This is a genomic window from Nitrospirillum iridis (genome assembly GCF_014205765.1).
GTDB lineage: Bacteria > Pseudomonadota > Alphaproteobacteria > Azospirillales > Azospirillaceae > Nitrospirillum > Nitrospirillum iridis.
The window spans coordinates 281,356-395,531 of sequence record NZ_JACIIZ010000001.1 but is presented as its reverse complement, the minus strand read 5'-3'; the positions used below and the strand labels follow the sequence as shown (position 1 = coordinate 395,531).

The window sequence follows — 114,176 nt, the reverse complement described above, 5'->3', positions numbered from 1 at the left end:
GCCGTCAGCTGGTTGGCCTGCAAGGCGGCGCTGGCGCCCTGGGCCGAGATGGATGGCGTGTTGCCCAGGTTGGGCAGGTTGAAGATCAGCATGGTGCGGGCGCCGGCGGCGATCAGCTTGCTGGCGCCGGTGCCGATATTGCCCACGACGCTGGCCGCCTCCGTCGCCGCATCGACCGTCGACCCGCTGGTGGCGTACTGGAAATAGTCATTGGCGCCGATCCACAGCGAGTACAGCTGGTTGCTGGTGATGGTCGGCTTGGCCGCCAGGAAGGCGCTGATCTGGTTCAGGAAGTCGATGGGCCGCTCAGCGGTGGAGCGGGCGCCGCCATAGGCGTAGCTCTTGAACGGCACGCCGCCCAGCAGCGCGCCCACCTTCTCATCCCACAGGAGGCCGTTGGAAAAGCGGCCGTTATAATACGGCGCCGGCGGCGCCAAGCCCAGGGGCACCAGGTTGCCGGTGTCGCTGAGGCTGTCACCGAAGACGATGCCGGCGGAATATTGCTGGGCCTGCGCGGTGGTGGTGAAACCGACGAAAGACGTCATCATCGCCACCGCCATGGCGGTGGTCGTGCGTAACATCCGGCTGGTCATTGGGCTCCCTCTCCCTAGGACGGCGGGCCGTTCAGGCGGCCCGCTCGTTCTCGACGCGGGCCCAGGGTTCCACAAAACCATCCCCTGTCGTCAAGGGAGGAAACGTCACATTCTCGCGAATATCACCGGTTGTGTCGTCACAGCAGCACCTGAAGAATTGCGATGATCCGACCCCGGCGGACACCGCCAGGATCGGGCCCGCGCCCCCCTTACTTCAAGGTCGAGAGGTAGGCGATGACGTCGGCGCGGTCCTGGGCGGCGGGAAGCCCGACGAAGGCCATGCGGTTGCCGGGCACCAACGCCCTGGGATTGGTCAAGTACACGTCCAGCGTGGCGATGTCCCAGGTCTTGGCGGCGGCCTTCATGGCGGGGGAGTAGTTGAAGCCGTCCTTGGTGGCCGACGCGCGGCCCACCACGCCCCACAGGTTGGGACCCACCTTGTCCGCACCACCCTTCTCGGCGCTGTGGCAGGCCTTGCAGCGCTGGAAGACCTTCTCGCCCTTGGCGACATCCCCGGCTGGATCGGCGGTGGCGGCCCCCGAAAAGGCGATGGCTAGAAAGGCGGCGGCGACGGCAATCTTCATGGAACGACCCCTGCGGTTCTTCGTGTCACGTTTTGGCGGGCGCGACGGTAGGGGGGACCGGCCGGCCCTGTCAATCGGACGCACGATCATCAGCCGCAAAACGCCACCAGCCGCAAAAAACCGGGACAAATGAGAGGGATAGCTCAGTCGCCGCCATCCAGGCTGGGCTGGCCCCGCAGGCCGCCGCTCAGCCGTCCCCCCTCCAGGCGCCCTCCCTTCAGGCGCGCCATGCCGTCCGCCGCGTGCTGGGCGACCAGGGCGCCCCGTTGCGACAGCGTCGGCGCGGTGGGGCGCAACACCCACAGCACCGCCAGGGCCCCCACCGCGCCCACGGCGGCCGGCAGCAGGGCCACCGCACCAGCCACCAGGCCCGACACCAGGGTCAGGTCGAACAGCATGCCGTGGCGCGCCGGGGTGATCAGGTGGGCCAACAGCACACCCAAACCGATGACCAGAACCCATACCCCCCATTGGCGGGGGGCCGCCGCGGACAGCAGGAAGCCGGCGATGCCCAGCATCACCAAGGTGCCATCCAGACTGGCGGAGGTCAGGTCCCAGAGGCCGGCGGCGGCGCCGAAGCCCGCGGCCGTCAGGGGCATAAAGACAGTCTTGAGCAACATGGCGACACGCTGATCCCGAAGGAGGAACATCCGTCCGGCACCCCTACCCCGAACGGCAGTTGCCATAGGGGGAAAGCGCCCGGTGATGGTCATATTTAGCGCCGGGATTGCGGCGGAAGCCGGGCAACGCTGGGACCATGACGGGGCGATTGGCCGGGTTGGCCCCCCCGCGACCGGCATGGGCCATGCGCCCCGCCGCCCTTGAACAAACGCGCAAGATGTCCAACGCCGGTGACCTAGGCGCCCTACAATTCCTCGGGGTCGGTGGGATAGGGATCACCGCCTTTGACCGAATAGCCCCGTTCCGGCGGGAAGCGCTGCAGGGTCTTGGACACGGCCAGCTTGGCGCTGGACGCCCACACCAGATAGCGCCGCCCCATGCGCCAGGACGACACGACCGATTCCACTGCGCCACGCGACACTACCTGGAAATTGGAGTGGGTGATGGTGACCAGGTAGCCGCTGTCATTGGGCATGCGGCGCTCGTCATAGACGTACAGCAACGCCTCATCCGCCCGTCGCACCTCCGCCAAGCGGTCATGCTCGGTGACGCTGGAGCGCAGCTGCTCCAGCTCCGTCGTCATCTTGCGTTCCTCGCGTTTCAAATCCAGGGTCAGCTTGGCCCGGCTCCGCACCTCCTGGAACAGCTCCTCCACCTGGCGGCGACGGGCGCGGGTGTCGCGGCGCATGCGACGGATGCGCCGGGCGGTGGCGGCGGCCACCTGGCCCGCCGCGGTCAGGCCGGCCGCGATACCGAACAGCAGGGCGAAGTTCATCGGACGCCCCCGCCTTACGACCGGCGGGCGGAGGCGTCGGCCTCCACGTCGTCCAGCGTGCGGCCTTCGCCGTCATCCGCCAGCGTCCCATCCTCGGACGGCTCACGGATTTCCAGGATGTGGAAGCCCATGGAGTGGGGATAGTAGCTTTCCACCAGGGTCTTGGCGTCACCGACATTGGGCGCCCAGGCATGGACGTTCTGGGTGCGCGACCAGCTGCGCGACAGGCCCATCACATCCTTCTGCTCCAGCACGGCGCGCTGCACATGGCGATTGATGACGGTGGCCACGAAATGCCGGGGCGGCCGGCCGGGGCGGGCGAAAGCCTCCTCCTCCCCCAGGACGCGGATCAGCTGGTCGCGCCTGGCCTCCAGGTCCGCCACCCGCCGGGTGGACATATAGTTCTGCCGCCGGGCCGATTTCAGCGCGTTGTCCAGGCGGGCCACACGCGGCATGATCTTGCCGCTGCGGTCCTCGAACTTGCGGTGCAGGACGTTGGCTTCATGAAAGCGCTCATCCACCCGGTCCACACCCTCACTATGATGCAGATGCCGTTCCACCAGATGTGACAGGGCAAGGGCGGCGAGGTATGAAACCCCGGCCACCATCATGAAAATCGCCACCGCCGTCAGCAGATCGCTCATACCACCCGTTCGGTTTAAAAATCGTTGGTCCAGGACGCCGTCTACAAGGCAAGCTCCGCCCCGGGTCGCTGTCAAGCGGCGGCACGAGCCGGCCCCCCAATCATTAGCATTCGCGCCGTCGTCACGATAGGTTTGCCGCCATGATCCCAGCCACCGCCCACCCCGCCCCACGGCCCGCGACGCGCCTGGACATCCAGCTGGTTCCGGCCTTGAGCGACAACTACATCCACCTGATGCGGGACGCCGCCACCGGCACGGTCGCCGTCGTCGACCCGTCGGAAGCGGCGCCCGTGGTGGACGCGCTGGCTCGGCGGGGCTGGACCCTGGACCTCATCCTCAACACCCATCACCACGGCGACCATGTCGGCGGCAACCTGGACCTGAAGGCGCGCTACGGCAGCGCCATCATCGGCCCCGCCGCCGACCGCGACCGCATCCCCGGCCTCGACCGCGCCATCGCCGATGGCGAGACCTTCCTGGTCGGCGCCTGTCCCTTCACCGGCATCGACGTGCCCGGCCACACCCGGGGCCATATCGCCTTTCATGCGGCCGAGGACGCGGCGCTGTTCTCCGGCGACACGCTGTTCTCCCTGGGCTGCGGCCGCCTGTTCGAGGGCACGCCGGACCAGATGTGGCGCTCATTGACCCGGCTGCGCGCCCTGCCTGGCGAAACGGCGGTCTATTGCGGCCATGAATACACCGCCGGCAACGGCCGCTTCGCCCTCACGCTGGAGCCGGACAACGCCGACCTCACCGCCCGCATGGCGGCCGTGGCGGCCCTGCGCGCGGCCGACCGCCCCACCCTGCCGACCACCATCGGCATGGAGCGGGCAACCAACCCCTTCCTGCGCGCCGACCTGCCGGCGCTGGCCACCACCGTGGGCCTGGCCGCCGACGGCGATCCGGTGGCCGTCTTCGCCGAAATCCGCCGCCGGAAAGACAATTTCCGGGGATAGAACTCCGCTGGTTCCAGCCTCTCAGAAAGCCTGACCATGAAGCTTTTCTACAGCCAGACCTCCCCCTTCGTGCGCAAGGTGCTGATGGTGGCGCATGAACGGGGCCTGGTTTCCCGCATCGAGCTGTCGCCCACCGACGTCTGGTCACCGGAAACGGTGGTGCCCACGCTGAACCCGCTGGGCAAGATCCCGACCCTGGTGACCGACGACGGCATGGCCCTGTTCGACAGCCCCATCATCGCCGAATACCTGGACAGCCTGGGCACCCTCGGCCAGCCGCTGTTCCCCACCACGGGCGCGGACCGCTGGCGGGCGCTGCGTCAACAGGCCATCGCCGACGGCATTTGCGACGCCGCCATCCTGCGCCGCATGGAGGGGCTGCGGCCGGAGAACCTACGCTCATCGAGCTGGATCGAGCGTCAGCGCCAGGCCATGGCCCGCGCCGTCGACCTGCTGGAAGCGGAGGCCGACCAGTTGCGGGGCCTGACCATCGGCACCTTGTCGGTGGTGATGGCCCTGGCCTACCTGGATTTCCGCTGGGAGGGCGACCACTGGCGCGAGGGCCGGCCCAGGCTCGCCGCCTGGTTCGCGCAGGCGTCCGATCGGGACAGCGTCCGCCTGACCCAACCGCCCCGGGGCTGAGCGGCATGAACGCGGCCCCCATGGACGCCGACGCCATCATCCGGCTGCTGGGCCTGCACCCCCATCCGGAGGGCGGGCACTATGTGGAAACCTATCGCCACGCGCCGGCCGACGGCGGGCGGGGCGCCTCTACCGCCATCTACTTCCTGCTGCGGGCGGGGGAGCGGTCACACTGGCACCGGGTGCGTGACGCGGATGAGGTCTGGCATTGGCATGCCGGGGCGCCGTTGCGCCTGTCGCTGTCGGCCGATGGCGTCATCACCACCGACCTGATCCTGGGCGTGGATCTGTCCGCCGGCCAGCGGCCCCAAGGCGTGGTGCCGGCCGACCACTGGCAGGCGGCGGAGAGCCTGGGGGACTGGACCTTGGTGGGCTGCACCGTGGCGCCGGCGTTCGAGTTCCGCGCGTTCGAGATGGCGCCGCCGGATTGGGCGCCCAAAGGGATGCGGGACGCGGGGTCCGACGGTTGATGGCGGCCCTGCATAACGGCGGTTTGCAATCCGGCCGGCGATGCCCGATAAACGCGGCCAAAGCGGCCCCTTACATCTAGAGTACTCCCATGGGATTCAATTGCGGCATCGTCGGCCTGCCCAACGTCGGCAAGTCGACCCTGTTCAACGCGCTGACCAGCACGGCGGCGGCGGAAGCGGCCAACTACCCCTTCTGCACCATCGAGCCCAACGTGGGCCGCGTCGGCGTGCCCGACCCGCGCCTGGATAAGCTGGCGGCCATCGCCAAGTCCCAGAAGACCGTCCCGACCCAGCTGGAGTTCGTGGACATCGCCGGCCTGGTGCGCGGTGCCTCCAAGGGGGAAGGCCTGGGTAACCAGTTCCTGGCCAACATCCGCGAGGTGGACGCCATCGTCCACGTGCTGCGTTGCTTCGAGGATGGCGACATCACCCACGTGGAAGGCTCCATCCACCCCACCCGCGACGCGGAGACGGTGGAGACCGAGCTGATGCTGGCCGACATGGACAGCCTGGAAAAGCGCCTGCCGGCCCTGCAGAAGAAGGCCAAGGGCGGCGACAAGGAATCCAAGATCGTCGCCGACCTGATCGAGCGCGCCCTGGTGGCGCTGCGCGACGGCAAGCCGGCGCGCACGGTCCAGGTGTCGGAGGAGGAGCGCGGCCTGTGGCGCCAGCTGGCGCTGCTGACCGGCAAGCCGGTGCTGTACGTCTGCAATGTGGAAGAGGCCTCGGCCGCCACCGGCAACAGCCTGTCGGCCCAGGTGGCCGAGATGGCCAAGGCCCAGGGTGCCGTGTCGGTGGTCATCTCCGCCGCCATCGAGGCCGAGCTGTCCCAGTTGGCCGATGAGGACAAGGCGGAATACCTGTCCTCGCTGGGGCTGGAGGAGCCGGGCCTGAACCGCCTGATCCGCGCCGGCTATGGCCTGCTGAACCTGCTGACCTTCTTCACCGTCGGCCCGAAGGAAGCGCGCGCCTGGACCGTGCGCCGCGGCGCCAAGGCCCCGGAGGCCGCCGGCGTCATCCACACCGATTTCGAGCGCGGCTTCATCAAGGCCGAGACGGTGGACTTCGACAGCTACATCGCCCTGGGCGGCGAAGCCGGCGCCAAGGAGGCCGGCAAGATGCGCATCGAGGGCAAGGAATACCTGGTCCACGATGGCGACATCTTCCACTTCCGATTTAATGTTTAATTCCTCGGGCGCCGGCGGACACGGTCGCGTCCCAGGAATCAGCTATCTCTTTTCGTTCCGTTAGCGAAATAACAAAGGCGGCCAGGGCATCCCGGCCGCCTTTGTTATTGTCAGCGCTCGCTGTCCAACGACGCCATGCCGTGAGCGGGATAGCGGTCGCCGGCGGCGCTGTCCTTCGGCACCGCCCGTTCGATGGCGGCAAGGTCGTCGGGTGAGAGGGTCACGTCCAGCGCGCCCAAGGCTTCGGCCAGACGGTCGCGGCGGCGGGCGCCGATCAGCGGGATGATGTCCGTCCCCTGGGCCAGCACCCAGGCGATGGCGATCTGGGCGACGCTGACGCCCTTGGCCACCGCCACCTGGCGCAGGGCCTCGACCAGGGCCAGGTTGTGATCCAGATTGTCGCCCTGGAAGCGCGGGCTGTGGGCGCGGAAGTCGACGCCCTTGCCTTGGTCCTTGTTCCAGTGGCCGCTGATCAGGCCACGGGACAGCACGCCATAGGCGGTGATGGCGATGCCCAGGTCACGGCAGGTGGGCAGGATGTCGCGCTCGATGCCGCGCGAGATCAGGGAATATTCGATCTGCAGGTCGACGATCGGGTGCACCGCCACCGCCCGGCGCAGCGTCTCCGCCCCCACCTCCGACAGGCCGATATGGCGGACATAGCCGGCCTTCACCATGTCGGCGATGGCGCCCACCGTCTCCTCGATCGGCACCCTGGGGTCCAGGCGGGCCGGACGGTAGATATCGATGTGATCCACCCGCAGACGCTGCAGGGTGTAGGCCAGGGAATTCCTAACCGCCGCCGGGCTGGCATCATAGCCCACCCAGCTACCGGCCGGATCGCGCAGCGCACCGAACTTCACGCTGATCTGCACGTCGTCGCGCTTATGCCCCCTGGCGAAGCCGGCGTCCGCCAGGGCGTCGCCGATCAGCATCTCATTGTGGCCCATGCCGTAGAAGTCGCCGGTGTCCAGCAGGACCACGCCGGCGTCCACCGCCGCATGCAGGGTGGCGATGCTCTCGGCCCGGTCGCTGGGGCCGTACATGCCGGACATGCCCATGCAGCCCAGGCCCAGGGCGGAGGTGGCGGGGCCCTCGGCCCCCAAATTACGCCGCAGCATCGTGATATCCTCGGTTGGGAACGGCGGGCACGCCGTTGGCGAGGCGGACTATGCCGCCTGCGGCCATGCATGATAATCTGGGCAATCATCAATGAACTGTTCGATTTATCGAACAACGGTGTCCCGATGCCCGCCCCCAACCTGGCCGATCTGGACCTGTTCCTGGCCGTCGCCCGTCACCGCAGCTTCCGCCGCGCCGCCAAGGAACGGGGGGTGGCGCCCAGCACCCTGAGCCTGGCCCTGAAACGGCTGGAGGAGGATCTGGGCGTGCGCCTGTTGAACCGCACCACGCGCAGCGTCACCCCGACGGAGGCCGGCCAGCGCCTGGTGGCCCGGCTGGCGCCCATCTTCACCGAAGTGGCGGAATCGCTGGATGAGGTGAACAGCTTCCGCGACACGCCCACCGGCCTGTTGCGCCTGAACGTGCCGGTGGTGGTGTCATGGCTGATCCTGGCGCCGCTGGTGCCCCGCTTCCTGGCGGCCTACCCCGGCATCACGCTGGAGATCATCGACAACAACGCCCTGATCGACGTCTTCGCCGAAGGGTTCGACGCCGGCATCCGCTATGGCGAAGCGCTGGCCCAGGACGTGGTGGCTGTGCCCATCAGCCCGCCACAGCGCTATGTGCTGGCCGGATCGCCCGATCTGATCGCGCGCGAAGGCCTGCCCCAGCATCCACGCGACCTGGTCGGCCGCCCCTGCATCCGCCACCGCTTCGCCGACAGCGCCGCCCAGCCCTGGGAATTCGAACGGAATGGGGAGGTCGTGCGGGTGATGGTGGACGGCCCGCTGATCGCGAACAGCGTGCACATCGGCATCAGCGCGGCGGAATCGGGCCTGGGCTGGTATTGCACCTTCGAGGGATTCCTCGCACCCTCGCTGGCGGCCGGGCGACTGGTGCCGGCGCTGGAGGATTGGCTGCCCCCCTTCCCCGGGCCCTATCTCTACTACCCCAGCCGCCGCCACGTGCCGGCCCCCTTGCGCGCCTTCATCGATTTCATGAAGCGGCACTATGATACCAACGGCATTTGATCGTGACCGGTCAAATGCCCCCTCACACGCCGGGCGCCGCCATCCGGCAGCTTGGCTGATCCTTGTAACTTGAACGAGGCCGGGTCCGGTAAGCTAGCGGACGCGGGCCACAGCGGCACGAGTCGGAATCTCGTGCCGCTGGGATGAGTCTGAAACAGCTCAGCTTTAAGCCCGGTAGCGGGCGGGCGTGACGCCGAAACGGCGACGGAAGGCGCTGACGAAGGCGCTGGTGCTGCTGTAGCCGGCCTCCAGCCCCGCATGGGTGACCGACAGGCCGGTGCCCAGCAGGCTGGCGGCGTGCAGCAGGCGCAGTTGCTGGCGCCATTCGCCGAAGCGCAGCCCCGTCTCCTCCTTGAACAGGCGCTGCAGGGTGCGGGCGCTGGCCCCCACGGCGGCGCCCAGGGTGTCCAGGTCAGCCTCGTCCGCCGGATCCTGGCGCAAGCGTTCGGCCAGGGCCAGGGCACGGCGGTCACGTGGCCAGGTGAGGGACAGGGGCAGACGCTCCGCCGCCGCCAGCCGGTCCAGCAGCACGCCGGCCAGCCGGGCGTGATCCGCCTGGTCAGCCCGCAGCATGCCCACGGCAACGATGTGCAGGATCAGTTCGCGCAACAGCGGCGCCACGCCCAGCACCTGGCAGGTGGCCGGCAGGTCTTCTCCCTGGCCCGGCGCCACACGATCGGAGGCGATGTAGAGGGTGCGCATGGCGACACCGCCGCGCATTTCCACCGCATGCGCGGCACCGGGCGGCAGCCACACCGCCTGGGCCGGCGGCACCAGCCAGGCAACGCCATCGGCCATCACCCGCATGACGCCGCGCGCGGCATAGAGCAGTTGCCCCCACGCATGCTGGTGACTGTGCAGCCGATGCCCATCGCTGAAAGTCAGGGCCAGGCTGCGGACAAGGAAGGGATCGGCCATCTTGGCGCCTTCGCGACAGAGATCGTCATCCTAGCGCAAGACGGCCATGGCTGGACACGGCATCATGGACCCATTCCCCAACCACCCTGGAGGCTGTCCCATGGCCAACCATCTGCGCTTCTTCGCCATCCATGCCGAGGATGTGGAGCGCGCCAAGGCGTTCTATGAAGCGGTGTTCGACTGGCGCATCACCCCCTGGGGGCCGCCCGGCTTCTACCTGATCCAGACCGGGCCGGAGGGGGAAAAAAGCGTGGGCGGCGCCCTGCAGCAGCGGCACGAGCCCGTGACCGGCACCGGCATGAAGGGCTTCGAGTGCACGGTGGGTGTGGACGACCTGAACGCCATCATCGCCCGGGTCGAGGCCCACGGCGGCGCCATCGTCATGCCGCCCTACACCATCGATGGCGTGGGCCGGCTGGTCTACCTGCACGATACGGAGGGTAACCGGGTCGGCGCCATGCAGTACGACCCGGCCTACGCCGCCCAGTTCTTCTGAGCCCCTACCAGTTGCCGTCGCCACCGCTGCTGCTGCTGCCGCTGTCGAAGCTGCTGGAGGAGGAACCGCCGTCGGAGGAGCCGCCCCAGCCGCCGTCGGCGGATGAGGTGTCGTTGCCCGGGTCGTAGGACGGGCGGTTGTTCTCATACACCCGGTTTTCGGTGACGTTGTTCACCACCGTCTCGTGAATGACGGTGTCGTGATGGTGGCCGCCGCTCATCATCTCCCCCACCAGCATGCCGGTGAAGAAGCCGGCGCCGTTTTCCTGCACCACCACCGGGGCGTAGCCGGGCTGCCCGTAAACCGGCGGGGCATAGGCCGGCGGGGCGGCTTGCGGATAGGGCGGCGGCACCGGGCCGGTGGCGGGGCGGTAGCCGCCGCCATAGGCGGGGCGGCTGCGACGGAAGACCATGAAGATGGCCAAGGCCGCCAGCAGCAGGCCACCCACCACCAGAACGATGGTCATGCCGTCATCCGACGCCGCCTTGGGCGGCGGGGCCGGCGTGTGGGGCACCGTGGTCTGCTGCACGGTCGCGTGCGGCATGGCCGGGGCGGGCGCCGCGGTGGGCGCCGGCGTGGGGACGGGGGCCGGCTCCGCCGCGGCGGCCGGCTTCAGGAAGGACTGCTCCCGCGCCAGATGCTGCTGAAAGGTCTCCGGGCTGTGGGCGAAGTGCAGGGTGGGGTCGATCTTGCGCGCCAGTTCCAACTCGCCCACCGCGTCCTGGTGACGGCCTTCCAGGCCCAGCACCTCCCCCAGCTCATAATGGGCGCGGGCGCTGTCGCCATGCTCACGGATGGCGCCGCGCAGCATCTGCTCGGCGGCGGGCAGGTTGCCGGCATCCACCGCCTTCTTCACCTGCTCGGGTGTGGCGGCGGCCCAGGCCGGGCTGGCCCCGACCAGCAGCAGCCCGACACCCAGCCCCATTAAAATGCCGTTAAAACTCAATGGTTTGGCATAAACGCTCATGACACGCTCCCCGCGACGGCCCTGAGGGACCTATGGAGCCGGATGGTAACGGCGATGCAGGGGCCGGTATAGGACCACTTGGAATTGCGCCTCAACGACCGGACGGTCTGCGACAGTCCGTCGCACCCTCCCGCCAGCGATCAGAAGCCTGCCCCCGGCTGGTCCAGATAGTCCCGTTCCGCCGGCGTGCTGGACCGGCCCAGGGCGGCGTTGCGGTGGGGGAAGCGGCCGAAGCGGCGGATGATCTCGCGATGGCGCTCGGCATGGTCCAGATGCGGGCCGGGGCCGATGCGCTCCGCCACCAGGGCGACACAGCAATCCTGCAGCACGATCTCCTCCGCATGCTCGAACGGCAGGTAGAAGAACAGGCGGCGTTCGCCCGGCTGTTCCAGATCCTGCGCCCGGGCCACGGCGCGCCTGGCCAGTTCCTGCGCCCGTTCATCGGTGGCGAAGGCCAGGGCGTCCCCCCGGAAGAGGTTGCGCGGCACCTGGTCCAGCAGGATCAGCAGGGCGAGCGCGCCATCCGATGTGTCCGCCCAGCCGTCCAGCGCCCCTTCCGCCGCCGCGTGATAGCCGCCCCCCAAGCGCTCGCGCACCTGGGCATCCACGGCCTCCCCACCCCCGAACCAGGCATCCGGCCCCAACTCCTCAAACCAGAAGGCCAGAACCTCCCCCACCGTCGCCACGCCCATGTCGTCCACCCTTCCCAACCTTCTCACCTCTGCAACGACACATCTGTCGCGTGTATTCCCCGCCGGGTTCTCGGTTACACTAACCGTGGGCCCGTCTTGGGGAAGGGCCCCGTATCATCGCATGGGGGAACAATGCCTGACCTGGTTGATGTGTCCAGCGCCGCGGACGGCCCGGCGCCTGGGGGTTCGTACGCCTTCCGCTTCCACGGCAGCGGCCGTGAGTATTTCCCGATCTGGATCGTGAACCTGCTGCTGACCATCGTCACCCTGGGCATCTATTCGCCCTGGGCCAAGGTGCGCAGCCAGCGGTATTTCCATGAGGCGACCGAACTGGCCGGCGCCCGTTTCGGCTATCACGCCCGGCCGCTGTCCATCCTGATCGGCCGGATCATCGTCCTGGCGCTGTTCCTGCCCTACGCCATCCTGATCAAGCTGCAATCGCCCTACGCGCTGGTATGCCTCGCGATCCTGGCCCTGGCGGGGCCGTGGATCGTGGTCAAGGCCCTGCGCTTCCGTCTGCGCGTCACCTCATATCGCGGTGTGCGCTTCAGCTTCTCGCATGAGCCGGGCGTCATGAGGGGGGCCTACATCAACTTCCTGGGCCTGCCCTTCCTAGGGGGCCTGAGCCTGGGCCTGCTGTACCCCTATGCCCTCCACCAGCAGTATTATTGGATCGCGGACAACAGCCGCTACGGCGCCACGCCTATGGGGATGAGGCCGGCGGTCGGCCGTTTCTACGCGCTATGCGGCATCCTGGCGGTAACCTTCATCGCGTTCGGTGCCTGCGTGGTCGCGATCATGCGTCCCTTGATCCAGGCGACAGCGAACCATGAGGTTCCGCCGCTGACCGCCTATGCCGGCATGTCCCTCCTGCTTCCCCTCTATGCCGCCGTGATCCTGGTTGCGCTGCTGGTGGGCTTGTCGCTGCTCAAGACCATGGTTCAGCGCCTGTCGCTGGCGGAGGTCACCCTGTCGGCCGGCTGGCGCCTGGGACCCGTGCTCTGGCTCTACGTCAGCAACGCCCTGCTGCTGCTGGTCACCCTGGGCTTCGCCTATCCCTGGGTCCGCTGCCGCGCCGCGCGCTACATGCTGGAGAACCTGACGGTTCACGCCCCGATGGGCCTGGACCATTTCGTCGCCGGCGCGCAGAGCGAAGCCAGCGCCTTCGGCGACCAGGCGGCCACCTTCTTCGACATCGACGTGGGAATCGGGTTTTGACGTCCAGCGTCGGCCCGGACACGGAAACCTGGACGGGCCGGCTGTTCCGCGCCGGCCTGTCCAGGGCGGAGACGGTCAGCGTCAGCGCCCGGGGCCAGGATCTGGTCCTGGACGGCACACGCACGGTAGCCCGCCATGGCTACACCATCGTGCCCCCGATCGGGGGCGGCTATTGGCGGTTCGATTTCGCCAACGGCGACACGCTGGAGGTCATCGGCGGCGATGCGCTGGCGGCGGCGCTGGGCCACCGCCCCAGCCTGCTGTCCCGGCTGGAAAGGTCTTGGCGCCTGGCACTGGCCAGCGTCCCCGTCCTGCTGGGCATCGGGGGGGCCGCCTGGTACTGGGGGGTGCCCTTCGCCGCCGACCAGGCGGCGGCACACCTGCCTCCCTGGGTGGAGCGGCAGGTGACCCAAGCCAGCCTCGACCTGATCTTCCGGGATGAGAAGGGGCAGAGCCAGGTGGCCCCCGCCCGCCGCCAACGCTTGACGGCCATCCTGGCCGACATGGTGGGCCCAGAGCCACTCGACCGCTATCATCTGCATTTCCTGGACGCCCCCCTGATCGGCCCCAACGCCTTCGCCCTGCCGGATGGCGACATCGTCGTCACCGACCAATTGCTGTCCATCCTGGATGACGAGGAGGTGACGGCGGTGCTGGCGCATGAGGTGGGCCATGTGCGGCACCGACATGGCCTGCGCCTGGCCCTGCGGGCCAGCGGCCTGTCCATACTGGCCGCGGCGGCGGTGGGCGACGCCAGCACCGCCGGCCATTTCCTGGTGGCGGCGCCGGTTCTGCTGCTGAACCTGCGCTTCACCCGGGAATTCGAGACGGAAGCCGATACCACCGCGCTGGAATGGCTATCGCAGGGTGGTCGCAGCCCCTGCACCTTCTCCCACGCGCTCCGCAAGATCGTCGACAGCCCGGAGATGAAGCGCGCGGGGGAGATCGCCGGCCATCTGCCGGGCTGGTTGGCCACCCATCCGGTGACGGAGGAACGGCTGCGCCGCTTCGACGCCGCTTGCCCAGTCAAATCGTAACGGTTTCCCGGAAGCAAGAAGGGCGCCCCGGTCACCCGGTGCGCCCTTTCCTTTAATCCCGCGAGGGATGGACTGGCTTAGTGCTGGTCCGCCCACACCGCGCGCTTGGCGGCGTAAAGGATACCGGCCAGCACGAGCAGGAAGATCATGACCTTCAGGCCCATTTGGTGGCGGGCCTCCAGGTTGGGCTCGGCCGCCCAGGCCAGGAACGTGGCCACGTCCTTGGCCTGCTGCTCCACCGTGGCCTTGGTGCCGTCGGCGAAGGTCACGCCACCGTCCGACAGGGGCGGCGGCATGGCGATGACATGCCCGGCGAAGGCCTTGTTGTAGTTGCCGCCGGACGGCAAGGCGAAGCCGGCGGGGGCTTCCTCAAACCCGGTCAGCAGGGCCACAAGGTAGTCTTCGCCGCCCTTGCGCGCCTTGACGATCAGCGACAGGTCGGGCGGGGCCTTGCCGCCATTGGCGGCAGCGGCAGCCTTCTCATTGGCGAACGGCGCCTTGAAGTGATCGGCCGGCACGCCCTTGCGGGTGAACATCTCCCCTTCGTCATTGGGCCCGTCGGTCATGTCGTAGCCGGCGGCGATGGCGGTGATCTCCGCCTCGTTGTACCCCAGCGCGCCGAGGTTGCGGTACGATAGCAGGTTCATGGAATGACAGGCGGAGCAGACTTCCTTGTAGACCTGGAAGCCGCGCTGCAGCGCCTTGCGGTCGAAGGTACCGAAGATGTTGCTGAAGCCGCGGGTGACGCCCCCGTGGCTCCACTCGTTCTTCGGATACTCCATCTCTTCGCTGGCGACCGCGGGTGCGGCCGCAGCGACGGCGACGAGACCGGCGAGGATCAGGGACCGAAGACGACGCATCAGGCTTTCTCCATCGGCTTGGCGGCGCCGGCGGCGGCCGAGGCCCCGCCGCCCAGGACGGGCTTGGCGATGCTGGCAGGCAGCGGCAGGGGCTTCTCGATCAGGCCGATGAACGGCAGCGACAGGAAGAAGCCGAAGTAAACGAGGGTGGCGAGCTGGCCGACATAGACCAGCGGGATTTCCAGGCCGCCGAGGTGCCAGGCGGCATCCGCCGTCTGGGCGCCGACGTACATCAGCAGGAAGAAGGCCACCAGGAAGGCGAAGATGCCCTTCTTGAACAGGGGACGGAACCGCGCGCTGCGCACCGGCGACGTGTCCAGCCAGGGCAGGATGAACAGAATGGCGATGGAGCCGAACATGGCGATCACGCCGCCCAGCTTGGCTTCGATCAGCTTCAGCCCGGTGAACGGGATGGTGATGTCGAAGGTGACGGACTTCAGGATCGCGTAGTAGGGCAGGAAGTACCATTCCGGCACGATGTGCGGCGGGGTCACCATCGGGTTGGCGGGGATGTAATTGTCCGCCTCACCGAAGAAGTTGGGCGCGTAGAACACGAAGGCGGCGAAGATGGCCAGGTAGACCACCGTGCCGAAGCTGTCCTTCACCGTGTAGTAGGGGTGGAAGGGCAGCGTGTCCTGCGGGCCCTTGGGCTCGACGCCATAGGGGTTGTTGGACCCGGTGACGTGCAGCGCCGCCACGTGCAGGAACACCACCGCCGTGATGACGAACGGCAGCAGGTAGTGCAGGGCGAAGAAGCGGTTCAGCGTCGGGTTGTCGACGGAGAAGCCACCCCACAGCAGGGTCACGATGTCCTGGCCCACCAGCGGCAGGGCCGAGAACAGGTTGGTGATGACGGTGGCGCCCCAGAAGCTCATCTGGCCCCACGGCAGCACGTAGCCCATGAAGGCCGTGGCCATCATCAGCAGGAAGATCACGACGCCGATCATCCACAGCAGCTCACGCGGCTTCTTGTAGGAACCGTAGTACAGGCCGCGGAAGATGTGGATATAAACGGCGATGAAGAAGAAGGACGCGCCGTTCATGTGGATGTAGCGGATCAACCAACCGAAATTCACGTCGCGCATGATGCGCTCGACGGAATTGAAGGCCAGGTTTGTGTTCGGCGTGTAATGCATGGCCAGGACGATGCCGGAGACGATCATCGTCACCAGCATGATCATGGCGATGGCGCCGAAGTTCCAGAAGTAGTTGAAGTTACGCGGGGTGGGAAACACCCCGTATTCCTTCTGGATCATCGTGAAGATCGGCAGCCGCTGGTCGAGCCAGTTGACCACCGGATTCTTGAAAGAGGACGAAGGGCCGTGAGCCATATCTCGCTCCCTGGGGGTCCGGCTTAGCCGATCCTGATCGAAGTGTCGGTCTTGAACGCGTAGCTGGGCACTTCCAGGTTACGCGGGGCGGGACCTTTGCGGATGCGGCCCGACGTGTCGTAGACCGACCCGTGGCAGGGGCAGAACCAGCCACCATATTCGCCACGGGGATCGGAATTCTTTTGGCCCAGCGGAATGCAGCCCAGGTGGGTGCAGATACCGACGACGACCAGCCATTCCGGCTTCTTGGCGCGCGACGCGTCGGTCTGCGGATCGCGCAACTCACCCACGTTCACATCGGCGGCGGACTTGATTTCCTCGGCCGTCCGGTGACGGATGAAGACCGGCTTGCCGCGCCAGGTGACGGTGATGGACTGGCCCACCTGCACCGGCGCCAGATCGACGTCGGTGCTGGCCAGCGCCAACGTGTCGGCCGCGGGGTTCAAGCTGTCGATGAAAGGCCACACCGTGACGGCGGCGCCCACGGCACCGGTCGCGGCGGCGGCCAAGTAAATGAAGTCGCGACGAGAGGGATCCCCGCCGCTATGAGAGCCGCTCCCCGGCCCGTGCCCGGCCGTCTGGGTCGTGTCCGCCATACCAAGCTTCTCCTCGAAGTCAGGGGGCACCTGAAAACGCCCCGGCGCCCGCCTCACAAGGGTTTCCCAATATTCTTATATCCTTACCCAAACGATCCGGTCTTGCATCGGCCCGTTACGGCATAAGGTTAACGGCCGGCGTCTTGTCCGGTCGCGGTAAATCCATATACATGCGCCCTAGACCGTTGGGAAGCGTGTGAATGCAGCACCAGCGCTATTCTTAGCTGCACAAGCGAAAGGTTTTGTGGCTGAAGAGCTAGTATTTCCAATAACTTATCGGACTACTTTCACGTGCGGATAGCCCTTTACCAACCCGACATCCCCCAGAACGCCGGAACCTTGATGCGCCTGGGGGCCTGCCTGAATGTGGGCATCGACATCATCGAACCCTGCGGATTCGTTCTCGACGACAGACGGCTACGCCGGTCGGGCATGGACTACCTGGAGGGTGTGGATCTGGTGCGCCACACCTCCTGGAGCGCGTTCGAGGCGCGTCGGCGGGCGAACGGTCAAGCCCCGGACGGCGCAGGGCTGTCCCCCGCGCCGGGGAATGCCGGCGTCCCCCGTCTGCTGCTGCTGACCACCCGGGCCGCCGTGTGCTACACCGATTTCGTCTTCCAGCCGGACGACATCCTGCTGCTGGGCCGGGAATCAGCCGGCGTGCCGGAGGAGGTGCACACCGCCGCCGACGCCCGTCTGGTCATCCCCTTGCGCCCGGGGTTGCGCTCGCTCAACGTGGCCATGGCCGCCGCCATGGTGGTGGGCGAGGCCGTCCGCCAGCTGGACGCGTGGCCCCGCTGACCCTTGCGTACTCTGGAACCTCGACCGATGACCGACACCCCCCTGCCCGCCACCCCGCCGCCCCCGGAAGCGCTGGAGGGCGACGCCCCCCTGGAGCAGGAGCGCAAGGCCCGGGCCACCGCCTGGTTCCAGGACCTGCGCGACCGCATCTGCGCCACCTTCGAAACCATCGAGGATGAGGCCGCGTCCCTGCCGGCCTATGGCGAAGGCGCGCCCGGACGGTTCGAGCGCAAGGCCTGGAGCCGACCGGACGCGGATGGCGAGGGCAAGGGTGGCGGCGGCGTCATGTCGCTGATGCGCGGCCGCGTGTTTGAGAAGGTGGGCGTCAACATCTCCACCGTCCACGGCACCTTCTCGGAGGAGTTCCGCGCCCAGATCCCCGGTGCCGCCGCCACCGGCCGCTTCTGGGCCAGCGGCATCAGCCTGGTGGCCCACATGCGCTCCCCCCTGGTGCCGGCCGTGCACATGAACACCCGCCATCTGGTGACGGAGGAAGCCTGGTTCGGCGGCGGCGCCGACCTGACGCCGATGTTCATGGACAGCCCGGAGACGGCGGAGGACGCGGCACTGTTCCATGCGGCGTTGAAGGCCGCCTGCGACGCCCATGGCGCCGACTACTACACGCGTTTCAAGGAATGGTGCGACCGCTATTTCTTCCTGCCCCACCGCAACGAACCACGCGGCGTGGGCGGCATCTTTTATGACCGTCTCAGCACCGGCGACTGGGAGGCGGACTTCGCCTACACCCAGGCCGTGGGGCGGGCGTTCCTCGAGGTCTATCCCCAAATCGTGCGCCGCCGCCTGGGCCTGCCCTGGACCCAAGCGCAGCGGGATCATCAACTGCGCCGCCGCGGCCGTTATGTCGAATTCAACCTGTTGCACGACCGTGGCACCCTGTTCGGCCTGAAGACCGGCGGCAATATCGAGGCCATCCTGATGAGCCTGCCGCCCGAGGTGACTTGGCCCTGAGTTCCTGGCCCCCTCCCGCGCCCCGCAGCGCGGCGGCGAAAAAAGGCCCCCGTCCTTCCCTCAGTGCGCTTGGCAACCCAGCCTCTTTCGGGCAGGTTTACGCGGCGGACGGCGGGAACCTCCGTACGATTGTGCAGGATCATGGGTAGCGGCGCCGAAAGACCGTCCCCTGGGCCGGTCAGGATTTGTTGGTGGGGGAGTGGCGGGCGCTTATGACTTGTTCCAGGACCGTTGGCGTCATCGGCGCCGGGCCCGCCGGCTTGACCGCCGCATACGAACTGGCGGGCCAGGGTGTCCAGGTCGACGTCTTCGAAGCCGGCCCCAAGGTCGGCGGCATGGCCGGCAGCTTCAGCCTCTGGGGTCAAGTGGTGGACTACGGCCCCCACCGCTTCTTCAGCACGGATGATCGGGTCAACCGGGTCTGGCATGAGGTGATCGGCGACGATTACGACATGGTCGACCGGCTGACGCGGATCTACTATCGGCGCACCTTCTTCGACTATCCGCTGAAGGCGATGAACGCGCTGAAGGGGCTGGGCGTGGGGGAGGCCATCGCCTGCGTGGCCAGCTATGGCTGGCAGCGCCTGTTCCCGGAAAAGGACGAGAGCACTTTCGAAGGCTGGGTCAGTAACCGCTTCGGCAAACGCCTATTCCGAATCTTTTTCAAGTCATACAGCGAGAAGCTGTGGGGCATCCCCTGCCGCGCGTTGGACGCGGACTTCGCCGCCCAGCGCATCAAGCGCTTTTCCCTGTCCGAAGCCATCAAGGCCGCCCTGCTGGGCGCGCGGCGGATCACCCACAAGACGCTGGTGGATCAGTTCGCCTACCCCACGGGGGGCAGCGGCGACCTGTATGACAAGATGGCGGAAGCCCTGGTGGCGGCCGGCGGACGGCTGCACCTCGCCACGCCGGTGCGGCGCGTCACCTTCGACACCGACGGCCGGCCGCGGATCGAGCTGGGCACGGGCGAGGTCCGTACCTACGACCACGTCATCTCCTCCATGCCGCTGACCGCCCTGGTGGCCGGGCTGAACCCGCCGGCCGAGGTGGCCCAATGCGCCGCCCGGCTGCGTTACCGCAACACCATCCTGGCCTATCTGGAGGTCGAGGGCGCCGGCCTGTTCCCGGACCAGTGGATCTACGTCCATTCGCCGGAGCTGCGGACGGGGCGCATCACCAACTTCCGCAACTGGCTGCCCAGCCTGTGCGGACAGTCGCGCAACACCATCGTCTGCCTGGAATATTGGTGCAACGATGACGACGCGCTATGGACCATGGCGGACGGCGACGTCGCGGCCCTGGCCCGCCGCGAAATGGCGGCGACCGGCCTGACCGGCGGTGCCGGCATCCTGAATGCGCACATCGTGCGGGTGGGCAAGAGCTATCCTGTCTACGGGCACGGCTACCGGCAGAACCTGGCGCCGGTGGAGGCCTTCCTGTCCCGCTTCCCCCGGCTGCACGCCATCGGCCGCTATGGCGCGTTCAAGTACAACAACCAGGATCACAGCATTTTGATGGGCGTCCTGGCCGCCGAGAACATCATCGCCGCGGACGGGGAGGACGGCCACCCGCCCCGCCATGACCTTTGGCAGGTCAATACCGACACCGACTATCAGGAAGCCGGCCGGATCACCGACACGGGCCTGCAAAAGGCGGCACCCTGACGACACCCCGAGGCCCGATCCCATGCCCGCCCTTCCCCATTCCCCGGCCATGGCCCGCGTCCGGTCCGTCCTGGTCACCGGTGGCGCCGGCTATATCGGCAGCCACACGTGCAAGGCCCTGGCGCGGGCGGGCTATCTGCCTGTCACCTACGACAGCCTGCAAACCGGCCATGCCGATGCCGTGAGATGGGGACCGCTGGTGCGTGGCGACATCCGCGACGCCGCCACCCTGGCCGGGACCATCGCGGAGTACGGCCCGGTCGCGGTGATGCACTTCGCGGCATCCGCCTATGTCGCGGATTCCATCGCCGACCCCGCCGCCTACTATGACAACAACGTCGCGGGATCGTTGTGCCTGCTGAACGCCATGCGCGCGGTCGGCCTGGACGCCCTGGTGTTTTCCAGCAGTTGCGCCACGTACGGCCCGGTCGACACCCTGCCGGTCACGGAGGAGACGCCCCAGCGGCCCGTCAGTCCGTATGGGCGGACCAAGCTGATGGTGGAGCACATCCTGGAGGATTACGGGCGGGCCTACGGCCTGCGCTCGGCGGCCCTGCGCTATTTCAACGCCGCCGGCGCCGATCCGGACGGCGAGATCGGGGAGCGGCACGATCCCGAACCGCACCTGTTGCCGCGTGCGCTGCTGGTCGCCCTGGGACGCCTCCCCCACCTCGCCATCAATGGTGACGACTACGACACGCCGGACGGCACCTGCCTGCGCGACTTCGTCCATGTCAGCGACCTCGCCCGTGGCCATGTGCTGGCGCTGGAGCACCTGCTCCGCGGCGGCCCGTCGCTGCGCCTGAACCTGGGCACCGGCCGCGCCACCTCCATCCGCGATCTGGTCCGCGCGGTGGAACGTGTATCCGGCCGACCGGTTCCCTGCCAAATATCGCCCCGCCGGCCCGGGGATCCCCCGGCGGTCTACGCCGCGCCGGACAAGGCGCGGGCCATCCTGGGGTTCACCACCGCCTTCAACGACATCGACGCCATCGCCGCGACGGCTTGGCGCTTCCTGCTGACGTCGGCAGCAAGCCACGCGCAGCCCCCGGAGGAGCGCCAGGCATGAACCCGCTGATCCAGGCCTTGCGCCAGCCCCTGCCCGGCGGCCGGTTCTATCCGCTGCTGCCGCCGCTGTTCATGGCGTTGGTCGCCATCGGCCTTTGGCATCATCCGCTGTGGTTCGACGAATTGCAGAACTGGCGGATCATCCTGGACAGCCCCACCCTGCCGGCGCTGTTCAGTAATCTGAAATATGAGGGCCACCCCTCCCTGTGGTACCTGCTGCTCTGGGCGCTGCAGTGGATCAGCGTCAAGCCGGCGATGATCAAGCTGGCGCATTGGGCGGTGGTCTCGGCGGCCATCGCCGTCGTGGGATATCTCGCCCCCCTGGCCAGGCGCGACCGCGTGCTGATCATGGCCAGCTATTTCATGCTCTACCAGTGGGCGCTGATTTCCCGGAACTACGCCATCGGCATGCTGATGGCCTTCCTCTATGCCTGGCTGGAATGCGCGCATCCCCGGCGGCGGCTGTGCATCTATCTGACATTGGGCCTGCTGGCCAATTGCTCGGCCTTCGGCCTGCTGCTGTCGGTGGCGCTGGTGGGCACACGGGCCTTGCGCGCCTGGCGGGCGACCTCGCTGACCACCGCCCTGCGGCAGGAAGCGGCGGGCCTGGCCCTGTATGTCGCCCTGGTGGCCGGCTTCATCTGGACGGTGCTGCCGCCAGCCGACATGGCCTATGCCGGCGTCGGCGGCGAGAGGCCCACCTTCCATACCGTGGATGGCGCCCTCGCCGTCTTCCGCCGCCTGATCTTTGATCGAACCTACAAGTTCGGTGATGAATACTACCTGGGAAAGGGCATCACCACCGCCTGGGGCCGTTGGGTGGATGCGGTTCTGGCCGTGGCCGCCGCCGCCCTGTTCTCCCTGGCGCCCTTCGCCGTGCTGTGGCGGGACCGGGCCATGCTGTCGGTCTATGCCCTGACTTTCCTGATCGTCTTCCTGTTCTGCTTCATCGTCTACCAGCAACCGGAATACCGCCACGTCGGTGTCCTGTGGCTGGGATTCGTCACCTGCTTCTGGCTGTACCGCCACCGTGGCGGCGCCCCCACCCTGCTGGCCACGCTCTATTGCGGCGTCTGGGCGCTGTGGGGCGCCTACAGCTATGCGGGGGAGTTCCGCCACCCCTTCGCCAACAGCGAGGCGATGGCCCATTGGGTCGGGGATCACGGCCTGGCCGACGCCTATTGGACCTCCTACCCGGATGAGGCCGGCGTGCCGCTGTCCGCCGTGCTGGGCATCCCGACATACTCCCCCACCTGCCAGTGCACCCTGACCCATGTGGTGTGGAACCGGCGGCGCAACCGCCTGCTGCCCTCACAATCGGTGGGTGGAATGCTGCTGCCCACGCTGCGCCAACACCCCGTCGCCTACCTGGTGGCGGAGAACAACGCGGAGAAGGACCCGGATGGCCTGAAGCGCGGCTTGGACGAGGCCGGCATCCACTATGAGCTGCTGCAGCGCTTCACCGGCGCCACCTTCGGCAACTATGACCTGTTCCGGCTGACCGCCCCCACCGACGGCGTAGACCCGGAACAGCGCTGAAACAGACAACACGCGGGGGATTCGCCCCCACCCAGGCTCCTGGACGTCCGTGCCCCGAGCACGCGCCCGCGCATGGGGATGCCCGGCTGCGAAGAACAGCGGGAACACCAGCTGGTAGGTCGGAGCCATGCTGATAAGCCTGCGGCCCCAGGTGAAACGGCCGCGTGGCCCCACCGCAACAATAACGTGATTTGCCTCATGCCGATGCTACAGTGGAGTGCGTCGAACCGAGGAGGCAAGCGGGTCCATGTCCAGTGGCGACCAGGCACATCATCCGCCGGCCCAGCGGAAATCCGCCGAACCGACCTTCCAGCGCCCGGCGCGGGGCGGGGCGACATCACACCCGGCGCTGATGCCGCTGCAACGGATGCTGGACGACAGTCCGCAGTCGCGGCGGCTGGCCGCCCTGGACCATATGGTGAACCAGTCTCCGCCCGCCCCCGTGCAACGGCGGGCCAACAGGACGGGCCTGCCCGACAGCCTGAAGGCCGGTGTGGAGCAATTGTCCGGCCTGGCCATGGACGACGTGCGCGTCCACTACAACTCGGCGCAACCCGCCGCCGTGCAGGCGCACGCCTTCGCCCAAGGCTCGGAAATCCATCTGGCGCCCGGCCAGGACCGGCATCTGCCGCACGAGGCCTGGCACGTGGTGCAGCAGAAACAGGGCCGGGTGCGGCCGACCCTGCAGTTGCAGGGGATCTCGGTCAACGACGACGCCGGCCTGGAAAGCGAGGCGACCCGCATGGGCGACGCCGCGGCCCACGCCGCGCCGAGCCCCGATACCGACCCTCGTCAGGTGCAGGCCCTGGCCACCGGACCAGCCCCCGCCCTACAGCGCGCCCGCAAGCCGGCCGGCTTCAACAGCCTGGAGATCGGCCATGCGGAAGATGAACTGTTCACCAATGGTCTGGCCAATTGCATCGCGGTTATCGCCTGGGACCGTGCGCGGAGCATTGGGGTGATGGCGCATTTCGACACCCTGCAAGCCGCCCAGTTGGAAGCCGCTGATAGTGACGAGGAGGATGAGGGCGACAGGCCGCCAAGGACTTTCACGTTCGACACCGCCCCCCTGGAGCGCCTGCGGAACCAGTCGCTCGCGAAGCTGGCCAGCGCTCCCGGCGACGGCGGTTTGGCCCAGGAGAATGTCGAGTACCGGATCGGACTGGGTAGCCTATGGGATGTTGCGCCACTGGCCCTTTCACGCCCGAACCTGACCGCCGCCCTGCAAACGGTGTTCAACGTCGCACCTGTCGTGACGGGCGCCATGATGCGCTTCCTGCCTAGCACCGGTGACCTGAGTGTCTTAAGCGGCCATGAGGCCCAGCAATTCGCGGCGGCATGGAACGGCCAGGGCGGTGATCCCATTCAATATCACGCTGTCCCAGGGGCCGGCGCCCCAGATGGGGATGAAGACGATGATCGGGTCGTAGCCAACTCTGATGAGGAAGACATGTTTGGGGACTTCCAACAGGCCGTCCCGCAAGGGGAAAACCAGCAAGGGGAAGTGGGTGGTCCGCCGGGCAACACGGGCGCCAATGGTGGCTGGGCCCACTTCGACGACTTCTAATCAGCTTAAAATAGAACTGGCCCCCGGGATGCTGATCCCGGGGGCCGATAAAAAGAGCCGGTCGACGGAAGGGGAAAGGAGGCCGCCATTCCGCCCATCGCGCCACACGACTAGCGCGCCGCCGACCGGCTGTACGGTGCCCTGTCTTGAACGGGGGCGTGGACTCCGCATCGCCCAGGCCCCAGGCACCGATAGGAACTTTAAGGAACGCTGTTCACCCTCAGGGCGCCTTGTCGCCTCTGGCCTTGTCCAGCAAGGGTTTGAAGGCGGCGGCCAGGTCCACGTCCGCCTGGTCCACCTTCTGGTCGCCGTTCTTGTCGTGGTAGCCGAACATGCGCCAGCCCGAGGCCATGAATTCCTCCCGCGACATTTTCTGGTCGCCGTCCAGGTCGATGGCGACGAAGCGGATATGGGTCTGCTTCAGCTGTTGCGCCTTGCGGTCCGCCGGCACGTTTTCCTTGGCCAGCCGCGCCTCGAACTCGGCGGTGTATTCCGCCTCGCTCACCCAGCCGTCGCCATTGGTGTCCAGCGCCTTGAACTGATTGTCCCGCACGGCCTGGTATTCCTGCGCCGTGACCACGCCGTCGCCGTTCTGGTCATGCTCCCTGATGAAGGTCGCGACGTCATGGGAAGCGCCACGGGCGACACCGGCGGCGAGCAGGGCGGCACAGGCCAGGGTGGAGGCCGCCAAACGGGCGGGGCTGCGGGTCAAGGCCATGAAGGAAAATCCTTGGAAGGTAAGCTCGGAATGAGGACGGCGGGGCGTTAAGCCGCGACCTCACGGCGGTTTTGGCAAGGATGGGTGGTTTTATTCCGGGATGCTGACGGTCGGGATGTGGCTGTTTGGACCAACGCCCGCCACCGGCGGCAGCGTCACGGCGCGCACTGTCCGAACGCAGCGACATGTGGTCTGTGTCCTTCCCAATCCCCGACCCCCAGATCGCGTTCAACCAACGTGTCCCCTGTTGAATAATGAGAGTCATTCGCATTTGCAAGTGAAAAAGAGACATCGCCTGAAAGGGCTCACAGGCGCCAATCCGGCCAGCTGCTGCTCGAAACTATAACCAAAAGATTATAACAGATCAAAGTGCGCTACTTTAACGAGTAAAGTAGTGTATTAATCTCTATCAATGATCGATATAATGCCTTGTCACCCAACCCCTGGAGGCACCGATGAGCCCATCCAAAGTCACCTATAGCGATATCTTCGCCGCCGACTATTCCGTCACCGGCATCCGCCAGGACGACGGTGACGGTCGGCCGGTGGTGATCACCGGCAGCTACCAGTCGGCGTCGGGCCAGCCCCAGGGACTGCTGTATCGCGGCCCCCTCTCCCCCACCGACGCCGACGGCTACATCTTCCTGGCGCCGACCTTTCCCGGCCAGACGGTGACGACATCGGTCTTCTACGGCCCCAACACGCCGTTGTTCGACCCCGGCATCGGCAAGGGCAACGTCCGTGTGGTGGGGAGTTACAAATACAGCCAGGGCGGCAAGGGCGACCATGGCTTGATCTATCAGGGCGCCTTGGATGGGTCCGGCACCTGGACCCAGATCGACGTGCCCTCGGATTTGGCGGGCGGCACGGTGGCGAACACCATACCACACAGCACGATGGGCGATCTGGTGGTGGGCGATTATGATCTGGCGGGACAGGCGGGGTCCGCCAACGCCTTCATCTACAACGTGCGCACCGGCACCTTCCAACTGCTGGACATCGGGCCGCTGGCCACCGCCTATGGCATTTGGCAAAACGGCGACGGCGCCGCCTACACCATCGCCGGCGGCTACAAATCCGGGCACGGGGCCAACCAGGGCGTCCTGCTGGACTACGACGCCGCGACCGGCGCCATCACCCGGGTCACCGGCTTCAGCTACAATAACGATCCCGGGATCGTCACCCATTTCGAGGGCATCACCGGCGTCCCCGACGGCTATGCCCTGGCGGCGACCACCGACGCGGGTGCCGCCTTCGCCAAGGTGGCCCGCGCGCCCGACGGATCGTTCGGCCCAGCCGAATGGCTGGCCACCACCAATCCCGCCACCGTCGGCATCTGCACCGCCAATTCCATCCTGGAGAACAACCTGATCGGCATCTACCAGCCGGCGACGGGCGGCATCCAGAGCTATGTCGCCATCCTGTCACCCGCGTAGGCGCCATCCCACGGCCATCGCCGGAGCCCACGCGGGGTGCCCGCATTGACAGCCCCGCCGGCCCATGCAACCCTGCCTCAGGTAGACTGAGCGCGGTTTCATGGGGCCGGCGGGCCCTTGCCCGGTCGCACCCATGATGCAGACTGATAAAATATAAACATAACAGGTTGTTAATAGACGGGCTGTTCGTTCTCGACGTAATCACCAGGATGCGCGCCTGAGCCAGCGGCCCTTGCCGCCAGGAACGGGGTGGCGATCCTGCCTGAGAACGCCTGCCCGGCAACGATAAGCCGGCGGGATCATCGCCGGACATAAAGCAGGGGGACTCGCCGCACTTCAAAAAATAATGGAGGCGGAACGGGCATGGTTTTGAGTGGCATGAAAAGGCGCGACCTGCTGACCCTGATCGGCACGGTGGCGGGCAGCGCCGTGATGTACCAGGCTGCCACCAGCCTGGGGCTGGCGGCGGAGACGACGTACAAGGGCCCCATCAAGCTGGACGGCAACCCCAAGGGCGCCTCCATCCTCATCCTGGGCGCCGGCGTGGCCGGCCTGGTGGCGGCGATCGAGTTGCGCAAGGCGGGCTACAAGGTCCAGGTCCTGGAATACCGGGAGAAGGCCGGCGGCCGCAGCTGGAGCCTGCGCGGCGGCGACACCTACACGGAACTGGGCGGGTTCAAGCAGACGGTGGGCTTCGACCAGGGACTGTACGTCAACCCCGGCCCCTGGCGCATCCCCTACCACCACCGCGCCGTGCTGGATTACTGCCACCGCTACGGCGTGGCGCTGGAGCCGTTCAACCAGGTCAACTACAACGCCTACCTGCACTCCGCCAAGGCTTACGGCGGCAAGCCGCAGCGCTTCCGCGAGATCCAGGCCGACTATCACGGCCATGTGGCGGAACTGCTGGCCAAGCTGACCGGCCAGAAGGCGCTGGACGGCACGGTGTCCAAGGAGGACCAGGAAAAGCTGCTGGAGTCGCTGCGCGCCTGGGGCGGCCTGGACAAGAACTACGCCTATGCCGCCAGCCTGGAGTCCAGCAACCTGCGCGGCTATGACAAGGCACCCGGCGGCGGCATGGACGGCGCCCCCGTGCCCTCCACCCCCGCCTCCCTCAGCGACGTCATGCAGGGCGGCTTGTGGCGCTATCTGGGCATGGGCCTGCATGACGAATTCCAGTCCACCATCTTCCAGCCGGTGGGCGGCATGGACCAGTTCCCCACGGCGCTGGCCCGCGAGGTCAAGGACCTGATCCGCTTCAACACCAAGGTGACGGAGATCCATCAGGACGACCACGGCGTCACCGTCACCTACACCGACACCGTCAAGGGCGGGGCGCCGCAGACGGCCAAGGCCGACTGGTGCCTGTGCACCATCCCCCTGTCGGTGCTGAGCCAGATCAAGCTGAACGTCGGGCCGAAGATGGCCAACGCCATCAGCGCCGTTCCCTACGAGGCCGCGGCCAAGGTGGGCCTGCAGTTCAAACGCCGCTTCTGGGAACAGGATGAGGCGATCTACGGCGGCATCAGCTTCACCGACCTGCCCATCGCCATGATCGGCTATCCCAACAGCGGCTACGGCAGCCCGGGCAAGGGCGTGCTGTTGGGCACCTACGTCTTCGGCGCCTATGCCATGGAGTACACCGCCCTGCCGCCGGAGGAGCGCATCAAGCGCGCCCTGGCCTATGGCGCCCAGATCCATCCCCAGTACGCCAAGGAGTTCGACAACGGCGTGGCCGTGGGCTGGCACCGCGTGCCCTGGACCCTGGGCTGCCACGCCTCGTGGACCGAGGAGAGCCGGGCCGCCCACTACCAAGATCTCTGCCAGGTGGACGGCCGCATCGCGCTGGCGGGCGAACACGCCAGCTACATCACCGGATGGCAGGAGGGGGCCGTCCTCTCCTCCCTCGACGCCATCAGCCGCCTGCACAAGCGGGTTGTCGCGGCCTGAACGCGCCGCCCTTCGATCACGAGGCACCCCACCCATGACTGTCACCAAGATCCGCGCGCTCAAGGCGGCCGGCCTGACGGCCCTGCTGACCGCGCTTTACACTATTGCCGGCACGCTGCCCCACGCCGCCCACGCCCAGGCGTCGGACGCCAGTTCCGCCGCCTTCGCCAGCCCCCGCCATTTCGGCCAGAAGGACGGCGCGGCCCTCTACCAGGCCATCTGCCAGGGCTGCCACATGCCGGACGCCAAGGGCGCCACCGGCGCCGGCACCTACCCGGCGCTGGCCGCCAACGCCAATCTGGAGACGGCGGGTTATCCCGTCGCCATGGTGCTGCACGGCCAGAGGGCCATGCCGGCCATCGGGGAGTTCCTGGACGACGACCAGGTGGCGGCCGTCGTCAACTACGTCCGCACCCATTTCGGCAACCACTACACCGACGCGGTCACGGTCGCGGACGTGAAGGCGGCGCGCTGACCGCCGAGAGCCCCGCTCCCCGGGGTTTTCCCGGGGAGCGAAGCGATTGCGACGCGACCGCGTCCAAACTGAGGAAGCCCAGGCGGCGGATGCCGGCGCCCAAGGGCATGGATTAACACGCCAGTCGCCGCCCCAGTTCAGCCAGGCAGGCGTCGCGGTCGGGCTGGAAGTCGTGGGCGATCCACCAGCGCTCCACCTCCCCCATCAGGCGGCCGACCTCCGGCCCCGCCGGCACCCCCTTGTCCAGGACATCCTGGCCCCGCAGGGGAAACGGCGTTTCCCGCCAGGCGGAGGCCTCGGCCAGCGGCTCGAACAGTTCGAAGGCCGGCGTGCCCATGGCCGCCGCGGCCAGCAGCAGCACGGCGCGGTATATCTCCGGCCCCAGGCGGTGCAAGGCGATGCGCCGCGACTTGAGGGGCAGGTTGGGGTGCACGTCCACCACCGGGGCGGCAATGGCGGCCAGCCGATCGCGCTGGAAGTTGGAGAAGCGCAACCGGTCGGCCACTGCCGCCGCCGCCGCATGGGCCAGGGGACCACCCGGCAGCAAGGCCGCCAGACGGGCCAACGGCTCCGTCTCGCCCACCATCCATTCCAGCCGGTCCAGCGCCGCCAAGCGGTCCACCGCCATGGCCTGGGGCAGGACATGCTCCATGATCCCCTGGTCCACCATCAGGCGCCAGACCTCGGCGGCGCGGTCGGTGGCCAGCAGCTTCAGCACCTCATCGCGCACCCGCTCACCCGACAGGGTGGTGACCAGGGGGGCCAGGCGGGCGCAGGCCGACAACGCCGCCTTGTCCGGGGGCCCCTTGCCCAGCCGGGCGTAGAAGCGGAAGAACCGCAGCAGGCGCAGCACATCCTCGCGGATGCGGGCCTCGGCATCGCCGATGAAGCGCACCCGCCCCGCCGTGAGGTCGGCCACGCCGCCGAAAGGGTCGTACAGCTCGCCATCCACCGTCAGCGACAGGGCGTTGAAGGTGAAGTCGCGCCGGGCGGCATCGGCCAGCCAATCGTCGGTGAAGGCCACCCGCGCGCTGCGGCCGAAGGTTTCCACATCCTGCCGCAGGGTGGTGATCTCGAACGTCTCATTGCCGATGACGGCCGTGACGGTGCCATGCTTCAGGCCGGTGGGGATGACGCGGATGCCGTCGGCCTTCAGCCGGCGCATCACCTCTTCCGGCGGCAACGGTGTGGCGATGTCGATGTCGGCCGCCTGGATCTCCAGCAGGCAATCGCGCACGCAACCGCCGACGAAGCGCGCCTCCTGTCCCGTGCGCATCAGGGACTGCAGGACGCGGCGGCTGGCCACGGAGGCCAACTGGCCCGTGGGCACCAGGGTACGGACAGAGGTCATGACGCCTTGGGGTTGTATTTCAAATTAGCTTTAGCAAGTATCCCTGGGAGGGACAACGACGTCCCGCCTTAAGGCCGCGGGGGATGAAAGTCCATCCGTCCCTCCGGCGTCATATGGGGAACGCCCAGCACGTCGCACAGGTTGACCAGCATGCCGGCGGTGGCGCCCCAGATGTAGCGCTCGTTATAGGGGAAGACCCAGAAGGATCGCTGGGCGCCCTTGAACTCGCGGGACTGACGCTGCCGGCTGCCTGGGTCCAGGATGAAGGCCAGCGGCACCTCGAACACCTCCTGCACCTCGAACGGGTCGGGCTGCAGGAAGAAGGGGGGGCTGACCAGGCCCACCACCGGCACCACGCGGAAGCCCGTCCGCGTGTGGTAGGTGTCGAGGCGGCCCACCACCTCCACCTGCGTGGGTGACAGCCCCACCTCCTCCTCCGTTTCGCGCAGCGCGGTGGCCACGGCGTCGGTGTCCTCCGGCTCCACCCGGCCACCCGGAAAGCTGATCTGCCCGCCATGGGCCGCCAGGTGGACGGAACGCTGGGTCAGCAGGACGGTCATGCCCTCCGGCCGGTCGACCAGCGGCACCAGCACGGCGGCGTCGCGCACCGCTGCCGGGGTTTCGAACACGCCGTCGACATCCGCCCCGTTGCCGTCGCGGTCGCCCCGGACGTTGATGCCCGGGCCCTCGGGCGCGAAGATGCCCTCGCGCCGGCCGGGGAAGGCGCGGCGGATCGCCGCCGCCATGCTCACGTCCCCTTCTCCCCGTGATCGCGCTCCAGGGCGAAGAATAGGCCCTGGCTCCAGACACCAGCCGGGCCCTCGCCGCCGACATCCCCGTCCGCCGCCAAGGCGATGTCGGCCAGTTCATAGAACACCGGCCGGTTCAGCCGCGCCTCCAACCCCCGGCCGATCTCCCCGCGCACATGGATGTAGGGGCTGGGCTCCCCCGATTCCGGATCCAGCGCCACGCGAATCGGGTGCTCGGCCCCCGCCGTCACCCACTGGTCCAGATTGGTGCGGAAGGACAGCGCCTGGTCCTGGCCCTGCCCTTCGCGGCGCATTTCCACCGCCACGAAGGGGGCGTCATCCACCCGGATGCGCCCCCGCTCCGCCGGGGTGATCAGCCAATAGTCCCCGGAATCGTCCCGTCGCAGGACGGTGGAGAACAGCTTGACCAAGGGCAGGCGGCCTATGGGACTTCCGTGGTAGAACCACGTGCCGTCGCGGGCGATGCGGATGTCGTACCCCTCATCCGGCCGCTCGTCCGGCCGCGTGTCCGGATTGGCGCCGGTCCGATCGTGGGGGACCCGCAGGCCGGCCAGATCGGCGGGGGCCGCCGGGGATGGCGCCGCCTTGTCAGCGGCGTCCTGACCGGTTCCAGAACCGGCATCAGGCTTGCTTTCCGTCATGGCGCAATCAACCATCAATTCAAAAGGCCCATCCTCGGCAGCCCGCCTGCCGAGGCCCTGGACCGGAAATTTTTCCGATTTCGGCCACAAAGCTAGCATAAAGGGGGCTGGCATACAGGCCCGGAGCCGGTGTTTTTGGCATGCTGGTGAACCAGTGCACCTTTGGGAGACCCCGCGTTGAGCATCACCGACCTGCCCCGTGACCAGGTTTACCCCGACGCGGGCCTGGCTTTGGACATCGAGAACACCGGCCTGAAGCTGGCTGGCGTCCGCGCGATGATCGGCCAGGCCATCTTCGGTCAGGAAGAGGTGATCGACCTCAGCCTCGTCACCCTGCTGGCCGGCGGCCATTTGCTGCTGGTCGGCGTGCCCGGCCTGGCCAAGACCCGGCTGGTGGAAACGCTGGGCGTGGTGCTGGGCCTGGACGAACGCCGGGTGCAGTGCACCCCCGACCTGATGCCGGCCGACATCCTGGGATCCGAGGTGCTGGAGGAGGGGGAGCATGGCCGCCGCGCCTTCCGCTTCATCCCGGGTCCCGTCTTCGCCCAGCTGCTGATGGCGGACGAGATCAACCGCGCCAGCCCGCGCACCCAGTCCGCCCTGTTGCAGGCCATGCAGGAAGGCCGGGTGTCGGTCGCCGGCCGCTATCACCCCCTGCCCCGGCCCTTCCATGTGCTGGCGACGCAGAACCCGCTGGAGCAGGAGGGCACCTATCCCCTGCCCGAGGCGCAGCTGGACCGTTTCCTGCTGCAGGTGGATGTGACCTATCCGGAGCGGGATGCCGAACGGCTGATGATGATCGCCACCACCGGTGCCGAGTCCACCCCCGTCCGCCCCGTGCTGACGGCGGCGGAGTTGCAGGCGGCGCAGGACCTGGTGCGCCGGGTGCCGGTGGGCGACAGCGTGGTCGACGGCATCCTGGACCTGGTGCGCAGCGGCCGTCCCGAGACCTCCGACGTGGCGGAGGTGCGCCGCCATGTGGCCTGGGGCCCCGGCCCCCGCGCGGCGCAGGCCCTGATGCTGGCCAGCCGCGCCCGGGCATTGATGGATGGCCGCTACACCCCCTCGCTGGACGACGTGGTGGCCCTGGCCAAGCCGGTGCTGCGCCACCGCATGGCATTGAACTTCAGCGCGCGCGCCGAAGGCGTCACCCTGGACGCCGTCATCGACCGCCTGTGCGCGCCGCTGGCCTGATGTCCGCCGCCGACACCCGCGCCAAAGGCCCCAACCCCGCCCGGGATCCCGCCCAGGATCATCCCGCACAGGCGGCCAGCCGTCTGCGTGACCGCGCCGACACCCTGGCCCAGCGCCTGCCGCCCCTGCTGGTGGCGGCGGAGCGGGTGGCGGCGACCGTGGCGCCCGGCCTGCACGGCCGCCGCCGGGTGGGCACGGGCGAGGCCTTCTGGCAATTCCGCCGCTATCAGCCGGGCGACGACACCGACCAGATCGACTGGCGCCAGTCGGCCAAGGGCGACCACGTCTATGTCCGCGAGAACGAGTGGGAGGCGGCACAGACCGTCTGGTTGTGGCGCGATGCCGGCCCCTCCATGGACTGGCGCTCGGACCGCGCCCTGCCCCTGAAGCGGGATCGCGCCGACCTGTTGGCCCTGGCGCTAGCCTGCCTGCTGGTGCGTGGCGGGGAGCGGGTGGGCCTGTTGGACGGTCCGCGCCCCCTCCCCGGCCGCACGGCCCTGGAGCCGCTGGCCCTGGCCCTCAGCCGCAAGGAGGCGGCGGCGCGGCCCCTGCCCCCCGCCCGGCCGCTGGCGCGACACGCGCGGCTGGTGGTGATGGGCGACCTGCTGGCCCCGCTGGCGGACATCCAGGCCGCCGTCGCCTTCCACGCCGGCCACGGCGTGCGCGGCCATCTGCTGCAAATCCTGGACCCGGCGGAAGAGACCCTGCCCTATGAGGGACGGGTGGAATTCCAGTCCGTCCAGGGGGCGGCCGACGGCGACCAGCGCCTGCTGGTGCCCCGGGTGGACGGCCTGCGCGCCGCGTACCAGGAGCGGCTGGCCGCCCATCGCGCCGGCCTGGCCCAGATCGCCCGCGCCCAGGGATGGTCCTTCTCCCTGCACCACACCGACAAGCCGCCCCAAGCGGCGTTGCTGGGACTATGGGGCGCCCTGTCGCAGGAAAGCCTGAGAAGCGCCACCGCGCATGCCGGCGTGACCCACATGAGCGGGGGGGACGCCTGATGGCCTTCGCCAGCCCGCTGGTGCTGTGGGCCCTGGTCCTGCTGCCGGGCCTGTGGTGGCTGCTGCGCCTGACGCCGCCGGCGCCCAAGCGCGTCACCTTCCCGGCCCTGCGCCTGCTGTTGGGGCTGTCCGCGACGGAGGAGACGCCGGCGCGCACGCCCTGGTGGCTGCTGGTCCTGCGCCTGGCGCTGTGCGCCCTGCTGATCATCGGGCTGGCCCGGCCGCTGCTGCACCCGGACGCCGCCCCGGCCGCAGGCGGCGGTCCCCTGCTGCTGCTGGTCGACACCGGCTGGGCCGCCGGCCGCGACTGGCCGGAACGCCAGCAGGCGCTGGACCGGTTGGTGACCCAGGCCGAGCGGCAGGACCGCCCCGTGCTGTTGCTGACCACCGCCACCAGCGCCGGCGGGGAAGCACCGCAGGTCCAAGGCCCCCTGAGCGCCACCGCCGCCCGCCGCCTGGTGCAGGCCCTGGCGCCCCAGCCCTGGCCCAGCGACCGCGCCGCCGCCCTGGCCGCCTTGGATACCGCCCAGAGGACCGGGCCCCTGGCGGGTATCACCGTCGACAGCTATTGGCTGGCCGATGGCCTGAACGACGGCAGTGTGGGCGCGCTGGCCAACCGCCTGCGCAGCCTGGGCCGCGTCACGGTGATGACGGCGGGCGCCGACCACGGCCCCCTGCTGCTGCGCGCGCCCAACAATGGTGCCGGCGCGTTGATGGTGCCGGTGGAACGGGCGGAGGGGAGCCAGCCCCAGCCCATCGCCGTGGAGGCGCTGGGCGAGGACGGCCGGGCCCTGGGCCGGGTGGAGGGCATCTTCACCCCCGGACAGCGCCAGCTCGCCTTGCCCCTGACACTGCCGGGCGAGTTGCGCAACGCGGCCGTCCGCCTGCACCTGGAGGACCGCACCGGCGTGGGGGCCACCCTGCTGCTGGATGACCGCTGGCGCCGCCGCCCCGTGGGCCTGGCCAGCGCCGGCCCTGGTGGCGACAGCCAGCCGCTGCTGTCCAGCCTCTATTACCTGGATCGCGCCCTGGCGCCCTACGCCGAGGTGCGCCGGGGCGTCGTTCCCGCGCTGCTGGAGGGTGGCGTGTCGGTGCTGGTCCTGCCCGACATGGGCACCCTGGCGCAGGGCGACACCAGCCGTATCGCCCGCTGGATCGACCAGGGTGGCGTGCTGGTGCGTTTCGGCGGCCCCCGCCTGGCGCATGAGACGCCGCCGATGGGGGAGGAGACGCTGCTGCCGGTGCGCCTGCGCGGTGGCGACCGGTCGCTGGGCGGCGCCCTGTCCTGGACCACACCCGCCCATCTGGCGCCCTTTGACGACAAGAGCCCCTTCGCCGGCCTGGACGTTCCGGCCGACGTCACCGTCAGCCGCCAGGTGCTGGCCGAACCCGCCCCCGACCTGGGCGACAAGGTCTGGGCCCGGCTGGAGGATGGCACGCCGCTGGTGACAGGGGAGCGGCGGGGCAAGGGCTGGCTGGTGCTGCTGCACACCAGCGCCGATCCCACCTGGTCCAACCTGGCCCTGTCGGGCCTGTACGTGGACATGCTGCGGCGCCTGGTCAGCCTGAGCGACGGCCTGCCCGGCGGCATCGGCGGCAATGCCGGGGGGGCCCTGCCGCCCCTGCTGGTGCTCGATGGCCAGGGCCGGCTGGTGGCGCCCTCCGCCCTGGCCCAGCCGCTGGAGCCGCAAGGCGCGGGCGGCCAGGATGGCGCCAGCGCGACCGAGATCGGCCCCCTGCATCCCCCTGGCTATTACGGCGTGGGTGACCGGCGCCGCGCCCTGAACCTGGGCGCCTCCGTGGCGCCGCTGGTGCCTATGGAACCGTTGGCCGGCGTCGCCTACCAAGGCTTCGGCGGAACGCGGGAGACGGATTTGCGCCCCTGGTTCCTGGGCCTGGCGGCCATCCTGTGGGTGGTGGACCTGTTCCTGTCGCTGGTGGCGCGCGGCCTGCTGCCGTCTCCCGCCCGCTGGCCCATCCGCTGGCCCGGCCCCTGGCGGCGGGGGCCGGCCACCATCGCCCTGGTGCTGGTGGCCCTGCTGACCGCCCCGCACACCCGCGCCGCCTCCTCGGATGAGGAGATCGTGCGGGCCACCACCGCCAACTGGCTGGCCTATGTCGAGACGGGTGACCGCGCCGCCGACGCCACCACCAAAGCCGGCCTGCTGGGCCTGGGGGAGCAGCTGAACCGGCGCACGGCGGTGGACGTGGCCGGCGCCATGGGCGTCAACCTGGACAAGGATGATCTGGCCCTGTTCCCGCTGCTGTACTGGGTGGTCACGCCGGGACAGGGCGCCCTGTCCGACGCCGTGGTGGCCAAGCTGAACCAGTATCTGCACGGCGGCGGCATGATCCTGTTCGACACCCGCGACCAGGGGTCGCCCGATGCCGGCATCCAGGCCCGCCTGCGCGAGCTGACCCGGGGCCTGGACGTCCCGCCCCTGGCCCCGGTGGGGCCCGACCACGTCCTGGGCCGCACCTTCTTCCTGATGCAGGACTTCCCCGGTCGGCAGGCCGGGGGGCAGCTGTGGGCGGAGGCGACGGAGGGCCGGCTGAACGACGGCGTCTCCCCCGTGCTGGTGGGTGGCAACGATTGGGCGGGCGCCTGGGCCGTGGACGGCCAGGGCCGGCCGTTGAACGCCGTGGTGCCGGGGGGGGAGCGCCAGCGTGAGATGGCCTACCGTTTCGGCATCAACCTGATGATGTACGCCCTGACCGGCAACTACAAGGCCGACCAAGTGCACGTGCCGGCGATCCTGGAGCGGCTGGGGCAATGATGGACCTGTTCTCCGGCCTGAGCGTCAGTTTCGAGCCGCTGCTGCCCCCCTGGCTGCTGGTCATCCTGGCCCTGCTGTCGCTGCTGGGCCTGGCGCTCATGGCCTGGCGGCGGGCGCGGGGACTGACCTGGCGCGCCGCCACGCTGGCGGCCCTGGCCCTGCTGCTGCTGGACCCGGCGCTGATCCGGGAGGACCGCCACCCCCTGAAGGATGTGGCCGTGGTGGTGGTCGACACCTCCGCCAGCCAGAATGTGGGCCATCGCAAGGAACGGACCGAGGCGGCCCTGGCGGCGCTGAAGACCAAATTGTCCGCCGTGCCGGACCTGGATTTGCGGGTGGTGGAGACCGGCACCTCGACCGGCGGCGGCAAGGGGGAAGAGACCCGGGCCATCGACGCCCTGACCCAGGCCGTGGCCGACATTCCCCGCCGCCGCCTTGCCGGCGCCATCCTGCTGACCGACGGGCAGGTGCACGACGTCCCGGAAAAGCCCGACAGCCTGGCCGATCTGGGGCCGGTGCACACCCTGCTGACGGGGGAGCATGGCGAGGGCGACCGCCGTCTGGTGCTGGTGCGCGGCCCCAGCTACGGCATCGTCGGCAAGACGGTGACGGCCACCGTGCGGGTGGAGGACCTGCCGGCCAGCGACGGTGCCGCCGACAGCGCCCTGCTGACCATCCGCCAGGATGGCCAGCCGGAGCGGCAGGTGCCGGTGCCGGTGGGCGAGGACGTGCCCCTGACCATCACCGTGGGCCATGGCGGGCCCAACCTGCTGGAACTGTCGGTCAATGCCGGCCCGGCCGAGCTGTCCATGGCCAACAACCGCACCGCCTTCATCGTCAACGGCGTGCGCGATCGCCTGCGCGTGCTGCTGGTGTCGGGTGAACCGCACGCGGGCGAGCGCACCTGGCGCGACTTGCTGAAGGCTGACCCGGCGGTGGATCTGGTGCACTTCACCATCCTGCGCTCGCAGGAGAAATCCGACAGCACGCCCATCCGCGAGCTGTCGCTGATCCAGTTCCCCATCCGTGAGCTGTTCGAGGTGAAGCTGAACGACTTCGACCTCGTCATCTTCGACCGCTATCGCCAGCGCAACGTCCTGCCAATGGCTTATCTCGCCAACATCGCGGAGTATGTGCGCAACGGCGGCGCCTTCCTGGAGGCCAGCGGCCCCGCCTACGCCACCCCCCTGTCGCTCTATCGCACGCCGTTGGGCGGCATTCTGCCGGGTGAGCCCACCGGCACGGTGACGGAACAGCCCTACACACCCTCGCTGACCGAGGCCGGCCGCCGTCACCCGGTGACCGCCGGCTTGGACGGCTACGGCGATGGCGCCCCGGCCCCGGGGGACGCCCGGAAGGCGCCCTGGGGGCGCTGGTTCCGCCAGATCGACATCGTGCCCCGCCAGGGGACCGTGGTCATGGCCGGAGCCAACAACCAGCCGCTGGTGGTGTTGGATCGCGTGGGCAAGGGCCGGGTGGCCCAGATCGCCTCGGACCATATGTGGCTGTGGTCGCGCGGCTTCGAAGGCGGCGGCCCGGCGGCGGAGCTGCTGCGCCGCCTGGCCCATTGGCTGATGAAGGAACCGGCGCTGGAGGAGGATGATCTCAAAGCGCATGTCGACGGCGACAGGCTGGTGGTGGAGCGCCGGTCGCTGAAGCCCGACGCCGACCCGGTGGAAGTGCGCTCCCCCAGCGACGCCGTCACCACACTGCCCCTGGCCGATGGGCCGGACGGGGTGGCGCGCGGCGCCCTGGCCGCCACGGAGCCCGGCCTGTGGCGGGTGAAGGATGGCGACCGCACGGCCTTGGCCGTGGTGGGCGCCTTGAACCCACCTGAACTGGCCGACATGCGCACCACGCCCGACCGTCTGGCACCCTTGGCCAAGGCCACGGGCGGCGGGGTCTTCTGGCTGGTGGATGGCCCCGGCGGCAGCGGCGGCCTGCCCGACCTGCGGCGTGTCGGTCCGGGCCAGAGCGCCTCGGGCGGCGGCTGGCTGGGCCTGCGCGCCAACGGGGACTACACCGTCACCGGCGTCGCCCGTGTGCCCCTGGTGCCGGCCTGGGCGGGCCTGCTGGTTCTGGCGGCCCTACTGGTCCTGGGCTGGCGGCGAGAGGGACGGTGACGGCGCCCGCCGGCGGCTCAATTGGACTTGGTCACCGCAGGGAAGGGCTTCAGGCGCCTCGCTGCCAAACCTTGGTGACCAGGAAGTGCTGGGCCAGGAAGTGATAGGTCTTCTTCAGGCGGGCCTCCAACTCCGGGCCGCGTTCGATGGGCTCGCCCTCCCAGGCGTAGATCACGTCATCCCACAGCATGAGGCGGGTGTGTAGTTCGTCGCGCATGCGGCGGATGAAGCCCAATTGGCTGTCATAGGATTTCAGCACCGCCACGATCTCACCGGTTTGGGCATCCAACTGGCCGAAGATGTCCTCGAAATCCAGAATAGGCTGCTTGACCAGGGCCATCATGCGTGACAGGTCGGACTGGATCTGACGGTCGGTCTTGTAGATGCGTCCCGTCTGGGCCAGGCCGGAAAGGATGTGCTGCACCTGGCCGTAACGGTCGCGCAGCGCCTCGATATAGGACAGCTCACGGGCGATCGATTCGACCTTGTCCACGATCTCCTGCTTGCGTTCCTCAGGCAGGCCGAGGCGGCGGGCCAGTTCGCTGAAAGCCTGCTGCGCCCGCTGTTTGGTCTGTGGATCCTCCACCACCTGTTCCAGCTGGGCCCGGTCGGTGATCAGGGTCTCCTTGCCCGTGATCCACGACACCAACTGCACCGTGATGCGGCCACGGGCGATCTGCAGGTGCTGGTCCTCGACCCGCCAGGACGCAGTGCCGTCCAGCAGTTCGCGGGGGATGCTGTCCCCGGGGCGGATGGTCTTCACATATTTCAAGCCACGCTCGACCACGCCCAAAAGCGTGGCGTCCGGGCTGTTGTCGTCAATGCCGAAGGCTTCGCGCAGGGTACGGAAGGCGATCTTGCCCCACAGCTCACCCAGTTGGACGTTATAGACGGGCTCGTTGCCATCGCGGGCGAAGGAAAAGAAGGCGCCGGGAACGGAGAATACCTTGTTCTCGAACAGGAAGTGCGTGCTGCGGCCGGCTTCCACCTCCTCCGGGGAAACGGACACCGGTGACGTTTCGACCGTCGTCGCCGTCGCGGCACCCTGGCCTGCGCCGTCCTCGGCAGCGGCCGCCTGTACCGGATTTTCACGTCCCAACATCGTCTCCGGTCAGTCTGCCCAAACGCACCGTGCGCCGGTGCCGGAACGACCCACCTGTTCCGCACTGTGACCCGATGGCCCCGGGCGGAAAGTGACACAGATTTCGCGGCCCGGCGATAACCTCGTTTTAATGGGAAGAGCTTACCGGGCGATTAAGGCGCCGAAGATATTATCCACCGGGGGCCGATCCCACCGGTGGATAGGACAATTCAGTCGTCGTTCATGACCTGCGCCGTCTTCAGCGCGTCACGGACCAGCACGCTCTTGCGCAGGATGTTGTCGATGACCCGGCCCTGGACCAGACTGATGCCCATCTTCTCCGCCCAGATCAGTCCGGAAACGGTGCCGCACCGGGCCAGGATGTAGCGGCAGTTTTCCTGCTGCCGCACCTTTTCCTGCAGGGCCTCGACCTCCTCCTCGCTCATGCTTTCCATGTCGGGGGACCAGATGATCTTGGCGTAGTCGCAGGCCATGTATTCCAGGTCCATGTGCGTGACCCAGAAATCGTTCAGCCCATCGATGCAGATTTTGTAGCCACGGGTGGCAGCGAAATCGACAACCTCCTTGTACATCGAGACGTTCTCGATCAGGTCGGTCTTGTTGATTTCCAGGATAACGTTACCGCGCAGGTCGGTCGTCAGCCGCTCATCGAACTTCACGAAGCTGGCCGACAGGATGGTGGCCAGGTTCAGGTTCAGGCCCAACCGCTTGCCGCGCAGGAAATCGACGCCGTAGTTCAGCGCGCGCAGCACCGACAGATCCAGCTGGGAGGTGAAGTAGCTGAACAGCCAGCGGTTGGCGGTGATGTCGAACTGAGGCGACAGCCGCTCTTCCAGCGCCTTGATGGCGATGTACAGCTCGAAATACTCGAACTCGTTCTCGGTGGGGTTCTGGATATTCACCACCGGCTGATTCAACATGAACGGCGACAGGTCGAACATCTGCACGGCGCGTTCGATCTTGCCCAGCTCCTCCAGGGTGATGGGGGGCTTGGTCTGCTCAACCGGCGCGTCGCCGCCCTCACCCTTCTGCAGGCCTTCGATGAAGCGGATGACGCTGACGAAGTTGAGCGACAGCTCCATGATCGAATAGAGGCTGTCTTCCCGGTAGGGGTTCTGCTTCGTCATCGTCGTGCGCGACAGCAGCAGCTTCTCGATCTTGGAGCAGACGTCGCTGATCAGCGAAAACTTGATGCCCTTGTACAGGACGATGACATCATCGTTGGAAAGATTGAACGCCTGCAGGTAGGAGGAGTTGTCCGCCGTCTCCTGCATCGCGCGCTTGATGGACAGCAGGTCCAGGTTGCTCTTGTCCTTCAGGAGGGACAGGTGCAGATGGATGAGGCGCAGGCCTTGCAGTTCACGCTTGGCGGACTGCAACAATGTCAACAGCTTCTGATCGTCGAATTCGGGCTTCTCCGGCACCACCGCCGAACGTTCGCCGGGTTTCACCCGGACCCAATCCCGTTTCGGCGCATTCTGACGATTCATCTCATCTCCGCAACCGGATGCTTCCAAGGCCCCGGGCAACAACTAGGACGTGCATCTTGTTCCCATCGGGCGGGCTCAAGCCTTGGAGCCCGAAGAGACCCGAACCCAACCCCGGATCCGCGCGAGGGGCAGGCCACAGGACCTGAACCGCCCGCGCGCAACCTTTACCATAGGATATCATGGCCGATACTTTGGCCAATTCAATATCCCGCTAACCCTTGGGATGGGCCCCCTTCACGGGCAAACCTATCCTTGCGGCAATAATACTTTGGAAGGGGCGCAGGTGATACATAAAATTTGACGAATCCTGACACGACATCCCGGGCGCGCGAGTGCCGCAGCGGCTCCCGCCGAAAATCGGCACCGGCAAGCGCATGCCCACGCGGACGACGACACGACACGGGGAAATTGCACCACAACAAACAAGTCTGGGGCTGCCCCACGCGCACGGAACCGACCCGGATTCAGGCGTCTGACGAAGTGCATGCAGGGAGATGGCTGGGGCGGGAGGGATCGAACCTCCGCATGGCGGAATCAAAATCCGCTGCCTTACCGCTTGGCGACGCCCCATCACCGGGCCCCCGTCGGGGAGGGCGGCACCATAATCAGAAAGCCCGGCCGACGCAACGCCCCAAATCGCCCCGCGCGTGTCATCCTCTTCCATCGGCCCCTTTCCACCGGGTGGACCCCGCCGGTTCAACGCCCCTTTCCTCCCTCCCCGGTCATGGCACTATGACGGGCCCTTCACCCCGCCTGGTCTCGCCCATGCCGCCCGCCCGCCCGCGTCGTCTGTTCCACGCCACCGGCTTGGCCGTTCTGCTGCTGGCGGCCCACGCGCTGGCGGCCCCGGCCGAACCGCCGCCGGAACCAAAACCGGAGCCGCCACCGGCGGGCGCCGCCGCCGACCTTCGGGACCTTGATGCGCGGGCGCGCGACGGGGATGCCCAGGCGCAGCTGGACCTGGCCGACGCCTATGGCGACGTGCCCTTCGACCGGCCGGCGGACATGGTCCGTGCCCGGGCCTGGTACCGGCTGGCCGCGACGGCACAGGACGGGCGCATCCGCGCGCGTGCCTGTGTCGCCCTGGGCGATCTCGAAGCCGGCGGCATGGGCTGGCCGGAGAATGTGTCCGCGGCCCTGCCCTGGTACCGCTGCGCGGCCGACCTGGGCGACGCCCAGGCGCAGTTCGACCTGGGCCTGCTGTATGACGAGGGGGTGGACGTGCCGGCGGATGCCCGCCAGGCGGCCGACTGGTACCGCCGCGCCGCCGACGGCGGCCTGGTGCTGGCGCTGGAACGGCTGGGCGACCTGTATGAACGCGGCGTGGGTGGGGGGCCCGATCGCGCCGCCGCCGCGCGCTGGTACGAACAGGCCGCGGCCAGGGGGGATGGCGATGCCGTCCGGGCCCTGGAGCGCTTGAAACGGGGCGGGCGATCACCCGTGGTGGTGGGCGTCGGCCTCGCGGCGCAGCCGCAGGACCCGGCCACGGTCAAGCCGGCGCCCAGGCCCGTGCCCGGCCAGCCGCGCACCCCGCCCGCCGCCGTCGGCCCGGACGGCTTGCGGCTGATCCAGGTGCGCTTGCGGCGGTTGGGTTACCTGATGGGCCCGGCCGACGGCCGCATGGGCGCGCGAACCGCCAATGCCATCCTGGCCTATGAGGCAGCACACCCCGTCGCCTGGGATGACGCCGCGCCCGCGCCCGATGGCTGGCCCAGCCGCGATCTGCTGGCGCGGCTCAGCCGGTAGAACAGCTCAGTCCGCCACAACCTCGGCCGCCGGGACCTCCGGCAGCAGGGCGGCGGCCTTCACCCACCAGGTGGGACGCACGCGGTTGATCAAGGCCGCGGCCGCGGCCGCGGCCTCGACCTCGGCATAGAGACCGATGCAGGTGGCGCCGCTGCCCGACATACGGGCCAGCAGACAGCCGGGCGTGGCGTCCAACGCCGCGAGCACGTCGGTGATGGCCGGCGACAGGCTTTCCGCCGCGGCACCCAGGTCGTTGCCCCGCGCCCGCAGCAACCGGGCGAAGTCGGCGACGTCCACCGGGTCGCGCTCAAGCCGGCCGGCGGTGGACCAGGCGCCGGCGCGGGCGGCGAAGACATCCTTGGTCGGCATGTGCACGCCGGGGTTCACCAGCAGCAGCCCCGTCGCCGGCAGACGCGGCCCCGCCACCACCTGCTCCCCCGCGCCACCGAAGTAAGCGGTGCGGCCGAACAGGCAAACCGGCACGTCGGCACCCAGGGTGGGGGCCAGTTCCACTAGGCGGGCGTCGTCCTGTTCCACGCCCCACAGCAGGGCCAGCGCCTTCAGCGTGGCGGCGGCATCGGCCGATCCGCCGCCGATGCCCGATGCCACCGGCAGGTTCTTGGTCAGGCGGATGGCGACGTGCGGGTCGCGGCCCAGCACCTCCGCCAACGCGTGGGCGGCGCGCGACACCAGGTTGCGACCAGTGCCTTCCGCCACCAGGGTGCTGCCGAAGGGGCCGTCGATTGCCAGGCTGAAGCCCGGCGCCTCGGTCACGGTGATCAGATCATGGGCGGTGGCGAACACCACCAGGCTGTCCAGCTCATGATAGCCGTCGGGGCGCTTGCCCAGGACATGCAGGTAGAGGTTCAGCTTGGCGGCGGCGGCGGCACTTACCGTGGTCACGGGACTGGATTCCTTGGGACGAACCGAACGGCGGGGACGAACCGAACGGGGAGATGATTGAACGGACAGTCGGGGTCAGTTTACCGCGCGGCGGCGGGGTCGCGCTTCAGCTTTTCTTCCAGGGCCGCCTTCAGGGTGTCCTCGGGGTTCTCCCGAACGGCGCGCTGCCACTGATAGTGCGCCTCCAGCCGGCGGCCGCTGGCCCAGTAGGCGTCGCCCAGATGGTCGTTGATGGCCGGGTCGCGGGACTTCAGCTCCGCCGCCCGCTCCAACAGATCGACCGCGCCGCCGACATCGCCGGCGCGGTACTTGGCCCAGCCCAGGCTGTCGACGATGGCGCCATCGTTGGGGCGCAGCTTCACCGCCTGTTCCAGCAACTGGCGGGCCTGGTCCAGCTTCACGCCCCGCTCCGACCAGGCGTAGCCCAGATAGTTCAGCACGCCCGGCTGGTTGGGCTGCAGCTGCAGGGCGCGCAGCAGGTCGGACTCCGCCTCCGGCCAGTGGCCCATCTGGTCCTGCACCGTGGCGCGGGCGTAGTAGAGGAACCAGTCCCCGCCATTGGCATGGCCGCCCAGCCGGTCGATGGCCTGGTTGTAGGCGGTGAGCGCCTCCGCCAGCTTGTTGTCGGCGCGCAGCAGATCACCCAGGCGCACCAGGGCGTCGCTGCGGTCCGGCCGCTCCGCCGCCATGGCCTTCAGGATGGTCGCCGCCTCCGGCGTTCTCTTCAGGCGGGCCAGCGCGTCGGCTTGGCGCAGGCGCGCGGCCCACAGCAGGCCCGCGTCCGCCTTCTCTCCCACCTTCATGCCCAGTTCGGTGACGACGGCGTTGTATTCGGCCACCGCCTCGCCGTCCCGGTCCAGCTCCGACAGGGTTTCGCCCGCCAGCATGCGGGCCGGGGCCAGCGACGGATCCAGATGCAGCGCCAGCCGGGTGTAGAGCAGCGCCACCTCCGCCACCTTTTCCTGGTTGATGGCGGCGGCCACATCGAACAGCGCTTCCGCCAGGCCCTCGGTGGCGGTGGCGACCATCCGGGCCGGATGGGGCCGGGCCAGCGCGGCCCGGGCGGCATCGCCCATGGGACCTCGGGGGTCCGCTTGCAGGATGGCGGCCACCGCCGCCTGCGCCTGGTCGGGGTGGCCGGCGCGCATCTCGAAATTGGCGCGCAGCATGGCGACGCGCAGCACCTGCCCGCCGTCCCCGGCCTGGGCGTACCAGGTACGGGCCGCGTCCTCATGGCCCGCCAGATCCTCAATCAGGGCGGCGTGCAGGGCCGCCATGGCGCGGAACGAAGGCTGGGCCACCAGCGGCTCCAGCGCCGCCTTGGCCGCCGGCCAATCACCTTTGCGCGCCTTGACCCAGGCGGTAACCAGGGGCCGCATGAAGGTGCCCAGGCCGTCCTTGGGCAGGGCGTCGATGGCCTGCAGGGCGGCGGCCTCGTCCCCCGCCGCCACGGCGTCGGCCGCCAGCAGGGTCAGGGCCACAGGGTTGCCGTCCTTGGCCGCCACCAGGCGCTTGGCCAGGGGCAGCGCCACCTTGGTGCGGCCGAGGCCGACATTGATCAGCACCGCGCGGCGCAGCAGGGTCAGGTCATCGGGGTCGGATTTGAGGCTGAGCGCCAGGAAGTCGGCCGCCGCCGTCCAGTCCCCCGCCCCTTGCGCCACCTTGCCGGCGACGAAGGCCGACAGGGGATCGGGACCGGCCGGCTGTTCCGGCGCCTTGGCCGCCCAGGCGGAACCGCCACAGGCCATGGCCCACAGGCCCGCCAGTATGATCCGTGATGATGTCCGCCGCAAAAACTGCACGAGATGCCGCCGTTTCTCAAGGAATGCGCCCCCGCCCGTCGTCGGCGGGGGCCCTGCGGCCCCAAGCTAATCGGTAAACGCGCGCGGAACAACCACGCCCGCCAGAAACGGGAAAGGCGCCCGGGGTGGGGCGCCTTCTCAGCCGCAGGCTCACATACCGCATCACATATTGGGATAGTTGGGGCCCCCGCCGCCCTCCGGCACCGTCCAGTTGATGTTCTGGGTCGGGTCCTTGATATCGCAGGTTTTGCAGTGCACGCAGTTCTGCGCGTTGATGACGAAGCGCGGGTTCTGCCCGTTGTCGTCGCGCGTCACCTCGTACACGCCGGCCGGGCAGTAGCGCTGCGCCGGCTCGTCATATGTCGGCAGGTTGAAGGCGATGGGGACCGTTGGATCCTTCAGCTTCAGGTGCGACGGCTGGTCTTCCTCATGGTTGGTGTTGGAGATGAACACCGAGGACAGGCGGTCGAAGCTGATGACACCATCGGGCTTGGGATAGACGATCTTCTTGGCCTGCGCCGCCGGCACCAGGCTTTCATGGTCCGGCTTGCCGTGATGCTGGGTCCACCCCACCAGGAAGCCCAGCTTCAGGTCGTTGAGCCACATGTGCAGGCCACCCAGCGCCGTGCCCAGCCATAGGCCGTGCTTCAGGCTGGGCTTCACGTTGCGCACCTTGTACAGGTCCTGGAACACCCAGCTCTCGCGCCACTTGGTCTCCAGCGCCGTCAGCTCGTCATGGCCCTCGCCGCCCGCCGCCAGGCGCTCGAACGCCGCCTCGGCGGCCAGCATGCCGGTCTTCATGGCGTTGTGGCTGCCCTTGATGCGCGGCAGGTTGACGAAGCCGGCGGAACAGCCGATCAGCGCGCCGCCGGGGAAGGTCAGCTTGGGCACCGACTGCAGCCCGCCCTCATTGATGGCGCGGGCGCCATAGGACAGGCGCTTGCCACCCTCCAGATAGGGGCGGATCAGCGGGTGCTGCTTGAAGCGCTGGAATTCCTCGAACGGCGACAGGTAGGGGTTGGTGTAGTTCAGGTGCACCACGAAGCCGATGGCCACCTGATTGTCCTCCAGGTGGTACATGAAGGAGCCGCCGCCGGTCTTGGTGTCCAGTGGCCAGCCCTGGCTGTGCAACACCAGGCCCTGTTTGTGCTTGGCCGGATCGATCTGCCACAGCTCCTTGATGCCGAGGCCGTACTTCTGCGGGTCGACACCGTCGCGCAGGTTGTATCGGGCCATCAGCTCCTTGGACAGGTTGCCGCGCACGCCCTCGGCGAACAGCGTGTACTTGCCGTGCAACTCCATGCCGGGGGTGTGGCGGTCCGTCGGCTCGCCATCCTTGCCGATGCCCATGTCGCCGGTGGCGATGCCCTTGACCGACCCGTCGTCGTGGTACAGCACCTCGGCCGCGGCGAAGCCGGGATAGATCTCGACCCCCAGCTCTTCCGCTTGGCCCGCCAGCCAACGGCAGACGTTGCCCAGGCTGACGATGTAGTTGCCGTGGTTGTTCATCAGCGGCGGCAGCAGCGCATTGGGGATGCGGGCCGAGCCGACCTCGGTCAGGATGTAGAAGCGATCGTCGGTGACGGGGGTGTTGAGCGGCGCGCCCTTCTCTTTCCAATCGGGGATCAGCTCGTTCAAGGCGATGGGATCGATGACAGCGCCCGACAGGATGTGGGCGCCCACCTCCGACCCCTTTTCGATGACGCAGACGCTGATTTCCGTGTCCGCGGCGGCGGCCAGCTGCTTCAGCCGTATCGCGGCCGACAACCCCGAGGGGCCGGCGCCGACGATGACGACGTCATACTCCATCGACTCCCGTTCCATGTCCTTGCGCCTTCTTCTTCCCTGGTTACCGGTGCGGCGGTCCCTAGCTCTCTTCACCAAGCGCATTCACGCTTCAGGGCCCTTTTGCGGATGGGCCCTAGCCATGCGGGGAGCGACGCCCTTTTCGCGCGCGTCCGCCCCATGCGGTTGATGAAGAAACACAACGGCGATGGTAGGGTCAAATCATGATTGACACGGCAAATGCCGTCGCGGATCTGGCCTGGCTGGTCGAGATCGGCGCCGACGAAGCGATCAACGACCAGCCGACGGATTGGACCCGCGTGGCCAGCCGCAGGACGCCTACTGCGCGCGACGCCGCCCCCGCCCGCCCGCCCGCGGGTGCGCCCGCCCCTGGCCGCGCGGCAACACCGCCGGAAAAAAGTTTCAGCCCGCCGCCGGCCATCCCGCCAGCCGTCGCCACCGATGGCCCCCCGGCCGCCCCCTTCGGGGCGAACGAGGTGCGCGCCAGCGCGCGCAGCGCCGCCATGGCCGCCACCACGCTGGAGGATCTTCACAAAGCCCTGCTGTCGTTCGATGGCTGCCCGCTGCGCCAAACCGCGACCTCCACCGTCTTCGCTGACGGCAACCCCAAGGCCCGAATCATGCTGGTGGGGGAGGCGCCGGGCGAACAGGAGGACCGGCAGGGCAAGCCCTTCGTCGGCCCCGCCGGCGCGCTGCTGGACCGGATGCTGGCCGCCATCGGCCTGGACCGCCATGCCGAGGATCCGGGCAAGGCGGTCTACATCAGCAACGTCCTGCCCTGGCGCCCGCCCGGCAACCGCAACCCGACGGATAGTGAAATCGCGGCCTGCCTGCCCTTCGTGCAGCGGCATGTGGAGATCGCGGACCCCGATATCCTGGTCTTCCTGGGCGGCATCTCGGCCAAGACCCTGCTGGCCAAGACGGAGGGTATCACCCGCCTGCGCGGCCGCTGGTTCGACTATGGCAGCCCCGGCCTGACCCGGCCGCTGCCCGCCCTGCCGCTGCTGCACCCCGCCTACCTGCTGCGCAACCCGGGGGCGAAGCGCGAAACCTGGCGGGACCTGCTGTCGCTGCGCCAGAAGCTGGACGCCCTGCCGCCGCGACCCTGACACCCGTCCCGATCGGGGGCCGGCCTTGCGTTTTGGCAGCCCCCATGTTCTATCTATGTTCCCAGGCCACTCATTGACGGGCCGGACCGCAATAGGCAGCATGGCCCGATGACTTCCCCCCTGGATGCCCCCTCCCCCACGTCTGCCCTGGACCCGGCGCGCGATCTGTTGGCCACGGCCGGCAAGAAGCGCTTCGCCACCGTGCTGGCCGACCCGCCCTGGCGATTCGTGAACCGCACCGGCAAGATGGCGCCGGAGCATCACCGCCTGTCGCGCTACGGCACCATGTCGGTGGAGGAGATCTGCGCCCTGCCGGTGTCCAAGGTGCTGGCCGACACGGCACACCTGTACCTGTGGGTGCCCAACGCCCTGCTGCCCGAGGGCTTGCAGGTCATGCAGGCCTGGGGCTTCCAGTACAAGACCAACCTGGTGTGGCATAAGCTGCGCAAGGACGGCGGGTCCGATGGGCGGGGCGTGGGCTTCTACTTCCGCAACGTCACAGAACTGATCCTGTTCGGCGTGCGCGGCAAGAACGCCCGCACGCTGGACCCCGGCCGCACCCAGGTGAATTACCTGGGCACCCGCAAGCGCGAGCATTCGCGCAAACCCGATGAGCAGTACGAGCTGATCGAGGCGTGCAGCCCCGGCCCCTATCTGGAAATGTTCGCCCGCGGCGCCCGTCCCAAATGGACCGTGTGGGGCAACCAGGCGGATGAGAGCTACGAGCCCACCTGGGACACCTACGCCCACAACTCCGCCACCCAGCGCCGGGTCGCGGCGGCGGAGTAGGCTCAGTCTTCGCTCGGGCGCCGGGCCGTGTGGCGGAAGCCGTGGATGACGATACTGTCCCCCATAACCTGATAGAGAATCAGGTACGGGTATGGGGTGGCCACCGCGCGTCGAATGCCTGGGCGCTTCGTGAGGCGCCCGACGTAAGGGTGGGCCGCCAATATGGCGACAATATCCTGAAGCCTGCGCTTGACGTTCCGAGCCCCCGATGGCGAGCGCTCGTCAATATAATCCAGTATCGCCGCAAGTTCGGCGCCGGCCGCCGGCGTATAACGGACCTTCATAGACCGTGCTTGGCCCAAATCGCCTGAATTTCTTCATCGCTGGCAAACTCACCGCGCTCAGCCTGAGCCAGCGACTCCTCCAGCCCCGCCATCTCCTCATCCGTCAACTCGACCGCCGCCTGATCCAAGCCAGCAAGTTGGAGAAGGACGTGGGCGAGTTCGTCCTGAACCGCGTCCGGCAAAACGCGCACCGCTTCAACGGCTTGTTCAAGTAAGCGGGTCATCGCCGATACTCCAGGTAATGGCCAGGCCCACTGAAGATGGCATCGACGCTATGCCGTGTCGAGACGCGGGCTCGGTTCAGCGCCCCCGCCGTCCCCAGAACAGGCCGGCCTTGCGGCCGGTGGCGCGGGTGGCGGCTTGCTCTTCCAGGAAGGCCTCTTCCAGCGCCGCCATCTGCTCCGCCGTCAGGCCCAGGGGCAGGTAATCGATGTCGGACGCGGGGTTGGCCACGCGCCCACCGGAGGCGCCCCGATGAGCGGGGGCCCGCTTCACATCAGAACCGAACAGACGCCGCATCGCCTAACCTCAAGCCAAACTGCCAAACATTAGAACGGCTTCCCGATTTCCCGGGGCCGATTTCCCAGCGCCGACTTCATGGGCACGATGACACAACAACATCGCATGGGAATGCCGCGTTTTCGCGGCAAAGACCATGTGGCAAAAGGTTAGGCTGCCACAACCGACAGGTCTAGGCCGCCGGATTAGGCCACAGGATTAGGCCAGGGTAGCGTTGAGGCCCGCATCCAGGTCGGCGATCAGATCGTCCACATCCTCGATGCCCACGGACAGGCGCACCAGGCCGTCATCGATGCCCGCCGCCGCCCGCAGCTCCGCCGGGATGGAGGCATGGGTCATGATGGCCGGATGCTCGATCAGGCTTTCCACCCCGCCCAGGCTTTCGGCCAGGGAGAACAGCTCCGTCCGTTCCAGCAGGCGCTTGGCGGCGCCCAGCCCGCCCTTGAGGCTGACGGAGACCATGCCGCCGGCGCCGCGCATCTGGCGCCGGGCCAGGTCATGCTGTGGATGGCTGGCCAGGCCGGGATAGCGCACCCGCGCCACCGCCGGGTGCCGCTCCAGCCACTGGGCGATGGCGGCGGCGTTGGACCCGTGCCGTTCCATGCGCAGCGACAAGGTCTTCAGGCCGCGCAAGGCCAGGAAGCTGTCGAAGGGACCGGCCACCGCCCCGACCGCGTTCTGCAGGAAGCCCAGGCGCTCCGCCACCGCCCCCTCCTCCCGCGCCACGGCGACACCGCCCACCATGTCGCAATGACCGTTCAGGTACTTGGTGGCGGAGTGCACGACGACATCGAAGCCCAGTTCCAGCGGGCGCTGGGCGTAGGGCGTGGCGAAGGTATTGTCGCAGACGGCGATGAGGCCATGCCGCCGGGCGAAGGCGGCCACCGCCTCCAGATCCACCAGCTTCAACAGCGGATTGGTCGGCGTCTCCACCCACAGCATGCGGGTGTTGGGGGTCAGCGCCGCCTCCAGCCGGGCCGGGTCGGTCATGTCGACGAAGCTGGCGGACAGGCCCATGGTCCGTTTGCGCACCCGCTCGAACAGCCGGTAGGTGCCGCCGTAAAGGTCGTCCATGGCGATGATGTGGCTGCCAGCGTCCAGCAGTTCCAGGATGGTCGCCTCCGCCGCCAGGCCGGAGGCGAAGGCATAGCCCCGCACGCCCCCCTCCAGATCCGCCACACAGCGTTCATAGGCCATGCGGGTGGGGTTCTGGCTGCGGCTGTACTCATAGCCCTTATGGACGCCGGGGCTTTCCTGGACATAGGTCGAGGTGGCGTAGATGGGCACGGTGATGGCGCCGGTGCTGGGGTCCGGCTCCTGCCCCGCGTGCACGGTGCGGGTGGCGAAGGCCCGCTGGTTGGGAAGGGCGCGGGTGGGGCTGTCGTCGGCCATGGGGGTTCCTTGTGGGAAGACCGGGAGGGGGAGAAGAGCGGAGCGGTAGGGCGGGTCAGCCCAGTTGACGCCGCAGATGGTTCAGCAGGTCGACACGGGTCAGCAATCCCAAGAAGGCGTCGTCCTCGGTGACCAGGGCCACCATGTTGCGGCTGAAGATGCCGTCCAGCACGCCGATGGGGGCGGTCACCGGCACGGTTTCCAGCCGCGCCGTCATGGCCCCGCTGACCGGCCCGCGAAAGCGGCTGGGGTCGGGCTCCACGTGCAGCAGCAGGTCGGACTCGTCCAGCAGGCCCACCACCCGGCCGCCCTGCATCACCGGCAGCTGCGAGACGTCGGCGATGCGCATGCGCTTGTACGCCGTCAGCAGGGTGTCGTCAGGGGACACGGTCACGACCTGCCCCTTGTCCACCCGCCGGGTCATCAGGTCGCGCAGGTCACCCGTCCGCTCACGCGGCAGGAAGCCCTGGTCGGCCATCCAGCCGTCATTGAACATCTTGGAGAGGTACTTGTTGCCGGTGTCGCAGACCAGGGTGACCACCCGCTTGGGCACCGTCTGCGCCCGGCAATAGCGCAGCGCGGCGGCGAACAGCGTGCCGCTGGACGACCCGCCCAACACGCCCTCCTTGCGCAGCAACTCGCGGGCGGCGTTCAGGCTTTCGGAATCGGGCACCGTATAGGCGTCGTCCACGAACTGCAGGTCACAGTTGGGCGGCACGAAATCCTCGCCGATGCCCTCCACCACCCAGCTGCCGGGCTCGTCATGGCGGCCGGTCTTGACCAGGTCGCGCAGGATGGAGCCCTGGGGGTCGGCCAGCACCAGGCGGGTGCGCGGGCTGGCCGCGCGGAAATAGCGGCCGAGACCGGTCAGCGTGCCGCCGGAGCCGACACCCACCACCACCGCGTCCAAGCGCCCGTCCATCTGGCGCAGCAGCTCCGGCCCCGTCCAGCGCTCATGCGCCGCCGGGTTGTCGGGGTTGGCGAACTGGTTCATGTAGACCGCACCCGGGATTTCCCCGGCCAGCCGCTCGGCGATGTCCTGGTAATAGTCGGGATGGCCCTTGCCCACATCGCTGCGCGTCACGTGGATTTCGGCGCCCAGCGCGCGTAGATGGTTGATCTTCTCCGCCGCCATCTTGTCGGGGATGACCAGCACCAGGCGATAGCCTTTGGCGGCGCAGACCAGGGCCAAGCCTAAGCCGGTGTTGCCGGCCGTCGCCTCCACCACCGTGCCGCCGGGCTTCAGGCGGCCGGACTTCTCCGCCCCCTCCACCATGGCGAGGCCGATACGGTCCTTGATGGAGCCGCCGGGGTTCTGGTTCTCCAGCTTCAGGTACAGCTCACACGGGCCGGTATCGACCTTGGTGACGCGGATCAGCGGCGTGTTGCCGATCAGGGACAGGATGGCGGGGCCGGCATCGCCGGGGCTGTCAGGGGACGGGGCAAGGGCGGCTGGGGTAGGGGTGGACGGAACAGGGGCGGACGACGCGTGCGCGATCGACATTGGGGCAACCCTCTCGGTCTGTTTGTTAAACAAAACAGTGACCGATGGCCCTGGGCCTGACAATCCCCCGTCAGTATAGGGACTTATGGCCGTTCTGTCGCCGCGCGTTCCATTTGGCGGCGGGGCCTATTGCTTTTGCCGCAATGCACCATATTACAAGCTTGCGACACGCCCCATTACTTCGAAATGTTCTGGCGCCACGGGGCGGTAATTCGCATCAATCAAACCCCGCCGATGCAAATTGGCCAGGTTGGCCGCCAGATTGTCAATGCAGGCGGGACGGTCCCAGCCTTCCAGCCAGTTCTGCTCCAGGAAGGCCAGGATGGCGGGTTGGCCCAGCTCCACCTCCCACAGGATGCCGATGAGGGAGGACAGGGCCTCCTCCTCGATCTGGGTTTCCAGGTCGACGCAGATGGCGGCGTTGGCCTCCGCGATGCGGCCGGTCTCCGGCCCGGCGCCCAGGCCGAAATCGACCAGCCCCCGGCGCTCCGGCGGCGCCACCAGCCAATGCCCGATCTCATGGATCAGGACGTAGGATTCGCTCTGGGTACGGATGGCGTGCCCGTCCCAGCTGTAGGCCTGCATGGGCAGCTCATCAATGGTCGCTATGCCGAAGCGATGGGCAAGGGCGATGCCGGCCGCCCGGTGCTGGGGCGTGTCCACGCCCATGGGCACCAGCTCCAGGGTGGCGGCGATGCGCTCGAACACCTCGACCGCGAGGCGCGGCACGGCCGGAACCTCGGCCCGCATGCGGCGGCGCAAATCGTCCAGGATGGCCGGCAAATCCTCCAGGGGGATGGGCGTCAGGATCATCAGGCGCGCTCCAGCACCACGAAGCTGTGGGCGGGGGCGGGATCGACCGCCACCTCCAGCGCCGGCACGTCGCGGCGCGACACCTCGCGCCACTCCGCCCGGTCGAAGGCGGGGAAGAAGGCGTCGCCCTCGGGGTTGGCGTGGACCTCGGTCAGGTACAGCCGGTGCGCGGTCTTCAGCGCGGTGGCGAACAGCAGCTCCCCGCCGATGACCATGACCTCGGCCGCCCCATCCGCCGCCGCGATCAGGCGGGCCTGGGCGATGGCGGCGTCCAGGCTGTGGCACACCACGCCGCCCTGGGCGCGGTAGTCCTGCTTATGCGTGACGATGACGTTGGTGCGGCCCGGCAGCGGCTTGGCCCCGATGCTCTCCCACGTCCGCCGGCCCATGACCACCGGTTTGCCCAGGGTCATCTCCTTGAAATACTTCAGATCCCCCTTCAAGCGCCATGGCAGGCGGTTCTCCACGCCGATGACGTTGTTGGTCGACACGGCGGCGATGAGGGCCAAGGGGATGGCGGCGGGATCGGTCATGGGTGCGCGGGCCTGGCTGATGAACGCTCAAGGCCTGCGGTTTTACGGCAAACCGCCGTGCCGGAGAATGCGGAAGATCAAAGGGCGGGGGTGCGTCAGTCAGCGGGGCGCCAGCCCGCCCGGGCCAGCTCAACGCGGCAAACGTCCGCCAGTGTGGGCAATCCGACCTTGACTGTTTCCCACAGGATGGCGCTTTCCCGCATGAAATATTCGTGGATCAGCAGATTGCGCATGCCGAGAACCTGCCGCCACGGCACCTGCGGATGCCGGGCCTTCAAGGCTTCATCCAGATCCTTGGATGCCTCCCCAATGGCCAGGATGCGATAGGCGGTGGCATCCTGGACGTCCATGTCGTTCAGGAACGTTTGCCGGTCCAGCGTCGCAACCTGCCGTTCGATCCGGGCGATCAGCTCCAGAATGTCCAGTAAGATGTCGACGGCCGGGCTGTCGGACATCAAAACACACGTACCGCATCCGCCTCGATCCGACCGCGCCGCCGGGGGTGGATGGCCTCGCGGGTCATGATGTCCACCTTCGCGCCCAGAATGTCCTGCAGGCGCTCCTGCACCGCCGCCAGGCTGAACAGGGTGAAGCCTTGCGGTTGGTCCAGGTCGAAAAAGACATCCACGTCGGACGTGTCGGTCGCCTCACCCCGCGCGACCGACCCGAACAGGAACAGCGCGCCGATGCCGGCACGGCGGAATTCCGGTTCGTGCTGCTTCAACAGACGTATGGCGTGGTCACGGTTCATCAGGACTGGGATCGCTGATCCAATTTGCGGGCACACCGTAAATTTACGTCCCCGGCCCGGTCCTGTCCATGCCCCCTCACCCGCCCGCCTTCAACGCCACCAGCCTCCGTTCCGCGTTCGTGTTCTTCGGGTCCAGCTCCAGCGAGCGCTGGTAGGCCACGATGGCCCCCGCCTTGTCGCCGGTGGCGGCCAGCGCCTCGGCCAGGCTGTCCTGGGCGTTGCCGCTGGCGGGGAACAGGTCAGCCACCAGCTTCAGCAGCGGCAGGGCGTTCCGGGGCTGGCCGTTGCTGAGCAGGCGGTAGCCCCAGTCGTTCAGTTCCGCCTCCTCCACCTGGAAGGCCGGGTCCTTGGCCTTCAACTCGGCATAGAGGGCGGCGGCCTGGTCATAGCCCCGGCGCTGCAACTCCGCCCTGAGCGCCGCGACACCCGTCAGCTTGGCGCCGTAGAAGGCGGCCACCTGGTCGATCATGTCCTCCGGATTGGCGCCGGACAGGTTGGTCAAGATGACAACGCCGACATCGTCCTCGGGATAGAGGAAGAAGGCGGAGCGGCTGCCGCCGGTCATGCCCACGGCGCGGTGGTCGCCCCGGTTCAGCACCACCCAGCCCAGGCCCCACTGGCTCGCGCGGCCGTCGTTGAAGCGGGCCGGGGTCCACAGCAGGCGCAGGCTGTCGGCATCCAGCAATCGCTCCTGGCTGACGGCGATCATCCAGCGCGCCATGTCCTCCGCCGTGCTGTCCAGGCCGGAGGAGGCGCGATGCATGGGACGGAACAGCTCATAAACCGGGTGGGGCGTGGCGACGGGCGCGCCGTCCGGCCCCGGCGCATAGCTGTTGCGGTATCCCGCCGCCTTGCCCGGTGTCACCATGCCACTGTCGCCATAGGCGGTGTGGGTCATGCCCGCCGCCTCAAACTCCCAGCCGTTGATGGGCGTATCGGGCGGCTGGCCCGTCAGCCCGTCCACCACCCGCTGGATCAGGGTGTAGTTGGTCTGGCAATAATCGAAGCGCTCACCGGGGGTGAACTTCATGGGCTGGGCCTGGACCCAGGCCCAGATGGCGTCGCCCCCCACGCGCTCATCCCGGTCGCCCGGCGCGCGGTTGATGTCGGGCAGGCCCGACATGTGGGTCAGCAGCTGGCGGATGGTGATGGGGCGCCAGGCGGCGGGCAGGTCGGCCAGGTACTGGCCCACCGGCGCATCGAGGTCCAGGCGTCCCTCTTGCACCTGGCGCATCGCGGCGACGCCGGTGAAGGCCTTGGTGATGGAGTTGACGGCGAAGATGGTCTCCGCCGTCACCGGCACCGGGGTCTGGAGATTCGCGATGCCATAGCTGCGCGACAGCACCAGGCGGCCGTGCTGGATGACCGCCACCTGCATCCCGGGAATGCCGCCCGCCCGCATCTGGGCTTGCAGGAAGGCGTCCACCTGGGCCGCGAGAGGGTCGGCCGCGGCGGATGCCGCCACCGCCTTGGGTTGGGCCATCGCCACCGCCGGCAGGGCGGTCAGCGCGACCGCCGCCCCAATACCCATCCACCATCCCGCCCACCGCATCGCGTCCCCGCTTCATTCATCGCTGGTTCGGGGACACGGTAGCAGGCGGGAGGCGCAGGCCCGAGGGCCACTCCGCGAGGGGCCAATCACACGGCCACGTCGGCCTTGATATGGGGGTGGGGATCGTAGCCGGTGATCTCGAAATCCTCGAAGCGATAGTCGAACAGGCTGTCCGGCTTGCGCTTGATCACCAGTTGGGGAAAGGGCCGGGGCGCGCGCGTCAACTGCTCTTCCGCCTGGGGGACGTGGTTGAGGTAGAGGTGGACGTCGCCGCCCTGCCACACCAAGTCACCCACGTCCAGGCCGCACTGATGGGCCAGCATGTGGATCAGCAGGGCGCCTTCGCACAGGTTCCAGGGAAGGCCCAGCAGGGTGTCGGCGCTGCGCTGGAAGATCAGGCCGGACAGCTTTCCGTCCGCCACGAAGAACTGATAGGTCATGTGGCAGGGCGGCAGCGCCATGTCCGGCAGGTCGGCCACGTTCCAGCCGGTGAACAGCAGGCGCCGGCTGGTGGGGTTGGTGCGGATGCCGTCGACCAGGTCCTGGATCTGATCGATGACCCGGCCGTCCGGCCCCTGCCACCGCCGCCACTGCTTGCCGTAAACGGGGCCCAGATCGCCCCATTGGGCGGCGAAGGCATCGTCGGCCAGGACACGGGCCTCGAAATCCTCCTGGGAAATGGTCTCGCCCGTCTTCTTGCGGTAGTTGGCCAGCGGCCAGTCCGTCCAGATGCGCACCTTGTTGGCCAGCAGCGGACGGATGCTGGTGTCGCCCGACAGGAACCACAGCATCTCGTGGATGGCCTGGCGGTGGAAAATCTTCTTGGTGGTCAGCAGGGGGAAGCCGGCCGACAGGTCGAAACGCATCTGCTCGCCGAACAGCGCCTTGGTGCCCACGCCGGTGCGGTCCACCCGGGCCACACCCTGGTCGATCAGGCGGCGCAGCAGCGACAGGTACTGGTATTCCGGATGCGCCATGGCGGGCCCCTCACGCGATGCAGGACGTCGCGGCGACGTTACGACACGTCGGCGGCGCGACGCCACATAATGTGGTGACGATCCGGTATGCCGGCCCCCCAGGGGCGGTGGCCGGGCCGGTGGGGGGGCCAGATCGACCCGGGGCGCAACCGGGCCATGTGCCGGCCGGCATGCCTAATCCCGACAGGGGACTAGCGCGACGCCCCCCGCGTCCCTATATTAGGGACGTCGGGTTCGCCCGACTATGGCGATAAACGCCTTGCGGAATAAGCGTTACGGACCCGGGGGCGGTACCCGGCGCCTCCACCATCATGGGGGCGAATTAGGATCGACGTGCGTGGTAAAGGCATGGTTTTCGCTCGGCATGGTTCCGCCGTCATCGGGCCGTTTTATAGGTGCCAACGATAACACGGCGCCTGCTCTTCGCATGGCCGCCTAATACCCTCAACGGGGTGTTAGTGGTTAGCTAAGAACGGGGTTCGGGGGGCACCCGGCAACAGAAGCCCCCCACTTTAAGAGAGCGGATCCGCGACAAGGCACCCCAGGGCGCCTTGGGTTCCGCGATCCCTCTCGACAGAACAAGGATAGGCGGCTATGTCCGCCCTGCCCCGCCAGCGCTTTCGCGCGCCCAGGCTTGCAAATTGCGCGGCGGGCGGGTCTATTGGTGACGTCATCATCCCGCTACCGGAGCGTTTTGCCTGCCATGTCCACTGATCTCCTTCGCTACGACCGTATGGTCGAGGCCGCCCTGCGCCGGGTTGTGCGCGATGCGCTGAGGGAAGTGCAGGAACATGGCTTGCCCGGGGAGCACCATTTCTTCATCAGCTTCCGCACCCAGTATCCGGGTGTGCGCATGCCGGAATTCCTGCGCGCCAAATACCCGGATGAGATCACCATCGTCCTGCAATACCAGTTCTATGGCCTGGACGTGAATGACGAGCGGGTGGAAGTCACCCTCAGCTTCAACGGCAGCCATGAGCGCCTGGTGGTGCCCATGGCCGCCATCACCACCTTCGCCGACCCCTCGGTGAACTTCGCCCTGCAATTCCAGCCGCCCGATGAGGAGGAAGGGGAAGACGTGGTGGACGAGGCCGTCGAGGAAGAGCCCGCCCCCGCCGAGGGTGAGGACGAGGACGCGCCCAAGCAGGGCGGCACCGTCGTGGCGCTGGACGCCTTCCGCAAGAAGTAAGCCGGACACGGCCGGGGAGCGTCGCCTATGCCCGTCTCTCCCGACTTTCTCGACTACATCCTGGACCTGCTGGCCCCGCTTTCAAACGAATATGGGGGGCCGGTTGAGGCGCCCCGCCTGTTCGGCGGCCGGGGTTTGACCCTGCACGGCCGCAACTTCGCCCTGATCACCCGCGACGACACCCTCTACCTGAAGACCGACGCCGTCAGCCAGCCCACCTTCGCGGCCGCCGGCTGCATCCGCTTCACCCCCTGGGCCGACAAGCCCCACCGCTCGCTGGGCTATTACACCCCGCCCGATGGCGCGATGGACGACCCCGACGAGTTGCTGCGCTGGGCCCGCCTGGCGGTGGGCGCCGCCCTGCGCGCGCCAGCCAAGGCGCCGAAGAAGGCCAGGGCACCGGCAGCGGCGAAAAAGAAGAACTTGGCGGACATGCTGCTGGAGTAGGCGCACGGTTTTGGTACCGAACTGGAACTCCCCAGTGTCATCGCCGGTAGATCACAACCCTGTTTCCCCAGATGACCGCAAGACGGTCGCCGCCCACAGCGGCGTCATAAAGATTTTCGTAAATCCCCACCGCCTGCGAAAAGCGCGACGTAAGCGTCTGATCTATCATCAGAATTTTATTTGAATCCGCAGTACTTACGAGCAGCCGACCATCACCAAGCCAGCGAATGGACTGGATGCCGCGCGCGCCTAGGTCCTGCATCGGCATGGCCGTATCGGATTTCAGGTTGTAGGCGACGAGGGGTGACATTCCCTGGACGCCCTTTGGCACCCATTCTCCGCCCACGAACACCTGCTGATCCTCCTCATCAACATCGAGAGAGTGAAACGACAACTCCCCTAGGGGCCGCAGGACAGGGCTCCGGTTCTCGCCATCGCCAATGTCGGAAATGAACAAGGCGCCTATGCTCGCCACGGCAATACGCCGCGACTGATGAAGAAAGCGAATGGCCGAGATAGAGGTACGCCTTGACGCCCCCTCGGAGAAGGCGTTCACCGCAACAACAGACCAATCGGTCGTGCTGTAGATCACGACCCTGCTATCTATTCCGGCTCCAGCGGCGGCGAACATCGTCCCATCTGGCGACAGGTCACAGGCGCCGACCTGACCGACACTAGCACGCAGTTCCAACGGCTTTTCAATCCGCCTGATCAGATGACCGTCCGTGCCGTCCCAAACAGCCGCGAAAGAGTTCCGATCTACATCATCATGCGGCACCAATGGGGCGATGACATTGTTGTCCTTGGTGAAAAAGCACACCGCGAAAAGCTCGCCCCAATACCCGAGAACTCCCCGACCGTGTGCCAGTCATGTGTATCGACAATAGCCAGGGACCTGCCCATCAACACGGCAAGACGGGACCCATCCCCATTCCAGGCAACGCCGGTGGGCTGCGAGAATGGCAGCTCCTTCTCCACCTTGTAGTCCAGCATGTCGTGAGGGACAGGCCCTGGTTTCGGAGGGACGGAGATGGCCAGAAGGACGACGAAGACAGTCGCCAGCGTTCTCAAAAACGGAACCGCCAGCACGATCAAACCAAGCGCGACCGCGGCAACCACGCACACGGCAATACCGATCAGCAAGCGCTTCACCCGTTCCTCTCAATCCTGAACGATACCCGGAGATGTAGCACGGCAAGCCTATCAGCGCCCATTCCCCCATGCAAAAAGGGCGGCCCCGATGGGAGCCGCCCTTTTCGTTCACGTGCCTGAGCCCGGTAGGGATCAGGTGTCCAGGAAGCTGCGTAGCTTGCGCGAGCGGGACGGGTGCTTCAGCTTGCGCAGCGCCTTCGCCTCGATCTGGCGGATACGCTCGCGGGTCACGCTGAACTGCTGCCCCACCTCTTCCAGGGTGTGGTCGGTGTTCATGCCGATGCCGAAGCGCATGCGCAGCACACGCTCCTCACGCGGGGTCAGCGAGGCCAGGACGCGGGTGGTCGTCTCGCGCAGGTTCGCCTGGATGGCGGCGTCTAGCGGCAGGACGGCGTTCTTGTCCTCGATGAAGTCGCCCAAGTGGCTGTCCTCCTCGTCGCCGATCGGCGTCTCGAGGCTGATCGGCTCCTTGGCGATCTTCAGGACCTTGCGGACCTTTTCCAGCGGCATCATCAGCCGCTCGGCCAGTTCCTCCGGCGTCGGCTCGCGGCCGATCTCGTGCAGCATCTGGCGCGAGGTCCGCACCAGCTTGTTGATCGTCTCGATCATGTGCACGGGGATGCGGATGGTGCGGGCCTGGTCGGCGATGGACCGGGTGATGGCCTGGCGAATCCACCAGGTGGCGTAGGTCGAGAACTTGTAGCCGCGGCGGTATTCGAACTTATCAACGGCCTTCATCAGGCCGATGTTGCCTTCCTGGATGAGGTCCAGGAACTGCAGGCCGCGGTTGGTGTACTTCTTGGCGATGGAAATGACGAGGCGCAGGTTGGCCTCCACCATTTCCTTCTTCGCCCGGCTGGCTTCCTTCTCGCCCTTCTGCACCGTGGAGACGATGCGGCGGAATTCGCCGATGGGCAGGCGCACCCCTTCCGCGATCTCGTTGATGCCCTCGCGGACCTTCACGATCTCGCTGGCGCTGCGCTCGGCGAACTTGGCCCAGGCCTTGGAATTGCCCTTCACCCGGTCCAGCCAGTTGGGGTCCAGCTCGCTGCCGTAATAATGGTGCAGGAAGTCCTCGCGCTTGACCTTGCAGTCGGTCGCCAGGCGCAGCAGCTTGCCCTCGAAACCCATCAGGCGGCGGTTCATGCCGTACAGCTGTTCGACCAAGGCCTCGATGCGGCCGTTGTTCAGCCGGACGGAGTTGACCAGTTCGGTCAGCTCGGCCTTCAGCTTCTCGTACTTCTTGTCCTGGGCCTTGCCCAGATCCTCACCGCGCTGGATGGCGACCAGGCGCAGCTCCTGCATCTTGTGCAGTTTTTCGTAGGTCTCCTCGATGGTCTGGAAGGTTTCCAGCACCATCGGCTTCAGCTCGGCCTCCATGGCGGCGAGCGAAATGCCGCCCTCATCCTCGGCGCCCTCGCCAGGATCACCGCCCTCGGCCCCTTCCGGACGCTCGGCGCCAGGCTCGCCTTCGGCGCCCTCGCCGCCTTCGGCCGCCGCACCTTCCTCGCGCGGGGCCTCCTCGGCGCCCAGCACCGCCTCGGTCAGCTCACCCGACTCCGGATCCACGCCGTAGGTGGCGTCCAGGTCGATGATGTCGCGCAGCAGCATCTTCCCTTCATTCAGGGCCTCATGCCACTGGATGATGGCGCGGATGGTCAGGGGCGATTCGCAGATCGCGCCGATCATCATCTCGCGGCCGGCCTCGATGCGCTTGGCGATGGCGATTTCGCCCTCGCGCGACAGCAGCTCCACCGAGCCCATCTCGCGCAGGTACATGCGCACGGGGTCGTCGGTACGGCCGATGTCGTCGTCATCAAGATTGCCGGAGACGCGGCCTTCGCCGTCGCCGCCGCTTTCGCCACCGGCCTCGGCGTCCTGCTCCTCCGATTCGATGACGTTGATGCCCATTTCATTGAGCATGGCCATCGTGTCCTCGATCTGTTCAGACGAGGACTGGTCGGGGGGCACGGCGGCGTTCAGTTCGTCGATGGTGACGAACCCCCGCTCCTTGCCGCGCTGGATCATCTTCTTGAAGGCGAGGCCCATGCCGTCCATCAGCGGGCCGTCCAACTGTTCCTCACGCGCCTCGGAAACGTCCGCACTCTGCGCTGCTTTCGTGGCCATTCGCTCAATGTCCCCGACTAACTGAAATGCAAACCAACTGGAATGCCGGTTCAACCCTGACGCCGGCTTTCCTTGGGCGCCGGCCCATACCCTTACTCAACCCATACCCTTACTCACCATGGGGCGCCCGCGCTCTTGGGCACCCACCACTCGGATCAAACTGGCGGGGCCCGATAACCGGGCGCACGGCCGACCTGACACTTCTCGAATTACGAGGCACACCCGATACCCAAAGAAAGCGCTGGATCCCACCAAAAACAGGGGCAAGGACGAAAAAAAGGTGCCGCACCGGACGAAAACCCCGGCCACGCCACCCCGCCATCCGTTCCTAACCGTCCGTCCGTGCCGGACCCCTACAGCCTTTTCGCGTAATCGTCGCTCCCCAACGCGTCGTCACTCAAAACCAATTTCGGCCCCGCCCCGCCTTCGGGGGGAACCGCCCCGCCCGGTACGGGGCCGCCTCGGGCGTGGGCGTCAGACGCCTTCGCCCTCCGGATCCAGGGCGTGGCCCCGGCGTATCAACTCTTCCCGTTTAAGGGCCATCAGCCGGGCCAGGGTATCCTCGCTGGGATCCTCGGCCAGGCGCCGCTCCGCCTCACGCAACTCGGTCTGGAACACCAGTTCCTGGGAATTGAGCCAAACCTCCTGCCAGCCCGCGCGGGCGGAATCCAACGTCGCTTCCGGACGGGCATATGAGGGCAGGTCTGCCCCCAGCATCTCATCCAGCTCCTCAGCGAAGCCGCATGCTGACAAGTGGCGTCGTAAGCCGTCCGCGTCAAGTCCCGAATCGTGGAACAGCCGTTCGACCAGCGCCTGGCGCAGCCGCTCCAGCCCCTCGGTGGCGAAGCTGATCATGGCCAGGGTCTCGCCCAAGCTCTCGAACAGGGCCGGGTGGTTCAGCACCACGGCCAGCAGCAAACGCTCACGCCCGCGCACCGAGCCCATCTCCGCCCCGGCGCGGTAGCGCTTGTCCCACTGCCGCGCCACGGGGAAGGGCAAGGCCCCCGGCCGCTGTCCGCGCACGAAGGGCGTGCCGCCGCCCTGGAACGGCGGCCGCGCCGCGCGTCCCAGCTGGTACAGCCGGTCCTTGAAGGCGCGCTGATAGGCACCGCGCACCCGGGTGTCTGGTATGCGCTCCAGTTGCGCCTCCAGCGCCGCCTGCATGCCCGCCTGGGCATCGGGCTGGGCCAGGTCGCGCTCCGCCGCCTCCATGTCCCACAACACATCCGTCAGGGGCCGGGCGCGGTCGAGCACCGCCTGGAAAGCGGCGGCGCCGCCACCCCGGATCAGGCTGTCGGGGTCTTCCTTCTCCGGCATGAAGGCGACGCGGACGGAATGGTCGGGGACCAGCAGCGGCAGGATGCGCTCCACCGCGCGGAAGGCGGCGCGCCGGCCGGCGTTGTCGCCGTCGAAGCAGAGGATGGGGATGCGCTGGCCTTCCGGCGCCAGCTTCCACAGCACCTGGATCTGGGTTTCGGTCAGCGCCGTCCCCAGGGGCGCCACCGCCCCCTCGAACCCAGCCATGACGCTGGCGATGACGTCCATATAGCCTTCGGTGACGATCAACGGCTTGCCATCGGCCGCCGCCTGGCGCGCCCGGCTCATGCCGTAGAGGATGTCACCCTTGTGGAACAGCGGGTTCTCGGCCGAGTTGATGTATTTGGGCCCGTCGCCTTCCAGGATGCGGCCGCCGAAGGCCACCACCCGGCCGCGCCGGTCGGTGACGGGGAACAGGACGCGGTTGCGGAAGAAGGGAAAGGGGGCCCGGCCATCCTCCGGCCGCTTGAACAGCCCGGCCTCCACCATGTCGGCCTCGGTATAGCCGGCGGTGACCAATTCGGCGCGCAGGCCCGCGCCGTCGCTAGGCGCGTAGCCCAGGCGGAACCGGGCCATGGCCTCATCATCCAGCCCACGGCCGCGCAGATAGGCCAGGCCATGGCGCCCCACCGGCGCCCGCAACTGTCCCTCGAACCAGCGTGTGGCCCGCTCCACAAGGTCGTAGAGCGACTTTTCCCGTTCGAAGCGCTGGCGGTCCTGCGGGGTGGCCTTGGGCACCGTCAGGCCGGCGTCGGGCGCCAGCAGCTCCACCGCCTCCATGAAGGACAGGTTGTCCTGCCGCATGACGAAGCCGATGACGTCGCCGTGGGCGCCGCAGCCAAAGCAGTGGAAGAAGCCCTTCTGGTCGTTGACGTAGAAGCTGGGCGTCTTTTCGTTATGGAAGGGACAAGGCGCGCGGAATTCCCGCCCCGCCCGCTGCAGGCGCACGCGCCGCATCACCACGTCCGACAGGGTCAGCCGGTTCCGCAGCTCTTCCAGGAATTGGGGCGGCAGGGCCATGGGCGGTGGGCGATTCCAAAGACAGGATCAGGCACAACGAAAAGCGCCGGGAACGGGGCCGTCAGCGGCCCCGCCCCGACCGGGCATCAGGCGCCCAGCGCCGCCTTGACCAGCGGGCCGGCGCGGGAGAAGTCCATCTGGCCGGCGTACTTGGCCTTCAGCGCGGCCATGACCTTGCCCATGCCCTGGATGCCGGCGGCACCGGTCTCGGCCACGGCGTCGGCGATGGCGGCCTTCACCTCGTCCTCGGTCATCTGCTTGGGCAGGAAGGTCTCGATGACGGCGATCTCGCCCTCTTCCTGGAGCGCCAGTTCCTCACGGCCGCCCTGGCGGTACAGGGTGACGGATTCGCGGCGCTGCTTCACCATGCCCTGCAGCATGCTGGCGATCTCAGCATCGCTGATGCCCTCGGTGTTGCCGCCGGGGCGGGCGGCGATATCGCGGTCCTTCAGCGCGGCCAGGATCAGACGGACGGCGCCCAGCGTCCGCTGGTCCTTGGCCCGCATGGCGTCCTTCATGGCTTCGGTTAAACGCGCGCGCAGCATGGCGTCAGTATCCTCAAGGTTCGCGGCAACCGGCATCCGCCCCGGGCCACAAGTCCTTGGGGGGCCGTACCGGGGTGAAAGCCAATCAATGGGGAAGGACGAACCTTACCCGCCCAACCCCGGGAGCGCCAGCGCCCAGATGGCGGAGGGGCCCCCGCGCCGCGAGCATGGGGGCCATCGCTTGACCCGGCGGGCCGTGTTCTCTATGTGACAGAAGAATTTCCGACGACATTGGGCGGCCCGCGCGGCATGCCCGCGCTCAAGAGATCAAGGGGGCGGTTCCCTCCCCTCACTTAGGCGCGCGTCCACGGTCGGCCGGTCGAGATGAGAGGACGCCCGCCGGGGCCGCATCCCGGTGGCGCGTTCCGCAGCAGATGGAATGAAGCGATGACCGCCCCCACCCCCACCCGCCCCTCGCAGCCCTGCCCGTCGCAGCCTGAGGGCGCAACCGGCGTGTTGGTCCTGGCGGATGGCAGCGTCCTCTGGGGCAAGGGCATCGGCGCCGCCGGCCATTCGGTGGGGGAGGTGTGCTTCAACACCTCCATGACCGGCTACCAGGAAATCCTGACCGACCCGTCCTACGCCGGCCAGATCATCACCTTCACCTTCCCGCACATCGGCAACGTCGGCACCAACGATGAGGACATCGAGACGGTGACCCCCGCCGCGCGCGGCCTGATCCTGCGCGCCGACATCACCGAGCCGTCGAACTGGCGCGCCACCCGCGGCCTGGACGCCTGGCTGAAAAGCCACGGCCTGGTTGGCCTGGGCGGCCTGGACACCCGCGCCCTGACCCGCCGCATCCGCGATCTGGGCGCCCCCAACGGCGTCATCGCCCACGCCCCCGACGGCAAGTTCGACCTGGACGCCCTGGTGGCCCAGGCCAAAGCCTGGCCCGGCCTGGAGGGCATGGACCTGGCCAAGGACGTGACCTGCGGCCAGACCTTCACCTGGGACGAGAGCACCTGGACCATCGCCGGCGGCTATGGCCGGCAGACCGATCCCAAGCACCACGTGGTGGCCGTCGACTTCGGCGCCAAGCGCAACATCCTGCGCTGCCTGGCCAATGCCGGCTGCCGCGTGACGGTGGTGCCCGCCACCGCCACCGCCGAGGAGATCCTGGGCCACAAGCCCGATGGCGTCTTCCTGTCGAACGGCCCTGGCGATCCGGCCGCCACCGGCGCCTATGCCGTGCCCATGATCCAACAGATCGTGGCCAGCGGCGTGCCCCTGTTCGGCATCTGCCTGGGTCACCAGCTGCTGGCCCTGGCGCTGGGCGGCAAGACCACCAAGATGGAAAAGGGCCACCGCGGCGCCAACCATCCGGTGAAGGACCTGGCCACCGGCCGGGTGGAGATCACCAGCCAGAACCACGGCTTCGTCGTCCTGCCGGAAAGCCTGCCGGACACGGTGGAGGTCACCCATGTCTCGCTGTTCGACGGCAGCAACGAAGGCATCCGCCTGAAGGACAAGCCCGTGTTCTCCGTGCAGTACCACCCGGAAGCGAGCCCCGGACCGGAGGACAGCCACTATCTGTTCGACCGGTTCGTCGAGAACATCGCCGCCCGGTGACCGGACGCCCGTTAGCCCGGGCAAGTATTCGTTAAGCAAAATGGCGGCGTGGGAGTACCCCCACGCCGCCCCGGTTCCCAGGGTGTGGCCTGCCTACGGACACCCCGAACCCAGGCCGTACCTCCTCTCGGGGACGGCGAGACCGACTCCCCCTCCCTTTGCTCTGACCAGCCCCCCTCGTAAAAACCGCCGAATTCTGTTACAGAATTCGATTACGGCTGGTGTTGAGGGCAATAATGGGCGTGTTCGACTTCCTGAAAAAGGACGTGATGGAAAAGGTCAAGGTGCCCGCGCTGGCCGCCAGCGTCGTCATCGACTCCAAAACCTATGCCATCAACAACATGGCGGCGGGCAGTTTTACCGCCACGGGGGCCGCCGGGCTGGGCCAGGGTGCCACCTTCAAAATGAAGGTCGCGTTCAAGGACAGTAAGGAAAACATCGCCTTCGTCTGCGACGGGCAGGTGGCCGCCATCATCGGCAAGGACGCCAAGATCAACTACGTCAACCTGGATGAGGCCCGGCGCCTGCGCGTGGCCGGCTTCCTGACGCGCTATCTGCGCTCCCGTGGCGGCTGAATATCGACTGATTTGAGTAAAATTTTAAATACTTCCATTTAATACCTCCTTCATCACTTGAATGCGCATACTCGCCGCCGCAGTCGAGCGGTGGTATTCTCAAGTGATGCGCCCCTATTCTCTCTTTTCCCCGGCATCCCTGGCCGTGGCCTCCTTGGCCGCGATGCTGGCGGTCCCCCTGCCGGCCGGTGCGCGGACAGCCAGCTCAGCAGCGCCCCATGACGGGCTGAAGCTGGCGCAGCCCCAACCGGACCATCTGGGCGCCGGTCCCTATGACCCCAGCCCGACACCCGCGGTGGCCCTGCCCTTGCCGCCGCGCTACACCATGCCGCGCATCGTCTACGCCTTCGCCCAACCGGCGACCAAGATGATGGTCCTGTCGCGGGCGCTGTCGGACGCCTGCCGCCGCGGCCGCTTCATCCAGCGCGTCGATATGCTGTACCGCGCCTTCGGGCCCAAGGAGACGCCGCTGGGCGTGGCCTACGGCACCTGGGCCATCAACCTGGTGGATCCCGACCGCAAGCGGGAGGTGGGCATGGTCTATTTCTTCGACAAGCAGGACACCGCCCGCTGCGCCGTCTACACAGCCCGGCAGGACGTGCTGATGCCCTGGTACTACGGGCCGGGCGGCGGCTATGGCAAGGACCCGGCCGCCAGCGCGCGTGGTCCAAACGCGGCGTCCCCGACGCCGGTGTCAGCCACGACGCCGCAAGCCCCGTGAACCCTGGGCTTTCCCGGGATCAAGCCCTGGTTTCGCGCCCGGGGTTGCGGTAGGCGCACCCCCCCACCCCATATGCAGCGCTTCCCCCCGGGGCGCCCCCCCTTTATATAAGCGGCTCAGCCGAACAATCCCCCGCGCCACCATTCCAGGGCGGGGGATTGTTTTGTGTGGCCGGAGTCTGGAGCCCTCCCCTCTGGGATGGGCCGGACGGTCCGGGCGGTAGAATTCAAAAAATGGCGGCTGACCCTCATGCCTAAACGCACCGACATCAAGTCCATCTGCATCATCGGCGCCGGCCCGATCATCATCGGCCAGGCCTGCGAGTTCGACTATTCCGGTGTGCAGGCGTGCAAGGCGCTGAAGGAAGAGGGCTACCGGGTCGTCCTGGTGAACTCCAACCCCGCCACCATCATGACCGACCCGGGCCTGGCCGACGCCACCTACGTCGAGCCCATCACCCCGGCCATCGTCGCCAAGATCCTGGAAAAGGAGCGTCCCGACGCCCTGCTGCCCACCATGGGCGGCCAGACGGCGCTGAACACCGCGCTGAAGCTGTTCCATGACGGCACGCTGGAGCGGCTCGGGGTGAAGCTGATCGGCGCCAAGGCCGACGTCATCGAAAAGGCGGAAGACCGCCTGCTGTTCCGCGACGCCATGGACAAGATCGGGCTGGAAAGCCCCAAGTCGCGCATGGTGAAGTCCGAGGCCGAGGCGCAGGAAGCCCTGGCCTTCGTCGGCCTGCCCGCCATCATCCGCCCCAGCTTCACCCTGGCCGGCACCGGCGGCGGCATCGCCTACAACAAGGCGGAGTTCGAGGACATCGTGCGCGGCGGCCTGCGGGCCAGCCCGGTGCACGAGGTGCTGGTCGAGGAATCGGTCCTGGGCTGGAAGGAGTATGAGATGGAGGTCGTGCGCGATTGCCGCGACAACTGCATCATCATCTGCTCCATCGAGAATATCGACCCCATGGGCATCCACACCGGTGACAGCGTCACCGTGGCGCCCGCGCTGACGCTGACCGACAAGGAATACCAGCTGATGCGCAACGCCTCGATCGCCGTGCTGCGCGAGATCGGGGTGGACACCGGCGGGTCCAACGTCCAGTTCGCCGTGAACCCGGAGGATGGCCGCGTCGTCGTCATCGAGATGAACCCGCGCGTCAGCCGTTCTTCCGCGCTGGCCTCCAAGGCCACCGGCTTCCCCATCGCGAAGATCGCCGCCAAGCTGGCCGTGGGCTACACCCTGGATGAGCTGGACAACGACATCACCGGGTCCACGCCGGCCAGCTTTGAGCCGACGATCGACTATGTCGTCACCAAGATGCCGCGCTTCGCGTTCGAGAAGTTCCCCGGCGCCGATGCCCTGCTGACCACCTCCATGAAGTCGGTGGGCGAGGCCATGTCCATCGGCCGCAGCTTCGCCGAGTCGGTGCAGAAGGCCCTGCGGTCCATGGAAACCGGCCTGACCGGCTTTGACGAGGTCGACCTGACCGGCGGCACCGGCGTGGTCGACCCGCTGAAGATCCGGGCGGCGTTGTCCAAGCCGACCCACGACCGCATCCTGGTCATCGCCCAGGCCTTCCGCCACGGCCTGACGGTGGAGGAGATCCACGCCGCCTGCCGTGTCGACCCGTGGTTCCTGCGCCAGATCGAAGAGATCATCCGCACCGAGGCGGGCGTGAAGGCCAGCGGCCTCGCCGCCCTGACCGCGCGTGACTTCGCCAAGCTGAAGGCCCAGGGCTTCTCCGACGCTCGCCTGGCCACCCTGACCGGCAGCACCGAGGCGACCGTCGCGGCCGCCCGCCGCGGCTTCAAGGTGCGTCCGGTGTTCAAGCGCATCGACACCTGCGCCGCCGAATTCGCCAGCAAGACGCCCTACATGTACTCCACGTACGAGGGGGACGGCAGCGCGCCCGGCGACTGCGAGTCGGAGCCGACGGACAAGAAGAAGGTCGTGATCCTGGGGGGCGGCCCCAACCGCATCGGCCAGGGTATCGAGTTCGACTATTGCTGTGTCCACGCCGTCTACGCCCTGCGCGAAGCCGGTTATGAGACCATCATGGTCAACTGCAACCCCGAGACCGTGTCCACCGACTATGACACCGCCGACCGCCTGTACTTCGAGCCGCTGACGGCCGAGGACGTGATCGAGCTGGTGCGGACAGAGCAGGCCAACGGCGAGGTGCTGGGCGTCATCGTCCAGCTGGGCGGCCAGACGCCGCTGAAGCTGGCCCGTGACCTGGAAGAGGCCGGCATTCCCATCCTGGGCACCAGCCCCGACGCCATCGACCTGGCCGAGGACCGTGAGCGCTTCCAGCAGCTGCTGCACAAGCTGAACCTGCGCCAGCCGGCCAACGGCCTGGCCCGCTCGCTGGAAGAGGCGGAGAAGGTGGCCGACACCATCGGCTTCCCCGTCGTCATCCGCCCGTCCTACGTGCTGGGCGGCCGCGCCATGGAGATCGTGCACGACGGGGCGGGCCTGAAGCGCTACATGGGCAACGCCGTGAAGGTGTCGGGCAAGAACCCGGTGCTGATCGACAGCTACCTGCAGGACGCCATCGAGGTGGACGTGGACGCCGTCTGCGACGGGACCCAGGTCTACGTCGCCGGCGTGATGGAGCATATCGAGGAAGCCGGCATCCATTCCGGCGACAGCGCCTGCGCCCTGCCCCCCTACACCCTGCCCAAGGCGGTGGTGGAGGAGTTGGAGCGCCAGACGGAGGCGCTGGCCCACGGCCTGAACGTGGTCGGCCTGATGAACATCCAGTTCGCCATCAAGGCGAACCCCGACGGCGACGGCCCGGCCGGCCAGGACATCTACATCCTGGAGGTCAACCCGCGCGCCTCCCGCACGGTGCCCTTCGTCGCCAAGGCCACCGGCACGCCCATCGCCAAGATCGCCGCCCGCGTCATGGCCGGTGAAAAATTGAACGATTTCAAGCTGGGCGGCGCCTTCCCGCCGCACACGGCAGTGAAGGAAGCGGTGTTCCCCTTCAACCGCTTCCCCGGCGTCGACATCCTGCTGGGGCCGGAAATGCGCTCCACGGGTGAGGTCATGGGCCTGGATCCCAATTTCGCCATGGCCTTCGCCAAGGCGCAGCTGGGTGCCGGCGTCACCCTGCCCACGACGGGCACGGTGTTCATTTCGGTGCGGGAACGAGACAAGCCGGCCCTGGTGCCGGTGGCCAGCCGCCTGGTCGACATGGGCTTCAAGATCGTCGCCACCTGCGGCACCGCCAAGGTGCTGTCGGCGGCCGGCATCCCCGTGGCCCAGATCAACAAGGTGCTGGAAGGCCAGCCGCACATCGTCGACGCCATGATCGACGGCGCCGTGCAGCTGGTATTCAACACAACGGAAGGCGCGCAAGCGGTGTCCGACAGCTTCAGCTTGCGCCGCACGGCTCTCGTCAATAACATTCCCTACTACACGACGGTCGCGGGCGCCCGCGCCGCCGTGGACGCCATCTCGGCGCTGCGCACAGGCAGCCTTGAGGTTGCGCCGCTTCAGTCCTATCTGAGCGGGACTTACTAACCTGCGGGTGATCGATCGACCTGGGGATGACGGCCGACCGGCCGCCATCCCGGGATCAAGATCACCCTCGGGAGGGTTTCTCGTTGTCGCGATGCGGCCCTTCGGGGCTCGCCCCAGGGCAACACCCCTGGGTTCTGAGTAACGGAATATCGAAGGCTATGGAAAAAATCCCGATGACGGCTGCGGGCTACACCCGCCTCCAGGAAGAACTGAAGCATCTGAAGATCACCGAGCGGCCAGCCGTGATCAAGGCCATCGCCGAAGCGCGCGAGCACGGCGACTTGTCCGAAAACGCGGAATACCACGCCGCCCGTGAACGCCAGAGCTTCATCGAAGGCCGTGTCATGGAGTTGGAGGACAAGATCAGCCGCGCCGAGGTGATCGACGTCAGCAAGCTGTCCGGCAACGCCGTGAAGTTCGGTGCCACCATCCGCCTGGCGGATGAGGACACCGACGAGGAGACGACCTATCAGATCGTCGGCCAGGATGAGAGCGACATCAAAAACGGCATGCTGTCCATCTCCAGCCCGCTGGCCCGCGCGCTGATTGGCAAGCATGTCGGCGACAATGTCGAAGTCACGACGCCCGGCGGCTCCAAAAGCTACGAGATCGTGGAAATCGCCTTCCGCTAAGGCGGCGGTTTCCGAACGGCCTTGAAAAGAAAGGCCCCCGCTGGTGATCCGGCGGGGGCCTTTCTTTTAACGTGCGCTGTCTGGCGGCGACGGGAACGGGGTTACTCCTCGTCCTCCTCGTCGTCCAGCACCTCCGGCCCGACATCGACATCGATGGGAACGCCGGGGGTGTACTTGGACTGGCGGATGGCCAGGGCCGACTTCACGTGGCTGACGTTGGGGGCAGCCGTCAGCTTGGTGGTCAGGAAGCGCTGATAGCTGTCCCAGTCCGCCGCCACGATCTTGAGCAGGAAGTCGGTTTCGCCGGCCAGCATGCTGCATTCCCGAACCTCGGGCCAGCTGTTGACCATGCCTTCGAACTTCTTCAGATCCGCTTCCGCCTGGGAGGAAAGGCCCACCTGCGCGAACACCGTGACCCCGAAGCCCAAGGCCTCGGGGTTGATGTCGGCATGGTAGCCCCGGATGTAGCCCGCCTCTTCCAGCGCGCGGACACGCCGCAGGCAGGGGGGCGCGGAGATGCCGGCCCGCCGGGCAAGTTCCACGTTGGTCATCCGGCCGTCCGCCTGCAAGTCGCGCAGGATACGCCGATCAATTCGGTCGAGTTTGACCCGCCGCATGGTATTTTCTTGTGCTCCCGGGAGGGGTGGGTTGGAAAGGATATTACATAGATTGCCGATCGCCCCCAGGCAAGCAAGGTTGTTGCGAGCGAAACGATCCCATCCTTCTGCGACGCCGGTTACACTGCCGCCATGAACACCCAGCCCCCCATCGCGGCATCGGCCGCAGCCCCCCCCACCCGCCCCGCAACCCCGCCCTCCTGCTGGGTTTTAACCGACGGCAAGGCCGGGATGGAGAACCAGTGCCTGGGCCTGGCGGAGGCCGTGGGCGCGACACCCCTGGCCAAACGCATACATCTGAAGTCACCCTGGCGCCAACTCAGCCCCTACTTGCCGCTGAGCCTCGACCACGGCCTCACACCCGACTCCGACGCGCTGTCCCCGCCCTGGCCGGATCTGCTGATCACTTCGGGGCGGCACGCGGTGGGGGCAGCCCTCGCCATCCGGCGCCGAAGCGGCGGACGCACCTTTTGCGTCCACATCCAGAATCCGGGCGTGCCCTTTTCCCGCTTCGACCTGGTGGTCATGCCGGCGCACGACCGCAAGGCCGGACCCAATGTGATGGAAAGCCTGGGCGCCCTCCACCGGGTGACCCCCCAGCGGCTGGCGGCGGAGGCGGCACGCTTCGCGCCGGGTTTGGAGCATCTGCCCCGGCCGCGGGTGGCGGTCCTGGTGGGCGGGTCCAACGGCGTCTACCAGCTGACCCCGGCCCTGACCGGGCAACTGGCCGACCGGCTGGCGGCCCTGGCCCGACAGGGCATCGGACTGATGGTGACGCCATCGCGGCGCACAGGCGCGGAGAACGAGGCGGTGTTGCGCCAGCGTCTTGCGGGCCTGCCGGCTATGGTCTGGGACGGCGCCGGCGCCAACCCTTATTTCGGCTACTTGGGCCTGGCCGACGCGGTGCTGTGCACCGGCGACAGCGTTTCCATGGTGTCGGAGGCGGCCAGCACCGGCAAACCCGTCTACGTCATCGGCCTGGAAGGCGGCTCGGAAAAGTTCGACCGCTTCCACCAGCTGATGGTGGCGCGCGGCGTCACCCGCCCCTTCACCGGTGTGGTGGAGAGCTGGACACCGACGCCGCTGGACGACACATCCCGCGTGGCGGCCGAAGTGCTGCGGCGCATGGCCGCCCGGCGCTGAGGCAGGCGACGGGGTGGGGCACGGCCACCTGTGCTATGGTGGGCCGGTCTGTTGCCGCGGTGGGCCCATCGGCCGCCCGGGGCATTGACCCCGATGCGCCGACGCCCCATCTGGGGTGAGGTATTTGCGAGCCAGTCGCAGAGAGAACGATTCTAAAGTAAGACCCACTCCGGTTCTCCTCCGCGTCAGTCCCTAGCGGAAGGGAACCAGCCCAGAAGAAGCAGGACCATGATCGGCACCTCCTCCTCGTCCGCGCCCGTCCCCGGCGCCTCCCCCACCGGCGTCCATCCGGCGACGGACCCGGGCCGCGCCATCGACCTGGACGCCTTCCGCGCCAAGCCGCTGTCCTTCGACCCCTTCGCCCATGTCATCATCCCCGGCTTCGTGCGGGCGGAAGCGCGCGCGGCCATCCACCGCGACTTCCCCGAGATCGAACTGCCCGGCAGCTTCCCGGCGCGCGAACTGAGCTACGGCCCCGCCTTCGCGGCACTGCTGGAGGAGATCCAGGGCCCAGCCATGACGGCGGCGTTCGAGGAGAAGTTCGGCGTCGACCTGTCCGACCACCCCACCATGGTGACGGTGCGCGGCCGGGCCAAGGCCCAGGACGGCCAGATCCATGTCGACAGCAAGACCAAGATCATCACCGTCCTGATCTACATGAACCCGGCCTGGGAAAGTGCGGAGGGCCGCCTGCGCCTGCTGCGCGGCCCCGACAGCCTGGACGATGCCGTGGCCGAGGTTCCGCCCGAGGAGGGCACCCTGCTGGCCTTCCTGAACGGCCCCACCGCGTGGCACGGCCACACCAGCTTCGTCGGCCAACGCCGCGCCATCCAGCTGAACTGGGTGCGCGACGAGGGGGTGGTGAAGCGGGAACAGTTCCGCCACGCCCTCTCCGCCAAGGTGAAGCGCCTGAACCCCTTCCGCTGAGCTTGGTCGCCGCGGGTCGCCGAGTTCGCCTGTGAAAACGGCGGCCCTGCCCGTATAACGCCCTGATGCATGCCCGCCGGCCCCCGCGTGATGGGGCCGGCGACTCCCTATCGTTTGGACCCGCCCATGCCCCTCAAGATCGAAACCTTCAGCAACGTCACCGGCGGCAGCAGCTACTTCAAGGCCATCGGCCACCCGCTGGCGGCGGAGCCGGCGCGGGCGCTGCTGGCCGATCTCCGCGGGGCGGGGCGCGTCGCCGTCTACGACCCGCTGAACATGCTGGAGCCGTTCGACGAGATCCACCATCTGACGGGTGTCGACGTGGCGGGCGTCTATGCCCAGAACGTGGACAAGATCGGACAGCCGCTTCTGGGCCACCCGGCCCAGCCGGTGACGGCGCTGGCCGGCACGGATATCGATGCCGTGTTCATCGCCGCCTTTGACGCCGAACGCCTGGTGGCTCACATCCAGCATCTGATTCCGGCCGGCGTCAAAGTCTACTCCCTGGACCCGCTGAAGCTACCGGCCGACCTGCTGACCAATCCGGCGACATACCTGGCGCCGTTGAACTTCGCCACCAACTACGCCTTCTTCCGCGACGCGGACGGGCATCACACCCGCGTGGTCACCGCCAACTACTGGTCCAGCTATGGCGCGGAAGATCCCTATCTCTGGCTGTGCCTGTTCGGCGAGGACGGCCAGGTGCTGGCGCGCTGGACCCAGGACCTGCCCGGCGCCGACGGCACCGTGGTCATCGACAGCGCCCATGTGCGCCGGAAGTTCGATCTGCCTGCTTTCACCGGCCAGCTGTTCATCCACGTGGTGGGTGCGGCCGGCCACGACGTGGTGAAGTACGCGCTGGACACCTACGGCGACACGGCCGACACCCTGTCCTGCACCCATGACGCCAACGCCTGGCCCTCCGACTTCTACGCCGGTCTGCCGGCGCCGCGTGGCGATGAACGCGTGATCCTGTGGGTGCAGAACAGCCACCCCTGCCCCATCCCGGCCGGGGCCGTGGCCCTGAACCTGATGGGACATGAGGCCTCGGTGGCCCTGGCGCAGGAGGTGGCCCCCTATGCCACCTACGCCCTGGACGTGGCCAGCCTGCTACCCGACGCCCGCTGGCCCCAGCAAATCGAGATCCGCGCCGGCAAGCACTTCGTCCGCCCCCGGTATGAGGTCATCCGCACCACGGCCGGCGTCACCCGCCACCGCATCGCCCACCCCAACGTCGAGCGGGTGGACCTGAAGCCGGACCCCAAGCTGGCCAGCCTGACCAATCTGATGGGCAAGGGCTTCATCCTGCCGGCCCCCATCTTCCCGGCCAGCCGCTTCCGCACCCTGGCCCTGCCCACCCCCATGGGCACAACCCAGACGCACCTGCCGCTGACCGCCATCGTCTATGACGCCGACGGCACGGAGGTGGCGCGCCGCGACCTGGGCCGCCTGCCCCGCGACCATGAGACGGCGTTCGAGGCTTCGGACCTCCTGGAGGGCAAGCATCTTCCCTCCGGCTACGGGCATCTGGAGCTGGTCTATGACTTCGCCGCCGGCGAAAACGATGCCGATGGCTGGCTGCACGCCTTGTTCCGGTACGAGGACGGCGTCAGCGGCCACGCGGCGGAGACCAGCTTCGGCGCCCACATGTTCAACACCGTGCTGACCTACCGGAACGAGCCGCAGTCCTATTCCGGCCGGGCGCCGGGCCTGTCCACCCGCCTGTTCCTGCGTACCGGCATGGCGGCCGACGTGGACACGCTCTGCCACCTGATCTATCCGGCCAGCACGCCGTGGAAGACGCGGTCCGACACCGCCCTGATCCTGACCACCAAGGATGGCGACGAGATCGCCCGCCGCACGGTCAACATCGCCTGCTCTGGCAGCTTCCACTTCCGCGTGGGCCAGACCTTCACCGGCGCCGAGATCAAGGAGGCGGGCCGCGACGCCTACGTCCTCATCCGCGACACCACCTGTCGCCTGTTCGGCTATCACGGCCTGATCCGCGAGGGGGCGGGCGGCGCCTTCGCCCTGGATCATATGTTCGGGTTCTAGCGGTGGGCATCCCCTTGTCCGTGAGGGACGTCACGCGCGAAGGCGGTTCCGCCGTCGCGCGATCTGCCCTAGTATCCTGAGTATCCTGAGACCAAGCGGATACCAGGCTTGAGCAGCGGAGTGCATGACGATGCCCGCCATCGACTACAGCAACCTGACGCCGGCCGAGAAGCTGGCCCTGATTGGTGAGATTTGGGACAGCATCGAGGCTGATGCCGTCCCCCTCACGCGGGCCCAGGCCGCCGAAATCGAACGGCGCCTTGAAACGCTGGACGAAGATATCAAGCATGGCATCGATGCCGATGCCCTGGAGGCAGAGCTTGACCGTCGCTTTCCGTGATGCGGGTCATTCTCTCCCCACAGGCGCGGGCTGAGTATATCGAAGCGATCGAATGGTACAGGCATCAGGCGCCCGGCCTGGATAAGCGGCTCCGGGCAGCTTTCACCGTGGCGCGAACGCGGATCGCCGCCAACCCACTACAGTTTCCATCCGTGATCGGCGGTACACGACGTGCCCTGCTGCAGGACTTTCCTTATCTGGTCATCTACCGGGTCACGGGTGGGGCGGTTCAGGTGATCGCCTTTTTCCACACGAGCCGCAATCCGCGCCAATGGCAGCGCCGGATATGACATCAACCGAGAGAACGCCGGCGCGTCGCCACACCGGCCTTCTTCATCAGCGCGGCTTGTCACTCCGCGCTGGCGCTCCGCTTCGGCAGGCTGCCCACGGCGTCCAGCACCTGGGCTTCCGTCAGGATCTGCGGCCACACGTCGGGTTCCGCCTGGCCGGGGCGGTAGAATAGATAGAGCGGCACGCCGCTGCGGCCGTGGGCCTGCAGCACGCGGGTGATCTCCGCATCCCGGTTGGTCCAGTCCCCCTTCAGCAGGGCGACGTCGCGGCTCTTCAACGCCTGGTGCACCGTGTCGCTGGACAGGGCCACGCGCTCGTTCACCAGGCAGGTGATGCACCAGGCGGCGGTGAAGTCCACCAGCACAGGCCGGCCGTCGGCCCGCAGCTTGTCCAAGGTGGCGGGGGAGAAGGTCTCGAAACCGTCGGCGCCCGAAACCTTGGTGGCGCCCCCCGGGGCCGCGGCGGCATCGCCACCACCGTCATGGGCCGCCACCGCCGTGACCGCCAGCACCAGGGCCACCAGGGCGCCCAGGGCGCCGCCGCGCCGGCGCCAGCCGTCGGCATAGTGGGTCACGCCATAAAGCCAGGCGGCGAAGCCCACCAGCACCACGCCGATCAGGATGTTGGCCATGCCGATGGCCCCCACCTGCACCGCGAATACCCAGACCAGCCAGGCGGCCGAGCCGTAGAGCGGAAAGGCCAGCACCTGCTTCAGCCGTTCCATCCACGCGCCCGGCCGGGGCATGTGGCGCAACAGCCAGGGGGAGGAGGCCAATGCCAGGAAGGGCAAGGCCATGCCAAAGCCCAGGGCCAGGAAGACGGCCAGGGCGACATACCAGGGCTGGAGCAGGGCATAGCCCACGGCGGCCCCCATGAAGGGCGCCGTGCAGGGGGTGGCGACGACGGAGGCCAGCACCCCAGTGAAGAAGGAAGCGGCATAGCCGTCGCCCTGCGTCAGCTCCTGCCCCGCGCCCATGAAGCGGTCGCCGACGGTGAAGACGCCGGACATGCTGAGCCCCAGCAACAGCATGACATAGGCCAGCACCGCCACCACCAGGGGCGACTGCAGCTGGAAGCCCCAGCCGATCTCCTGCCCGCCGGCCCGCAACGCCATCAGCACGGCAGCGATGGTGGCGAAGCAGGCCAGGACGCCGGCGGTATAGACCAGGCCGTGCACGCGGGCGTGGGCGCCCTGGTGGCGCACCAGGGCCATGGCCTTCATCGACAGGACGGGGAAGACGCAGGGCATCAGGTTGAGGACCATGCCACCCAGGCAGGCGAACAGCACCGCCTGCCACAGGGGCAGGACCGCGGCCGCGGAGCCGGCGGCGGCACCGCCGCTGGCCGCCGGGGTCCCGGCGCCATCCGCGATGGCGATGGCCAGCGCCTGGGTGGTGGGCCTGCCGTCCACCAGTTCCGTCACCTCCAGGATGCCGTTGACGGGACCGGGCTTGGCGCGGCCCGTGGGCTTCAGGGTCAGCACCAGCCCGTCCTTGGTGAAGGACACCGGCTGGGGGGCGCCGGCCTCCACCAGGTCCGGATTCTCGGCGAAGAAGTAGGCATCCTTCACCTGGTCCGCCGTCAGGCCGGGGGCGGCCAGGCGCAGGGTGATGACGGTCTTGCCGCCGCTGACGCTGGCGGCATAGGGGCTGGGTACCGGCAAGGCCGCCCGCGCCTCGGCGAACAGGGGCGCCACGGCGGCATCGGGCGCGGCCGAGGACGCGACCGGCACATCCAGGGTCAGGGTGGCGTCTTCCGGGACGCAGACGTCGGCGCAGATCAGCCAGTTGGCGGCGGCGGTCAGGGTGACGGTGCCGCCGGGCCGGGCATCGGCGGGCACGTCCAGCCGCACCAGGACGCGGGTGGCCTTCTCATAGCCGTAATTGACCAAAGGACCGGTGGTGAAGCGGTGCGGGGCGGGGAAATCCAACGGCCCGGCCTTCCAGCCCGGCGGCAAGGTCCAGGTGACCTCCGTCGGCAGGCCCGAGTCGCCGGGGTTGATCCAGTAAGTGTGCCAGCCGTCCTGCAGCTTCTGGTCCAGCGCCACCCACAGCGGCTGGCCGGGCACGGCGGCCCCCTCGGCCACCAACTGGCTGAGGGTATGTTCGGTCTGAACCGGTGCCGCACGCGCGCCCGTGATGCCGGCGACCACCAGGGCCGCCGCCAGTCCCGCCACCGCCCAAGTCCTGAAACCGCCCATCACCGCCGCCGTCCCGCCGTTCGTCCGCAAACCTATCTCCCTGATGTAGTGCATCCCGGGCGCGGTCGCCATGGGGGAATGGCCGCAGCCTCGCGCCCATCCTGCCATGCGTTCCGTCGGGGTCGGGCCGGTCGATCTGTGACGTCCGGCGTTGAGCCCGGGGCCACTTGCCGCTATCGTCCGGCGTCTTCGTGAATTTCCACGCCTGTCCCACCATATCTTGAGGGCGGCGAGGGCCCAGCCCCCATCAAGGGCCCCCTCCCCGGCCAGGAACAGTCCCCCATGACCACGCATCGCACCAAGGTCCTGATCATCGGCGGCGGCCCCGCCGGCTACACCGCCGGCATCTACGCCGCCCGCGCCAACCTCCAGCCCATCCTGGTCCAGGGCATGCAGCCGGGCGGCCAGCTGATGATCACCACGGAGGTGGAGAACTACCCGGGCTTCGCCCAGGCGGTACAGGGCCCCGACCTGATGGAGCAGATGCGCCAGCAGGCGGAGCATGTGGGGACCACCCTGGTCTACGACGTCATCACCTCGGTCGATTTCAGCCAGCGCCCCTTCGTCTGCAAGGCCGACAGCGGCGACGAGTTCGTGGCCGACACCGTCATCATCGCCACCGGCGCCCAGGCCCGCTGGCTGGGCGTCGCCGGTGAGCAGGAATTCCAGGGCGCCGGCGTGTCGGCCTGCGCCACCTGCGACGGCTTCTTCTTCCGGGGCAAGGAGGTGGCGGTCATCGGCGGCGGCAACACCGCGCTGGAAGAGGCGCTGTACCTGACCCACCACGCCGCCAAGGTGACGCTGGTCCACCGCCGTGACGCCTTCCGCGGCGAGAAGATCCTGCACGACCGCGTCTTCGCCAACCCGAAGATCGAGGTGGTGTGGAACCACAAAGTGGACCGGGTGCTGGGCACGGGCGGGGCGGCCGACGGCGGTTTCGACATGAACAATCCCAAGCAGGTCACCGGCCTGGCGCTGACGGACACCGTTACCGGCGAGGGCCGCGAACTGGCCGTGGACGGCGTGTTCGTCGCCATCGGCCATGACCCGGCCACGGCCATCTTCAAGGGCCATGTCGAGATGGACGCGGAGGGGTACGTCGTCACCGCCCCGGACAGCACCCGCACCAACGTGCCGGGCGTGTTCGCCGCCGGCGACGTGAAGGACAAAGTCTTCCGCCAGGCCGTCACCGCCGCCGGCATGGGCTGCATGGCGGCGCTGGAGGCCGAACGCTTCCTGGGCGGCCACTGACCGGCCCCTGAAGATCCTGGCGAGTCACGGGGGAGGAGCGCCCCATCCCTGGGATGGGACGCCCCGCTTCGCGCCATTTCGGGCCAATTCGCGGCTGGACGGGCGGATTTGGCGCCGGGGCGTTGCCAAAACGGCACGCTGCGGCGCTAAAATGCCTTATCAGTCTATGGCCTAACCGTGTGGACACCCACAATCGGTAGCGTCCCGGACAAGCTGGGTATATATTCTTTGCATGGCGGCCCGCTTGAGGCCGTCATTTCCAGACGGTCCCACACCGGGATCGCAACGTCTTTGACGCATAAGGACCGGGAATGGACTGGGACAAGCTTCGCGTTTTCCACGCGGTGGCGGAGGCCGGCAGCTTCACGCACGCTGGCGAGACCCTGAACCTCAGCCAATCAGCCGTCAGCCGGCAGATCAGCGCGCTGGAGGAAAGCCTCCATGTGCCGCTGTTTCATCGCCATGCCCGCGGCCTGATCCTCACCGAACAGGGTGAACTGCTGTACCGCACCGCCCGCGAGGTGTTCGCCAAGCTGTCGATGACAGAGGCGATGCTCTCGGAAAGCAAGGAACACCCGAAGGGCCCCCTCAAGGTGACGACCACCGTCGCCTTCGGTTCCACGTGGCTGACCCCGCGCATCCGGGAATTCCTGTCGATTTACCCCGACGTGCAGCTGACCCTGCTGCTGGACGACAATGAGCTGGACCTGTCCATGCGTGAGGCGGACATCGCCATCCGCATGGTGCCGCCGCGCCAGCCCGATCTGATCCAGCGGCACCTGATGACGGTGCGCACCCACCTCTACGGTCATCGCACCTATCTGGAAAAGCGGGGCACGCCGGAAACGGTGGAGGATCTGCAGAAGCACGACCTCATCGCCTATCCGTCGGACGCCAAGGCGCCCGTGCCCAACATCAACTGGCTGCTGGCCCTGGGCGACCCGCCCGGCGGCGAGCGCGACACCATCTTCCGCGTCAACAGCCTGTACGCCCTGTACAAGGCGGTGGACAGCGGGCTGGGCATCGCCGCCATCCCCGACTACATCATTTCCGAGAGCAACCCCGACCTGGTCCGCATCCTGCCGGACGTGACGGGCCCCCGCATCGACGCCTACTTCGTCTATGCCGAGGAACTGCGCCATTCCAAGCGCATCGCCGTTTTCCGCGACTTCCTGGTGAAGAAGGTTGCGGAAACATTCCCAGCGACGCATGCGCCGGGCGCATAGCTGAGGCGGCTAATCACCCCTTTAAACGGGGCATCAAAAGATTAAATATTAGGCCATCGGATGTTGCGTTGCAGCATCCGATGTTTCCCCCCGGATGCCCGTCCGGGGGTGGGCCTTCGGGCCCAACGTCTCCCAGACGTGAAGCCTCCCTGTTCAACTCGCCGGTAAGTCTTCGACTTACCGGCAGTTTTTTTACGTGGTGGTTTTGATTGCCCCTTGGGGCACCCCCAGGAATGTCGCCAAGCGCGCCTCTGGGCACTCTGGTTTTATTTGCCTGATACAATCTGGCCGTCGCGCATTCCATACCGGGATGAGGATGGGTTGTTGCCGTTTTCGCGTCCGCTTCGGGCACTAAGAAAAGCCCGTATGACTTGGGGACGCTCCTGAGAACATACGGATGGAGACGAGAATGACTGGTCCTGCTGCCTGGGGTGCGAGCGCAGTCGCGCGTTTTCCTTTGCAAATTCAGAATTCAAACCTGCGCCTGCTGCATGACTATTGGGACATTGTGCGCGGCGACCGCGCCTTTCCCGCCAGTTCGGAAGTGGAAGTGGTGGATCTGCCGGTTTCCCCCGGCAGCGTGATGCTGGTGAACGTAGCCCCCAACCAGATGGCCTACACCCTGCACTGGGTGGGTACGGACTACGTGCTGTGGTTCCGCCGCGAGTCCACCGGCCTGCAGCTGGAAGAGTTGCCCCCCACCCCCAACACCGTGCCCTTCGCGGAAATGCTGCGCCGCTGTGCCGACAATGGCCTGCCCCAGGCGCGCACCCTACCCGCCATCCCCTTCCTGAACGTCCCCGCCGCCGATCTCCTGGTGCTGCCCCTGGGCGGTGTCGACGGCAAGGTCAGCCGCCTGCTGGTCGGCTGCGCCTTCGACCGCAAGCGCCGCGGCCTGCAGGTCATCGGCTGATTTTTTGGGCCGCGGATGGTAGCGCTACCGTCCGAAGAAATCCTTCAGCCGCATCACGGCGCCATCCAGGATGGCGTCCTGCTTGGAGAAGCAGAAGCGGATGAGATGCTTGGGCGCCCCTTCCTCATAAAAGGCGCTGACCGGGATGGCGGCGACACCCGCCTCCGTCGTGAGGCGCCGGCAGAAGGCGGCATCATCCTCCCCCTCCCGCAGGCCGCGCACGCCGCTGATGTCCGCCACCACGAAATAGGTCCCTTCCGACGGCAGGACGGTCAGGCCGGCCGACGCCAGCCCCGCCGACAGCCGGTCGCGCTTGGCCTCCAGCGCGGCCGCCAGCAGCCCGAAATAGGCGTCGTCCTTGGCCAGGCCGTAGGCCACCGCCGCCTGCAGGTTGGGCGGGGTGGTGAAGGTCAGATACTGGTGCGCCTTGGCCACGGGCTGCAGCAGGGCGGGTGCGGCGGTGACGTAGCCGACCTTCCAGCCGGTCAGGGAGAAGGTCTTGCCGGCGGACCCGATGCGCAACGTGCGCTCCCGCATGCCCGGCAGCGCCATCAACGGCACATGACGGCGGCCGTCGAACACCAGGTGCTCATAGACCTCGTCACAGACCGCCAGGCAGTCGTGGGCGACGATCTGCTGGGCCAGCAAGTTCAGCTCCGCCGACGACCAGACCTTGGCGGCCGGATTCAGGGGATTGTTCAGCACCACCAGCTTGGTGCGGGGGCTGAAGGCGGCGGCCAGTTCAGCCGGATCCACGGTCCAGCCGGGCGGGCGCAGGGGCACGAAGCGGGGGATGCCGCCGGCGCGCCGGATGATGGGGACATAGCTGTCGTAAAGCGGCTGGAACAGCACCACCTCGTCCCCGGGCTCGATCAGGCCGAACAGGCAGGCGGCCAGCGCCTCGGTGGCGCCGGAGGTCACCATCACCTCCCGCTCCCAGTCCACGGACAGCCCGTAGAAGCGCGCCGCGTGGGCCGCCACGGCCTGGCGCAGGGCCGGCAGGCCCATCATTGGGGGATACTGGTTGTTGCCCTCCAGCAAGGCGCGGGCGGCGACCTGCAGCACGTCCTCCGCCCCACGGTCGTCGGGAAAGCCCTGCCCCAAATTGATGGCGTTGTGCTCGCCCGCCAGCCGCGACATGGCCTCGAAAATGGTGGTCCCGTATCCCGACAGGACGGTGTTACCCGATCGCACGCTTTTGCTCCCCCCAAGCCGGCGCCGGCCGCGTCAGTCCGGCCGGGTGATGCGCCATGCTGGGGGCAAGGTCAACTTCCACGCAACTGATTTGGGCTCGCGAGGCAGGGACCGACGGCGATTCAGGACGCGTGGGCGACGATCCAGCGGGCGATGGCCGGCCAATGGTCCTTCAGGGTCCTCGCCCCCATGAACAAGCCCACATGGCCGCCGGGCACCGTCTCCGCCACCAGGGCGTCCTTGGGCGTGCCGATGTATTTGGCCGCGTCCAGCACCTGTTCCGGGGTGGTGATATCGTCGCTGGCGCCGGCCAGCAAATAGGTGGGGCACCGGATGTCGTGCAGGTTGAGCTGCCGGCCCAACGCCACGAAGCTGCCCTTGGCCAGCCGATTCTCCTTGAAGATCTGGTGGATGGCCTGCAGGTACCAGCGGCCGGGCAGATCGATCGGATTCTCGTACCAGCTTTCGAACACCTCCTCCTTGGCCAGATAGGCCGGGTCGTCGAGATGTTCGTACAGATCCACATGCTCCTGGAAATAGTGCTGCTTGGGATTCATGTTCTTCCACCCCCGCAGCATCAGCTTCCCCTTCATCAGGCCGCCGCCCGCCTCCACCAGCTTCTCGTAAAATCCTTCCGGGGCCTCCTGCACCATGTGCTTCAACGGGCCATCACCGGCGAAGGTGTCAATGGGGGCGCCGGCCAGGACCAGACTATTCACCTTGTCAGGGAAGCGCGCCGCCACCATGGCCGATGTCCAGCCGCCCTGGCACAGGCCCACCAGATTGACCCGGCCGCCCAGATCGTCAATCGCCACCACCAGGTCGGCCAGGTAGTTGTCGATTTCCAGATCCTTCATGTCCGGCGTCGCCGACTTCCAGTCGGTCAGCGCCACATGGGGCAGACCGTTGGCCAGCAGGGTTCCCACCAGGCTTTGGCTTTTCTGGTAGTCGGCGATCATGGCCGTGTGCCCGGCGAAGGGGGCGTTGACCAGGGTGGGAATGCCCGCCCCGGGCGCGCCATAGTCACGGAGGGTCATGGTGCGCAAGGGAAGGCGCACCTGGTTGGGCGTGGCCAGCACGGGCGCCAGCCCACCGTGCAGCTTGAGTTCCTCCGCGACGAACTTGAGGTTCCGGCTGTAAAGCGCCGCTTCCTCACCGACGAGGGAGGCGTACATCTGAAGGGGCCAGAACGCCGGGATACTGAAGAGGGGCGGTTGCCGGGCCGCGCCGGTTTCCTGAGCCATGGATCTGTTCCTTTTTCCGCCATCGCCACCGGTTCGGCGGCGCGCACTGCCAATGGGCAGGGATGCTGGCCCCGTGGGCGGGGCGCGGCATTGATCGGCATCAAGGAAAGGGCGGCCGCGACAAACGGCCCCAGGGGGCTGCTAAGCCAGGAGGCTGTTACGCCTGGCCGACAGGCGCCTGCAGGGCCAGGGGGGCACCGGCCAGCGCCGTCGTCGCCCGCCGGTCCTTGGCCGCGATGTCGCTGGCGGCCCTGTCATTGGCGGCCAAGTCGTTGGCGGCGGCCAGCACAGCCGGCACCCGCACGTGCACCCGGTGGCGGTGACGATGGCGCCAGGCGTCGAAGCGACCGAACAGCGGCCGCACCAGGCGGGGGGCGTGGTCGCGGGCACGGACATAGTGCCGACGGGCGGATACGGAGTTGCGCAGCACCAACAGGCCACCCATCACCACCAGGGGCGTGGAGACCGGGCCGGGGATGGGCAGCGCCAGGACGCCCAATCCCATGACCAGCCAGCCGGAAGCCTGCAGCGCCGGGCGGCGCAGGCGGGCGATTTCGACCCTGGGCAAGCTGGTGACGGTCAACATGGGGAGATCCCGGCGGATGGTTCTGCGGCAGCGGATCGGCCGCTGAATGATGTGTGACAGCAGATTTGGCCGAAATTGAGATGGAAGCTAGGCCCCCCTGGGGCAATGCCGATTTGTGCGCGCTGCAACCCGCCCTCCCCCTTGGGGGGAAAGCCCATCCCCAGGCGACGGCGGGCCAAAGAAAAAGGGCGGAACCCAGCGATTCCGCCCTTTCCCCAACCATGTACCCGGGCCACCATTGCGGCCCCGCCCACCCCTTTAGGCGGCAGGCGGCGTCCAGCGCAAGACTGGCTTGCGCGCGGCCCCGGTCTCATCCAGGCGACGACGGGGCGTGTAGCGGGGCGCCGCCAGGAAGTGGGCGGCATCGCCCGCCTTGGCCTTGCCCGCCAGGTGCCGCATGGCACCGATGAACTGGTCCAGCGTGGCCTTCGGCTCCGTCTCCGTCGGTTCGATCAGGAAGGCGCCATGCACGACCAGGGGGAAGTACATGGTCATGGGATGGAAGCCTTCGTCGATCATCGCCTTGGCGAAGTCCAACGTGGTGACGCCCGTGTCCTTCAGGAAGCGGTCATCGAACAGGGCCTCATGCATGCAATAGCCGTCGAACGGCACGCTCATCACATCCTGCAGCCGCGCCTTCACATAGTTGGCGTTCAGCACGGCGTCGCTGGAGGCCTGGCGCAGGCCGTCGGCGCCGTGGCTGAGGATGTAGGCCAGCGCGCGGACGAACATGCCCATCTGACCATGGAAGGCCTTCATGCGGCCAAAGGGCCGGCCCTCGGCGTCCGCCGCATGCTCCACCAGGCGCAGGCCATCGGCGCCGTGCACCACGTAGGGCAGCGGGGCGTAGGGGGCCAGCGCGTCGGACAGGACCACCGGGCCGGAGCCCGGGCCACCGCCGCCATGCGGGGTGGAGAAGGTCTTGTGCAGGTTGATGTGCATGGCGTCCACGCCCAGGTCCGCCGGGCGGACCCGGCCGACGATGGCGTTGTAGTTGGCGCCGTCGCAATAGAAATAGCCGCCGGCGGCATGCACCGCGTCCGCGATCTCCTTCACCTGGGGCTCGAACAGGCCGCAGGTGTTGGGATTGGTCAGCATGATGCAGGCGACGTCGGGACCCAGCTTGGCCTTCACCGCCTCCACACTGACGCGGCCGTTGGCCTCCGCCGGGATGGCGTCCACGGTGAAGCCGCAGAAGGCCGCCGTGGCGGGGTTGGTGCCATGGGCCGATTCCGGCACCAGCACGCGGGTGCGGCCGGTTTCACCCCGGGCCTGCAAGGCGGCGCGGATGGCCATCAGGCCGCACAGCTCGCCATGGGCGCCGGCAGCCGGCGACATGGCCACGGCCGGCATGCCGGTCAGGGTCTTCAGCCAATGGGCCAGCTGGTCGATCAGCTCCAGCGCCCCCTGGACGGTCGATTGCGGCTGCATCGGATGGATGTCGGAGAAGCCGGCCAGGCGGGCCAGCTTCTCGTTCAGGCGCGGGTTGTGCTTCATGGTGCACGAGCCCAGCGGGTACATCGTGCTGTCGATGCCGAAGTTCTTCTGGCTGAGGCGCGTGTAGTGGCGCACCACCGTCGGCTCCGACAGGCCCGGCAGGCCGATGCCCGCGCGGGCCTTCAGGCCGCCCAGGCGGCTGGTGACGGCGGGCGCCGCCTCCAGGTCCACGCCGGTGACGCCGGGGTTGTCCAGTTCGAAGATCAACGGTTCTTCATGCACCAGGCCACGGTTGCCGGTGTAGGTGCCGACATCCGTGCCGGCCGCGGTTTCCGCGTCGGGGGTGGTCTTGCGTCCTTGGGTGTTCATCACTTCGTCCCTCCCAGGGCCAAGTCTTTCAAGGCGTTGACCAGGGCGTCCATGTCGTCTTCGGTGGTGGTCTCCGTCACCGCCACCAGCAGCAGGCCGGCGAGATCGGCCTGGCCGGGGTAGAAGCGGGAAACCGGCACGCCAGCCAGCAGCGGCTCATCCGCCAGGCGGTCCACCAGCGCGGCGGCGTCGCCATCCACCTTCACCGTGAACTCGTTGAAGAAGCCGTCGTTCGCCACGGTCACGCCAGCGGCCGCCAGCTTGTCCGCCAGTTGCACGGCCTTGGCGTGGTTGAGCTGGGCCAGGCCGGTGAACCCGACCTCGCCCAGCAGGGACAGGTGCATGGTGAAGGCCAGCGCGCACAGGCCGGAGTTGGTGCAGATGTTGGACGTGGCCTTCTCGCGGCGGATGTGCTGTTCGCGCGTCGACAGCGTCAGCACGAAGCCGCGCTTGCCATCGGCATCCACGGTCTCGCCACAGAGGCGGCCGGGCAGCTGGCGCACGAACTTGTCGCGGGTGGCGAACAGTCCCAGGTAGGGCCCGCCGAAATTCAGGCCATTGCCGATGCTCTGGCCTTCGGCGACCACGATGTCGGCGCCCATGGAGCCGGGCGACGGCATCAGGCCCAGGCTCACCACCTCGGTCACCACCACCACCAGCAGGGCGCCCTTGGCGTGGCAGGCCTCGGCCAGGGGCGTCAGGTCGGCGACGTGGCCGAACAGGGTGGGGTTCTGCACGACGACGCAGGAGGTCTTGTCGTCGATGGCCGCCGTCAGATCCTCGATCCCCTTGGGATCGGCCGGCAGGGTCACCAGATCCACGCCCAGCACGCCGGTGGTGGTGGCCGTGACCTCGCGGTAGTGCGGATGCAGGCCACCGGACAGCACGGCGCGGTTGCGGCGGGTGACGCGGTTGGCCATCAGCACCGCTTCGGCGCAGGCCGTGGCGCCGTCGTACATGGAGGCGTTGGCCACATCCATGCCGGTGATCAGCGCCACCTGGGTCTGGAACTCGAACAGGTATTGCAGGGTGCCCTGCGTCACCTCGGGCTGGTAGGGCGTGTAGCTGGTGAGGAACTCACCGCGCGTCAGCAACTGGTCCACCGCTGCGGGGACATGATGGCGATAGGCGCCGGCGCCCAGGAAACTGGGGCAGCTGCCGGCGGGCACGTTGCGGGCGGCCAGGCGGGACAGGGCGCGTTCCACCTGCAACTCGCCCTGGTGCGGCGCCAGGCCGGCGATGGGCTGGTCCAGGCGGGCGGCCAGCGGCACATCGCCGAACAGCGCGTCCACCGACGGGGCGCCGATGGCCGCCAGCATCTCCCGCCGGTCAGCCTCGGTCAGGGGCAGGTAACGCATCAGTGCTGACCTTCCACGAAGGCGTCATAAGCGGCCTGGTCCATCAGACCATCCAGTTCGGCCGGATTCGCCAGGGTCATCTTGAAGAACCAGCCCGCACCCTGCGGGTCGCTGTTGACCAGCGAGGGGTCGTCGACCACGGCCTGGTTGCCCTCGATCGCGGTGCCGTCGACCGGCGCGAAGACCTCGCTGGCGGCCTTCACCGATTCCACGACCGCCGCTTCCTTGCCCTTGACCAGCGCGCGGCCGGCCTCGGGCACCTCGACGAACACGACGTCGCCCAGCTGGCTCTGGGCGAACGTGGTGATGCCGACGGTGGCGACGTCACCATCAAGGCTGATCCATTCATGGTCTTCGGTAAAGCGGATGGTCATGGCGTTGGGTTCCCTCAAAACAGGAAAGTCGAATTGGGTAGATTGACAGGCGCATCCGGAATCATTCCGGATGCGCAATGGATTTCAGCCGCGGTAGTAGCGCTGCGGCACGAACGGCAGGGCCGCCACTTTGGCCGGCAGGGCCTTGCCCCGCACGATCAGCGACACGGGCGTGCCCACCGCGGCGTTGGCGGCGGTGACGTAGCCCATGGCGACGGGGGCGTTGGCGCTGGGCCCGAAGCCGCCGGAGGTGACCTCACCCACGGTCTGGCCGGCCGCGTCTTGAATTTCGGTGTGTTCGCGCGCGGGCGCCCGGCCCTCGGGCTGGATGCCGACGCGATAACGCGAGGCACCCTCGGCCAGCTGCCGGCGGACGATGGCGTCCCCGGGGTAGCCCCCCTCCTCCCGCCGGCGCTTGGAGATGGCCCAGGTCAGGCCGCCCTCCACCGGGGTGGTGGTGGTGTCGATGTCGTGGCCGTAAAGGCAAAGGCCGGCCTCAAGGCGCAGGCTGTCGCGGGCGCCCAGGCCGATGGCCGCCACCTCCGGCTCCGCCAGCAGCAGGCGGGCCACGTCCTCGGTCCGGTCGGGGTCGATGCCGATCTCATACCCGTCCTCACCGGTGTAGCCGGAGCGGGCGATGGTGACCGGGATGCTTTTCAGGCTGGCGGTGATCAGCGACATGAAGGGCATGGTGGCCACCTCGGGCACGAAGCGGGCCAGCACGGTGGCCGCGACAGGCCCCTGCAAGGCCAGCAGGCCACGGTCGTCGCCCAGATACTCCACCTCCACGCCCGGCAGGCCGGCCTTGAGGTGGGCGATATCGGGAACCTTGCAGGCAGCGTTCACCACCAGGAACAGATGGTCACCCATGTTGGCGATCATCAGGTCGTCCAGGATGCCGGCCTGGTCATTGGTGAAGAAGCTGTAGCGGATGCGGCCCTGCTTCAGCGCCCGCAGGTCGCCAGGCACCAGCTTTTCCAGGGCGGCCACCGGGTCGCCACCGCGCAGGATCACCTGGCCCATGTGCGACACGTCGAACAGGCCGGCCTTCTCGCGGGTGTGCAGATGCTCCTTGAGCACGCCCAGGGGATACTGCACCGGCATGTCATAGCCGGCGAAGGGCACCATCTTGGCCCCCAGCTCCCGATGCAGGGCGTTCAGCGGCGTGACGAGCGAAGGCGAATCGGTATCGATAGACATGAGGTCCTGGGACTCCCGGCGGACGAGTTACTCCCGCACGGACGGATTCCGTGCGGGCTCGCCCCCCTCTGTCCTGGCCCCTGAGAGATTCACGGGGGGTCCCCTCGTCGCCAAGGGGCCCGCTTACTCCGTCGGTGGGCCATGGCCTCCAACACCGCGACGCCACCCCGGCAGGGATGGCGTCCACGCGTCGCTCGTGAGGCCGAGCCGCTTTCCAGATGCGCTTCTTTCTCGCGGTCCTTTTGCCTGAGAGTTTCCGGGGGCGGTTGCTCCTTCGGCGCCGGCCCAAAACGGGGCCGGTCTCTCCCGCGAGATGTCATCAGCTTCGCATGCGCACCCTAATCCAACGGCGCCCAAAAAGTAAAGGCGGGCCGCTGCCCCGCGACCCGCCCTCCCCAGATTCACCGGCCCTGGCGCCCCTGCCTAGCCGAATGAACCGATACGCTGACCTTACTGGACTGACGCCTACTTGGCCGCCGGCGGCGCCAACGGCTTGGTGTTGAAGCGGACATTGGCCTCAAGCTGCTCCGGCGTCAGCTGGAAGCCCACCAACACCTCGTAATACCGGCCGTCGACCACGGGATCGAGCGGGATGAACTGGGTCAGCCGTTCCACCGAACCGCCGCTGCCGCTGCTGACGTCCAGCGTGACGTTGTAGGTCTGCTTGGTCAGCACCTTGCGATCGGCGTCGGTGACGGCGACGAAGTAGGTCAGCGGCAGGGGGCCGCCGGCGTAGGCCGGACCGGTGCTGGCGCCGACGCGCAGATCCTCGGTCATGGTCACGCCCTTCTCGCTATACTCGCACCGCCCCTCGATGTTGGGCATCACCGCGGTGTAGGACAGCTGGCCGTTGGCCCCCGGCACGCCGACCGACGAGGCGTCGCGCACGATGGCGACGGTGGGACAGCCGGGGCGGTAGCCAACGTTCTTGTTGGCGCACGCCGCCAGCGACAGCATGAGAGGCATCCCCAAAAGCAGGGCCAACTGGCCGCGGGTGCCTTTCCTGGCGGGCGAACCTATATTAGTGTCCGTGTGGATGTTCATTGAAGCGGGGCTCGTCTGGAGTTGGACGCCGGCCGGCGTCGGGGCCCCGCGACAATAGAGAAGCAGCCATATCGGCACAAGACATCGCCTGCGCCGTCCCTATATTGAGGGGGGGCGCCACTTCATCCATCGAGGCTGGCGGTCCGCCGACCCGCGTTTTATGATCCACCGCCGTGGAATCGGCCCCGCGCCGGGGCCGTCCAGAACCGAGTAGACCTGACGATCATGACCAAGCCGACGCTCAACATCCTCCTCGCCTCCCCGCGCGGTTTCTGCGCCGGTGTGGACCGTGCCATCCAGATCGTGGAGGTGGCGTTGCAGCGGTATGGCGCCCCGGTCTACGTCCGTCATGAGATCGTGCACAACCGCTATGTCGTGCAGGGCCTGGAGGCCAAGGGCGCCATCTTCGTGGAAGAGCTGGATGAGGTGCCGGATGGGCGCCCCGTGGTGTTCTCCGCCCATGGCGTGCCCAAGTCCATCCCGGCCGAGGCCGAAAGCCGCCAGCTGATGTACGTCGACGCCACCTGCCCGCTGGTGTCCAAGGTCCACCGCGAGGCGGAGCGCCACCATGCCGACGGCCGCCAGATCATCCTGATCGGCCATGCCGGCCATCCGGAGGTGGTGGGCACCATGGGCCAGCTGCCGGCCGGCGTCGTGCTGCTGGTGGAATCGGAGGAGGATGTGCGCACGGTGCAGGTGGATGATCCCCTGAACCTGGCCTTCGTCACCCAGACCACCCTGTCGGTGGACGACACGGTGCAGATCGTCGCCGCGCTGAAGGCACGCTTCCCGGCCATCGCCGGCCCGCGCAAGGAAGACATCTGCTACGCCACCACCAACCGCCAGACGGCGGTGAAGGCCATCGCCGCGAAGGCCGACGCCATCCTGGTGCTGGGCGCGCCCAACAGCTCCAACTCCATGCGCCTGGTTGAGGTGGCGGCGAAGCACGGTTGCACCAATTCCATGCTGGTGCAGCGCGCCACCCAGATCGATTGGGCGATGATGGACAACGTCAAGACCCTGGGCATCACCGCCGGCGCGTCGGCCCCCGACATCCTGGTGCAGGAAGTCATCGAGGCCTGCCGCGAGCGCTATGACATCCAGATCGAGGAAGTGGTGACGGCGGTGGAAAACATCACCTTCAAGCTGCCGCGGGGTCTCGCGGCCGCGGAGTGAAGGGTCCCCCGTGACGGCCCGCGCCCACATCCTGTTCGACACCGCCATCGGCGCCTGCGCCTTGGTGTGGGGGCCGGGCGGAATCGTGGGCGCGCAGCTGCCGGAAGCGGGCCGTTCGCAGGCGGAGGCCCGGCTGGCACGGCGCTTTCCCGGCAGCACGTTGGCGGCGGAAGAGGCATTGCCCGCCGTGGTTGGCGCGGCCCGGGCCCGCATCCAGGCCCTGATGGCCGGCGAGGCGGTGGATATCGGCGATATCCCCCTGGATCTTGCTGGTCTCGATCCCTTCGCCCTCCAGGTCTACGCCATCACCCGCGCCATTCCGCGCGGCGCCACGCTGACCTATGGCACGGTGGCGGACCGCATCGGCGCGCCTAGGGGTGCCGCGCGGGCGGTGGGCCAGGCGCTGGGCCACAATCCCATCCCCATCCTGATCCCCTGCCATCGCGTCCTGGCGGCGGGCGGCGGCACCGGCGGCTTCTCCGCCTCGGGCGGCGTCGACACCAAGTTCCGCATCCTGGCCATCGAGCGGGCCCGGCCGGAGAACGAGGCGCCCAGCCTGTTCGACGCGCTGCCCTTGGCGATCAAGCCGCGTACCTGAGCGCGCCGCCAACCGGCGGAATCACGAAATAATAACAGCGGCACGAGATTCTGACTCGTGCCGCTGTAGCCCGCGACTGCGGGCGCCGGAGATTTCCGGGGAGCCGAAGGCGGACTGGAAATCGAGGATCAGCCAAGCCGCCGGACGGCGGCGCCCGGCGTTTGAGGGGGCGTTTGAGCGGTCACGATCAAATGCCGTTAGTATGAAACCGGCCCCCACCGCGTAACCGGGGTGCCTGGCCCATGGGGCCGGCTTCCCGGGGCGGTGGGGGCCGGTCGGGACGGTCCCCCGCGAACCGTCCGATCGGCGGCCCGTGCGCGGGCCCTTCACCTGGGCCCTTACCAGGGCGCGCGGGCGCGATAGAAGGTGCGGCTGACGTAGACGTCCTCCCGGTCGGCGTACTGGCTGTCAAGCACCAGGGCCAGGACACCGTAGACGACCAAGGTGGCGCCGAAGAAGAAGAACAGGCTCAGCACCGTCAGGATACGCACGAAGGTCACGGGCAGCCCGGTGTAGCGGGCAAGGCCGGCGCAGACGCCGAACAGGACGGCGCGGCTGGGGTCCTTGGCCAGGCGATTGCGGCGCATGGTGGCGGAAATACGCTTAAAGCTCCTCATGATCCCCTCTCCACTGTTCAATGGCGGGCGCTGCGGCGCCCTGGTGTTCAGAAGCGGGCGCCTCGGCGCCCTGGTCGTTACGCTAAATCTCGTGTTCAGGTCCGGGGCGCGCCGCGACCGGCGACGCGGGCCTTGAGCGCCTCAAGCTCGGCGGTGACCTTGTCGTCGCCCAAGGCGTCGATTTCGGCGGCCAGACCGCGCGGCTGGCGGCCCATTTCCATGACCTCGGCCTCGCTCTCCAGCATGTCGATGTCGCGCTGCAGGGTGCCGTAGTGGGACAGCGCCTCATCCAGGCGGGTGTCGTGCAGTTGGCTGCGCACCCGCAGGCGGGCGGTGGCGCTGCGGTGCCGGGCCATCAGCCCGCCTTGGCGGGCACGGGCGTCGGCCAGCTTGGCCTCCAGTCGCGCCACGTCGTCAGCACCCTTGGCCAGGCTGTCGCTGATGGCCTGGATTTCCCGGCGGATGGGGTCGGCGGCCTCGGCCAGCCGGCTCTTGGCCACCAGGGCGCCCCGGGCCAGATCCTCGCGGCCCTTGGTCACCGCCAGTTCGGCCTTGCGGTCCCATTCCAGCAGTTCAAACTCGACATCGCGGTAGCGGGCTTCCAGCTCCTTGCGCCGGGCCATGGAGCGCACCGCTTCGGCGCGCACCTCGACCAGGGTATCCTCCATCTCCTGGATGACCAGGCCGATCAGACGCTCCGGGTCTTCGGACCGGTCCAGCATGGCATTGAGGTTGGCATCGATGATGTCGCCGAGGCGGGAGAAAAGTCCCATGGCAGGCGTCCTTGAGAAAGAGGCGGTGGCGGACGAGGCGGGCAGCCGGTGCTTACGTCGTCGCGGCTTAGAACAGGCTGATGATGGCGACCGACAGCAGGGCGGTGGCGACCAGCAGCGGCAGGTGGCGCAAGCCGGCCAAGAGGCCCTGGGGGGCGAAGCCGGTGGTGGCGTTGAAGTCGCGGGCGGCGGTCAAGGTCAGGTCGGTCATGTCAGTCTCCGTTGGGCGAGGCTCGGGGGTGGTGAGCGCGAAGCCCGGTGGTTTCGGGAGCCGGTCGCCGGTGGCGGTGTCGGCCATGTCCCCATAAAAGCAACCGCCGTGCCAACTCCCGACAGCCGCAGTAATGCTTTGTTTTTGCTGGCCTAAAATTTTCACCCCGGTTGGCGACGCGCAACACCGTGATCATTCCGGCGATTAAGTCGCCAAATCCACCACTCGATCGGCGCGCCCTGCTCCCGACGCCAAAAAAGGGCGGCGCGGCGCGGCCGGCGGGCATTGACCCCGGCCGGGATTCCCGCTACCTCGCAGGGTATGGCCGTCTATACCGAAGTCACCGATGAGGAACTGCGCGCGTTCATCGCCGATTACGCGATCGGCGATGTCATCTCGTGCAAGGGCATCGCCGAGGGGGTGGAGAACTCCAACTACCTGATGGTGACGACGGAGGGGCCCTACATCCTGACCCTCTATGAAAAGCGGGTGAACCCGGCCGACCTGCCCTTCTTCCTGGGCCTGATGCGCCATCTGGCGGCGCGCGGCATCGTCTGCCCGCAGCCGGTGCCCGGCCGCGATGGCGTGGCCCTGCGGGTGCTGGCCGGCCGGCCGGCGGTGATCGTCACCTTCCTGACGGGCATGTGGCCCCGCCGCATCCTGCCGGAGCATTGCGCGGCGCTGGGCACGGCCCTGGCGCAGCTGCACCTGGCCGGCGCCGACTATGCCGTTGCCCGCCCCAACAGCCTGTCGCTGGATGGCTGGCGCGGCCTGGTGGCGGCCACGCGGGAGGGCGCCGACGGTGTGAAGCCCGGCCTGGCGGCGGTGCTGGCGGACGAACTGGCCGCCCTCTCGGCCCTGTGGCCCGGCCACGGTGGCCGGCCCGGCCTGCCCCAGGGCATCATCCACGCCGACCTGTTCCCCGATAACGTCTTCTTCCGCGATGGCGCCCTGTCGGGCCTGATCGATTTCTATTTCGCCTGCACCGACATGCTGGCCTACGACCTGGCCATCTGCCTGAACGCCTGGTGCTTCGAGGCCGACGGCGCCTTCAACGTCACCAAGTCGCGCCTGTTGCTGGCCAACTACGCCCGGGTGCGGCCGCTGTCGGCGGCGGAGGTGGCGGCCCTGCCGCTGCTGGCCCGGGGCAGCGCCCTACGCTTCCTGCTGACCCGCCTGTATGATTGGCTGAACACCCCCGCCGGCGCCTTGGTGAAACGCAAGGACCCGCTGGAATATCTGCACAAGCTGCGCTTCCATCAGCAGGCCCGCGGCCTGGCCGACTATGGCCTGGCGCCGGGCGATCTGGCGCTGGCCGACGCCCCTTAAGGACATCCCATTTGAGCGACATCGCCGAAAAAGTCATGAGCCCGCGGGTGGAGATCTTCACCGACGGCGCCTGCAGCGGCAACCCCGGCCCCGGCGGCTGGGGCGCCATCCTGCGCTGGGGCGGCACGGAGCGCGAATTGAAGGGTGGGGAGCCCGACACCACCAACAACCGCATGGAACTGATGGCGGCCATCCAGGCGCTGGAGACGCTGAAGCGCCCGGTGAAGGTGGATTTGCACACCGACAGCCAGTACCTGCGCGACGGCATCACCAAATGGATCCACGGCTGGCGGGCCAAGGGCTGGCTGACCGCCGACCGGAAGCCGGTGAAGAACGTGGATCTGTGGCAGCGCCTGTCCGCCCAGGCCGACCGGCACGAGGTGGTGTTCCACTGGGTGCGCGGCCATAACGGCCACCCCGAAAACGAACGCGCCGACCAGCTGGCGCGCGAAGGCCTGGCGGAAGCCCGCGGACGGTAATTCGCCCCTCCCCAAGCGCGGGCGGGCGGGCGCGTCGCTACGCCAAAGGCCCCGGTCGGGGCATACCAGCGGCATGAGTCAAAATCGCCTGCCGCTGGCACGCCCCTGGCTTCACAGGTTCTTCAGCACCGCTTCGGCGCTGGACACCTCGAAGGCGCCGGGCTTTTCGATGTCCACGCGGGTGACGACGCCGTCGTCGATGACCAGGGCGAAGCGCTGGCTGCGCTGACCCAGATTGTAGGCGGTGCCATCCATGACCAAGCCCAGGTCACGGGTCAGCGTGCCGTTGCCGTCGGGCAGCATGAACACCGTATCACCCACGTCGTTGGCCTTGGCCCAGGCCCGCATCACGAAGGGATCGTTGACCGCCAGGCAAATGATGGCATCGACGCCCTTGGCCTTCAGCGCCTCGGCATTCTGCACGAAGCCCGGCAGATGCTTGGCTGAGCAGGTGGGGGTGAAGGCGCCGGGCACGGCGAAAAGGACGACCTTCTTCCCCTTCAGCAGCGCCTCGGTGCTGGTTTCCTGCATGCCCGCGTCGGTCAGATGCTTCACGGCGACGCTGGGGAAGGTATCACCAACCTGGATGGTCATCGGTTTGAACTCCCTGGAATACGGCCCCATTGGCGTTTGCCACGGCCTATGGGAATGCGTTTGCGGGTCTCTCGTGCCCCCGTGGTTCTAGGCCCCAGGGGGCGGATGGGCAAGGGAAACGGACCGCCCGCCCTTGTCACCAGCCGCCGGCGCGCAATATGACCTGAATAGGACAGGGTGATCCCGCCCCTCGGGGGCGACGACAGGGTACGGCCATGCTAGGCTTATGGGCATGGAATGGCCGTGTGATCGAGCGGGCCGGCCAGGCCGGGCCCGAATGGCTTCCAATCGGGGAAGCCGGAAGCATGAGGGAAGGCGCCGCCCATGAAGGACACAACCATCCGACGTTTCCTGACCGGGCAACTGCTCGTGGCGATGCCGTCCATGCCGGATGAGCGTTTCGCGCGGACGGTCATTTACGTCTGCGCCCACACCGACGGCGGCGCCATGGGCCTGGTGGTCAACCGCCTGTTCGACGGCATCGACGCCGGCGGCCTGCTGGAGCAGCTGGGCATCGACGGCGGCGACCCGGGCGACCGGCTGCGCGTGCATTTCGGCGGCCCGGTCGAACCGGGGCGCGGCTTCGTGCTGCACAGCACCGACTATCAGCGCGAAGGCACGCTCCGGGTGGAGGATGAGGTGGCGTTGACCGCCACGGTCGACATCCTGCGGGCCATAACGGAGGGGCGCGGCCCCCGCCAGTGCCTGCTGGCCCTGGGCTATGCCGGATGGGGCGCCGGGCAATTGGACCAGGAGATGCAGGCCAATGGCTGGCTGCACGTCCCCGCCGACGCGAACCTGCTGTTCGATGACGACATGGACACCAAATGGGAGCGGGCGATCGCCAAGCTGGGCGTCAGCCTGCCCATGTTGTCGGCCGAGGTCGGGCACGCCTGACCCTCGCCTTTCCCCCGCCATTTTCGGCCCCGATCATGGCCGCATGATCGCGCATCGCCCCGCCCCGTCCGTCCGCCCCCGCCGCCCCTTGCGGGCCGCCGCATGCGCTGCAATGGCGGTCGCCGCGCTGATCACCCTTCCCGCCGCGCCAGGGGGCGCCACCGAGGCCCCGCCATTGGTGGCGCCCCCTCATCATCTGCGCCTGGGCTATGACGTCTATGTCGGCGGAATCAAGATGGGGCGCATGACCCTGGAGACGGAGACCGACGGGGGCGGCTACCGCGTCAAGGTCGCGGCGGACGCCGGCGACCTGCTGGCGCGACTGATCAAATGGTCCTACACCGCCGAGGCCGAAGGCCAGTTCGGCGGCGTCAACGGCGTCGCCCCGCGCCATTTCCACAGCCTGCGCACCCTGCGTGACAAGAGCTGGGACGCCACGCTGGAGTACGCCACCCCCTACGGCACGGGAGAAACGGCGGTGACCTTCACCCAGACGCCGCCGCCGTCGACCGACGACGCCAACGCCGTGCCACCGGAGAAGCGCCCCGGTACCGTCGACCTGCTGAGCGCCGCCACCGCCATCAGTCGGCATGCGGAAGCGGGCAGTTGTGCCAGCCGGCTGCCCGTCTATGACGGCCGCCGACGCTATGACGTGGTGATGGAGAACCGCCCCAGCCGGCATATCGAGAAATCGGATTACACCGTGTTCAGCGGCGAAGCCATCGGCTGCCGGGTCTCCATCCTGCCGGTGGCCGGCTTCCAGCAGGCGGGCCGCGGGACCCAGAATTTCTGGACGGCCGCGCCGGACGGCAAGCCCCGGGGCTTCGATTTGTGGGTGGGGCGCCCAGTACCCGGCGGGCCGGTGGTGCCCGTCCGGCTTGAAGCGGGGGAGTTGTTCTTCACCCATGTCGTGGGGCATCTGGCCCAGGTCGACGTGCTACCCCCCCGCTGAGTCGCCCCCGTCGCCCTGCCAGCCGACGCCCGGCCCGAGGATGACACCCCCTTTACTCCCCTTGACCATCCGGTCAGAATAGTCAGACGAGCGCCATCCCGGCGATTTGGCGACAAGCGGTTGGATTTTTATCTTAGACGCCTGAAAACGTTTACGGCGTGGCAACCGTTCAGGGATTATACCAAACAGGGGTTGTGGGTGTACGATGAAGGCGCGCCGTTATGTCGCACCCTGTCCCTGAAGCTTGTTCCACCCCTATCACCAAGGTCCCGCTCCCTGTCCAACGCCGTCGTCCCCAAACCTGTTTCCGGTCCGCCGTCCATGGACGGTGACGTTACCGAGCGGCAGTACGCCGCCATCCCCATCCGGGTGCGGAATGGGCATCTGCAGGTGATGCTGATCACCTCGCGGGAAACTCGGCGCTGGGTGGTGCCCAAGGGCTGGCCAGAGAAAAAGCTGAACGCCCGGGGCGTGGCGGCGAACGAGGCGTTCGAGGAAGCGGGCCTGATCGGCACCATCCACAAGAAGCCCATCGGCACCTTCCACTATTTCAAGGTCATGCCTTCGGGCAAGCGCCTGCCCTGCGCCGTCGACGCCTATCTGTTCGAGGTGGAGCGGGAGTTGGAGGACTGGCCGGAAAAAGGCCAGCGCGAACGCCGCTGGGTCAGTCCGTCGGAAGCGGCCCTGATGGTGGCCGAAGGGGGCCTGGTCAGCATTCTGCTCTCGCTGGCCAGCATGGCGGCGCATGAGGACTTGTAAGCCGTCAGTCGAGTCCCCTCGGGCCACACGCGGCATATGGCCACGCCGCCGAGCCGCGCCCGGCCGGAACGCTACATCCGTAAGTCGATACCGATGTGGACCACCCGCAAGAGAGGTCGCTGCGGTCAAATCCGTTCATTTGCAAAAATTGGATTAACAAATACCCCTTATGGGCTAATCTTCGCTCATAAATGCGCATTTGGTTGGGGTTGCGTTCAGACATGCACGTTTCGGCTTGCTTCGGCCCGCGGTGCCCCCTTGTTGACCTGACGGCGCTGTCAGGCCTCGCCCCTCCCCCTGCCGATTAAGTCCTTCCCCTCCTTCCCGCTGCCGGGAACGGCCTTTCGCCGTTGCCCGTCCTGACGTGCCGCGTCTTGCCGAAATTGATTTGCCTGGGAGTGCCTTCCGATATGCTGACCGCCGCCCTGCCCCGTTCCAAAGCCTTGCTGCCCAAGACACTGCTGCTGGGCGCCTCCGTCCTGGCGTTGTCCGCCGCCTGGCACGGCGGCGCCCGCGCCGACACCACCATCACGGGCAACTCCGGACCGGTGCGCATCACGTCGGGTGGATTGGTGAATAAGGGGACGCTTAGCGGCGGCACCTTCGCCGCCGCGGTCAATGCCTCCGGCTCGCTGACAGCCATCATCAATAGCGGCACCATCGCGCCCCCGACCGGCAGCTATTACTACTACAACGCGATCGTCACCATCGGACCGTCCAGCATTTACGGCGCCCAGGGCTACACGTATCAGGCCAGCAGCATTGGGACGATCCTCAACGCCGCAAGCGGCACGATCATAAATAGTGGGTGGGGCGGGGCGCTGTCGGCGACGGGCGCCTCCATCGGAACGTTCAGCAACGCCGGCATCATCAATGGCGGCGTGAACCTGGGCAACGCCTCCATCTACAGTTCCTCCAGCAGCGGCACCACCTACAGCTATGGTTACCAGGAACTGCAATCCACCATTGGTCAATTGACCAATGCGGCTGGTGCCACCATTCAAGCGGGAACCCTCGGCGGCAGAACCGCCCTCTCCGCCGTGGGCGCTTCGATAGGAACGCTCATCAACGCTGGCATCATCAGCGGTGGCGTCGATCTAAGCTCCGCCGCCGCCTTCACCTACTCCAGCAGCGGCACGAGCTCCAGCTTCAGCTACCAGGTGGCGCAATCCACCATCGGACAGTTGATCAATGGGACAGGCGCCACCATCGGCACCGTCGGTGGCGGAACTGGCCTGTCGGCCGTGGGCGCTTCGATCGGCACCCTCACTAACGCCGGCGTCATCAATGGCGACCTAAACCTGGGCGCACTTAGGCGGTATCCGTACTCTAGCGACGGCACCACCTACAGCTTTGGCTCTCAGGTGGTACAATCCACCATCGGACAGCTCACCAACGCCGCCAACGCCGCCATCACCGGGAACATTTTCCTGGGAACCTCCGCGCAGACGATTGAAAATGCGGGCAAAATCGGCGGATCCATCTCGGCGCCCCAAGCCACCATCGCTGGCATCAGCAACGATGCCGGTGCGACACTGGGGGGGATCAGCGTCACCGGCGGCACCATCGGCAGCCTGATCAACAGCGGCATCATCGCGCCCACGACCAGCGGCTATTATTATGGCGCGGCCGTCGACGTCGGAGTGTCCAGCATTTACGGCACCCAGGGCTACACGTTTCAGGCCAGCAGCATTGGGACGATCCTCAACGCCGCAAGCGGCACGATCATAAATAGTGGATGGGGCGGGGCGCTGTCGGCGACGGGCGCCTCCATCGGAACGTTCACCAACGCCGGCCTCATCAATGGCGGCGTGAACCTGGACAACGCCTCCATCTACAGTTCCTCCAGCAGCGGCACCACCTACAGCTCTGGTTACCAGGAACTGCAATCCACCATTGGTCAATTGACCAATGCGGCTGGTGCCACCATTCAAGCCGGAACCATCAGCGGCAGAACCGCCCTCTCCGCCGTGGGCGCATCGATAGGAACGCTGACCAACGCCGGCATCATCAGTGGTGGCGTCAATCTAAGTTCCGCCACCGCCTCCACCTACTCCAGCAGCGGCACCACCTACAGCTATGGTTACCAGGTGGTGCAATCCACCATCGGACAGTTGATCAATGGGCCCGGCGCCACCATCGGCACCCTTGGTGGCGGAAGCGGCCTGTCAGCCGCGGGTGCCTCCATCGGCACCCTCAGCAACGCCGGCGTCATCAATGGCAATCTCAACCTGGGCGCGCTCAGCCTATACACTTACTCCAGCAGCGGCACCACCTACAGTTCTGGCTATCAGGTGGTACAATCCACCATCGGACAGCTCACCAACGCCGCCAACGCCACCATCACCGGGAACATTTTCCTGGGGACATCCGCGCAGACGATTGAAAATGCGGGTAAAATCGGCGGATCCATCTCGGCGCCCCAAGCCACCATCGCTGGCATCAGCAACGATGCCGGTGCGACACTGGGGGGGATCAGCGTCACCGGCGGCACCATCGGCAGCCTGATCAACAGCGGCATCATCGCGCCCACGACCAGCGGCTATTATTATGGCGCGGCCGTCGACGTCGGAGTGTCCAGCATTTACGGCACCCAGGGCTACACGTTTCAGGCCAGCAGCATTGGGACGATCCTCAACGCCGCAAGCGGCACGATCGGAAATGGCGGATGGGGCGGGGCGCTGTCGGCGACGGGCGCCTCCATCGGAACGTTCACCAACGCCGGCCTCATCAATGGCGGCGTCACTCTGAGTTCGGCCGCCGCCACCACTTACACCTTCAACGGCACGAGTTCGAGTTCCACCTACCAGGTGGTGCAATCCACCATCGGTCAGTTGACCAACACCGCCGGTGCCACCATTGGCCTTGGAGCCAACAACGGATATTATGGAACAAGGGCCCTGTCAGCCGAGGGGGCGTCCATCGGGACCTTGACGAATGCGGGCGTGATCAATGGCTGGGTGGACCTGAATTCGGTCACTCTCAGCACCTACGCGAGCAGCGGTACGGTTTCGAGTTATGGCTACATGATGGTGCAAACCACCATCGGCCAGTTGATCAACGCGGCCGGCGGCACCATCGGGAGCGCGGCTGGCTACGGCCTTTCGGCAACCGGGGCATCCATTGGAACGGTGACAAACAACGGTGTCATCCGCGGTGTTCTAGAGCTGGGATACTTTAACCTCAGCGGCTCCACCGTAACCGGCACGACCTACAGCTATAATAATCAGTTGCTGCAATCGACCATCGGCCAACTCACCAATACGGCCGGCGGCACCATCGGCGGCATCCTCCTGGGCGGCTTCGCCCAGACAATCAGCAATGCCGGCCTTATAGATTCGTATTTCACCGGGTTCTCCGCCGCCACCGGCACCATCAGCACGTTCACGAACGCAGCCACCGGCACGATTACCGGCGGATTCTATGGCGTGTCCATCACCAACGCTTATATCGGAACCTTGGCCAACAACGGCCTGATCAGTGACACAGGGGCCAGCAACGGCGCCGGCGTCGTCGTCGGCCTTTCCAGCTATCTGAGCATCGTCGGCCCGCATGGCATCGGCACCCTGGTCAACGCCAGCGGCGCCACCATCAGCGGCCTGGGCCAAGGCATCCATGTGGACGGCGATACCATCGGGACCCTGATCAACAATGGGGTTATCGTCAGCGACTATACGTGGGGCCAGAACAATCACGGCGGCATCGGCCTAGAAGTCGACGCCGATCTGGGTAATTCAGCGCTGGAATACGGCAGTGTCGGCACCCTGGCCAATGCCGCCGGCGCCACCATATCCGGTGGCTCCGTGGGCATGGCCGTCGGCGGCGGCACCATCGGCATTCTCAGCAACAACGGCGTCATCAGCGGTGGCAAGACCGGCTTGGCCATGAACGGGACCGGCTATACCGGCTGCTTCAACAGCGCTTGCAGTGTAACCGTGCTGGCGGCCCCAGGCTCCATCGGTGTGCTGGACAATGCCGCGGGCGCCAGCATCGTGGGGGGCACCGTTGGTCTTTCCCTGATGAACGGCACCATCAACACCCTGATGAACGCGGGCCTGATCGCGGGAACGGCGGGTACCGGTATCTTCCTGGGACAGTCGTACTACTATACCCAGAGCGTGATGTCGGTCGACACCTTGGTCAACACCAGCACAGGCACGATCACGGGTGGCAGCATCGGCATCAACGTCGCCCAGAGCAACATCGGCACGCTGCTGAACCAAGGCCTAATCATAGGCACGCTTACGGCCATCGCCAGCAGCGGATCCAATACCTTTTTGGGCGTTTCGACGTCAATCGGCGTGCTGGTCAACACCGGCACCTTGCTCGCCACTGGGTCTGGAACCCTCGGGACCACAGCAGCCGTCGCCTTGAACTCCACAAACCTCGGAACGCTGGTCAACAACGGCCAGATCATCGACACGGGCACGACGGGCGCTGGCATCAGGATCAATGCAGGCACACTGGGCACCTTGCTCAATCTTGCCGATGGCACCATCGCTGGCGGGGCCGTGGGCGTCTTGAACACGGGCACGCTCGGGGCGCTGGAAAATGTAGGCGTCCAGAAAGGGAGCGTTGCGGCAATCCGGGTGACCGCCAGCAGTTCCACCTTTCTGACATACCTCTTCGGCAACGCGCCGTATAGCGCCAGCACCTATCCCCAAACTGGCAGCATAGGTACGCTCAGCAACTCCGGCACCTTGACCGGCGGCATGGACGGCCTGGAATCCGCCGGCTTGATCAATACGCTCACCAACAACGGTACCATCACCGGCGGGACGGGCGCAGGCATTGCGAACGTTGGTGCCTTCACCTCACAAACCGTCCTGACCGGCTATGTCCCGATTGGTCACTACTATTTCTGGACCAATGACACATCCACCACGCTGAGCAACGCGGGCGGCAACCTTTCGACCCTCAATAATAGTGGCCTCATCACTGGCGGCCAGAGCGGCATCGTCAACGGCCTGTCTTCCAGCATCGCCACGGTGATCAGTTCCAGTAACTACGGCGAAACTATCACCACGGTGGTCGGCACCACCGGCCCCCTCGGCGGGACCATCGGTACACTTGTGAACGCTGGCACCATCCTGGGCGTGGCCGGGGCCGGCATCGATAACGGCGCCGTCAACGCCACCATCGGCGCGATCACAAACAGCGGCCTGATCCAGGGCGGGCAGACGGGCATCATCAACGCCGGAACCATTGGCACGCTGACCAACAGCGGCACCATCACCGGTGCCGTGGCCGCCCTCCGCAACACCGACAGCGGCACCCTGGGTCCCATCGTCAACACTGGCGTCATCGCCGGCGACATCCTGAGCAGTGGGGGCCAGGCGCTCAGCATCACCGGCGGCGCTGGCACGGTGTTCGGCACCTTGACGGGTGCTGGCGGCACGCCGGGCACCCTGGCCAGCACCAACAGCAATATCACCCTCGCCGGCAACCTGGTGCTGAACGACATGGTCAGCATCGCCGGCCACACCCTGGTCGCGGATGGCGGCAGCCTGGTTCTGGCCGCCCCAACCACCATCACCGGCAACTACAGCCAGTCCAGCGGCACACTGGCCGTGCTGGCCACCGGTACCACCATCAACAATCTGACCGTCAGCGGCACCGCCAGCATCAGCGGCGCCACCGTCGTCCTGACCTCGCAATACGCTTATGGCCTGACCAGCGGCGCCAGCTACACCATCGTGACGGCAGGTGACGCCACCTCCAGTTATAGCGGCGTGACGGCGCTGGCGCCGGGTTATACCACCACCACCGTCACCACCACCCTCGCGGGCGGGCTGACAGACCTGATCGTCAGTGTTGGCAACAGCCAGTTGACGGCGGGCTCCACCGCCACCATCGCCGGCGGCAACGGCACGCTGGACCAGATGACAGGCGGCACCCTTGCCATCACCGGGGGCACGCCCACGGTGGGCTCGATCAGCGGCGGCGCGGCCAGCCTGACTGGCGGCAGCGCCAACATCGGCACAATCAGCGGCGGCACCGTGTCGCTTACCGGCGGCAGCGCCACCCTGGGCACCGTCAGTGGTGGCGCCGTGTCGCTTGCGGGCGGCACCGCCAGTCTGACCACTGTCAACAGCGGCTCCGTTTCCGTCAGCGGTGGGAACGGAAGCCTCGGCATGATCAGCGGCGGCACCGTCTCGCTTACCGGCGGCAGCGCCACCCTGGGCACCATCACCGGTGGCACCCTGGCGCAGACGGCAGGTGCCATCATCACCGGCACCACAGCGGTGCAGGTGATGGGTGGCAGCCTGAACCTTGGCGGCACGGTCACGGCGCCGCTGGCGGTCAACGGCGGCCTGGTGGCGGTCAACGGCCAGGCGTCGGGCACCGTCACGGTCGGATCGGGTGGAACGTTGCGCGGCTCGGGCGTGGTCACCGGGTCGGCCTCGGTCTCCGGCATCCTGGCGCCGGGCAACTCGCCGGGCACACTGACCTTCACCAACGGCCTGACCCAGGGCGCCAAGTCGGTGCTGTCCATCGACATCGATGGCACGGGCACCGGGTCCGGCGCGGGCAACTACTCCCGCGTGCTGGTCACCGGCGGCAGCTACGTCATCGGCTCGGGCGCCGTGCTGACCCCCAAGCTGCGCGGCATCACCGGCAACGCCAGCAACACCTACACCCCCAGCCTGGGCACGGATTTCACCGTCGTCCAGGCGGCGGGCGGCGTCAGCGGCACCTTCACCAGCGTCGTCCAGCCGGCCAGCGGCCTGGCCACGGGCACGCAGTTCACGGCGCTGTACGCCACCAACGCCGTCGACCTGTTCGTCACCCCCACCTATGGCAGCCTGGCGTCCCTGGGCGCCAGCGCCAACCAGCAGGCGCTGGGCCGGGTGGTGGCGGGCCTGAATGCCCCGGCCGGCAGCGACCTGGCCACCGTGCTGAAAGCCCTCTACAGCCTGCCCAGCACGGCGGCGTCCCTGGACGCCCTGGCGCAGATGGGCGGCAGCACCCATGCCAACATCGCCGCCTACAGCCTGACCCGGGGCCTGGCGGCCACCCAGGTGCTGGGCCAGCGCCTGGCGGCGGTGCGCGACGGCGTGTCGGGCGGCATGCAGGGCACCATGCAGGCCCAACTGGTGGGCCGCACCCTCTACACCAGCATGGCCAGCGGGAGTGAGGCGGCGCCAGCCGATGAACGCGGCATGGCCGCCGGTTCGGCGGCCGAGGACGGCTGGCACTTCTGGGCCCAGGGCCTGGGGGCGTTCTCGCGCGTCGACAGCGACGGCAACGCCCAGGGCGGGCACAGCAACACCGGCGGCGGCCTGTTCGGCGGTGACCGCACGGTGGCGCCGGGCGTGACCCTGGGCCTGGCCGGCACGCTGCTGCAAAGCACCTCCGGCGGCTCCAACGAGACCAGCAGCTATGGCCTGTCGGCCTATGGCAATGCCGACCTGGGGGACGGCCTCTTCGTCGCCGGCAACGCCGGCTACACCTACGACCGGTACGACACGGCGCGAACCATGGGCTTCGGCGGCCTCAGCCGCACCGCCTTCGGCCACACCACCGGCGACGAACTGGGCGCGGGCGTCACCGCCGGCTACCGGATGCGGGTCTCCAACCTGACCCTGGAGCCGCAGGCCGGCATCCAGTGGCTGCGGGTCGGCCGTGATGGCTTCACGGAAACAGGGGCCGGCGCCCTGAACCTGGTGCTGCAGGATCTGGACGCCACCGCCCTGCAGAGCAGCGTCGGCGCCCGGGCCAGCGGCAGCTGGAAGACGGACGGCGGCACGGTGATCACCCCCACCGTCCGGGCATCCTGGCTGCACGACTTCCGCGACCGGGCCCTGACCAGCCAGGCCGCCTTCGCCGGCACAACCTTCGCCGTGACCGGCCCCGACACCGGCGCCAACGCGCTGGGCATCGGCGGCGGCCTCACCCTGCAGCAAAGCGACAACCTCAACCTCTACGCCAACTACGACGGCACGCTCCGCCGGCACGAAACCGACCACGTCTTCACCGCCGGCCTCCGCCTCAGCTGGTAAGACACCCCTCAACGCGAACGACAACGGCCCGGGAGATGATCCCGGGCCGTTCGTCTATCGGCGGCAAAGGAGGGGGCGACAAGGACGCCGCCATCCCCATCCGGGTGCGGGTGGGCATCTGCAGGTGATGCTGATCACCTCACGGGAGACGCGGCGCTGGGTGGTGCCCAAGGGCTGGCCGGAGAAGACGCTGAACGCCCGGGGGCGGGGCGGCGAACGAAGCGTTCGAGGAAGCGGGCCTGATCGGCACCTTCCATTATTTCAAGGTCATGCCCTCGGGCAAGCGCCGTCGACGCCCATCTGCTCGAGGTGGAGCGGGAGTTGGAGGACTGGGCGGAAAAGGGCCAGCGCGAACGCCGCTGGGTCAGCCCGTCGGAAGCGGCCCTAATGGTGACCGAAGATGGCGGCGCACGAGGACTGAAGAGCAGCGGCTCCTCTTCACATTTGCCTCTCCACCACGGAACCCCGCGTACGCAAAAACAACGCGCGAGCATACTTATGTATGCCATCCACTTTGCGAGAAGTTTCATTGGGACTAACGCTGGCGGAATAGCTCCTAATTTGCAAAAATGAGTTAACCGCCATGAAGAATGCGTTTTTGTCAGCTAAAAATGTAAAACAGATGGGCAGTCCCATAAAATGCTTGATCGAACAGCGCGAGGTCACCCCCGCTTAGCGGAGGCTTGAAAACCGTCAGAGAGCCTTTGCGCTCTAGCCCCCCAAGTTCGGCAGATACTCCAGACAAATCCTAGATTTGCCCCCGACCCCTGCGGCACGGGCTCTCCCCATTACGTCGAAAATCATATCTCAGGAGCATTTCCCACCATGCGCACCCCCGCCCATAACCGCGCTAAGACCCTACTGCTTTCTGCCTCCGCGTTCGCCATCATAGCGTCTTCCCCCGGCGCTCGGGCCGACACCACGATAACCTCGCCATCAGGTTCCATCTCCGTCGGGTCCGGCAATCTGACGAACAACAGCACTATCAGCGTGACGGGGTCGTTCAGCAGCAGTGTAGCGGCAGCGATTCAAAGCGGCGCCACTATCGGTACCTTCACCAACAATGGTCTGATAGCGATCAACATCAGCAACGGTGTCGCGATCGGCGTCGATGTGGAGGGGACGACGTCGGTCTTCTCCAATACCGGGACAATTCTGGCCCAGGGCAGTCTGGCAAATGCCGTGGGCGTGGAATTCGCCCGCCCGATCGACGTGATCGCCAACAGCGGTACCATCCTGGCCTCACCACCAAGTGGCCAGGGGGTCGGCATTCAGGTGTTCAGCCACGCCGGCAACCTCACCAACAGCGGCACAATCGGTGGGGTCGTAGGGATTGTGCTGGCGTCTCAATTGAGCGTCGGGGGCTCGGTCCCCACCATCGCTGGCATCGATACGCTGATGAACTTGCAGGGCGCGGTGATCGCCTCGTCCGGCTTTGGCGATAACGTCGCCATCAAGCTGACGGGGGGAACCATCGGCAGTCTCGTGAACAACGGTTCCATTCTTGGCTCCAGTTTCGGTGGGGCCATCAACTTGACGTCTGAATATCTTTACCAATTGGATTCCCACACTTTTAGCATTGTGGGATCCATTCCAGCCATTGCGTCGATCTCGCAGCTGATCAACGGCCAGTCCGGTACCATCCTTGGTTACCAGGGCATTTCCCTCAACAGCGGCGTGATCGACACATTGACAAACAGCGGCACCATCACCGGAACGGCGTCCGCAGGTATCATCATGTCCGCTTCCTTGTCGCCGGGTGCCCCGTTTGTCGGGACGCTGATCAACGCTGCCGGTGGTGTCATTGCCGGGGGCACCCATGCGTTAAAGCTCTCAGATGGAAGCATCGGCACGATTCTAAACAGCGGCCTTATCAAGGCCACCTTCGGCACTGGCGCTGACCTTGAGGCTTTCACGGCCGATCGGATCATCAATGCCAGCGGCGGCGGCATCATCGGTGGCATGCAAATGGGCGGCGTCACGATCGGCACGGTGGCCAATAGTGGCGTTATTGCGGGTGAGGTGGGCGGCGCTGGGCTGGAAGTCTACGCGGCCACCATTACCCATTTTGAGAACGGCAGCGTCGTTGGCGGATTCTTCGTTCCGACAATTACGCAGATCGATAATCAGTTGGGCGGCACCATCAGTGGTCATAACAGCGTCAGGCTCGACAGCGGTACGCTGGATACCTTGAGCAATGCAGGTTTGCTGGCGGGCGCCGTCTACATTGGTGGCGAAGTCAACAGCGGCACGGCGGCAGTGTTGGGCACCGTGATCAACAGCGTCACGGGCACCATCGTCGGCACAGACAACGGGCTGAACATCAACGGCCGCAGCACGCTTGGCGGCGTCGGCAATTACGGCACCATTTTCGGCACCTACGCTGGCATTAGCGTGAGCGAGCTGATAACGAACGACCCAGTTTATCAGACCGTCACCATCGGCAGCATCACCAATGCTGCCGGTGCCGTCATCGCCGGTAGCGGAACGGGTCTCCGCCTCCAGACGGGCACAATCGGCACGGTCACGAACAGTGGCTTCATCGGCGGTACCGGCAATAGCGGCTATGGCATGGTGGTGAGCGGCGCGGCGGCGTCCGGCATCACCCATCTTGGCAGTATCGGAACCCTACTGAACGATGCTGGTGGCACGATCAGCGCTCAGAACACCGGCTTGGTGGTGGACCGAAGCGATATCGGCACGGTTGCCAATAGTGGAACAATCGCCGGAGTGAATGGCGCAGGTATAGCTGTCTTCGGTGGCCCGTATTTCGATACCGTTGGCCATTCCATTAATGTCGCCGGGTCCATAAGCGTTTTGACCAACGGTACTGCGGCGCGGATCTCCGGGCAGAATGGACTGACAGCAGCCGATGCGACTATCGGCACATTGGCCAATGATGGCATGATTTCCGGTCTCGGGATCTCGATCTCTCGGGGCCTTAATCTGGTGGACACCGGTATCGGCACCTTGAGCAACCGTGCCACCGGCGTCATCTCCGGTTTCAATACGGGTATCGCCGCCTATGCCGGTTCCATCGGCACCTTGAGCAACGGTGGTCTCATCAGCGGCAACACCAGCGGCCTTTCCTTCGGCAACAACTATGACACCGCTTGGTCGGCGGGCGTCGTCGACAACCATTCCGGGGGCACCATCCGCGGTGGGACCGTGGGCGCCCTGCTGACAGGTGGCACGGTGGGAACGCTGCACAATGCCGGCCTGATCACCGGTATCCTTTCGGCGGGTGTTGTTGCGGATGTCAGCCCGCTTCTGCGCTACGACACCATCGCTTCGACCTTCAGTACCTTGGTCTCAGGGTTGACCATCGGCAGTCTGCTCAACGACGCGGGCGGCACCATCGTCGGCGGCAGCATTGGCCTGGAAAGCAATGCCCGCATCGTCACCTTGGCGAACGCCGGCACCGTCATCGGCACGGGCTATTACAGTGCCGGCCTGGTACTCGATGGCACGGTCATCTCCGGTACCGCCAGCGCGGGTAGCATCGGCACCCTGATCAACAGCATCGGCGGCACCTTCGCCGGCGGCACCGCGATCCGCTTGGTTGACAGCACCATCGGCACGCTGGTCAACAGGGGCCTGATCGGTGGTGGCACCGTCTTCTCCGGTGCGGGCATCAGCCTGACTTCCGACGGGGCGGTGGGCCAGTCGGTGGCCAGCATCGGCAGCCTGATCAACACCAGCACCGGCACGATTCAGCAGAACAACGGCGCGATCCAGTTGATGGGCGGCACCATTGGAACCCTATCCAACAGCGGCCTGATCAAGGGCTATTACGTCGCGTTGACCGGGTCCCTGTCCGGCCTGGCCGGCACCACGCAGCCGCGGATCGACAGCCTGCTGAACCTGGCCGGTGGCACCATCACCGCCATGAACGCGCTGCAGTTCCAGGGCGGTGCCATTGGTGCGCTGGTCAATGACGGCCTGATCGGGGGCAACTCCTCGATCGCCAGCGGCACGGCCATACAGTTGCTCTCATATGGTACGGTCGTGGGTCAGATCGGAACCATCGCCAACCATTCCGGTGGAACCATCAACGGTGGCAGCGGCGGCTTGGCCATCGGCGGCCACGAGACGGTCGGGGCCATCGTCAACGATGGCCAGATCCTGGCCGGCTCCGCGTCTTTCGGGGACACCATCACCTACGGCGGCACGGCGTTGTCCGTTGCCAATGGCGCCGTCGTGACGGTCATCCGCAACAATGCTGGCGCCACCATCGCCGGTGGCCAGGGGGGCGGTGGCGTCACCATCGGCACAGCCACCGTCGGCACCCTGGTGAACGGCGGCTCAATCAGCGGCGTCGGTGTAAGTGGTTATTCTTATTCCTCCACGTACACCGTCGCGACCTTGGGTACGCTGTCCAACCTTTCAGGAGGCACCATAGGGACGTACGGGGCCTATTCCCGTGCCGGTGTGTCAGTTTCCGGCCCCGCCGTCGTGTCCTCGATCGCGAACTCCGGCCTGATCCAAGGCCAGGTTCAGGGCTTGGCGGTGGGGGGTGGGGTCTCTGCCCAAGTCCCCCCCACCACCATCGGTGCCATCACCAACGCCGGCACCATTCTGGGCGTGGGCGTGAACACCATCTCGCCGGGCTACAGTTCCAGCGGTGGCCTGATCGTCAATTCGGCCAATGTGGGGACCATAACCAATAGCGGCGTCATCAGCGGGGCTGTTGGCGTTCTTACCAGCCAAAGCGTCAATCCCTATGTCAGCCTTCCTGCCAACGGCAGCATCGGCACCCTCACCAACCAGGCGGGCGGCAGCATCCTGGGAAGGGGGCCCACGGCCGCCATCGAGGTGGGTAGCAGCATCGGCACGCTGCTGAACGGCGGCTTGATCCAGGACACCGTGGGGACGGCCGCTGTTGGCGTGGACGTGCTGGCGGCGCGGACCGGCCTTCTACTGAACGCCACCGGGGGCATGATCGCTGGCATCCAAGCGGGCATCCAGGTGGGCGGCACCATGAACACCGTGGCGCTGGGCAGCTTGGCCAATGCCGGCAGCATCGCCGCCGGCGCAGGCGGCACCGGCATCCTGTTGAAAGGATTCGCCAGCAGTCTCCTGGGTGTGAGCACCATCTATGGTGCCACCGTCGGGTCCATTGACAACAGCGGCGTGATCACGGCGGATCTGGTCGGTGTTGGCGGTGTCGGCACCATCGGCAGCATGGCGAACAGCGGTACCATCGCCGCCGCCGGCAGCGGCCTGCAGAACTTTGGCACGGTGCGGCAAGTCTACTACGATCTGGAATTCGCCCTGCGGACCGACAGCATGCCCCGTGCAGGCAGCATTGGGACGTTGACGAACTCCGGCCTGC

At 67.5% G+C, this 114,176-nt stretch carries 99 protein-coding genes, 1 tRNA gene, 1 other RNA gene and 1 riboswitch (2 of these 102 only partly in view); of the genes, 49 read left to right on the top strand and 52 right to left on the bottom strand.

What is annotated here, in order from left to right; genetic code table 11:
- From FHS74_RS01730 to FHS74_RS01710, 5 genes are all read right to left on the bottom strand, one after another.
- Positions 1–581, bottom strand: partial view of an autotransporter domain-containing protein gene (locus tag FHS74_RS01730; protein WP_184796858.1) — the beginning only. The gene continues 1,273 nt to the left of window position 1, outside the view; only the first 581 of its 1,854 coding nucleotides appear in the window; it begins with the start codon at positions 579–581; its stop codon lies off the left edge, out of view.
- Between the two features lie 221 nt (positions 582–802).
- Positions 803–1,177: a c-type cytochrome gene (locus FHS74_RS01725; protein ID WP_184796856.1), complete on the bottom strand. Its 375-nt coding sequence runs from the start codon at positions 1,175–1,177 to the stop codon at positions 803–805.
- 143 nt (positions 1,178–1,320) lie between these two features.
- The gene (locus tag FHS74_RS01720; RefSeq protein WP_184796854.1) at positions 1,321–1,776 is read right to left on the bottom strand and encodes a hypothetical protein; all 456 of its coding nucleotides are present in this window, start codon (positions 1,774–1,776) and stop codon (positions 1,321–1,323) included.
- A 266-nt stretch (positions 1,777–2,042) separates the two neighbouring features.
- Positions 2,043–2,573: a hypothetical protein gene (locus FHS74_RS01715; RefSeq protein ID WP_184796853.1), complete on the bottom strand. Its 531-nt coding sequence runs from the start codon at positions 2,571–2,573 to the stop codon at positions 2,043–2,045.
- Between the two features lie 14 nt (positions 2,574–2,587).
- On the bottom strand, positions 2,588–3,217 hold the full coding sequence (locus FHS74_RS01710; RefSeq protein WP_184796850.1) for a hypothetical protein: 630 nt from the start codon (positions 3,215–3,217) through the stop codon (positions 2,588–2,590).
- A gap of 140 nt (positions 3,218–3,357) precedes the next feature.
- Here FHS74_RS01710 and gloB point away from each other — a divergent pair, with 140 nt between their 5' ends.
- The 4 genes from gloB to ychF all read left to right on the top strand — a co-directional run bounded on the left by gloB (position 3,358) and on the right by ychF (position 6,472).
- Positions 3,358–4,173 carry a hydroxyacylglutathione hydrolase gene (gene gloB / locus FHS74_RS01705; protein ID WP_184796848.1) on the top strand — a complete coding sequence of 272 codons (816 nt, stop codon included), beginning with the start codon at positions 3,358–3,360 and terminating at the stop codon, positions 4,171–4,173.
- A 36-nt stretch (positions 4,174–4,209) separates the two neighbouring features.
- Positions 4,210–4,815, top strand: a complete 606-nt coding sequence (locus tag FHS74_RS01700) for a glutathione S-transferase N-terminal domain-containing protein (RefSeq protein WP_184796847.1) — start codon at positions 4,210–4,212, stop codon at positions 4,813–4,815.
- Positions 4,816–4,820: 5 nt separating this feature from the next.
- On the top strand, positions 4,821–5,285 hold the full coding sequence (locus tag FHS74_RS01695) for a cupin domain-containing protein (RefSeq protein WP_211106032.1): 465 nt from the start codon (positions 4,821–4,823) through the stop codon (positions 5,283–5,285).
- Positions 5,286–5,374: 89 nt separating this feature from the next.
- On the top strand, positions 5,375–6,472 hold the full coding sequence (gene ychF, locus FHS74_RS01690; RefSeq protein ID WP_184796845.1) for a redox-regulated ATPase YchF: 1,098 nt from the start codon (positions 5,375–5,377) through the stop codon (positions 6,470–6,472).
- A gap of 110 nt (positions 6,473–6,582) precedes the next feature.
- Here the strand turns inward: ychF and FHS74_RS01685 are convergent, their stop codons facing one another.
- Positions 6,583–7,593, bottom strand: a complete 1,011-nt coding sequence (locus tag FHS74_RS01685; RefSeq protein WP_184796843.1) for an aldo/keto reductase — start codon at positions 7,591–7,593, stop codon at positions 6,583–6,585.
- Positions 7,594–7,662: 69 nt separating this feature from the next.
- Between FHS74_RS01685 and FHS74_RS01680 the strand changes: the two genes are divergently transcribed.
- Complete coding sequence (locus tag FHS74_RS01680) at positions 7,663–8,625, top strand: LysR family transcriptional regulator (RefSeq protein ID WP_343066827.1); 963 nt, start codon at positions 7,663–7,665, stop codon at positions 8,623–8,625.
- A gap of 165 nt (positions 8,626–8,790) precedes the next feature.
- On the opposite strand, the gene FHS74_RS01675 is transcribed toward FHS74_RS01680, so the two are convergent.
- A complete protein-coding gene (locus FHS74_RS01675) occupies positions 8,791–9,543 on the bottom strand; it encodes an AraC family transcriptional regulator (protein ID WP_184796841.1) in 753 nt (250 codons plus the stop codon).
- A 100-nt stretch (positions 9,544–9,643) separates the two neighbouring features.
- Here FHS74_RS01675 and FHS74_RS01670 point away from each other — a divergent pair, with 100 nt between their 5' ends.
- Positions 9,644–10,039, top strand: a complete 396-nt coding sequence (locus tag FHS74_RS01670; RefSeq protein ID WP_184796839.1) for a VOC family protein — start codon at positions 9,644–9,646, stop codon at positions 10,037–10,039.
- Positions 10,040–10,043: 4 nt separating this feature from the next.
- Here the strand turns inward: FHS74_RS01670 and FHS74_RS01665 are convergent, their stop codons facing one another.
- Both FHS74_RS01665 and FHS74_RS01660 read right to left on the bottom strand, forming a co-directional pair.
- On the bottom strand, positions 10,044–11,006 hold the full coding sequence (locus FHS74_RS01665) for a tetratricopeptide repeat protein (protein ID WP_184796837.1): 963 nt from the start codon (positions 11,004–11,006) through the stop codon (positions 10,044–10,046).
- 140 nt (positions 11,007–11,146) lie between these two features.
- Complete coding sequence (locus FHS74_RS01660; RefSeq protein ID WP_184797303.1) at positions 11,147–11,698, bottom strand: DUF924 family protein; 552 nt, start codon at positions 11,696–11,698, stop codon at positions 11,147–11,149.
- Between the two features lie 132 nt (positions 11,699–11,830).
- On the opposite strand from FHS74_RS01660, the gene FHS74_RS01655 reads away from it, so the two are divergent.
- Positions 11,831–12,916: a YjgN family protein gene (locus FHS74_RS01655; protein WP_184796835.1), complete on the top strand. Its 1,086-nt coding sequence runs from the start codon at positions 11,831–11,833 to the stop codon at positions 12,914–12,916.
- Positions 12,913–13,953, top strand: coding sequence for a M48 family metallopeptidase (locus tag FHS74_RS01650; protein ID WP_184796833.1), 1,041 nt, complete (start codon positions 12,913–12,915; stop codon positions 13,951–13,953). Before FHS74_RS01655 ends, FHS74_RS01650 begins: the two co-directional genes overlap by 4 nt.
- A gap of 77 nt (positions 13,954–14,030) precedes the next feature.
- Here FHS74_RS01650 and FHS74_RS01645 read toward each other — a convergent pair whose 3' ends face one another.
- From FHS74_RS01645 to petA, 3 genes are read right to left on the bottom strand one after another with little or no spacing between them, the layout of a single operon-like run.
- Positions 14,031–14,813, bottom strand: a complete 783-nt coding sequence (locus FHS74_RS01645) for a cytochrome c1 (protein ID WP_211106031.1) — start codon at positions 14,811–14,813, stop codon at positions 14,031–14,033.
- Positions 14,813–16,144 (bottom strand): cytochrome b, encoded by a 1,332-nt coding sequence (locus FHS74_RS01640; RefSeq protein ID WP_184796831.1) that lies wholly within the window; start codon positions 16,142–16,144, stop codon positions 14,813–14,815. Before FHS74_RS01640 ends, FHS74_RS01645 begins: the two co-directional genes overlap by 1 nt.
- Before the next feature lie 23 nt (positions 16,145–16,167).
- Positions 16,168–16,740, bottom strand: a complete 573-nt coding sequence (gene petA / locus FHS74_RS01635; protein ID WP_184796829.1) for a ubiquinol-cytochrome c reductase iron-sulfur subunit — start codon at positions 16,738–16,740, stop codon at positions 16,168–16,170.
- Positions 16,741–17,031: 291 nt separating this feature from the next.
- Here petA and FHS74_RS01630 point away from each other — a divergent pair, with 291 nt between their 5' ends.
- The 6 genes from FHS74_RS01630 to FHS74_RS01605 all read left to right on the top strand — a co-directional run bounded on the left by FHS74_RS01630 (position 17,032) and on the right by FHS74_RS01605 (position 24,348).
- Positions 17,032–17,541: a TrmH family RNA methyltransferase gene (locus FHS74_RS01630; protein ID WP_184796827.1), complete on the top strand. Its 510-nt coding sequence runs from the start codon at positions 17,032–17,034 to the stop codon at positions 17,539–17,541.
- A gap of 27 nt (positions 17,542–17,568) precedes the next feature.
- Positions 17,569–18,510: an oxygen-dependent coproporphyrinogen oxidase gene (gene hemF / locus FHS74_RS01625; RefSeq protein ID WP_184796825.1), complete on the top strand. Its 942-nt coding sequence runs from the start codon at positions 17,569–17,571 to the stop codon at positions 18,508–18,510.
- A gap of 212 nt (positions 18,511–18,722) precedes the next feature.
- Entirely contained in the window at positions 18,723–20,174 is a 1,452-nt protein-coding gene (locus tag FHS74_RS01620) for an FAD-dependent oxidoreductase (RefSeq protein WP_184796823.1), read from the top strand.
- 22 nt (positions 20,175–20,196) lie between these two features.
- Positions 20,197–21,243, top strand: a complete 1,047-nt coding sequence (gene galE, locus FHS74_RS01615) for a UDP-glucose 4-epimerase GalE (protein ID WP_246462848.1) — start codon at positions 20,197–20,199, stop codon at positions 21,241–21,243.
- Positions 21,240–22,781: a hypothetical protein gene (locus FHS74_RS01610; RefSeq protein ID WP_184796821.1), complete on the top strand. Its 1,542-nt coding sequence runs from the start codon at positions 21,240–21,242 to the stop codon at positions 22,779–22,781. Before galE ends, FHS74_RS01610 begins: the two co-directional genes overlap by 4 nt.
- Before the next feature lie 247 nt (positions 22,782–23,028).
- Positions 23,029–24,348, top strand: coding sequence for an eCIS core domain-containing protein (locus FHS74_RS01605; RefSeq protein WP_184796819.1), 1,320 nt, complete (start codon positions 23,029–23,031; stop codon positions 24,346–24,348).
- Positions 24,349–24,568: 220 nt separating this feature from the next.
- Here the strand turns inward: FHS74_RS01605 and FHS74_RS01600 are convergent, their stop codons facing one another.
- Positions 24,569–25,066, bottom strand: coding sequence for an EF-hand domain-containing protein (locus FHS74_RS01600; RefSeq protein WP_184796816.1), 498 nt, complete (start codon positions 25,064–25,066; stop codon positions 24,569–24,571).
- Positions 25,067–25,521: 455 nt separating this feature from the next.
- Here FHS74_RS01600 and FHS74_RS01595 point away from each other — a divergent pair, with 455 nt between their 5' ends.
- From FHS74_RS01595 to FHS74_RS01585, 3 genes are all read left to right on the top strand, one after another.
- Positions 25,522–26,502, top strand: coding sequence for a hypothetical protein (locus tag FHS74_RS01595; protein WP_184796814.1), 981 nt, complete (start codon positions 25,522–25,524; stop codon positions 26,500–26,502).
- A gap of 378 nt (positions 26,503–26,880) precedes the next feature.
- On the top strand, positions 26,881–28,452 hold the full coding sequence (locus FHS74_RS01590) for an NAD(P)/FAD-dependent oxidoreductase (protein WP_184796812.1): 1,572 nt from the start codon (positions 26,881–26,883) through the stop codon (positions 28,450–28,452).
- 34 nt (positions 28,453–28,486) lie between these two features.
- Positions 28,487–28,927, top strand: a complete 441-nt coding sequence (locus FHS74_RS01585) for a c-type cytochrome (protein WP_184796810.1) — start codon at positions 28,487–28,489, stop codon at positions 28,925–28,927.
- Positions 28,928–29,039: 112 nt separating this feature from the next.
- On the opposite strand, the gene FHS74_RS01580 is transcribed toward FHS74_RS01585, so the two are convergent.
- The 3 genes from FHS74_RS01580 to FHS74_RS01570 form a co-directional block, all read right to left on the bottom strand.
- A complete protein-coding gene (locus FHS74_RS01580; RefSeq protein WP_184796808.1) occupies positions 29,040–30,278 on the bottom strand; it encodes a CCA tRNA nucleotidyltransferase in 1,239 nt (412 codons plus the stop codon).
- A 68-nt stretch (positions 30,279–30,346) separates the two neighbouring features.
- Entirely contained in the window at positions 30,347–31,024 is a 678-nt protein-coding gene (locus FHS74_RS01575) for a CoA pyrophosphatase (protein ID WP_184796806.1), read from the bottom strand.
- A gap of 2 nt (positions 31,025–31,026) precedes the next feature.
- A complete protein-coding gene (locus FHS74_RS01570; protein WP_343066826.1) occupies positions 31,027–31,704 on the bottom strand; it encodes a DUF1285 domain-containing protein in 678 nt (225 codons plus the stop codon).
- Between the two features lie 162 nt (positions 31,705–31,866).
- Here FHS74_RS01570 and FHS74_RS01565 point away from each other — a divergent pair, with 162 nt between their 5' ends.
- Genes FHS74_RS01565 through FHS74_RS01550 form a run of 4 tightly spaced genes read left to right on the top strand, consistent with a single transcriptional unit; the run spans position 31,867 to position 38,784 of the window.
- Positions 31,867–32,883 carry an AAA family ATPase gene (locus FHS74_RS01565; RefSeq protein ID WP_425491244.1) on the top strand — a complete coding sequence of 339 codons (1,017 nt, stop codon included), beginning with the start codon at positions 31,867–31,869 and terminating at the stop codon, positions 32,881–32,883.
- On the top strand, positions 32,883–33,884 hold the full coding sequence (locus FHS74_RS01560) for a DUF58 domain-containing protein (RefSeq protein WP_184796804.1): 1,002 nt from the start codon (positions 32,883–32,885) through the stop codon (positions 33,882–33,884). Before FHS74_RS01565 ends, FHS74_RS01560 begins: the two co-directional genes overlap by 1 nt.
- Positions 33,884–36,661 carry a DUF4159 domain-containing protein gene (locus FHS74_RS01555; RefSeq protein WP_184796802.1) on the top strand — a complete coding sequence of 926 codons (2,778 nt, stop codon included), beginning with the start codon at positions 33,884–33,886 and terminating at the stop codon, positions 36,659–36,661. Before FHS74_RS01560 ends, FHS74_RS01555 begins: the two co-directional genes overlap by 1 nt.
- Positions 36,658–38,784 carry a hypothetical protein gene (locus tag FHS74_RS01550; protein WP_343066825.1) on the top strand — a complete coding sequence of 709 codons (2,127 nt, stop codon included), beginning with the start codon at positions 36,658–36,660 and terminating at the stop codon, positions 38,782–38,784. Before FHS74_RS01555 ends, FHS74_RS01550 begins: the two co-directional genes overlap by 4 nt.
- A 49-nt stretch (positions 38,785–38,833) precedes the next feature.
- On the opposite strand, the gene FHS74_RS01545 is transcribed toward FHS74_RS01550, so the two are convergent.
- The 3 genes from FHS74_RS01545 to FHS74_RS01535 form a co-directional block, all read right to left on the bottom strand.
- Positions 38,834–39,886: a hypothetical protein gene (locus FHS74_RS01545; RefSeq protein ID WP_184796800.1), complete on the bottom strand. Its 1,053-nt coding sequence runs from the start codon at positions 39,884–39,886 to the stop codon at positions 38,834–38,836.
- A gap of 209 nt (positions 39,887–40,095) precedes the next feature.
- A complete protein-coding gene (locus FHS74_RS01540) occupies positions 40,096–41,376 on the bottom strand; it encodes a hypothetical protein (protein WP_184796798.1) in 1,281 nt (426 codons plus the stop codon).
- A 495-nt stretch (positions 41,377–41,871) separates the two neighbouring features.
- Positions 41,872–41,946 (bottom strand) — tRNA-Gln (locus tag FHS74_RS01535).
- 162 nt (positions 41,947–42,108) lie between these two features.
- Here FHS74_RS01535 and FHS74_RS01530 point away from each other — a divergent pair.
- On the top strand, positions 42,109–43,122 hold the full coding sequence (locus FHS74_RS01530; RefSeq protein WP_184796796.1) for an SEL1-like repeat protein: 1,014 nt from the start codon (positions 42,109–42,111) through the stop codon (positions 43,120–43,122).
- Positions 43,123–43,128: 6 nt separating this feature from the next.
- On the opposite strand, the gene FHS74_RS01525 is transcribed toward FHS74_RS01530, so the two are convergent.
- The 3 genes from FHS74_RS01525 to FHS74_RS01515 form a co-directional block, all read right to left on the bottom strand.
- Positions 43,129–44,025 carry a 4-(cytidine 5'-diphospho)-2-C-methyl-D-erythritol kinase gene (locus FHS74_RS01525; protein ID WP_184796794.1) on the bottom strand — a complete coding sequence of 299 codons (897 nt, stop codon included), beginning with the start codon at positions 44,023–44,025 and terminating at the stop codon, positions 43,129–43,131.
- Between the two features lie 80 nt (positions 44,026–44,105).
- Positions 44,106–45,773: a tetratricopeptide repeat protein gene (locus tag FHS74_RS30235; protein WP_246462847.1), complete on the bottom strand. Its 1,668-nt coding sequence runs from the start codon at positions 45,771–45,773 to the stop codon at positions 44,106–44,108.
- Positions 45,774–45,989: 216 nt separating this feature from the next.
- Complete coding sequence (locus FHS74_RS01515) at positions 45,990–47,651, bottom strand: electron transfer flavoprotein-ubiquinone oxidoreductase (protein ID WP_184796792.1); 1,662 nt, start codon at positions 47,649–47,651, stop codon at positions 45,990–45,992.
- A 185-nt stretch (positions 47,652–47,836) separates the two neighbouring features.
- On the opposite strand from FHS74_RS01515, the gene FHS74_RS01510 reads away from it, so the two are divergent.
- A complete protein-coding gene (locus tag FHS74_RS01510; RefSeq protein WP_184796790.1) occupies positions 47,837–48,742 on the top strand; it encodes a uracil-DNA glycosylase in 906 nt (301 codons plus the stop codon).
- A 108-nt stretch (positions 48,743–48,850) separates the two neighbouring features.
- The gene (locus FHS74_RS01505) at positions 48,851–49,531 is read left to right on the top strand and encodes an MT-A70 family methyltransferase (RefSeq protein ID WP_184796788.1); all 681 of its coding nucleotides are present in this window, start codon (positions 48,851–48,853) and stop codon (positions 49,529–49,531) included.
- Between the two features lie 2 nt (positions 49,532–49,533).
- Here FHS74_RS01505 and FHS74_RS31260 read toward each other — a convergent pair whose 3' ends face one another.
- The 11 genes from FHS74_RS31260 to thyA form a co-directional block, all read right to left on the bottom strand.
- Complete coding sequence (locus FHS74_RS31260; protein ID WP_184796786.1) at positions 49,534–49,815, bottom strand: type II toxin-antitoxin system RelE/ParE family toxin; 282 nt, start codon at positions 49,813–49,815, stop codon at positions 49,534–49,536.
- Positions 49,812–50,039 (bottom strand): hypothetical protein, encoded by a 228-nt coding sequence (locus FHS74_RS01495; RefSeq protein ID WP_184796784.1) that lies wholly within the window; start codon positions 50,037–50,039, stop codon positions 49,812–49,814. Before FHS74_RS01495 ends, FHS74_RS31260 begins: the two co-directional genes overlap by 4 nt.
- 76 nt (positions 50,040–50,115) lie before the next feature.
- Entirely contained in the window at positions 50,116–50,334 is a 219-nt protein-coding gene (locus FHS74_RS01490; protein WP_184796782.1) for a hypothetical protein, read from the bottom strand.
- Positions 50,335–50,532: 198 nt separating this feature from the next.
- Positions 50,533–51,726 carry a trans-sulfuration enzyme family protein gene (locus tag FHS74_RS01485; RefSeq protein ID WP_184796780.1) on the bottom strand — a complete coding sequence of 398 codons (1,194 nt, stop codon included), beginning with the start codon at positions 51,724–51,726 and terminating at the stop codon, positions 50,533–50,535.
- Between the two features lie 55 nt (positions 51,727–51,781).
- On the bottom strand, positions 51,782–53,230 hold the full coding sequence (locus tag FHS74_RS01480; RefSeq protein ID WP_246462846.1) for a pyridoxal-phosphate dependent enzyme: 1,449 nt from the start codon (positions 53,228–53,230) through the stop codon (positions 51,782–51,784).
- A gap of 153 nt (positions 53,231–53,383) precedes the next feature.
- Positions 53,384–54,043 (bottom strand): elongation factor P hydroxylase, encoded by a 660-nt coding sequence (locus FHS74_RS30830; RefSeq protein ID WP_184796778.1) that lies wholly within the window; start codon positions 54,041–54,043, stop codon positions 53,384–53,386.
- On the bottom strand, positions 54,043–54,576 hold the full coding sequence (locus FHS74_RS01470; protein WP_184796776.1) for a dihydrofolate reductase: 534 nt from the start codon (positions 54,574–54,576) through the stop codon (positions 54,043–54,045). Before FHS74_RS01470 ends, FHS74_RS30830 begins: the two co-directional genes overlap by 1 nt.
- Before the next feature lie 95 nt (positions 54,577–54,671).
- The gene (locus tag FHS74_RS01465) at positions 54,672–55,031 is read right to left on the bottom strand and encodes a HepT-like ribonuclease domain-containing protein (protein WP_184796774.1); all 360 of its coding nucleotides are present in this window, start codon (positions 55,029–55,031) and stop codon (positions 54,672–54,674) included.
- Positions 55,031–55,327 carry a nucleotidyltransferase family protein gene (locus tag FHS74_RS01460; protein WP_184796772.1) on the bottom strand — a complete coding sequence of 99 codons (297 nt, stop codon included), beginning with the start codon at positions 55,325–55,327 and terminating at the stop codon, positions 55,031–55,033. Before FHS74_RS01460 ends, FHS74_RS01465 begins: the two co-directional genes overlap by 1 nt.
- A gap of 76 nt (positions 55,328–55,403) precedes the next feature.
- A complete protein-coding gene (locus FHS74_RS01455; RefSeq protein ID WP_246462845.1) occupies positions 55,404–56,858 on the bottom strand; it encodes a serine hydrolase domain-containing protein in 1,455 nt (484 codons plus the stop codon).
- A gap of 107 nt (positions 56,859–56,965) precedes the next feature.
- A complete protein-coding gene (thyA, locus tag FHS74_RS01450) occupies positions 56,966–57,856 on the bottom strand; it encodes a thymidylate synthase (protein WP_184796769.1) in 891 nt (296 codons plus the stop codon).
- 188 nt (positions 57,857–58,044) lie between these two features.
- Here thyA and ssrA point away from each other — a divergent pair.
- The 3 genes from ssrA to FHS74_RS01435 all read left to right on the top strand — a co-directional run bounded on the left by ssrA (position 58,045) and on the right by FHS74_RS01435 (position 59,492).
- Positions 58,045–58,368: a transfer-messenger RNA gene (ssrA, locus tag FHS74_RS01445) on the top strand.
- A 191-nt stretch (positions 58,369–58,559) separates the two neighbouring features.
- Positions 58,560–59,045 (top strand): SspB family protein, encoded by a 486-nt coding sequence (locus FHS74_RS01440; protein ID WP_184796767.1) that lies wholly within the window; start codon positions 58,560–58,562, stop codon positions 59,043–59,045.
- Between the two features lie 27 nt (positions 59,046–59,072).
- On the top strand, positions 59,073–59,492 hold the full coding sequence (locus tag FHS74_RS01435; RefSeq protein ID WP_184796765.1) for a TfoX/Sxy family protein: 420 nt from the start codon (positions 59,073–59,075) through the stop codon (positions 59,490–59,492).
- Positions 59,493–59,529: 37 nt separating this feature from the next.
- Here FHS74_RS01435 and FHS74_RS01430 read toward each other — a convergent pair whose 3' ends face one another.
- From FHS74_RS01430 to FHS74_RS01410, 5 genes are all read right to left on the bottom strand, one after another.
- The gene (locus tag FHS74_RS01430) at positions 59,530–60,312 is read right to left on the bottom strand and encodes a WD40 repeat domain-containing protein (RefSeq protein ID WP_184796763.1); all 783 of its coding nucleotides are present in this window, start codon (positions 60,310–60,312) and stop codon (positions 59,530–59,532) included.
- Complete coding sequence (locus FHS74_RS01425; protein ID WP_184796761.1) at positions 60,252–60,644, bottom strand: hypothetical protein; 393 nt, start codon at positions 60,642–60,644, stop codon at positions 60,252–60,254. The genes FHS74_RS01430 and FHS74_RS01425 overlap by 61 nt, the downstream gene beginning before the upstream one ends.
- Positions 60,645–60,776: 132 nt before the next feature.
- Complete coding sequence (gene rpoD, locus FHS74_RS01420) at positions 60,777–62,771, bottom strand: RNA polymerase sigma factor RpoD (protein ID WP_184796760.1); 1,995 nt, start codon at positions 62,769–62,771, stop codon at positions 60,777–60,779.
- Positions 62,772–63,245: 474 nt separating this feature from the next.
- A complete protein-coding gene (dnaG, locus tag FHS74_RS01415) occupies positions 63,246–65,108 on the bottom strand; it encodes a DNA primase (protein ID WP_184796758.1) in 1,863 nt (620 codons plus the stop codon).
- 86 nt (positions 65,109–65,194) lie between these two features.
- The gene (locus tag FHS74_RS01410) at positions 65,195–65,653 is read right to left on the bottom strand and encodes a GatB/YqeY domain-containing protein (protein ID WP_184796756.1); all 459 of its coding nucleotides are present in this window, start codon (positions 65,651–65,653) and stop codon (positions 65,195–65,197) included.
- A gap of 387 nt (positions 65,654–66,040) precedes the next feature.
- Between FHS74_RS01410 and carA the strand changes: the two genes are divergently transcribed.
- The 5 genes from carA to greA all read left to right on the top strand — a co-directional run bounded on the left by carA (position 66,041) and on the right by greA (position 72,684).
- Positions 66,041–67,225 carry a glutamine-hydrolyzing carbamoyl-phosphate synthase small subunit gene (gene carA / locus FHS74_RS01405; protein WP_184796754.1) on the top strand — a complete coding sequence of 395 codons (1,185 nt, stop codon included), beginning with the start codon at positions 66,041–66,043 and terminating at the stop codon, positions 67,223–67,225.
- Positions 67,226–67,461: 236 nt separating this feature from the next.
- The gene (locus tag FHS74_RS01400) at positions 67,462–67,800 is read left to right on the top strand and encodes a hypothetical protein (RefSeq protein ID WP_184796752.1); all 339 of its coding nucleotides are present in this window, start codon (positions 67,462–67,464) and stop codon (positions 67,798–67,800) included.
- A gap of 106 nt (positions 67,801–67,906) precedes the next feature.
- A complete protein-coding gene (locus FHS74_RS01395; protein WP_184796750.1) occupies positions 67,907–68,521 on the top strand; it encodes a hypothetical protein in 615 nt (204 codons plus the stop codon).
- Between the two features lie 249 nt (positions 68,522–68,770).
- On the top strand, positions 68,771–72,052 hold the full coding sequence (carB, locus tag FHS74_RS01390) for a carbamoyl-phosphate synthase large subunit (RefSeq protein ID WP_184796748.1): 3,282 nt from the start codon (positions 68,771–68,773) through the stop codon (positions 72,050–72,052).
- A 158-nt stretch (positions 72,053–72,210) separates the two neighbouring features.
- Positions 72,211–72,684, top strand: coding sequence for a transcription elongation factor GreA (greA, locus tag FHS74_RS01385; protein ID WP_184796746.1), 474 nt, complete (start codon positions 72,211–72,213; stop codon positions 72,682–72,684).
- Between the two features lie 101 nt (positions 72,685–72,785).
- On the opposite strand, the gene FHS74_RS01380 is transcribed toward greA, so the two are convergent.
- Entirely contained in the window at positions 72,786–73,301 is a 516-nt protein-coding gene (locus FHS74_RS01380) for an Lrp/AsnC family transcriptional regulator (protein WP_184796744.1), read from the bottom strand.
- Between the two features lie 132 nt (positions 73,302–73,433).
- On the opposite strand from FHS74_RS01380, the gene FHS74_RS01375 reads away from it, so the two are divergent.
- From FHS74_RS01375 to FHS74_RS01355, 5 genes are all read left to right on the top strand, one after another.
- On the top strand, positions 73,434–74,444 hold the full coding sequence (locus tag FHS74_RS01375) for a mitochondrial fission ELM1 family protein (protein ID WP_211106029.1): 1,011 nt from the start codon (positions 73,434–73,436) through the stop codon (positions 74,442–74,444).
- A gap of 228 nt (positions 74,445–74,672) precedes the next feature.
- Complete coding sequence (locus FHS74_RS01370; protein WP_184796742.1) at positions 74,673–75,371, top strand: 2OG-Fe(II) oxygenase family protein; 699 nt, start codon at positions 74,673–74,675, stop codon at positions 75,369–75,371.
- 126 nt (positions 75,372–75,497) lie between these two features.
- Positions 75,498–77,426: a hypothetical protein gene (locus tag FHS74_RS01365; protein WP_184796740.1), complete on the top strand. Its 1,929-nt coding sequence runs from the start codon at positions 75,498–75,500 to the stop codon at positions 77,424–77,426.
- A 130-nt stretch (positions 77,427–77,556) separates the two neighbouring features.
- A complete protein-coding gene (locus FHS74_RS01360) occupies positions 77,557–77,766 on the top strand; it encodes an addiction module protein (RefSeq protein WP_211106028.1) in 210 nt (69 codons plus the stop codon).
- On the top strand, positions 77,766–78,056 hold the full coding sequence (locus FHS74_RS01355; RefSeq protein WP_184797283.1) for a type II toxin-antitoxin system RelE/ParE family toxin: 291 nt from the start codon (positions 77,766–77,768) through the stop codon (positions 78,054–78,056). Before FHS74_RS01360 ends, FHS74_RS01355 begins: the two co-directional genes overlap by 1 nt.
- A 59-nt stretch (positions 78,057–78,115) precedes the next feature.
- Here FHS74_RS01355 and FHS74_RS01350 read toward each other — a convergent pair whose 3' ends face one another.
- Positions 78,116–80,287 carry a protein-disulfide reductase DsbD family protein gene (locus FHS74_RS01350; protein ID WP_211106027.1) on the bottom strand — a complete coding sequence of 724 codons (2,172 nt, stop codon included), beginning with the start codon at positions 80,285–80,287 and terminating at the stop codon, positions 78,116–78,118.
- A 252-nt stretch (positions 80,288–80,539) separates the two neighbouring features.
- Here FHS74_RS01350 and trxB point away from each other — a divergent pair, with 252 nt between their 5' ends.
- From trxB to FHS74_RS01335, 3 genes are all read left to right on the top strand, one after another.
- A complete protein-coding gene (trxB, locus tag FHS74_RS01345; RefSeq protein WP_184796736.1) occupies positions 80,540–81,508 on the top strand; it encodes a thioredoxin-disulfide reductase in 969 nt (322 codons plus the stop codon).
- A gap of 311 nt (positions 81,509–81,819) precedes the next feature.
- Positions 81,820–82,734 carry a LysR family transcriptional regulator gene (locus tag FHS74_RS01340; protein ID WP_184796734.1) on the top strand — a complete coding sequence of 305 codons (915 nt, stop codon included), beginning with the start codon at positions 81,820–81,822 and terminating at the stop codon, positions 82,732–82,734.
- A 409-nt stretch (positions 82,735–83,143) separates the two neighbouring features.
- Positions 83,144–83,647: a PAS domain-containing protein gene (locus tag FHS74_RS01335; RefSeq protein WP_184796732.1), complete on the top strand. Its 504-nt coding sequence runs from the start codon at positions 83,144–83,146 to the stop codon at positions 83,645–83,647.
- A gap of 24 nt (positions 83,648–83,671) precedes the next feature.
- On the opposite strand, the gene FHS74_RS01330 is transcribed toward FHS74_RS01335, so the two are convergent.
- The 8 genes from FHS74_RS01330 to FHS74_RS01295 form a co-directional block, all read right to left on the bottom strand.
- Complete coding sequence (locus FHS74_RS01330) at positions 83,672–84,841, bottom strand: aminotransferase (RefSeq protein WP_184796730.1); 1,170 nt, start codon at positions 84,839–84,841, stop codon at positions 83,672–83,674.
- A 122-nt stretch (positions 84,842–84,963) separates the two neighbouring features.
- Positions 84,964–86,085, bottom strand: a complete 1,122-nt coding sequence (locus FHS74_RS01325) for an alpha/beta fold hydrolase (protein ID WP_184796728.1) — start codon at positions 86,083–86,085, stop codon at positions 84,964–84,966.
- A gap of 157 nt (positions 86,086–86,242) precedes the next feature.
- Complete coding sequence (locus FHS74_RS01320; protein WP_184796726.1) at positions 86,243–86,671, bottom strand: PGPGW domain-containing protein; 429 nt, start codon at positions 86,669–86,671, stop codon at positions 86,243–86,245.
- Between the two features lie 258 nt (positions 86,672–86,929).
- Positions 86,930–88,477: an aminomethyl-transferring glycine dehydrogenase subunit GcvPB gene (gcvPB, locus tag FHS74_RS01315; protein ID WP_184796724.1), complete on the bottom strand. Its 1,548-nt coding sequence runs from the start codon at positions 88,475–88,477 to the stop codon at positions 86,930–86,932.
- Entirely contained in the window at positions 88,477–89,835 is a 1,359-nt protein-coding gene (gene gcvPA / locus FHS74_RS01310) for an aminomethyl-transferring glycine dehydrogenase subunit GcvPA (RefSeq protein ID WP_184796722.1), read from the bottom strand. The genes gcvPB and gcvPA overlap by 1 nt, the downstream gene beginning before the upstream one ends.
- The gene (gene gcvH, locus FHS74_RS01305; protein ID WP_184796720.1) at positions 89,835–90,209 is read right to left on the bottom strand and encodes a glycine cleavage system protein GcvH; all 375 of its coding nucleotides are present in this window, start codon (positions 90,207–90,209) and stop codon (positions 89,835–89,837) included. Before gcvH ends, gcvPA begins: the two co-directional genes overlap by 1 nt.
- 84 nt (positions 90,210–90,293) lie before the next feature.
- The gene (gcvT, locus tag FHS74_RS01300; protein WP_184796718.1) at positions 90,294–91,409 is read right to left on the bottom strand and encodes a glycine cleavage system aminomethyltransferase GcvT; all 1,116 of its coding nucleotides are present in this window, start codon (positions 91,407–91,409) and stop codon (positions 90,294–90,296) included.
- 224 nt (positions 91,410–91,633) lie between these two features.
- A riboswitch (glycine riboswitch) is annotated at positions 91,634–91,728 on the bottom strand.
- A 146-nt stretch (positions 91,729–91,874) separates the two neighbouring features.
- Entirely contained in the window at positions 91,875–92,366 is a 492-nt protein-coding gene (locus tag FHS74_RS01295; RefSeq protein ID WP_184796716.1) for a hypothetical protein, read from the bottom strand.
- A 312-nt stretch (positions 92,367–92,678) separates the two neighbouring features.
- On the opposite strand from FHS74_RS01295, the gene ispH reads away from it, so the two are divergent.
- Both ispH and FHS74_RS31100 read left to right on the top strand, forming a co-directional pair.
- A complete protein-coding gene (gene ispH / locus FHS74_RS01290) occupies positions 92,679–93,629 on the top strand; it encodes a 4-hydroxy-3-methylbut-2-enyl diphosphate reductase (RefSeq protein WP_184796714.1) in 951 nt (316 codons plus the stop codon).
- A 10-nt stretch (positions 93,630–93,639) separates the two neighbouring features.
- A complete protein-coding gene (locus FHS74_RS31100) occupies positions 93,640–94,227 on the top strand; it encodes a methylated-DNA--[protein]-cysteine S-methyltransferase (protein ID WP_184796712.1) in 588 nt (195 codons plus the stop codon).
- 338 nt (positions 94,228–94,565) lie between these two features.
- On the opposite strand, the gene FHS74_RS01280 is transcribed toward FHS74_RS31100, so the two are convergent.
- The 3 genes from FHS74_RS01280 to FHS74_RS01270 all read right to left on the bottom strand — a co-directional run bounded on the left by FHS74_RS01280 (position 94,566) and on the right by FHS74_RS01270 (position 95,828).
- Complete coding sequence (locus tag FHS74_RS01280) at positions 94,566–94,844, bottom strand: PspC domain-containing protein (protein ID WP_184796710.1); 279 nt, start codon at positions 94,842–94,844, stop codon at positions 94,566–94,568.
- Between the two features lie 95 nt (positions 94,845–94,939).
- Complete coding sequence (pspA, locus tag FHS74_RS01275; protein ID WP_184796708.1) at positions 94,940–95,617, bottom strand: phage shock protein PspA; 678 nt, start codon at positions 95,615–95,617, stop codon at positions 94,940–94,942.
- 67 nt (positions 95,618–95,684) lie between these two features.
- A complete protein-coding gene (locus tag FHS74_RS01270) occupies positions 95,685–95,828 on the bottom strand; it encodes a hypothetical protein (RefSeq protein ID WP_184796706.1) in 144 nt (47 codons plus the stop codon).
- Positions 95,829–96,149: 321 nt separating this feature from the next.
- On the opposite strand from FHS74_RS01270, the gene FHS74_RS01265 reads away from it, so the two are divergent.
- Positions 96,150–97,157, top strand: coding sequence for a homoserine kinase (locus FHS74_RS01265; RefSeq protein ID WP_184796704.1), 1,008 nt, complete (start codon positions 96,150–96,152; stop codon positions 97,155–97,157).
- A gap of 35 nt (positions 97,158–97,192) precedes the next feature.
- Positions 97,193–97,636 (top strand): ribonuclease HI, encoded by a 444-nt coding sequence (gene rnhA / locus FHS74_RS01260; RefSeq protein WP_184797279.1) that lies wholly within the window; start codon positions 97,193–97,195, stop codon positions 97,634–97,636.
- Between the two features lie 111 nt (positions 97,637–97,747).
- Here rnhA and FHS74_RS01255 read toward each other — a convergent pair whose 3' ends face one another.
- The gene (locus tag FHS74_RS01255; protein WP_184796702.1) at positions 97,748–98,230 is read right to left on the bottom strand and encodes a peroxiredoxin; all 483 of its coding nucleotides are present in this window, start codon (positions 98,228–98,230) and stop codon (positions 97,748–97,750) included.
- Positions 98,231–98,554: 324 nt separating this feature from the next.
- On the opposite strand from FHS74_RS01255, the gene FHS74_RS01250 reads away from it, so the two are divergent.
- The 5 genes from FHS74_RS01250 to FHS74_RS01230 form a co-directional block, all read left to right on the top strand.
- Positions 98,555–99,127 carry a YqgE/AlgH family protein gene (locus tag FHS74_RS01250; protein ID WP_184796700.1) on the top strand — a complete coding sequence of 191 codons (573 nt, stop codon included), beginning with the start codon at positions 98,555–98,557 and terminating at the stop codon, positions 99,125–99,127.
- A gap of 112 nt (positions 99,128–99,239) precedes the next feature.
- The gene (locus tag FHS74_RS01245) at positions 99,240–100,079 is read left to right on the top strand and encodes a DUF3108 domain-containing protein (RefSeq protein WP_184796698.1); all 840 of its coding nucleotides are present in this window, start codon (positions 99,240–99,242) and stop codon (positions 100,077–100,079) included.
- A 321-nt stretch (positions 100,080–100,400) separates the two neighbouring features.
- A complete protein-coding gene (locus FHS74_RS01240) occupies positions 100,401–100,838 on the top strand; it encodes an NUDIX hydrolase (protein WP_184796696.1) in 438 nt (145 codons plus the stop codon).
- A 410-nt stretch (positions 100,839–101,248) separates the two neighbouring features.
- Positions 101,249–108,841: an autotransporter outer membrane beta-barrel domain-containing protein gene (locus FHS74_RS01235; protein WP_184796694.1), complete on the top strand. Its 7,593-nt coding sequence runs from the start codon at positions 101,249–101,251 to the stop codon at positions 108,839–108,841.
- 825 nt (positions 108,842–109,666) lie between these two features.
- Positions 109,667–114,176: the 5' end (the start) of a hypothetical protein gene (locus FHS74_RS01230; RefSeq protein WP_184796692.1), read on the top strand. 6,185 nt of this gene lie beyond the right edge of the window; 4,510 of the gene's 10,695 nt are visible here — the first part of the coding sequence; the start codon lies at positions 109,667–109,669; its stop codon lies off the right edge, out of view.

Excerpts from the sequence above, each read along its gene's own strand:
- FHS74_RS01335 (WP_184796732.1), top strand. The coding sequence starts at position 83,144 with ATGACTGGTCCTGCTGCCTGGGGTGCGAGCGCAGTCGCGCGTTTTCCT.
- FHS74_RS01295 (WP_184796716.1), bottom strand. The coding sequence starts at position 92,366 with ATGCTGTCGCTGGCGGCGTGCGCCAACAAGAACGTTGGCTACCGCCCC.
- petA (WP_184796829.1), bottom strand. The coding sequence starts at position 16,740 with ATGGCGGACACGACCCAGACGGCCGGGCACGGGCCGGGGAGCGGCTCT.
- FHS74_RS01455 (WP_246462845.1), bottom strand. The coding sequence starts at position 56,858 with ATGGGTATTGGGGCGGCGGTCGCGCTGACCGCCCTGCCGGCGGTGGCG.
- FHS74_RS01370 (WP_184796742.1), top strand. The coding sequence starts at position 74,673 with ATGATCGGCACCTCCTCCTCGTCCGCGCCCGTCCCCGGCGCCTCCCCC.
- FHS74_RS01605 (WP_184796819.1), top strand. The coding sequence starts at position 23,029 with ATGTCCAGTGGCGACCAGGCACATCATCCGCCGGCCCAGCGGAAATCC.
- FHS74_RS01680 (WP_343066827.1), top strand. The coding sequence starts at position 7,663 with ATGATAATCTGGGCAATCATCAATGAACTGTTCGATTTATCGAACAAC.
- FHS74_RS01245 (WP_184796698.1), top strand. The coding sequence starts at position 99,240 with ATGGCGGTCGCCGCGCTGATCACCCTTCCCGCCGCGCCAGGGGGCGCC.
- FHS74_RS01600 (WP_184796816.1), bottom strand. The coding sequence starts at position 25,066 with ATGGCCTTGACCCGCAGCCCCGCCCGTTTGGCGGCCTCCACCCTGGCC.
- FHS74_RS01465 (WP_184796774.1), bottom strand. The coding sequence starts at position 55,031 with ATGTCCGACAGCCCGGCCGTCGACATCTTACTGGACATTCTGGAGCTG.
- FHS74_RS30830 (WP_184796778.1), bottom strand. The coding sequence starts at position 54,043 with ATGATCCTGACGCCCATCCCCCTGGAGGATTTGCCGGCCATCCTGGAC.
- FHS74_RS01375 (WP_211106029.1), top strand. The coding sequence starts at position 73,434 with ATGAACACCCAGCCCCCCATCGCGGCATCGGCCGCAGCCCCCCCCACC.
- FHS74_RS31260 (WP_184796786.1), bottom strand. The coding sequence starts at position 49,815 with ATGAAGGTCCGTTATACGCCGGCGGCCGGCGCCGAACTTGCGGCGATA.
- FHS74_RS01700 (WP_184796847.1), top strand. The coding sequence starts at position 4,210 with ATGAAGCTTTTCTACAGCCAGACCTCCCCCTTCGTGCGCAAGGTGCTG.
- FHS74_RS01530 (WP_184796796.1), top strand. The coding sequence starts at position 42,109 with ATGACGGGCCCTTCACCCCGCCTGGTCTCGCCCATGCCGCCCGCCCGC.
- FHS74_RS01595 (WP_184796814.1), top strand. The coding sequence starts at position 25,522 with ATGAGCCCATCCAAAGTCACCTATAGCGATATCTTCGCCGCCGACTAT.
- FHS74_RS01265 (WP_184796704.1), top strand. The coding sequence starts at position 96,150 with ATGGCCGTCTATACCGAAGTCACCGATGAGGAACTGCGCGCGTTCATC.
- rnhA (WP_184797279.1), top strand. The coding sequence starts at position 97,193 with ATGAGCCCGCGGGTGGAGATCTTCACCGACGGCGCCTGCAGCGGCAAC.
- FHS74_RS01570 (WP_343066826.1), bottom strand. The coding sequence starts at position 31,704 with ATGGTTGATTGCGCCATGACGGAAAGCAAGCCTGATGCCGGTTCTGGA.
- FHS74_RS01695 (WP_211106032.1), top strand. The coding sequence starts at position 4,821 with ATGAACGCGGCCCCCATGGACGCCGACGCCATCATCCGGCTGCTGGGC.
- FHS74_RS01460 (WP_184796772.1), bottom strand. The coding sequence starts at position 55,327 with ATGAACCGTGACCACGCCATACGTCTGTTGAAGCAGCACGAACCGGAA.
- FHS74_RS30235 (WP_246462847.1), bottom strand. The coding sequence starts at position 45,773 with ATGGCCTGTGGCGGTTCCGCCTGGGCGGCCAAGGCGCCGGAACAGCCG.
- FHS74_RS01410 (WP_184796756.1), bottom strand. The coding sequence starts at position 65,653 with ATGCTGCGCGCGCGTTTAACCGAAGCCATGAAGGACGCCATGCGGGCC.
- FHS74_RS01510 (WP_184796790.1), top strand. The coding sequence starts at position 47,837 with ATGATTGACACGGCAAATGCCGTCGCGGATCTGGCCTGGCTGGTCGAG.
- FHS74_RS01515 (WP_184796792.1), bottom strand. The coding sequence starts at position 47,651 with ATGGAACGGGAGTCGATGGAGTATGACGTCGTCATCGTCGGCGCCGGC.
- FHS74_RS01660 (WP_184797303.1), bottom strand. The coding sequence starts at position 11,698 with ATGGGCGTGGCGACGGTGGGGGAGGTTCTGGCCTTCTGGTTTGAGGAG.
- FHS74_RS01380 (WP_184796744.1), bottom strand. The coding sequence starts at position 73,301 with ATGCGGCGGGTCAAACTCGACCGAATTGATCGGCGTATCCTGCGCGAC.
- FHS74_RS01685 (WP_184796843.1), bottom strand. The coding sequence starts at position 7,593 with ATGCTGCGGCGTAATTTGGGGGCCGAGGGCCCCGCCACCTCCGCCCTG.
- gcvT (WP_184796718.1), bottom strand. The coding sequence starts at position 91,409 with ATGTCTATCGATACCGATTCGCCTTCGCTCGTCACGCCGCTGAACGCC.
- carA (WP_184796754.1), top strand. The coding sequence starts at position 66,041 with ATGACCGCCCCCACCCCCACCCGCCCCTCGCAGCCCTGCCCGTCGCAG.
- FHS74_RS01640 (WP_184796831.1), bottom strand. The coding sequence starts at position 16,144 with ATGGCTCACGGCCCTTCGTCCTCTTTCAAGAATCCGGTGGTCAACTGG.
- gcvPB (WP_184796724.1), bottom strand. The coding sequence starts at position 88,477 with ATGAACACCCAAGGACGCAAGACCACCCCCGACGCGGAAACCGCGGCC.
- FHS74_RS01715 (WP_184796853.1), bottom strand. The coding sequence starts at position 2,573 with ATGAACTTCGCCCTGCTGTTCGGTATCGCGGCCGGCCTGACCGCGGCG.
- FHS74_RS01360 (WP_211106028.1), top strand. The coding sequence starts at position 77,557 with ATGCCCGCCATCGACTACAGCAACCTGACGCCGGCCGAGAAGCTGGCC.
- FHS74_RS01435 (WP_184796765.1), top strand. The coding sequence starts at position 59,073 with ATGCCCGTCTCTCCCGACTTTCTCGACTACATCCTGGACCTGCTGGCC.
- FHS74_RS01365 (WP_184796740.1), top strand. The coding sequence starts at position 75,498 with ATGCCCCTCAAGATCGAAACCTTCAGCAACGTCACCGGCGGCAGCAGC.
- FHS74_RS01250 (WP_184796700.1), top strand. The coding sequence starts at position 98,555 with ATGAAGGACACAACCATCCGACGTTTCCTGACCGGGCAACTGCTCGTG.
- gcvPA (WP_184796722.1), bottom strand. The coding sequence starts at position 89,835 with ATGCGTTACCTGCCCCTGACCGAGGCTGACCGGCGGGAGATGCTGGCG.
- FHS74_RS01280 (WP_184796710.1), bottom strand. The coding sequence starts at position 94,844 with ATGAGGAGCTTTAAGCGTATTTCCGCCACCATGCGCCGCAATCGCCTG.
- galE (WP_246462848.1), top strand. The coding sequence starts at position 20,197 with ATGCCCGCCCTTCCCCATTCCCCGGCCATGGCCCGCGTCCGGTCCGTC.
- dnaG (WP_184796758.1), bottom strand. The coding sequence starts at position 65,108 with ATGGCCCTGCCGCCCCAATTCCTGGAAGAGCTGCGGAACCGGCTGACC.
- FHS74_RS01485 (WP_184796780.1), bottom strand. The coding sequence starts at position 51,726 with ATGGCCGACGACAGCCCCACCCGCGCCCTTCCCAACCAGCGGGCCTTC.
- FHS74_RS01710 (WP_184796850.1), bottom strand. The coding sequence starts at position 3,217 with ATGAGCGATCTGCTGACGGCGGTGGCGATTTTCATGATGGTGGCCGGG.
- FHS74_RS01325 (WP_184796728.1), bottom strand. The coding sequence starts at position 86,085 with ATGGCTCAGGAAACCGGCGCGGCCCGGCAACCGCCCCTCTTCAGTATC.
- pspA (WP_184796708.1), bottom strand. The coding sequence starts at position 95,617 with ATGGGACTTTTCTCCCGCCTCGGCGACATCATCGATGCCAACCTCAAT.
- FHS74_RS01470 (WP_184796776.1), bottom strand. The coding sequence starts at position 54,576 with ATGACCGATCCCGCCGCCATCCCCTTGGCCCTCATCGCCGCCGTGTCG.
- FHS74_RS01590 (WP_184796812.1), top strand. The coding sequence starts at position 26,881 with ATGAAAAGGCGCGACCTGCTGACCCTGATCGGCACGGTGGCGGGCAGC.
- FHS74_RS01560 (WP_184796804.1), top strand. The coding sequence starts at position 32,883 with ATGTCCGCCGCCGACACCCGCGCCAAAGGCCCCAACCCCGCCCGGGAT.
- FHS74_RS01725 (WP_184796856.1), bottom strand. The coding sequence starts at position 1,177 with ATGAAGATTGCCGTCGCCGCCGCCTTTCTAGCCATCGCCTTTTCGGGG.
- FHS74_RS01610 (WP_184796821.1), top strand. The coding sequence starts at position 21,240 with ATGAACCCGCTGATCCAGGCCTTGCGCCAGCCCCTGCCCGGCGGCCGG.
- FHS74_RS01320 (WP_184796726.1), bottom strand. The coding sequence starts at position 86,671 with ATGTTGACCGTCACCAGCTTGCCCAGGGTCGAAATCGCCCGCCTGCGC.
- FHS74_RS01585 (WP_184796810.1), top strand. The coding sequence starts at position 28,487 with ATGACTGTCACCAAGATCCGCGCGCTCAAGGCGGCCGGCCTGACGGCC.
- FHS74_RS01400 (WP_184796752.1), top strand. The coding sequence starts at position 67,462 with ATGGGCGTGTTCGACTTCCTGAAAAAGGACGTGATGGAAAAGGTCAAG.
- gcvH (WP_184796720.1), bottom strand. The coding sequence starts at position 90,209 with ATGACCATCCGCTTTACCGAAGACCATGAATGGATCAGCCTTGATGGT.
- FHS74_RS01505 (WP_184796788.1), top strand. The coding sequence starts at position 48,851 with ATGACTTCCCCCCTGGATGCCCCCTCCCCCACGTCTGCCCTGGACCCG.
- FHS74_RS01645 (WP_211106031.1), bottom strand. The coding sequence starts at position 14,813 with ATGCGTCGTCTTCGGTCCCTGATCCTCGCCGGTCTCGTCGCCGTCGCT.
- FHS74_RS01550 (WP_343066825.1), top strand. The coding sequence starts at position 36,658 with ATGATGGACCTGTTCTCCGGCCTGAGCGTCAGTTTCGAGCCGCTGCTG.
- FHS74_RS01490 (WP_184796782.1), bottom strand. The coding sequence starts at position 50,334 with ATGCGGCGTCTGTTCGGTTCTGATGTGAAGCGGGCCCCCGCTCATCGG.
- FHS74_RS01540 (WP_184796798.1), bottom strand. The coding sequence starts at position 41,376 with ATGAATCGTCAGAATGCGCCGAAACGGGATTGGGTCCGGGTGAAACCC.
- FHS74_RS01355 (WP_184797283.1), top strand. The coding sequence starts at position 77,766 with ATGCGGGTCATTCTCTCCCCACAGGCGCGGGCTGAGTATATCGAAGCG.
- FHS74_RS01555 (WP_184796802.1), top strand. The coding sequence starts at position 33,884 with ATGGCCTTCGCCAGCCCGCTGGTGCTGTGGGCCCTGGTCCTGCTGCCG.
- FHS74_RS01340 (WP_184796734.1), top strand. The coding sequence starts at position 81,820 with ATGGACTGGGACAAGCTTCGCGTTTTCCACGCGGTGGCGGAGGCCGGC.
- ychF (WP_184796845.1), top strand. The coding sequence starts at position 5,375 with ATGGGATTCAATTGCGGCATCGTCGGCCTGCCCAACGTCGGCAAGTCG.
- FHS74_RS01575 (WP_184796806.1), bottom strand. The coding sequence starts at position 31,024 with ATGGCGGCGGCGATCCGCCGCGCCTTCCCCGGCCGGCGCGAGGGCATC.
- trxB (WP_184796736.1), top strand. The coding sequence starts at position 80,540 with ATGACCACGCATCGCACCAAGGTCCTGATCATCGGCGGCGGCCCCGCC.
- FHS74_RS01545 (WP_184796800.1), bottom strand. The coding sequence starts at position 39,886 with ATGTTGGGACGTGAAAATCCGGTACAGGCGGCCGCTGCCGAGGACGGC.
- FHS74_RS01240 (WP_184796696.1), top strand. The coding sequence starts at position 100,401 with ATGGACGGTGACGTTACCGAGCGGCAGTACGCCGCCATCCCCATCCGG.
- FHS74_RS01480 (WP_246462846.1), bottom strand. The coding sequence starts at position 53,230 with ATGTCGATCGCGCACGCGTCGTCCGCCCCTGTTCCGTCCACCCCTACC.
- carB (WP_184796748.1), top strand. The coding sequence starts at position 68,771 with ATGCCTAAACGCACCGACATCAAGTCCATCTGCATCATCGGCGCCGGC.
- FHS74_RS01665 (WP_184796837.1), bottom strand. The coding sequence starts at position 11,006 with ATGAGCGTTTATGCCAAACCATTGAGTTTTAACGGCATTTTAATGGGG.
- FHS74_RS01580 (WP_184796808.1), bottom strand. The coding sequence starts at position 30,278 with ATGACCTCTGTCCGTACCCTGGTGCCCACGGGCCAGTTGGCCTCCGTG.
- greA (WP_184796746.1), top strand. The coding sequence starts at position 72,211 with ATGGAAAAAATCCCGATGACGGCTGCGGGCTACACCCGCCTCCAGGAA.
- FHS74_RS01270 (WP_184796706.1), bottom strand. The coding sequence starts at position 95,828 with ATGACCGACCTGACCTTGACCGCCGCCCGCGACTTCAACGCCACCACC.
- FHS74_RS01655 (WP_184796835.1), top strand. The coding sequence starts at position 11,831 with ATGCCTGACCTGGTTGATGTGTCCAGCGCCGCGGACGGCCCGGCGCCT.
- FHS74_RS01670 (WP_184796839.1), top strand. The coding sequence starts at position 9,644 with ATGGCCAACCATCTGCGCTTCTTCGCCATCCATGCCGAGGATGTGGAG.
- FHS74_RS01495 (WP_184796784.1), bottom strand. The coding sequence starts at position 50,039 with ATGACCCGCTTACTTGAACAAGCCGTTGAAGCGGTGCGCGTTTTGCCG.
- FHS74_RS01395 (WP_184796750.1), top strand. The coding sequence starts at position 67,907 with ATGCGCCCCTATTCTCTCTTTTCCCCGGCATCCCTGGCCGTGGCCTCC.
- FHS74_RS01675 (WP_184796841.1), bottom strand. The coding sequence starts at position 9,543 with ATGGCCGATCCCTTCCTTGTCCGCAGCCTGGCCCTGACTTTCAGCGAT.
- FHS74_RS01255 (WP_184796702.1), bottom strand. The coding sequence starts at position 98,230 with ATGACCATCCAGGTTGGTGATACCTTCCCCAGCGTCGCCGTGAAGCAT.
- hemF (WP_184796825.1), top strand. The coding sequence starts at position 17,569 with ATGACCGACACCCCCCTGCCCGCCACCCCGCCGCCCCCGGAAGCGCTG.
- FHS74_RS01720 (WP_184796854.1), bottom strand. The coding sequence starts at position 1,776 with ATGCCCCTGACGGCCGCGGGCTTCGGCGCCGCCGCCGGCCTCTGGGAC.
- rpoD (WP_184796760.1), bottom strand. The coding sequence starts at position 62,771 with ATGGCCACGAAAGCAGCGCAGAGTGCGGACGTTTCCGAGGCGCGTGAG.
- ispH (WP_184796714.1), top strand. The coding sequence starts at position 92,679 with ATGACCAAGCCGACGCTCAACATCCTCCTCGCCTCCCCGCGCGGTTTC.
- FHS74_RS01620 (WP_184796823.1), top strand. The coding sequence starts at position 18,723 with ATGACTTGTTCCAGGACCGTTGGCGTCATCGGCGCCGGGCCCGCCGGC.
- thyA (WP_184796769.1), bottom strand. The coding sequence starts at position 57,856 with ATGGCGCATCCGGAATACCAGTACCTGTCGCTGCTGCGCCGCCTGATC.
- FHS74_RS01235 (WP_184796694.1), top strand. The coding sequence starts at position 101,249 with ATGCTGACCGCCGCCCTGCCCCGTTCCAAAGCCTTGCTGCCCAAGACA.
- FHS74_RS01440 (WP_184796767.1), top strand. The coding sequence starts at position 58,560 with ATGTCCACTGATCTCCTTCGCTACGACCGTATGGTCGAGGCCGCCCTG.
- gloB (WP_184796848.1), top strand. The coding sequence starts at position 3,358 with ATGATCCCAGCCACCGCCCACCCCGCCCCACGGCCCGCGACGCGCCTG.